General features: G+C 72.7%; 99 protein-coding genes, 6 tRNA genes, 1 pseudogene and 1 riboswitch (2 of these 107 running past the window's edge). Of the genes and pseudogenes, 44 read left to right on the plus strand and 62 right to left on the minus strand.

Annotation, left to right across the window (positions count from 1 at the left end; translation table 11 throughout):
• Together LCN96_RS38705 and LCN96_RS38710 are read right to left on the minus strand one after the other, a co-directional pair.
• Positions 1–340, minus strand: partial view of an ABC transporter substrate-binding protein gene (locus LCN96_RS38705; protein WP_225267392.1) — the beginning only. Its footprint begins 740 nt before the window's first position; 340 of the gene's 1,080 nt are visible here — the first part of the coding sequence; its start codon is at positions 338–340; its stop codon lies beyond the left edge, outside the window.
• Positions 337–867 carry a SigE family RNA polymerase sigma factor gene (locus tag LCN96_RS38710; RefSeq protein ID WP_225267393.1) on the minus strand — a complete coding sequence of 177 codons (531 nt, stop codon included), beginning with the start codon at positions 865–867 and terminating at the stop codon, positions 337–339. The genes LCN96_RS38705 and LCN96_RS38710 overlap by 4 nt, the downstream gene beginning before the upstream one ends.
• 113 nt (positions 868–980) lie before the next feature.
• Between LCN96_RS38710 and LCN96_RS38715 the strand changes: the two genes are divergently transcribed.
• Both LCN96_RS38715 and LCN96_RS38720 read left to right on the plus strand, forming a co-directional pair.
• On the plus strand, positions 981–1,964 hold the full coding sequence (locus LCN96_RS38715; protein ID WP_225267394.1) for a DUF2804 domain-containing protein: 984 nt from the start codon (positions 981–983) through the stop codon (positions 1,962–1,964).
• Between the two features lie 58 nt (positions 1,965–2,022).
• Positions 2,023–2,913 carry a GNAT family N-acetyltransferase gene (locus LCN96_RS38720; protein ID WP_225267395.1) on the plus strand — a complete coding sequence of 297 codons (891 nt, stop codon included), beginning with the start codon at positions 2,023–2,025 and terminating at the stop codon, positions 2,911–2,913.
• An 88-nt stretch (positions 2,914–3,001) separates the two neighbouring features.
• Here the strand turns inward: LCN96_RS38720 and LCN96_RS38725 are convergent, their stop codons facing one another.
• From LCN96_RS38725 to LCN96_RS38750, 5 genes are all read right to left on the minus strand, one after another.
• Entirely contained in the window at positions 3,002–3,613 is a 612-nt protein-coding gene (locus tag LCN96_RS38725) for a VOC family protein (protein WP_225267396.1), read from the minus strand.
• Between the two features lie 78 nt (positions 3,614–3,691).
• Positions 3,692–4,045, minus strand: coding sequence for a nuclear transport factor 2 family protein (locus tag LCN96_RS38730; RefSeq protein WP_225267397.1), 354 nt, complete (start codon positions 4,043–4,045; stop codon positions 3,692–3,694).
• 14 nt (positions 4,046–4,059) lie between these two features.
• A complete protein-coding gene (locus LCN96_RS38735) occupies positions 4,060–4,773 on the minus strand; it encodes an SDR family NAD(P)-dependent oxidoreductase (RefSeq protein ID WP_225267398.1) in 714 nt (237 codons plus the stop codon).
• A gap of 115 nt (positions 4,774–4,888) precedes the next feature.
• Positions 4,889–5,800 (minus strand): LysR family transcriptional regulator, encoded by a 912-nt coding sequence (locus LCN96_RS57195; protein WP_311132030.1) that lies wholly within the window; start codon positions 5,798–5,800, stop codon positions 4,889–4,891.
• A 96-nt stretch (positions 5,801–5,896) separates the two neighbouring features.
• A complete protein-coding gene (locus LCN96_RS38750; RefSeq protein WP_225267399.1) occupies positions 5,897–6,517 on the minus strand; it encodes a TetR/AcrR family transcriptional regulator in 621 nt (206 codons plus the stop codon).
• A gap of 160 nt (positions 6,518–6,677) precedes the next feature.
• On the opposite strand from LCN96_RS38750, the gene LCN96_RS38755 reads away from it, so the two are divergent.
• On the plus strand, positions 6,678–7,502 hold the full coding sequence (locus LCN96_RS38755; RefSeq protein ID WP_225267400.1) for an MBL fold metallo-hydrolase: 825 nt from the start codon (positions 6,678–6,680) through the stop codon (positions 7,500–7,502).
• Between the two features lie 80 nt (positions 7,503–7,582).
• On the opposite strand, the gene LCN96_RS38760 is transcribed toward LCN96_RS38755, so the two are convergent.
• From LCN96_RS38760 to LCN96_RS38775, 4 genes are all read right to left on the minus strand, one after another.
• Positions 7,583–8,161, minus strand: a complete 579-nt coding sequence (locus LCN96_RS38760) for a TOPRIM nucleotidyl transferase/hydrolase domain-containing protein (RefSeq protein WP_225267401.1) — start codon at positions 8,159–8,161, stop codon at positions 7,583–7,585.
• 56 nt (positions 8,162–8,217) lie between these two features.
• Positions 8,218–8,553: a hypothetical protein gene (locus tag LCN96_RS38765; RefSeq protein ID WP_225267402.1), complete on the minus strand. Its 336-nt coding sequence runs from the start codon at positions 8,551–8,553 to the stop codon at positions 8,218–8,220.
• Positions 8,554–8,663: 110 nt separating this feature from the next.
• A complete protein-coding gene (locus LCN96_RS38770) occupies positions 8,664–9,935 on the minus strand; it encodes a M1 family metallopeptidase (protein ID WP_225276146.1) in 1,272 nt (423 codons plus the stop codon).
• Positions 9,932–13,774 carry a Pls/PosA family non-ribosomal peptide synthetase gene (locus LCN96_RS38775; protein ID WP_225267403.1) on the minus strand — a complete coding sequence of 1,281 codons (3,843 nt, stop codon included), beginning with the start codon at positions 13,772–13,774 and terminating at the stop codon, positions 9,932–9,934. The genes LCN96_RS38770 and LCN96_RS38775 overlap by 4 nt, the downstream gene beginning before the upstream one ends.
• A 268-nt stretch (positions 13,775–14,042) precedes the next feature.
• On the opposite strand from LCN96_RS38775, the gene LCN96_RS38780 reads away from it, so the two are divergent.
• Positions 14,043–14,789: an AfsR/SARP family transcriptional regulator gene (locus LCN96_RS38780; RefSeq protein ID WP_225267404.1), complete on the plus strand. Its 747-nt coding sequence runs from the start codon at positions 14,043–14,045 to the stop codon at positions 14,787–14,789.
• Positions 14,790–15,048: 259 nt separating this feature from the next.
• Here the strand turns inward: LCN96_RS38780 and LCN96_RS38785 are convergent, their stop codons facing one another.
• The 6 genes from LCN96_RS38785 to LCN96_RS38810 all read right to left on the minus strand — a co-directional run bounded on the left by LCN96_RS38785 (position 15,049) and on the right by LCN96_RS38810 (position 19,399).
• The gene (locus LCN96_RS38785; RefSeq protein WP_225267405.1) at positions 15,049–15,207 is read right to left on the minus strand and encodes a hypothetical protein; all 159 of its coding nucleotides are present in this window, start codon (positions 15,205–15,207) and stop codon (positions 15,049–15,051) included.
• 30 nt (positions 15,208–15,237) lie between these two features.
• Positions 15,238–17,076, minus strand: coding sequence for an ABC transporter ATP-binding protein (locus tag LCN96_RS38790; RefSeq protein WP_225267406.1), 1,839 nt, complete (start codon positions 17,074–17,076; stop codon positions 15,238–15,240).
• A complete protein-coding gene (locus LCN96_RS38795) occupies positions 17,066–17,497 on the minus strand; it encodes a S26 family signal peptidase (protein ID WP_225276147.1) in 432 nt (143 codons plus the stop codon). Before LCN96_RS38795 ends, LCN96_RS38790 begins: the two co-directional genes overlap by 11 nt.
• 5 nt (positions 17,498–17,502) lie before the next feature.
• Complete coding sequence (locus tag LCN96_RS38800; protein ID WP_225267407.1) at positions 17,503–18,006, minus strand: TlpA family protein disulfide reductase; 504 nt, start codon at positions 18,004–18,006, stop codon at positions 17,503–17,505.
• The gene (locus tag LCN96_RS38805; protein ID WP_225267408.1) at positions 18,006–18,521 is read right to left on the minus strand and encodes a MauE/DoxX family redox-associated membrane protein; all 516 of its coding nucleotides are present in this window, start codon (positions 18,519–18,521) and stop codon (positions 18,006–18,008) included. The genes LCN96_RS38800 and LCN96_RS38805 overlap by 1 nt, the downstream gene beginning before the upstream one ends.
• A gap of 179 nt (positions 18,522–18,700) precedes the next feature.
• Entirely contained in the window at positions 18,701–19,399 is a 699-nt protein-coding gene (locus LCN96_RS38810) for a GntR family transcriptional regulator (RefSeq protein WP_225267409.1), read from the minus strand.
• Between the two features lie 84 nt (positions 19,400–19,483).
• On the opposite strand from LCN96_RS38810, the gene LCN96_RS38815 reads away from it, so the two are divergent.
• From LCN96_RS38815 to LCN96_RS38845, 8 genes are read left to right on the plus strand one after another with little or no spacing between them, the layout of a single operon-like run.
• Positions 19,484–20,281: an FAD binding domain-containing protein gene (locus LCN96_RS38815; protein ID WP_225267410.1), complete on the plus strand. Its 798-nt coding sequence runs from the start codon at positions 19,484–19,486 to the stop codon at positions 20,279–20,281.
• An 11-nt stretch (positions 20,282–20,292) separates the two neighbouring features.
• Positions 20,293–20,784, plus strand: a complete 492-nt coding sequence (locus LCN96_RS38820) for a (2Fe-2S)-binding protein (protein ID WP_225267411.1) — start codon at positions 20,293–20,295, stop codon at positions 20,782–20,784.
• Complete coding sequence (locus tag LCN96_RS57200) at positions 20,784–22,166, plus strand: xanthine dehydrogenase family protein molybdopterin-binding subunit (RefSeq protein ID WP_311132031.1); 1,383 nt, start codon at positions 20,784–20,786, stop codon at positions 22,164–22,166. Before LCN96_RS38820 ends, LCN96_RS57200 begins: the two co-directional genes overlap by 1 nt.
• A gap of 3 nt (positions 22,167–22,169) precedes the next feature.
• Positions 22,170–23,186 (plus strand): xanthine dehydrogenase family protein molybdopterin-binding subunit, encoded by a 1,017-nt coding sequence (locus LCN96_RS57205; RefSeq protein ID WP_311132032.1) that lies wholly within the window; start codon positions 22,170–22,172, stop codon positions 23,184–23,186.
• Complete coding sequence (locus tag LCN96_RS38830) at positions 23,176–24,033, plus strand: AAA family ATPase (RefSeq protein WP_225267412.1); 858 nt, start codon at positions 23,176–23,178, stop codon at positions 24,031–24,033. The genes LCN96_RS57205 and LCN96_RS38830 overlap by 11 nt, the downstream gene beginning before the upstream one ends.
• Positions 24,026–25,141, plus strand: a complete 1,116-nt coding sequence (locus LCN96_RS38835; protein ID WP_225267413.1) for a vWA domain-containing protein — start codon at positions 24,026–24,028, stop codon at positions 25,139–25,141. Before LCN96_RS38830 ends, LCN96_RS38835 begins: the two co-directional genes overlap by 8 nt.
• 5 nt (positions 25,142–25,146) lie before the next feature.
• Positions 25,147–26,049, plus strand: a complete 903-nt coding sequence (locus LCN96_RS38840; RefSeq protein WP_225267414.1) for an amidohydrolase family protein — start codon at positions 25,147–25,149, stop codon at positions 26,047–26,049.
• Position 26,050: 1 nt separating this feature from the next.
• The gene (locus LCN96_RS38845) at positions 26,051–26,326 is read left to right on the plus strand and encodes a YciI family protein (RefSeq protein WP_225267415.1); all 276 of its coding nucleotides are present in this window, start codon (positions 26,051–26,053) and stop codon (positions 26,324–26,326) included.
• 50 nt (positions 26,327–26,376) lie between these two features.
• On the opposite strand, the gene LCN96_RS38850 is transcribed toward LCN96_RS38845, so the two are convergent.
• Positions 26,377–26,805, minus strand: coding sequence for a nitroreductase family deazaflavin-dependent oxidoreductase (locus tag LCN96_RS38850; RefSeq protein WP_225267416.1), 429 nt, complete (start codon positions 26,803–26,805; stop codon positions 26,377–26,379).
• A 137-nt stretch (positions 26,806–26,942) separates the two neighbouring features.
• On the opposite strand from LCN96_RS38850, the gene LCN96_RS38855 reads away from it, so the two are divergent.
• Entirely contained in the window at positions 26,943–28,217 is a 1,275-nt protein-coding gene (locus LCN96_RS38855) for an ABC transporter substrate-binding protein (RefSeq protein WP_225267417.1), read from the plus strand.
• Between the two features lie 26 nt (positions 28,218–28,243).
• Here LCN96_RS38855 and LCN96_RS38860 read toward each other — a convergent pair whose 3' ends face one another.
• The 6 genes from LCN96_RS38860 to LCN96_RS38885 all read right to left on the minus strand — a co-directional run bounded on the left by LCN96_RS38860 (position 28,244) and on the right by LCN96_RS38885 (position 35,568).
• Positions 28,244–28,729, minus strand: coding sequence for a hypothetical protein (locus LCN96_RS38860; protein ID WP_225267418.1), 486 nt, complete (start codon positions 28,727–28,729; stop codon positions 28,244–28,246).
• A gap of 68 nt (positions 28,730–28,797) precedes the next feature.
• The gene (locus LCN96_RS38865) at positions 28,798–29,409 is read right to left on the minus strand and encodes a hypothetical protein (protein ID WP_225267419.1); all 612 of its coding nucleotides are present in this window, start codon (positions 29,407–29,409) and stop codon (positions 28,798–28,800) included.
• Between the two features lie 81 nt (positions 29,410–29,490).
• Positions 29,491–30,378 carry a CU044_5270 family protein gene (locus LCN96_RS38870; RefSeq protein ID WP_225267420.1) on the minus strand — a complete coding sequence of 296 codons (888 nt, stop codon included), beginning with the start codon at positions 30,376–30,378 and terminating at the stop codon, positions 29,491–29,493.
• Positions 30,379–30,380: 2 nt separating this feature from the next.
• The gene (locus LCN96_RS38875) at positions 30,381–30,980 is read right to left on the minus strand and encodes an RNA polymerase sigma factor (protein ID WP_225267421.1); all 600 of its coding nucleotides are present in this window, start codon (positions 30,978–30,980) and stop codon (positions 30,381–30,383) included.
• 268 nt (positions 30,981–31,248) lie between these two features.
• Positions 31,249–32,529 (minus strand): M23 family metallopeptidase, encoded by a 1,281-nt coding sequence (locus LCN96_RS38880; RefSeq protein ID WP_225267422.1) that lies wholly within the window; start codon positions 32,527–32,529, stop codon positions 31,249–31,251.
• A gap of 192 nt (positions 32,530–32,721) precedes the next feature.
• Positions 32,722–35,568, minus strand: a complete 2,847-nt coding sequence (locus LCN96_RS38885; protein WP_225267423.1) for a helix-turn-helix transcriptional regulator — start codon at positions 35,566–35,568, stop codon at positions 32,722–32,724.
• Positions 35,569–35,717: 149 nt separating this feature from the next.
• On the opposite strand from LCN96_RS38885, the gene LCN96_RS38890 reads away from it, so the two are divergent.
• The 6 genes from LCN96_RS38890 to LCN96_RS38915 all read left to right on the plus strand — a co-directional run bounded on the left by LCN96_RS38890 (position 35,718) and on the right by LCN96_RS38915 (position 41,169).
• Complete coding sequence (locus LCN96_RS38890; protein ID WP_225267424.1) at positions 35,718–36,812, plus strand: alkene reductase; 1,095 nt, start codon at positions 35,718–35,720, stop codon at positions 36,810–36,812.
• A complete protein-coding gene (locus LCN96_RS38895) occupies positions 36,809–38,008 on the plus strand; it encodes an MFS transporter (protein ID WP_225267425.1) in 1,200 nt (399 codons plus the stop codon). The genes LCN96_RS38890 and LCN96_RS38895 overlap by 4 nt, the downstream gene beginning before the upstream one ends.
• Before the next feature lie 126 nt (positions 38,009–38,134).
• Positions 38,135–38,689, plus strand: coding sequence for an RNA polymerase sigma factor (locus tag LCN96_RS38900; RefSeq protein WP_225267426.1), 555 nt, complete (start codon positions 38,135–38,137; stop codon positions 38,687–38,689).
• Positions 38,686–39,834 (plus strand): CU044_5270 family protein, encoded by a 1,149-nt coding sequence (locus tag LCN96_RS38905; RefSeq protein WP_225267427.1) that lies wholly within the window; start codon positions 38,686–38,688, stop codon positions 39,832–39,834. The genes LCN96_RS38900 and LCN96_RS38905 overlap by 4 nt, the downstream gene beginning before the upstream one ends.
• Positions 39,835–39,929: 95 nt before the next feature.
• Complete coding sequence (locus tag LCN96_RS38910) at positions 39,930–40,805, plus strand: alpha/beta fold hydrolase (protein WP_225267428.1); 876 nt, start codon at positions 39,930–39,932, stop codon at positions 40,803–40,805.
• 148 nt (positions 40,806–40,953) lie between these two features.
• A complete protein-coding gene (locus tag LCN96_RS38915; protein ID WP_225267429.1) occupies positions 40,954–41,169 on the plus strand; it encodes a hypothetical protein in 216 nt (71 codons plus the stop codon).
• Positions 41,170–41,346: 177 nt separating this feature from the next.
• Here LCN96_RS38915 and LCN96_RS38920 read toward each other — a convergent pair whose 3' ends face one another.
• The 4 genes from LCN96_RS38920 to LCN96_RS38935 form a co-directional block, all read right to left on the minus strand.
• Positions 41,347–41,910, minus strand: a complete 564-nt coding sequence (locus tag LCN96_RS38920) for a site-2 protease family protein (protein ID WP_225267430.1) — start codon at positions 41,908–41,910, stop codon at positions 41,347–41,349.
• A gap of 48 nt (positions 41,911–41,958) precedes the next feature.
• On the minus strand, positions 41,959–44,469 hold the full coding sequence (locus LCN96_RS38925) for a SpoIIE family protein phosphatase (protein WP_225267431.1): 2,511 nt from the start codon (positions 44,467–44,469) through the stop codon (positions 41,959–41,961).
• 59 nt (positions 44,470–44,528) lie between these two features.
• Positions 44,529–48,785: a HAMP domain-containing protein gene (locus tag LCN96_RS38930; protein ID WP_225267432.1), complete on the minus strand. Its 4,257-nt coding sequence runs from the start codon at positions 48,783–48,785 to the stop codon at positions 44,529–44,531.
• A gap of 228 nt (positions 48,786–49,013) precedes the next feature.
• Positions 49,014–50,189: an ROK family protein gene (locus LCN96_RS38935; RefSeq protein WP_225267433.1), complete on the minus strand. Its 1,176-nt coding sequence runs from the start codon at positions 50,187–50,189 to the stop codon at positions 49,014–49,016.
• A 498-nt stretch (positions 50,190–50,687) separates the two neighbouring features.
• Between LCN96_RS38935 and LCN96_RS38940 the strand changes: the two genes are divergently transcribed.
• Complete coding sequence (locus tag LCN96_RS38940) at positions 50,688–51,044, plus strand: hypothetical protein (protein WP_225267434.1); 357 nt, start codon at positions 50,688–50,690, stop codon at positions 51,042–51,044.
• 140 nt (positions 51,045–51,184) lie between these two features.
• On the opposite strand, the gene LCN96_RS38945 is transcribed toward LCN96_RS38940, so the two are convergent.
• Both LCN96_RS38945 and LCN96_RS38950 read right to left on the minus strand, forming a co-directional pair.
• Entirely contained in the window at positions 51,185–51,946 is a 762-nt protein-coding gene (locus LCN96_RS38945; protein ID WP_225267435.1) for a GNAT family N-acetyltransferase, read from the minus strand.
• Positions 51,947–52,193: 247 nt separating this feature from the next.
• Positions 52,194–52,517: a hypothetical protein gene (locus LCN96_RS38950; protein WP_225267436.1), complete on the minus strand. Its 324-nt coding sequence runs from the start codon at positions 52,515–52,517 to the stop codon at positions 52,194–52,196.
• A gap of 439 nt (positions 52,518–52,956) precedes the next feature.
• Between LCN96_RS38950 and LCN96_RS38955 the strand changes: the two genes are divergently transcribed.
• Together LCN96_RS38955 and LCN96_RS38960 are read left to right on the plus strand one after the other, a co-directional pair.
• Positions 52,957–53,628, plus strand: coding sequence for an alpha/beta hydrolase (locus tag LCN96_RS38955; protein ID WP_225267437.1), 672 nt, complete (start codon positions 52,957–52,959; stop codon positions 53,626–53,628).
• A gap of 206 nt (positions 53,629–53,834) precedes the next feature.
• Positions 53,835–56,600, plus strand: a complete 2,766-nt coding sequence (locus LCN96_RS38960; RefSeq protein WP_225267438.1) for an ATP-binding protein — start codon at positions 53,835–53,837, stop codon at positions 56,598–56,600.
• Here LCN96_RS38960 and LCN96_RS38965 read toward each other — a convergent pair.
• Positions 56,597–56,806 carry a hypothetical protein gene (locus tag LCN96_RS38965; RefSeq protein ID WP_225267439.1) on the minus strand — a complete coding sequence of 70 codons (210 nt, stop codon included), beginning with the start codon at positions 56,804–56,806 and terminating at the stop codon, positions 56,597–56,599. The genes LCN96_RS38960 and LCN96_RS38965 overlap by 4 nt on opposite strands.
• A gap of 71 nt (positions 56,807–56,877) precedes the next feature.
• Positions 56,878–58,335 (minus strand): FAD-dependent oxidoreductase, encoded by a 1,458-nt coding sequence (locus LCN96_RS38970; RefSeq protein WP_225267440.1) that lies wholly within the window; start codon positions 58,333–58,335, stop codon positions 56,878–56,880.
• Between the two features lie 264 nt (positions 58,336–58,599).
• On the opposite strand from LCN96_RS38970, the gene LCN96_RS56885 reads away from it, so the two are divergent.
• The 5 genes and pseudogenes from LCN96_RS56885 to LCN96_RS57520 form a co-directional block, all read left to right on the plus strand.
• Positions 58,600–61,263 carry an ATP-binding protein gene (locus LCN96_RS56885; RefSeq protein ID WP_263657372.1) on the plus strand — a complete coding sequence of 888 codons (2,664 nt, stop codon included), beginning with the start codon at positions 58,600–58,602 and terminating at the stop codon, positions 61,261–61,263.
• A gap of 174 nt (positions 61,264–61,437) precedes the next feature.
• Positions 61,438–62,094, plus strand: coding sequence for a Bax inhibitor-1/YccA family protein (locus LCN96_RS38985; RefSeq protein ID WP_225267441.1), 657 nt, complete (start codon positions 61,438–61,440; stop codon positions 62,092–62,094).
• 69 nt (positions 62,095–62,163) lie between these two features.
• On the plus strand, positions 62,164–62,475 hold the full coding sequence (locus tag LCN96_RS38990) for a hypothetical protein (protein WP_225267442.1): 312 nt from the start codon (positions 62,164–62,166) through the stop codon (positions 62,473–62,475).
• Positions 62,476–62,744: 269 nt separating this feature from the next.
• Positions 62,745–63,203, plus strand: a complete 459-nt coding sequence (locus tag LCN96_RS38995) for an STAS domain-containing protein (protein WP_225267443.1) — start codon at positions 62,745–62,747, stop codon at positions 63,201–63,203.
• Positions 63,204–63,402: 199 nt separating this feature from the next.
• Positions 63,403–63,576 (plus strand): annotated as a pseudogene (locus LCN96_RS57520) (hypothetical protein); the annotation flags it as partial.
• Between the two features lie 159 nt (positions 63,577–63,735).
• Here LCN96_RS57520 and LCN96_RS39005 read toward each other — a convergent pair.
• The 12 genes from LCN96_RS39005 to LCN96_RS39060 all read right to left on the minus strand — a co-directional run bounded on the left by LCN96_RS39005 (position 63,736) and on the right by LCN96_RS39060 (position 75,393).
• A complete protein-coding gene (locus LCN96_RS39005; RefSeq protein ID WP_225267445.1) occupies positions 63,736–64,158 on the minus strand; it encodes an STAS domain-containing protein in 423 nt (140 codons plus the stop codon).
• Positions 64,159–64,452: 294 nt separating this feature from the next.
• Positions 64,453–64,526: transfer RNA gene (locus LCN96_RS39010), tRNA-Leu, on the minus strand.
• A gap of 118 nt (positions 64,527–64,644) precedes the next feature.
• Positions 64,645–64,720, minus strand: a tRNA-Pro gene (locus LCN96_RS39015).
• Between the two features lie 214 nt (positions 64,721–64,934).
• Positions 64,935–65,996, minus strand: a complete 1,062-nt coding sequence (locus tag LCN96_RS39020; RefSeq protein WP_225267446.1) for a mechanosensitive ion channel family protein — start codon at positions 65,994–65,996, stop codon at positions 64,935–64,937.
• Positions 65,997–66,016: 20 nt separating this feature from the next.
• Positions 66,017–67,012: a ribonucleotide-diphosphate reductase subunit beta gene (locus LCN96_RS39025; protein ID WP_225267447.1), complete on the minus strand. Its 996-nt coding sequence runs from the start codon at positions 67,010–67,012 to the stop codon at positions 66,017–66,019.
• A gap of 15 nt (positions 67,013–67,027) precedes the next feature.
• Positions 67,028–69,187, minus strand: coding sequence for a ribonucleoside-diphosphate reductase subunit alpha (locus LCN96_RS39030; protein ID WP_225267448.1), 2,160 nt, complete (start codon positions 69,185–69,187; stop codon positions 67,028–67,030).
• Between the two features lie 103 nt (positions 69,188–69,290).
• A riboswitch (cobalamin riboswitch) is annotated at positions 69,291–69,486 on the minus strand.
• A 4-nt stretch (positions 69,487–69,490) separates the two neighbouring features.
• Positions 69,491–70,525 carry a Bug family tripartite tricarboxylate transporter substrate binding protein gene (locus LCN96_RS39035; RefSeq protein WP_225267449.1) on the minus strand — a complete coding sequence of 345 codons (1,035 nt, stop codon included), beginning with the start codon at positions 70,523–70,525 and terminating at the stop codon, positions 69,491–69,493.
• Between the two features lie 89 nt (positions 70,526–70,614).
• Positions 70,615–71,391, minus strand: coding sequence for an SAM-dependent methyltransferase (locus LCN96_RS39040; protein WP_225267450.1), 777 nt, complete (start codon positions 71,389–71,391; stop codon positions 70,615–70,617).
• 69 nt (positions 71,392–71,460) lie between these two features.
• Positions 71,461–73,281 carry a glutamine--fructose-6-phosphate transaminase (isomerizing) gene (glmS, locus tag LCN96_RS39045; protein WP_225267451.1) on the minus strand — a complete coding sequence of 607 codons (1,821 nt, stop codon included), beginning with the start codon at positions 73,279–73,281 and terminating at the stop codon, positions 71,461–71,463.
• Positions 73,282–73,292: 11 nt separating this feature from the next.
• Complete coding sequence (locus LCN96_RS39050; RefSeq protein WP_225267452.1) at positions 73,293–73,568, minus strand: hypothetical protein; 276 nt, start codon at positions 73,566–73,568, stop codon at positions 73,293–73,295.
• A 156-nt stretch (positions 73,569–73,724) separates the two neighbouring features.
• Complete coding sequence (locus LCN96_RS39055) at positions 73,725–74,483, minus strand: ABC transporter permease (RefSeq protein WP_225267453.1); 759 nt, start codon at positions 74,481–74,483, stop codon at positions 73,725–73,727.
• Between the two features lie 97 nt (positions 74,484–74,580).
• Positions 74,581–75,393, minus strand: a complete 813-nt coding sequence (locus LCN96_RS39060; RefSeq protein ID WP_225267454.1) for an ABC transporter ATP-binding protein — start codon at positions 75,391–75,393, stop codon at positions 74,581–74,583.
• A 57-nt stretch (positions 75,394–75,450) separates the two neighbouring features.
• On the opposite strand from LCN96_RS39060, the gene LCN96_RS39065 reads away from it, so the two are divergent.
• From LCN96_RS39065 to LCN96_RS39090, 6 genes are all read left to right on the plus strand, one after another.
• Positions 75,451–76,062, plus strand: a complete 612-nt coding sequence (locus tag LCN96_RS39065) for a TetR/AcrR family transcriptional regulator (protein WP_225267455.1) — start codon at positions 75,451–75,453, stop codon at positions 76,060–76,062.
• A gap of 65 nt (positions 76,063–76,127) precedes the next feature.
• Positions 76,128–78,248, plus strand: a complete 2,121-nt coding sequence (locus LCN96_RS39070) for an N-acetylmuramoyl-L-alanine amidase (protein ID WP_225267456.1) — start codon at positions 76,128–76,130, stop codon at positions 78,246–78,248.
• Positions 78,249–78,339: 91 nt separating this feature from the next.
• Positions 78,340–78,411 (plus strand) — tRNA-Gly (locus LCN96_RS39075).
• Positions 78,412–78,426: 15 nt separating this feature from the next.
• Positions 78,427–78,497: transfer RNA gene (locus LCN96_RS39080), tRNA-Cys, on the plus strand.
• Between the two features lie 48 nt (positions 78,498–78,545).
• Positions 78,546–78,617 (plus strand) — tRNA-Gly (locus tag LCN96_RS39085).
• 20 nt (positions 78,618–78,637) lie between these two features.
• Positions 78,638–78,709: transfer RNA gene (locus LCN96_RS39090), tRNA-Val, on the plus strand.
• 17 nt (positions 78,710–78,726) lie between these two features.
• Here the strand turns inward: LCN96_RS39090 and LCN96_RS39095 are convergent.
• Positions 78,727–79,389 carry a GNAT family N-acetyltransferase gene (locus tag LCN96_RS39095; protein ID WP_225267457.1) on the minus strand — a complete coding sequence of 221 codons (663 nt, stop codon included), beginning with the start codon at positions 79,387–79,389 and terminating at the stop codon, positions 78,727–78,729.
• A 219-nt stretch (positions 79,390–79,608) separates the two neighbouring features.
• Between LCN96_RS39095 and LCN96_RS56890 the strand changes: the two genes are divergently transcribed.
• Together LCN96_RS56890 and LCN96_RS39110 are read left to right on the plus strand one after the other, a co-directional pair.
• On the plus strand, positions 79,609–80,829 hold the full coding sequence (locus LCN96_RS56890) for a riboflavin synthase (RefSeq protein WP_263657373.1): 1,221 nt from the start codon (positions 79,609–79,611) through the stop codon (positions 80,827–80,829).
• A gap of 356 nt (positions 80,830–81,185) precedes the next feature.
• Entirely contained in the window at positions 81,186–83,393 is a 2,208-nt protein-coding gene (locus tag LCN96_RS39110) for an ATP-binding protein (RefSeq protein WP_263657374.1), read from the plus strand.
• On the opposite strand, the gene LCN96_RS57525 is transcribed toward LCN96_RS39110, so the two are convergent.
• The 3 genes from LCN96_RS57525 to LCN96_RS39120 are packed head-to-tail and all read right to left on the minus strand — an operon-like array spanning position 83,321 to position 86,775.
• Positions 83,321–83,482 carry a hypothetical protein gene (locus tag LCN96_RS57525; protein WP_397351784.1) on the minus strand — a complete coding sequence of 54 codons (162 nt, stop codon included), beginning with the start codon at positions 83,480–83,482 and terminating at the stop codon, positions 83,321–83,323. The two genes, LCN96_RS39110 and LCN96_RS57525, sit on opposite strands and share 73 nt — an antisense overlap.
• Positions 83,458–86,532 (minus strand): type 2 lanthipeptide synthetase LanM family protein, encoded by a 3,075-nt coding sequence (locus LCN96_RS39115; RefSeq protein ID WP_225267458.1) that lies wholly within the window; start codon positions 86,530–86,532, stop codon positions 83,458–83,460. The genes LCN96_RS57525 and LCN96_RS39115 overlap by 25 nt, the downstream gene beginning before the upstream one ends.
• Before the next feature lie 6 nt (positions 86,533–86,538).
• On the minus strand, positions 86,539–86,775 hold the full coding sequence (locus LCN96_RS39120; protein ID WP_225267459.1) for a DUF6229 family protein: 237 nt from the start codon (positions 86,773–86,775) through the stop codon (positions 86,539–86,541).
• 188 nt (positions 86,776–86,963) lie between these two features.
• On the opposite strand from LCN96_RS39120, the gene LCN96_RS39125 reads away from it, so the two are divergent.
• Entirely contained in the window at positions 86,964–87,749 is a 786-nt protein-coding gene (locus tag LCN96_RS39125; RefSeq protein WP_225267460.1) for a mechanosensitive ion channel family protein, read from the plus strand.
• A gap of 205 nt (positions 87,750–87,954) precedes the next feature.
• Here LCN96_RS39125 and LCN96_RS39130 read toward each other — a convergent pair whose 3' ends face one another.
• Both LCN96_RS39130 and pobA read right to left on the minus strand, forming a co-directional pair.
• Positions 87,955–88,266 (minus strand): DUF6401 family natural product biosynthesis protein, encoded by a 312-nt coding sequence (locus LCN96_RS39130; RefSeq protein WP_225267461.1) that lies wholly within the window; start codon positions 88,264–88,266, stop codon positions 87,955–87,957.
• A 27-nt stretch (positions 88,267–88,293) separates the two neighbouring features.
• Complete coding sequence (pobA, locus tag LCN96_RS39135) at positions 88,294–89,457, minus strand: 4-hydroxybenzoate 3-monooxygenase (RefSeq protein WP_225267462.1); 1,164 nt, start codon at positions 89,455–89,457, stop codon at positions 88,294–88,296.
• 79 nt (positions 89,458–89,536) lie between these two features.
• On the opposite strand from pobA, the gene LCN96_RS39140 reads away from it, so the two are divergent.
• On the plus strand, positions 89,537–90,286 hold the full coding sequence (locus LCN96_RS39140; protein WP_225267463.1) for an IclR family transcriptional regulator: 750 nt from the start codon (positions 89,537–89,539) through the stop codon (positions 90,284–90,286).
• Here LCN96_RS39140 and LCN96_RS39145 read toward each other — a convergent pair.
• Positions 90,283–92,052, minus strand: coding sequence for a thiamine pyrophosphate-dependent enzyme (locus tag LCN96_RS39145; protein ID WP_225267464.1), 1,770 nt, complete (start codon positions 92,050–92,052; stop codon positions 90,283–90,285). The two genes, LCN96_RS39140 and LCN96_RS39145, sit on opposite strands and share 4 nt — an antisense overlap.
• A gap of 88 nt (positions 92,053–92,140) precedes the next feature.
• Between LCN96_RS39145 and LCN96_RS39150 the strand changes: the two genes are divergently transcribed.
• Complete coding sequence (locus LCN96_RS39150; RefSeq protein WP_225267465.1) at positions 92,141–93,034, plus strand: SDR family oxidoreductase; 894 nt, start codon at positions 92,141–92,143, stop codon at positions 93,032–93,034.
• 71 nt (positions 93,035–93,105) lie between these two features.
• On the plus strand, positions 93,106–94,521 hold the full coding sequence (locus tag LCN96_RS39155; RefSeq protein ID WP_225276150.1) for an NAD(P)/FAD-dependent oxidoreductase: 1,416 nt from the start codon (positions 93,106–93,108) through the stop codon (positions 94,519–94,521).
• Between the two features lie 84 nt (positions 94,522–94,605).
• On the opposite strand, the gene LCN96_RS56895 is transcribed toward LCN96_RS39155, so the two are convergent.
• From LCN96_RS56895 to LCN96_RS39165, 3 genes are read right to left on the minus strand one after another with little or no spacing between them, the layout of a single operon-like run.
• Positions 94,606–94,740 (minus strand): hypothetical protein, encoded by a 135-nt coding sequence (locus tag LCN96_RS56895; protein WP_263657375.1) that lies wholly within the window; start codon positions 94,738–94,740, stop codon positions 94,606–94,608.
• A 24-nt stretch (positions 94,741–94,764) separates the two neighbouring features.
• Entirely contained in the window at positions 94,765–95,961 is a 1,197-nt protein-coding gene (gene ligD / locus LCN96_RS39160; RefSeq protein WP_225267466.1) for a non-homologous end-joining DNA ligase, read from the minus strand.
• Between the two features lie 46 nt (positions 95,962–96,007).
• Positions 96,008–96,757, minus strand: a complete 750-nt coding sequence (locus LCN96_RS39165) for a crotonase/enoyl-CoA hydratase family protein (protein ID WP_225267467.1) — start codon at positions 96,755–96,757, stop codon at positions 96,008–96,010.
• Between the two features lie 153 nt (positions 96,758–96,910).
• Between LCN96_RS39165 and LCN96_RS39170 the strand changes: the two genes are divergently transcribed.
• Positions 96,911–99,214, plus strand: coding sequence for a DUF4132 domain-containing protein (locus tag LCN96_RS39170; RefSeq protein WP_225267468.1), 2,304 nt, complete (start codon positions 96,911–96,913; stop codon positions 99,212–99,214).
• On the opposite strand, the gene LCN96_RS39175 is transcribed toward LCN96_RS39170, so the two are convergent.
• Complete coding sequence (locus tag LCN96_RS39175) at positions 99,195–100,859, minus strand: acyl-CoA dehydrogenase family protein (RefSeq protein WP_225267469.1); 1,665 nt, start codon at positions 100,857–100,859, stop codon at positions 99,195–99,197. The two genes, LCN96_RS39170 and LCN96_RS39175, sit on opposite strands and share 20 nt — an antisense overlap.
• A gap of 31 nt (positions 100,860–100,890) precedes the next feature.
• Here LCN96_RS39175 and LCN96_RS39180 point away from each other — a divergent pair, with 31 nt between their 5' ends.
• Positions 100,891–101,607: a PaaX family transcriptional regulator C-terminal domain-containing protein gene (locus tag LCN96_RS39180; protein WP_225267470.1), complete on the plus strand. Its 717-nt coding sequence runs from the start codon at positions 100,891–100,893 to the stop codon at positions 101,605–101,607.
• Here LCN96_RS39180 and LCN96_RS39185 read toward each other — a convergent pair.
• From LCN96_RS39185 to LCN96_RS39195, 3 genes are all read right to left on the minus strand, one after another.
• Entirely contained in the window at positions 101,597–102,610 is a 1,014-nt protein-coding gene (locus LCN96_RS39185; RefSeq protein WP_225267471.1) for a hypothetical protein, read from the minus strand. The two genes, LCN96_RS39180 and LCN96_RS39185, sit on opposite strands and share 11 nt — an antisense overlap.
• A gap of 78 nt (positions 102,611–102,688) precedes the next feature.
• Positions 102,689–104,086, minus strand: a complete 1,398-nt coding sequence (locus LCN96_RS39190; protein ID WP_225267472.1) for a glutamate--cysteine ligase — start codon at positions 104,084–104,086, stop codon at positions 102,689–102,691.
• Positions 104,087–104,122: 36 nt separating this feature from the next.
• Positions 104,123–104,833 (minus strand): SDR family oxidoreductase, encoded by a 711-nt coding sequence (locus tag LCN96_RS39195; RefSeq protein ID WP_225267473.1) that lies wholly within the window; start codon positions 104,831–104,833, stop codon positions 104,123–104,125.
• Between the two features lie 102 nt (positions 104,834–104,935).
• On the opposite strand from LCN96_RS39195, the gene LCN96_RS39200 reads away from it, so the two are divergent.
• Both LCN96_RS39200 and LCN96_RS39205 read left to right on the plus strand, forming a co-directional pair.
• Positions 104,936–105,766 carry a helix-turn-helix transcriptional regulator gene (locus tag LCN96_RS39200; RefSeq protein ID WP_225267474.1) on the plus strand — a complete coding sequence of 277 codons (831 nt, stop codon included), beginning with the start codon at positions 104,936–104,938 and terminating at the stop codon, positions 105,764–105,766.
• Position 105,767: 1 nt separating this feature from the next.
• Positions 105,768–106,796 carry a zinc-dependent alcohol dehydrogenase family protein gene (locus tag LCN96_RS39205; RefSeq protein ID WP_225267475.1) on the plus strand — a complete coding sequence of 343 codons (1,029 nt, stop codon included), beginning with the start codon at positions 105,768–105,770 and terminating at the stop codon, positions 106,794–106,796.
• A gap of 44 nt (positions 106,797–106,840) precedes the next feature.
• Here LCN96_RS39205 and LCN96_RS39210 read toward each other — a convergent pair whose 3' ends face one another.
• Positions 106,841–107,329, minus strand: coding sequence for a carboxymuconolactone decarboxylase family protein (locus tag LCN96_RS39210; RefSeq protein WP_225267476.1), 489 nt, complete (start codon positions 107,327–107,329; stop codon positions 106,841–106,843).
• A 171-nt stretch (positions 107,330–107,500) separates the two neighbouring features.
• On the opposite strand from LCN96_RS39210, the gene LCN96_RS39215 reads away from it, so the two are divergent.
• Positions 107,501–108,109, plus strand: coding sequence for a response regulator transcription factor (locus LCN96_RS39215; protein WP_404823887.1), 609 nt, complete (start codon positions 107,501–107,503; stop codon positions 108,107–108,109).
• Here LCN96_RS39215 and LCN96_RS39220 read toward each other — a convergent pair.
• The 3 genes in view from LCN96_RS39220 to LCN96_RS39230 are tightly spaced (each overlapping or abutting the next) and all read right to left on the minus strand, a layout consistent with a single transcriptional unit that may run on beyond the window.
• The gene (locus LCN96_RS39220) at positions 108,095–110,077 is read right to left on the minus strand and encodes a prolyl oligopeptidase family serine peptidase (RefSeq protein WP_225267477.1); all 1,983 of its coding nucleotides are present in this window, start codon (positions 110,075–110,077) and stop codon (positions 108,095–108,097) included. The genes LCN96_RS39215 and LCN96_RS39220 overlap by 15 nt on opposite strands.
• Positions 110,074–111,735 (minus strand): ATP-binding cassette domain-containing protein, encoded by a 1,662-nt coding sequence (locus LCN96_RS39225; protein ID WP_225267478.1) that lies wholly within the window; start codon positions 111,733–111,735, stop codon positions 110,074–110,076. The genes LCN96_RS39220 and LCN96_RS39225 overlap by 4 nt, the downstream gene beginning before the upstream one ends.
• Positions 111,732–112,479 carry the final stretch of an ABC transporter ATP-binding protein gene (locus tag LCN96_RS39230; protein ID WP_225267479.1) on the minus strand. Its footprint extends 1,010 nt past the window's final position, so 748 of the gene's 1,758 nt are visible here — the last part of the coding sequence; its start codon lies off the right edge, out of view; the stop codon is at positions 111,732–111,734. The genes LCN96_RS39225 and LCN96_RS39230 overlap by 4 nt, the downstream gene beginning before the upstream one ends.

The following is a 112,479-nucleotide window of genomic DNA, read 5'->3' on the forward strand; positions in this document are numbered from 1 at the left end:
CGCCGACGATGATGTGCGGCGTCACGGACAGCCCCTCCTGCTCGAAGTAGCCCTTGGCGACGGCCACGAACAGGGGCGCCGACGCCGCGCTCGGGACGGCCCCGACCTCGATCGTGGTCTGCTCGGGCCTGCTGACCGGCGCGGCCGGCTCCCGTGGCGTCTCCGGCAGCACGCGGATGCCGAGCCAGGCGGCGAGCACCGTCACCACGACCACCGCCGCGGCGGCGAACGCCGTGCGGTTGCGCCGCCTGCGCTGGTGGATCACCATCGCCCGGGCAGCCAGGTCCCGCTCCGGCATGTCGTCCGCGATGCGCTCGAACGCGTCCTTCAGCCAGGTCATCGGTGCGTCTCCTTCGCCTCGGCCGGATCCATGACGGGAAGGTTCGGCGCCAGCTCGGGCGCCAGCGCGCGCAACCGCGCCAGGGCGTGGTGCGTCTGGCTCTTCACGGTGCCGACCGAGCACTCCATCAGGTCGGCGACGTCGCGCTCGGTCCGGTCCTCGAAGAAGCGCAGGACGAGCACCGCGCGCTGCTTGGGCGTGAGCCGCATCAGCGCCTGCCGGAGGGTGATCCGCAGCACGGCCGCGTCCTCCGGCCAGTGGGCCCGCTCGGGGGGCTCCGCGCTCGACACCTCGCCGGAGGCGCGCCGCCGGCGCCACGAGATGTACTGGTTCACCATGGCCCTGCGCGCGTACAGGTCGAGCTTGTCGATGTGGCGTAACTTCGGCCAGCGCGCGATCATCCGGACCAGCACGCTCTGCACGAGGTCCTCGGCGAGATGCTCCTCGCCGGTGAGCAGGTAGGCCAGCCGCAGCAACGAGCGCTGGTGAGCATCGACGAACGCCCGGAAGCCGGCATTGCGATCCAACGTCTCTCCTCAGTTTCGGTCAATCTCCAGACGCTGCCGGAAGGCCGAAAGGTTGGAGCCTGGTCGCAGCCGGGCGCGGACGCCACCGGGCGGCGGGCCGCTACTCTGCCCCCATGGTGACGCACGAGCGGGAGATCACGGAGCCCGTCGACCTGTGCCTGCCCGGCGGGCGGCTCAACCCGGAGGCGGTCGGCTGGACGCGGCGCCCGCTGCACCGGGCCAACCTGCGGGGCTGGGGCCGCACCAAGCGCTGGGAGTACTGGGGCGTGGTCACCCCCGATCACGTGATCGGCCTGGTGGCCTCGTCGCTCGACTACGCCGGCGTGCACGGGCTGTACGTGCTGGACCGGGCCACCGGCGAGGAGACGTCCAAGGACGTGGTGGTGCCGCTGGCGCGCGGCACGGTGCTGCCGGAGCGCAGCGGCGCGGGCACCGCGTCGGCACGCGCGAACGGGCTGGCCATCGACATCGGCCAGCACCCGGGGGGCAGCACGGTGCGGGCGGTGGCGCCCGGCGTGGAGGTCGAGCTGGAGATCCCGGTGCCCGACGGGCACGAGTCGCTCGGCGTCGTGGTGCCCTGGGGTCCCGGCCGCTTCCAGTACACGGTCAAGGACGTCGGGCGTCCGGTACGCGGCCGGTTGCGGCTCGGGCAGGCCGAGCACGAGATCAGCGAGCGGGACTCCTTCGCCGTGCTGGACCACGGGCGCGGGCGCTGGCCGTACTCGGTCGTGTGGAACTGGGCGGCGGGCAGCGCGCCGGGGCGGGCCGTCCAGCTCGGCGGCAAGTGGACCGACGGCACCGGGATGACGGAGAACGCCCTGTTCGTCGGCGGGCGGCTGCACAAGATCGGCGAGGAGCTGGCGTGGCAGTACGATCGCGGCGACTGGCTGAAGCCGTGGCGGATCACGGGCACGCGGGTGGAGGCCGTGTTCACGCCGTTCCACGAGAAGATCTCCCGTACGGAGCTGGGGGTGGTCGGCTCCGAGACGCACCAGTGCTTCGGCCACTTCAGCGGACGGGCGCAGGCCGACGACGGCACCTGGATCGACCTCGACGGCCTGACCGGCTGGGCGGAGGAGGCCCGGCAGCGCTGGTGACCTCTGGTGCCGCCGGACGGGCGGGCCAGGGGCGGGGCGACGCACTATCGTGCGAACCGTGAGCGACGTGATCGAAGCCCACCGCGAGCGCGTGCGAGCCGCCGACCCCCTGGTCACCGTCGCGGACCTCGGCGGCGCCGACCTCATCGAGACCGCAGACGCCCTCGGCGCACCCTCGGTGACCGTGGCCGCGCCCGACGCCCCGACCGTGCGCTGGGGCCCGCTGACCACCCACACCCTGCACGCCAGGGTCGCGGGCGGCGACCCGGCGAGGGCACTCGGCCACCTCCTCGACCGCTGGATCTCCACCCTCCACACCGAACCGGACGCCGGGCTCGTCGTGAGCTGGCCGAGCCGGGACACCGCGCCGGTCGCGGCCCTGGTCAGGCGGGGCTTCGCGCCGCGCACCGTGCTCGCCGTCCGCCTCGCCCCCGCCTCGGCCGCCCCCGCCCGGCCGTCCCCCGGCGTGCGGCGGGCCGAGTGGGACGATCTGGACGTGATGTGCCGCCTGTACCTGGAGCTGATCGACTACGAGGCGCAGTTCGGCTGGGTGCCGCCGGCGCTGCCCTCGACGGCCGCCGCCGCCCGGGCCGAGCTGGCGGGCAAGCTCGCCCGCGGCGACGGCTGGTGCTGGCTGGCCGAGCGGGACGGCGAGGTCACCGGCATGCTCTCCGTCCACCACCCCGATCACGCCGGACAGATCGCCCCCGCCGTGCGGGCCTCCCCCGTGGCCTACGTCGGCTCCCTCTACGCGCGGCCCGGCAGCAGGGGCCGCGGCACCGGCGCCGTGCTGGCCGGCCACGCGCACGCCGTGGTGGCGGCGGCGGGCGTCGAGACCGTGCTGGTGCACTACGTGGCCGCGAACCCGCTGTCCGTGCCCTTCTGGTCCCGCCAGGGTTACCGGCCGCTGGTCACGACGTGGGGGCGGTGGCTGCGGCAGCCGGTGTAGGCGCGGCGGATGCAGGTGGGGCCGATGCAGGCACGGCCGATGCAGGTGGGGCCGATGCAGGTGGGGCCGGTGCCGTCACTGCCGGTGGTCACTCCGGCAGTTCGCTGCCCGCCTGTTCGCGTACCAGGTAGTCGGCGTACCAGTCCGGCCAGTCCGGGTCCTCGGCGCCCAGGCGCGCCTCGTGCTCGCCGTGCGCGGCGGCGGCGCGGCGCAGCGCCGCCGCCAGGTCGGCGGTGGAGGCGAACGTGGTGGCGGACGCGTCCAGCCGCCCCGGCAGCCGGGTGGTGACCTCCTGGAGGACCCAGCCGTTGCCGTCCGGGTCGCTGAAGGACAGGAACGAGCCGTAGCTGCCGCGCGCCGGGTCCGGCCCGGCCACCCGGGCGTCGGGGCCCGCGTGGTGGAAGACGCCCCCTGCGTCGTGGAAGACCTCGCTCGGGTTCGCGCCGAGCCGCCGGAGCTCACCGTGCGCGGCCACGATGTCATCGACGACCAGGTGCAGCCCCTGCGCGGAGCCCGGCGCCTGGGAGGTGACCGAGGTGCCGAAGATGACCGAGGCCGGCGAGCCGGGCGGGGTCACCTGCACCACCCGGAAGTCCTCGGAGGTGGCGAGGTCGGCGTCCAGCCGCCACCCCAGCCCCGTGTAGAAGTCCTTGGCCCCGTCGACGTCCGTGACGGGCACCACGACGACTTCGAGTTTCATGTCCATGATTCGCGCCCCCTGCGCTGATGAGAGTGGCCGGCGTGACATCCGGCCTTTCCCGGTACGGGTCGTTGGTGGTCATTCGAGGCGGGAGACCTGGTAGTGGGCGATGCGCCAGCCCTCGGCCGTCCGGCGTACCAGCACGCTGAGCCACGCGTGCAGGGTGGGCCGGTCGGTGAAGGAGAAGTCCACGGCCAGGTAGCCGAGGACGAGGCCGGCGGCGAGCGCCCGGGTCTCCAGGATGCGGTAGCCGGCGCTCAGGCCGGGTGGCTGGGAGTCGTAGTAGGCGGCGATGCCGGGCCTGCCGACGCTGTACGGGCGCAGCCCCTGGAAGATCGCGTCCTCGGTGAACAGGGCGGCGACCTGCTGCGGCCGGTGCGTGCCGACGCCCGCCCGCCACTGGTCCATGACGTCCCTGAGCACTGTCTCCATATCCGTGTTCATGCTCAGTGACCGGCGCTCATACCGCCGTCGACGTGCAGGATCTCGCCGGTGACGAAGGGCGCGTGCTCCAGGAAGAGCACGGCGTCCACGACGTCGCCCAGCTCGCCCATCCGGCGCACCGGATGCAGCGCCGCCAGGGATTCGTGCGTCTCCTCGGGGTGCATGGGCGTCTTGATGGAGCCCGGCGAGACGGCGTTGACGCGGATGCCACGCGTGGCGTACTCGATGGCCAGGGACTTGGTGGCGGCCTGCAGGCCGCCCTTGGTCAGCGAGGCCAGCACGGACGGGACCCGCGCGTCGGCGTTGTCGACCAGGCTCGTGGTGATGGTGACGACGTGGCCGCCGCCCTGATCGAGCATGCGGGCGACGGCGAGCTGGGTGGGGTGGAAGAAGCCGTCGAGGTTCACACCGCGCACGGCGGTGTAGTCGTCGCCGGTGTAGTCGGTGAACGGCTTGGCGACGAAGATGCCCGCGTTGTTGACCAGGGTGTCCAGGCGGCCGAACCGTTCCACGGCCGCGGCGACCGCGCGCTCGGCGGTGGCCCGGTCGGCCACGTCGCCCTGGACGGTGACGAGGTCCGGGTCGGTGGACGGGGCTATGGTGCGGGAGACGGCGACGACGGCGTGGCCGAGCTTGCGGTAGGCCTCGACGACGCCGGCGCCGATGCCCTGGGAGGCGCCGGTGACGAGGATGACCTTCTGCTGCTGAGTGCTCATGATGACCCTTCCTCCTTTGATAGACGATCGGTCGTCTATTCACGTGCCTGAAGATAGGCCACCAGGTCACCGTGATGCCAGGACTGGAAAGCTCTCAGCTAGGAGGTTGATCCTCTCAGTGCCGGTGCGGGTCGTCCTCGGGCAGCCAGGCGTCCCGGTCGTGGATGCCGAGGTCGCCGTCGGCGCGCAGGGCCTCCACGACGTCCAGGACCGAGGTGCGGTCCTCGTCGCGCCGCCACACCAGCGACCAGGTCCAGTAGACCCGCGGCGCGACGACCTGCCGCCGCACCAGGTCCGGGGGCAGCGGTGCGGTCTGGCCCTTGGGCGAGTTGACGACGGGGCGGCGGCAGCGCCGCACGTGGTCGAAGAAGGCCGGGCCGGTGATGCCGCCGTCGGCGATGCGCACCGCGCGGGCGCCGGTGCCGGCGGCCATCTCCTCGGCGAAGGCGTTCCACGACGACCAGGAGGTGACGTCGTCGTCGAGCAGGATGCTGGTGCGCGCGGCCGGGACGTCACCGGTGTCCTGCCCGGTGGCCACCGCGTAGAGCCGGTCGGCGCCGATGAGCTGGGCGTTCAGGCCGCGTTCCGCCAGGTCGCGGGCGCGTACCCAGCAGACCGCCAGATCGAGGCCGCCGTCGGCGACGCGGGCGGCCTGGGTGTGCGAGGGCGCTACCCAGGCGTCGAGGTGCACCTGGGCCACCGCCGCCGTACGGGCGCCCAGGTCAGGCGGCAGCCAGTTGACGTAGCCGAGCCTGACCGGCTCCGAGCCGGACAGCCTGCGGGCGCGGCTGCGCAGGTCGTCGGCGCGCTCCAGCAGGGCCCGGGCGTCCGCCAGCAGCGCCGCGCCGGCCGGGGTGAGCGACACCGAGCGGCGGTCGCGGTCGAACAGGCGCACGCCGAGGTCCCGTTCGAGCGCCTTGATCTGCTGGGACAGCGAAGGGCCTGCGATCAGCAGCCGGGCGGCGGCGCGGCCGAAGTTCAGCTCCTCGGCGACGGCGACGAAGTATCTAAGCTGGCGCAGCTCCACGCCGCCATGCTACTGGGAGCCTTCGCCTACCAGCGCTGATCCGCCACGCTGCGAGGCCTCGCGCCGGCCGTCCCGCATGGGGAGCGCACCGGCGCGTCAGAGACCGGCGGCCACCTCGCTGGGGGCGCCGGCGCCCAGCAACGCCAGGCAGCTCGCCCACAGGGCGCCCATCCGCTGCGGGTCGTTGTGCAGCTTGGCGAACAGCACCTGCCCCTCCAGCTGCGCCACCACCGACCGCGCAGCCTGCCGCGTGTCGGCCACGCCCGCCTCCCCCCGCTCGACGGCCTCGGCGACGACCGTCGCAATCAGCTCGACCTGCGCGTCGAAGATCTCCTGCAGCCGCACGCGGATGGCCTCGGTCTGGGTGCTCAGCTCCAGCGTCAGATTGCCGAACAGGCATCCCGCGACGCTCCCGCAGGTGCGCTGCCCGGAGCGCAGGGTGGCCTCCGTCGCCTCGAAGAGCTGCCGCAGCCGCTGCAACGGCGCCTCCTGGCCGTCCAGGATCCGCTTCCAGTCGCGCTCCTGGGCGGCCCAGTGCTCGTCGATGACCGCCAGCGCCAGCGCCTGCTTGGACTCGAAGAAGTAGTAGAAGCTGCCCTTCGGCACGCCTGCCGCCTTACAGATCTCGGCCACGCCCAGCGCCGAGTAGCCACGCAGCTCGATGAGCGATCGCGCGGCGTCGAGGAGCTTGGCCCTGGCATCGCTGGTCCGTCCCATCTCTGAAATGTACTTGACCGGTCGGTTACCCCGCTGGCGCGAGGAGGCCCGCGGCGGTGTGTCGTCCCGTGCGCCGCCACGCGATGAGGGATCCTGAGGACTGTGGGCCCGGAGGTCACACCGGGCCGAGACGTCACCACGTCGAGGAGGCCATGAACTCGTGCCCGCGAGCGCGCCGACACACCACCACAGGCTGCCCCGGCAGGACTGCGCGGCGACCGTGCTGGGCGGCCCGACGACCGTCATCGACGTCGGCGGCCTGCGCATCGTCGTGGATCCGACGTTCGACGACCCGGGGCCGCACGGCTACCTCACCAAGACGCGGGGCCCGGCGGTGCGCGAGGACGCGCTGGGGCCTGTCGAGGTGGTGCTGGTCAGCCACGACGCGCACCCGGACAACCTCGACGACCGGGGCCGCGCCTTCGCCATGGCCGCGCCGCGGGTGCTCACCGTGCCGGGCGCGGCCGGGCGGCTGGGGCCGCGGGCGGTCGGCCTGCCGGCCTGGACCGCGTTCGCCGTGCCACGCCCGGACGGCGGCGGGGAGCTGACCGTCCTGGCGGTTCCCGCCGTGCACGGGCCGGAGGACGGCGAGCGCGACGCGGACGGCAACGTCAATTGCGAGGTCACCGGCTTCGTGCTGTCCGGCCAGGGCGTGCCCACCGTGTACGTGAGCGGCGACAACGCCTCGATCCGGGCCGTGGCGGAGATCGCCCGTCGCGTGCCGGGGATCGACGCGGCGGTGCTCAACGCCGGGGCGGCTCGCGTCCCGGGCAAGTTCAGGGGGCGGCCGGTGTCGATGAACGGCCACCGGGTAGCGGCCGCCGCCGCGATCCTGGGCGCCCGCGTGGTGGTCCCGGCCCACTACGACGGGTGGACGCACTTCTCGCAGGGGCGGGCGGAGGTGGAGACGGCGTTCGACGAGGCGGGCCTCGCCGCGCTACTACGCCTGACCGAGCACGGCTCCTGGTCGTCACTGCGCGGCTGAGGCCCTCTGGACGATCAGCCGCTGAAGCCGCCCTCACCCCTGGACGATCAGCCGCTGAAGCCGCCCCCGCCCCTGGACGATCAGCGGCTGCGGCTGCCCAGCAGGTGGGTCATCAGCAGGTCCAGCGGACGCGGGACCCGATCGAGATCGAGCGCCGCGACGAGCAGCCCCGAATAGCGGATCTTGCGCCCGCTGCCCGCCCCCATGAACCGGCGCAACTGAGCATGCGTGTTGCTCCCCCGCCACGCGGGCTGCCTCTGCATCGTACGGAACGACCCCAGCTCACCTCCCGCCTCGACGACCTGCTCGACGGCATCGGTACCGAGGGCACGGATCAGCTCGTCCTCCAGGTCGGCGACGCACACGAAGAACCCGAGCGCCTCCAGCCCGCTCCGGCCGAGCCCGGCCCCGAGGCCGGCCCGCTCGATGGCCCGGCTGAAGTCCCCCTCCTCCCCCATGTCGCACAGCCCCGCCAGCCGGAGATCATGACCGGCGGGCCCGTATTCGCGCAGGTACGTCCCGATGTTGGTGGCACCGCCCATCGCCACGAGGGAGATGCCTTCGGCCGCCAGGTCGAGGCCGCGGCGCTCGGCCAGCACCTCGACGGCCGCCTGGTCGCTGGCTCCTTCGACCAGGACCACGGTGTGCGTGTCGCTCATGACCCAAGCCTGGCACCCCGGCCCGCGGCCGTCGCGGGCCACCCCCGGATCTGGGATCAGACCGAGTACGTGCAGCGCAGCGACTGGCTGGCCCCCTGGGCGTGGCCGAGGTAGGTGGCGCCGGGGTAGAGGTGGGCGCACGCGGCGGCGGCGCTGCCGGGGCCGAGGTACGTGGTGCCCGTGCCGCTGCTGCTCCAGCGGTGGCAACCCAGGCTGCCGTTGTAGAAGCCGATGGTGGAGGACGAGTTCACCTGGGCGGAGCAGTAGTCGCCGAGCGAGATGGGGCTGTGGACCACCTCCACGACCGCCGCCTGCGCGGCGGGGGCGGCGAGCGCGAACGTGCCGAGGCAGGCGAGCGCGGCGGCGGACAGGGTGAGGACACGACGGGTCACGGGAACCTCCGGGCATCAGGGGGCAACAGTGGCATGACAGGGGGACGCGCACCGCGGGCACGCCGCGTTGATCGCAGTATTAAATAGGAAAGCTTCCTATGCAATAGGGGTCAGACCAGTGCGGGCAGCGGTTTGTCGTGCAGCCACGCGGACAGCAGCGGCCCGACCGGCCGCGAGGTGTGCCGCTGGACGTGCCCGGCGAACTCCCGCGTGGTGACGGTCCCGTGCCGGTGCTCGGCGGCCCACGAGCGCAGGGCGGCGAAGAACGCCTCCTCGCCCATGGCCCGGCGCAGTGCGTGCAGGGTCAGCGCGCCGCGCTTGTACACGCGGTCGTCGAACAGCGCCGCCTCGCCGGGGTCGGCCAGGACGAAGTTCTGCGGGAGCAGGGAGAGGCGGTGCCACCACCGGTGGGCGTGGTCGCCGGCGGGCGGGCCGCCCGACGCCTCGGACCAGAGCCACTCGGCATAGGCCGCGAAGCCCTCCTGCAGCCAGATGTCGCTCCAGCAGGCCACGGTGAGGCTGTTGCCGAACCACTGGTGCGCCAGCTCGTGCGCGACCAGCCGCTCGCAGCCGCGCACGCCGTCGACGTGGTTGCGGCCGAAGATCGACATGCCCTGGGCCTCCACCGGGATCTCCAGGTCGTCGTCGGCCACCACGACGGTGTAGCCGGCGAACGGGTAGGGCCCGAACAGGTCGCCGAACAGCGCCATCATCTCGCCCTGCCGGCCGAAGTCGTGGCGCACCCGGGTGGCCAGCCGGGGCGGGTGGGCCAGCCGGGCGCCGCCGTACTCGGAAATCTGGTAACGCCCGATCTGCACGCTGGCCAGGTAGCTGGCCATGGGTTCGGCCTGGTCGTAGATCCACGTCGTGGTGCCGGGCCCGCGCCGCCTGGCCACCAGCGCCCCGTTCGCGATCACCTGGTACGCCGACGCGGTCGTCACCGAGATCCGGTAGGACGCCTTGTCGCCGGGCCGGTCGTTGCAGGGGAACCAGGACGGCGCGCCGATCGGCTGACCGGCCACCAGCGCGCCGTCGCTCAGCTCCTCCCAGCCCAGCCCGCCCCAGGGGCTCGGCACCGGCATCGGCTTGCCCGAGTAACGCACCTCCACCACGGCCTGCTCCCCGGCGGGCAGCGGCCGAGGCGGTGTCACGCGCAGCTTGCCCCGGTCGTGCTGGTAGCGCGCGGCCACGCCGTCCACCGTGACGCCCGAGACCCGGAGCCTGCCGAAGTCCAGGGACAGCTCGCCGAGGGGCTCGGCGGCCGACACCGTGAGCCGGGCGGTGCCGTCGAGCCGGTTGGCCGCGACCCGGTAGACCAGCCTCAGGTCGTAGTGCGCGACGCCGTAGCGGTGGTCGCCGTGCCCGGGGAAGTACGGTGTCATCGCCACGCCGAGATCGGGTTGCCGAACCAGCGGGTGCGGCCCGGCACGTTCTCGCCCCGCATCACCAGGGAGGCCGGGCCGATCGTGGTGTCGGTGCCGACGAGCGAGGCCGGCAGCACCACGCCGTGCGGGCCCAGCGTCGCGCCCGCCTCGAGCGTGACCGTGTCCATGCTCATGACCCGGTCGTGGAAGAGATGTGTCTGCAGGACGCAGCCCCGGTTGACGCACGCGCCGTCGCCCAGGGTCACCAGGTCCGCCTCGGGCAGCCAGTACGTGTCACACGTGACCCCATGTCCGATGCGTGCCCCGAGCGAGCGCAGCCACACGTTGAGCGGCGCGGTTCCCAGCCACGGCTGCGCGAACCAGGGCGCCGCCAGCACCTCGACGAAGTTGTCCGCCAGCTCGTTGCGCCACACGAACGAGCTCCACAACGGCCGGTTCCCCGCCCTGATGCGGCCGACCAGCACCCACTTGGCGGCCGTCGCGACCGCCGCCGCGACCACGCCCGCGCCCGCCAGGACCGCGCCGCCCAGCGCGATCGCCGCGGCGAAGCCGTACAGGGAGGCGAGGGCCTCGAACGCGGCGGCGGCCAGGACGGCGAGCGCGACCGTGCCCATGGCGGGCAGCACGCGGAACGCCTCGACGAGGGCCCGGGCCGCCCTGTACCGCGCGGGCGGGTCGTAGGTGCGGTTCCTGTCGCCCTCCTCCGCGGTGCGGTGCAGCTTCATGGGCGGCATGCCGACGTACGAGGAGCCGGACTTGGCCTTCTTCGGCGTCGCCGACAGCACCCCGACCAGCCCGTCCTTGGGCACCTTGCGGCCGGGGGCGGTCATCCCCGAGTTGCCGAGGAAGGCCCGCTTGCCGATCCGCGCGGTCGCGATGCGCATCCAGCCGCCGTCCAGCTCGTACGGGGCCACCATCGTGTCGTCGGCCAGGAAGGCGCCGTCGCCCACCGACGTCATCGTGGGCAGCGCGAGCACCGTGGACAGCTCGACGCCCCGGCCCACCTTCATGCCGAGCGCCCGCAGCCACGCGGGGGTCAGGACGCTGGCGTACAGGGGGAACAGCCACACGCGGGCCGCGGCCATCAGCCGGCCGGTCGCCCAGGCCTGCCACGCCTGGCGGCTGTGCACCGGGTGCTGCCCGGCGTGCAGGCCCAGGCCGAGCAGCCGCACGCTGGCCAGCGTGAGCAGGGCGAAGGCGGCCATGCCGGCGATCGTCGCAAGCGGCACGCCGGCCAGGGCGGCGATGAGCGCCTCGCCGAGGGTGCGGGCCTGCCGGGCGAACCAGGCCAGGACCGCGAGGGCCGCCCCGGCCGCGGCGACCGGGAGCAGGCTGAGCACGAAGGCGGTCACGCCGTACACCGCCGTCCACAGGGCGGAGCGGGCGGCCCGCTCCCCCGGCTTGCGCGACTTGCCCTGCCGGAACGCCGGCACCCCGGCCCACAGCTCGCCCGACGGCACGCCGCCGGTGACCGCCGACCCGGGCGCCACCTGGGCGTTCTTGCCGATCTTCGTGCCGGGCAGCAGCGTCGAGCGGGAGCCGACGGTGGCGCCGGCACCGATCCTGATCTCGCCCACGTGCAGCACGTCGCCGTCGTACCAGTGGCCGCTGAGGTCCACCTCCTGCTCGACCGACGCGCCCCTGCCCACCTTGAGCAGCCCCGTGACGGGCGGCGGCGAGTGCAGGTCGGCGTCGGCGCCCACCTGGGCGCCGAGCAGCCGGGCGTACCAGGTCATCCAGGGCGCGCTGGCCAGGTCGGGCACGCCGAGCCTGGCCGCGAACTGCTCCGCGAACCACAGCTTGAGATGGACGGCGCCGCCGCGCGGATGGCTGCCCGGCCGCACGCCGCGCAGCAGCAGCCGGGCGAGCGCCGCCGACAGGCCGATCCTGCCCATCGGGGTGACGAACGCCAGCGCCCCGAGCGTCACCCACCACCACGACAGCGCGGGCGCCCACGGCGGCGCGAGCACGTTGCCGAGCGCGGCCAGCGGCACGATCCAGCGCAGCGCGCCGACGGTGAGCAGCGGCACCATGAGCAGCGCCTGGATCAGCGCGGCCCGCCGGGGCATGGGCGTCACCGGTGGCCGGGCCGGCTCGGGGTCGCTGCCGATGGCCAGGTGGGCGGCCAGCCCGGCCAGCGTCGGATGCGCGTACACGTCGCCCACCGCCACGTCCGGGTGGTCGGCGCGCAGCACGGACACCAGCCTGGCCGCGGCGAGACTGGTGCCTCCGGCGGCGAAGAAGTCGTCGCCGGGCCCGTCCGGAGCCACCCCCAGGATGGCGGTCCACTGCTCGGCCAGCCGCGCCTCGGCGGGGCTCAGCTCCGCGGGGGCCTCGGCGGACGCGCTCTCCCCGGCCAGCGGCCAGGGCAGCGCGTCGCGGTCGATCTTGCCGGACGTTCTGGTCGGCAGGGACTCGACCGGGGCCAGCCGGGGCACCAGCGCGGCGGGCAGCGAGTCGGCGAGCAGCTCACGGGCCTCGCCGGCGTCGAAGCCGGGGCCGGTGACGACGTACCCGACGAGGAGCTGATGACCGCCGCCCGCCGTACGCACGGCGGCGGCGGCACCCGTGACGCCGGGCAGCGCCTGTAACGCGGCGTCCACCTCACCCAGCTCGATCCGGCGCCCGCCCAGCTTCACCTGGTCGTCGGCCCTGCCCACGAACACCAGGCCCTCGGGCTCGGCCCTGACCAGGTCGCCGCTGCGGTAGGCGCGGGCCCAGCCCAGCGACGGCAGCGGCGCGTACTTCTCGGCGTCCTTCGCGGGGTCGAGGTAGCGGGCCAGGCCGACGCCGCCGATGACCAGCTCGCCGGTCTCCCCCATGGCGACCGGCTCGCCGTCGCCGCCGACCACGGCCAGGTCCCACCCGTCGAGGGGCAGGCCGATGCGTACGGGCTGCCCGCCGGTGAGCGGCGCCGCCGACGCCACGACCGTCGCCTCGGTGGGGCCGTAGGTGTTCCACACCTCGCGCCCGGGCACGGCCAGCCGCTCGGCCAGCTCGGGCGGGCACGCCTCCCCGCCGAAGATCAGCAGCCGGATCCCGGTGAGGTGCTCGACCGGCCAGAGCGCGGCCAGCGTCGGCACGGTCGAGACGACCGTGATGTCCTTGTCCGCCAGCCAGGGCCCGAGGTCCATCCCCGTACGCACCAGCGACCTGGGCGCGGGCACCAGGCAGGCGCCGTTGCGCCAGGCCAGCCACATCTCCTCGCACGAGGCGTCGAAGGCCACCGACAGCCCGGCCAGCACCCGGTCGCCGGGGCCCAGCGGCCGCTCCCGCAGGAACAGCCCGGCCTCGGCGTCCACGAACGCCGCCGCCGACCGGTGCGTCACCGCGACGCCCTTCGGCTTCCCGGTGGAGCCGGAGGTGAAGATGATCCACGCGTCGTCGTCCGGCGCGGGCGGCCCCTCGCCGGCCCGGCCGCCCTCGCGCACGGTGACCTCGCCGGTGATGACCGCGTCCACGCCGGCCTCGGTGAAGACCAGCTCGGCGCGCTCGTCCGGGTCGTCGGCGTCGACCGGCACGTACGCGGCGCCCGCGGCGAGCACGGCGAGGACGGACAGGTACAACTCGGCCGTCCCGGACGCGACCCGCACGCCCACCCGGGCACCCCGGCCGATCCCGGCCTCCGCCAGCTCCGCGGCCATCCTGTCCACCTCGGCGCGCAGGTCGCGGTAGGACAGGCGGACGGTGCCGTCGTCCAGCGCGGGCGCGTCGGGGTGCCTGCGCGTGGTCTCGTCCAGGACGTCGACCAGGGTGCGCGGGGGCGGGGCCAGCACGCCGGCGGGGTAGACCGCGGTCGCGGCCCTGGGACGTACGCCGACCGAGTCGCTACGCAAACGCTGCTCCTTGGAGTCAGGCGGCCGATGCCCTGCACAACATCCGCATCATCCGCGCCGTCGTGGCGTTCGCGCCACCCAAGGCCCAACGGCTGCGGCGGTCGCGCCTATTCCACTCACTCAGAGGCCATCGAACTCCCGCACGTCAGGCCGAGGGGCGCGACACCCGTGCCCCAGAGGCTCAGTATGCGCCCCATCCGGCCGTTATCAGGAGGGCCATACCGCCGGCATACTCGCGCCGATCACAATGCCGATCGGAGGTGAACCGATGTTCCAACTGTTGGGACGCGTGGCGGTGCTCGACGGCGAAGGCCGCCCGATCGACGTCCGGGCCGCCAAGCAGCAGGCGATCCTCGCCGTCCTCGTGCTGCGCCCCGGCGCGGTGATCGGCATGGACCGGCTGATGACGGAGCTCTGGCCGGACGAGCCGCCGGCCACGGCCAGAGCGAGCCTGCAGACCTACGTCTACCGCCTGCGGCGCACCCTGGCCCCGCTCGCCGCGCACGGCGTCGACCTGCTCACCCTCGGCAACGGCTACACCCTGGTCGTCCCGGATCGGGCGGTGGACGTCAGGGCGTTCGAGCAGCGTTGCGCCCAGGGGTCGGAGGCGCTGGCCGCGGGCAGCGCGGCGGTGGCGGCCGGGCTGTTGCGGGAGGCGCTAGACCTGTGGCGCGGGCCGCTGGCGCCGGAGATCGACGTGGAGACCGTCCGCCGTGAGCGCAGGCGCCTGGACCAGGTGCAGCTGACCGCGTCCGAGTTGTGGGTGGAGGCGAAGCTGCAGCTCGGGTTGCACGACCGGGCGATCCCGGAGCTGGAGTGCCTGGTCGAGGCGCACCCGTTCCGCGAGTCGCTGTGGGAGCTGTTGCTGCGCGCGCTGGCGGCGCGTGGCCGGCGCGCGGAGGCGCTGGCCGCCTACGGGCGCATGCGGGACATCCTCAGTACGGAGCTCGGCATCGAACCGGCCGACCACCTGCGCCGGCGGCACCAGGACATCCTGCGCGGCGCGTCGTTCTAGCTGACGGGAAACCCCCTGGCCGGCGCCGACCAGGGGGAGCTCCCCTTACTTACGCGCACTGCTTCCTGATGTAGACCGAGCAGTCACTGCGCCAGCACTTGTAGACAGCGCAACAGATGCCACCGCTGCACGTCGTGGTCTGCAGGATGCACCGTTCGGTGCACGCCGCCTGCGCCTCACCTGCCGGTACGACGAAGGCCACGACGCGGTCCGCCAAGGCACTGATCAACTTCACTGTCCCACCCTTCTGCGACCGGCTTCACTCGCACACGGTGACCGTGTTGACGGTGCAGTCGCCGTTGACGCACCGCATCCTGTAGCACCCGTTGACCGGGCCGCTGACCACCGTGCACCTCGGGGTGCACGCCGCGTCGGCCTTGACCGTGGGGATCAGCCGGTCGATGAGCTTGTCCAGCATTCCTTCCTCACCTCCCTCCTCTGTCGGGGTTCATCTGGGCGCGGTCTCACGGGAGTCCGTCCCGTGATAGCCGCGGGCTTGGAGGCGGAAGAGGCGGGCGTAGGTGCCGTCCACCGCCATGAGGTCGTCGTGGCCGCCCCGCTCGGCGACGACGCCGTCGCGCATGACGACGATCAGGTCGGCGTCGCGCACGGTGTTCAGCCGGTGGGAGATGAGCAGGCTGGTCCGGCCGGCGCGGTGCTCGCGCATGCGGGCGTGCACCTCGGCCTCGGCCTCCGGGTCGAGGCCGGAGCTGGGCTCGTCGAGGATCATCAGGTCCCGCCCGTCGCGCAGGAAGGCCCTGGCCAGGGCGGTCCGCTGCCACTGGCCGCCGGAGAGCACCACGCCGGTCGCGGCGTCCTCCCGGTCCTGCTCGCTGATGAACAGCCGCGTCAGCAGCGTGTCGTAGCCGCGGGGCAGGGCCGCCAGCAGTTCGTCCACCCCTGCCCGCTGGGCGGCGGCGCGGATCCTGCCCAGGTCGTCGCGGGCGGCGAGGTCTCCCACGCCGATGTTGTCGCGGGCGCTCAGGTCGTAGGTCATGTGGTCCTGGAAGACGCCGCTGATCCGCTCCCGCAGCGCCTCCGGCCGGACATCGCGCAGGTCCACCCCGTCCCAGAGGATCGTGCCCCGGCTCGGGTCGTAGAAGCGGCAGAGCAGTTTGACGAGCGTGCTCTTGCCGGCGCCGTTCAGGCCGACGAGGGCCACGGCGGCGCCGTACGGGAGGAGCAGGTCGACGCCGCGCAGGATCCAGGGATGCTCGTCGCTGTAGCGGAACCACACGTCGCGCAGCTCGATCCCCCGGCGCAGCGGCGGCAGCGGCACGGGCTCGGCCGGCACCGCGAGGTCGGGCTCTGCCCGGACCACCGCCACGTAGTGGCCGAAGAGCCGCAGGTTGAGATGGCTCAGCGCGATGCCGTTGACCAGGGTGTCGAGCCCGCCCTGCACCGCGACCACGGCGACGGCGAACATCGACACGTCCCCGGCGGTGAGCGTGCCGGCCCGGGCGGCGGCGATGGCCCAGACGAGCCCGCCCCCGGCCACCACGGCCGACAGCAGGGCGAGCGCCCCCTCCGCCGACAGCTCCGCGCGGTCCATGCGCCGCTTGCTCGCGTGCGCCGTCGCCAGCTCGGCCATGAGCCGGCCGCGCAGGAACCCGCCCAGATCGAACAGCCTGATCTCCTTGGCCGCCTCGATCGTGCTGAGCAGGCTGCCGTAGAAGAGCTGCCGCCGCTCCGCGGGGCCGATCTCCCACATCATGGCCGTACGCCGGCGCGACAGCCGGAGCTGCGCGACGAGGGCCGGAACGGCGGCGCACACCACGACCGCCGCCATGACCGGGCTGATCACCAGCACGGCCCCGAGGAAGCCGAGCACGCCGACCGCGGAGCGCAGCAGGCCGAACGCCTCGGTGACGATGCCGTCGGCCCTGGACGTCCCGTCCTGGGCCAGGCGCAGCCGGTCGAGGAAGGGCGGATCCTCGAACGGCCGGAGCCCGGGGAAGCGGGCGGTGGCCGCGAAGAGCCGGTCCGTCGTGGTGGCCGCCATGGCGCGGCCGAGCTGGTTGCCCAGGTAGCGGGAGCAGTGCGGCAGGATCGCGGCGGCGACGCCGGTGCCCGCCAGGCCCGCGGCCAGGCCGAGCAGCTCGGCCAGGGACGCCGTCCCGGTGAGGCCGTCGATGACGAGCTTGGTCAGCCAGGCCGTCGCGACCGGCGCCGCGGCGCTGGCCAGCAGCGTGATCGCGTACCCGGTCATCGGCCAGGCGGCGCCGCTCCAGGCGGTCGCCGCCGCCTCGCGCGCGCAGGTGGTCAGGCGCACCCCGTCAGCGGTCATGCCGCGCCTCCAGCTTCCTCACGGTGACGGCGTGCAGGTCGGCGGCGCGAAAGTAGCCGTGCTGGCGCGAGTCGAAGCTGACCTCGCTGTTGTCACCGATCAGGACGAACCTGCCCGCCGGGACGACGTCGTCGGCCACGACCCCGCGCACCCCGTCCGGGACCGGATCGCCCGGCAGGGCGGCGACCCGCTTGATCAGGAACCTGCTGCCGGTCGAGCGGGGGCTCAGGACGACGGCGACCTGCCCCCTGCGCAGCGCGGCCAGGCCCGCGCGCCGGGACAGGATCCGGTCCCCGTGGGTCAGCGCCGGGGCCATGCTGTTGCCCCGGACGCGGATCACCACGTACGTCGCCCGCAGCCGGACGACCAGCCCGGCCAGCCCGGCCAGCGCCGCCAGCCCGCACGCCGCCACGAGTGGCATCCGCCTCACGGCGCCTCGACCTCGGCGGGCAGGGTGTGACCTGCGGTGACGACGGTGTGGCCGGCGTCGATCGTGATGACCGTCGGGTACGCGCTCACCTTGAACGCCCGCTGCAGCGACCCCTGGGTCGGCTCGGTGACCACCAGCGCCACCTCCGCGAGCCGTTCGACATGAGCGGTGACGTCCTCCCCCGGACCGGCGGCCACCACGGCGAGCACGCCGTCCGAGGTGCGCCGGGCCCGCTCCACGAAGTGCGGGAGCAGGTCCTCGCAGGGCTTGCAGCCGTGGGAGAAGAAGCCGACCAGCGCGGGCGCGCCCAGCAGCTCGTCGGAGACCGGCTCGCCACTCGTGGTCATGGCGGCGAACCCCGGCATCCGCTCGCCGGGCGCGAGCCCGTCCGGCATCGCCGGGCCCTGCTCGCGCAGGCGGCGGATCAGGCCGATGGTCAGCAGCAGGTTCGCCATGCACAGCAGGGCGAGCAGCACGACGGCGGCGACCAGGTACTGCATCACACTCTCCCCGTTCTGTCCAGGAACAACCCGGCCAGGTCGTCGAAGGCGGCGAACACGACGGCCCCCGCCAGCCCGGCCGGGATCGCCACCGCCACCGCCCCGGCGGCCGGTGGCCCATGCGAGAAGGCCAGCGCCGTCCCGCCCAGCGCCACCACCAGCAGCAGCAGGGCGTTGCGCACCAGGTGCACCGGGCCGAGCGGCACCGCGGACGGGCCGAAGCAGCGGCAGGTCATGCGCACGCCCCGCCGGACCGTGCGGGCGATCACCAGGGTGAACGCGGCCAGCATGAGCCCGCCGAGCGCCAGGCCCACCCGCGGGATCACCATGAGCGCGGCCGTCGCCGCCTCCCCCGCCGCGACCACGGCGGCCACCGGGAGGCGCAGCCGCTCCGGCACCGGCACCAGGCCGGCCGCGAACGAGCGCAGGTCCGCGCGGCTGCGCAGCTTGCCGAACGCGGCGATGGCGAACACGGCACCGAGCAGGACCTGGCACGTGAGGAGCAGGACATCCACGGTCCAGATATTTCCGGACCTCGCTAGCCGGGCCCTGGCGTGCCGCTAGCCCGGCCCTCGCTCGCCGCTCGCCGAACCGCCGCTCGCCGAACCGCCACCCGCCGAACCGCCACCCGCCGAACCACAGCCCGGCGTGGCCGCCCGGCCGATCTTCCAGACGCTCGCGAAGAACCTCGCCGTCAGGCGTCCCCACCCTGACGTTTCGGCATCCCGTACGGGTCGTGCGGGGTGTCGGCGTAGGCCCACTGATGGTCGCGGGCGTGCCGGCAGGCCGCCTCCACCTCCCCGGCGCGCATGACCTCCAGCAACTCCCGGTGCTCCTCGGCCACCCGAGCCAGCTCCGGCCTGGTCACCATCAGCGCGATGGCCGTGCGCGCCTCGATCTGCAGCGCCTCCCAGGCCCTGGTCAGCAGCCCGTTGCCCCCGGCCAGCACGACGTGCCGGTGGAACCGGGCGCTGGCCAGGCCGATGCCCGGAACGTCGTCGCCACGGGCGCAGCGCCGCATCTCTTTGACCGCCTCCTCCAGGCGGTCGAAGGGCAGCGTCCCGGACAGCATCGCCAGCCGCGTCGCGGTCTCCTCCAGCGCCGCCCGCAGGATGTACGCCTCGCGGATCGTCTGCTCGGCGAAGGGCAGCACCCGGCTGCCGTGACGGGGCTGGCCCTCGATGAGGCCGAGGCCCTCCAGCTGCCGCAGCGCCTCCCGGACCGGGGCCTGGCTCGTGCCGAACTCCAGCGCGATCTTCGTCTCGATCAGGCGGTCGCCCTCGCCCAGCTCGCCGGCGACGATCCGCTGCAGCAGGCCGTCGCGGATGCGCTGGCTCAGCGTCGGCCGCGCGGAACGCGGGGCGGTGGGCGGTTTCCCCGCAGGCTCGGACAACAGGCCTCCTGTTCGCTGAGGGCCCTTGACTCTTGGATCATGCCATCTACTCTCCAATTATCGATATCGATAACGGGAGCGTAAATGCTGATATCGGTTGAGATCCCGGACAGCGCCGAGGCGGCCCAGGCCGGCCTTCAGCGCGGAGCCGTCCCTCTCGGCGGCGGCACCCACCTGCTGACCAGGACGAACGACGAAGCCGGCCCCGGCCTGCGGCTCGTCAGTCTGCGCAAGGCCGGGCTGCGTGGCATCGACGTGGCCGGCGCCACTGTGACCATGGGGGCGGCCACCACGCTGGCCGACGTCGAGGACGACCCCCGGCTGGGCCGGCTCCACCCCTGCGTGCGCTCGATCGCCTCCCCGCCGGTCCGCAACCTCGCCACGGTGGCCGGCAACCTGTTCGTGCCGCAGCCGTACGGCGACCTGGCCGCCGCCCTGCTCGCCCTGGACGCGGAGCTGGACGTGCTCGGCCCCGGCGGCGCGCGGCGCGAGCCGCTGGAACGGGTCGTCAAGGACGGCCTGCCCACCGGCGAGCTGGTGACCGGGATCCGGTTCACCGCTCCGGCGGACGGCACGTTCCGGTTCTACAAGGCGAGCAGGCGGCGGCTCAACTCCGGCGCCATCGTCACGGTGGCGGCCCGGATCACGGTCGAGGACGGCCTGGTCGCCGACGTCCGGCTGGTGCTCGGCGGCCTCGCGCGCCGCCTGGTGCGGGCCGCCGGCGCCGAGCGCGTGCTGCTCGGGGCGCCGCTCACCGCCGGGACCGTCGCCCGGGCGGCGGTGGCGGACGCCATCGAGCCGTTCGACGACGCCTACGCCTCCGCCTGGTACCGCGCCCGCGTCTACCCCGTCCACCTGCGTCGTGCCCTGCTCGGGGCCTGAAAGGGGAGCGTATGCCCTCGACCATCGTCACGCTCACGCTGAACGGCACCGAGCGGGAGCTGATCGCCCGCCCCTCGACGACCCTGCTGGACGCCCTGCGCGAGACGTTCGGGCTGATGGGGGCCAAGCGCGGGTGCGGGCAGGGCGGCTGCGGCAGCTGCACGGTGCTGCTGGACGGCCGGCCCGTGGTCTCGTGCCTGATCCCCGTCGTGACGGTGGACGGCTCCGCCGTGGAGACGATCGAGGGCCTGGCCGACGGTGACCGGCTCACCGACGTGCAGCAGGCGTTCGTCGACCACTTCGCCACGCAGTGCGGCTTCTGCACCCCCGGGATGATCATGTCGGCCACGGCGCTGCTCGACCGGGAACCGGACCCGACCCGTCAGGACGTCGCCGAGGCGATCTGCGGGAACGTCTGCCGCTGCACCGGCTACGAGCCGATCATCACCGCCGTCCTGTCCGCCGCGGCACGCCGCCGCGCCGCCGCGAGGGCCGACGTGTGATGGGCGGCCGGATCACGCCGATCGACACCGCCTACTTCAAGGGCGAGCGGTCGGGCGGCTTCTCCGTCATCGGCACCGCGGTGCAGCGCTCGGACGCCCGCGGCCACGTCACCGGCCGCACGGTCTTCTTCGAGGACCTGACGCCGCCGGGCCTGACCCACGTCAAGATCCACCGCTCCACCCGGCACCACGCCCGCATCGACCGGGTGGACGTCTCCGGCGCGCTCCAGGTGCCGGGCGTGCTGCGCGTCATCACCCACCGGGACGTGCCGAACAACTGGTACGTCGTGCTGCGCCTGATCGGGGTCGGCCCCGACGACGAGCCGGTGCTGGCCGAGGACCGGGTCCTGTACCGGGGCGAGCCGATCGTCGCCGTGGTCGCCGAGACCGAGGAGGCGGCCCGCGAGGGCGCCGCCCGGGTCGTGGTCGACTACACCGACCTGCCCGCCGTGCTCGACGTCGAGGAGGCACTGGCCGAGGGCGCGCCGATCATCAAGCAGGCGGGCACCAACCACTTCGTGTACGAGGGCCACCCCTGCCGCCGGATCCGCTTCGGCGACGTCGAGCGGGGCTTCGCCCAGGCGGACCGCATCATCGAGGGCCGCTACAGCTCCTCCCCGATCGAGCACGCGCCGACCGAGCCCACCGGCTGCCTCGTCGTCCCCCAGGGCGACGGCCGGCTGCGCATCCACAGCAACACCCAGGCCGCCTTCTTCACCCTCGACAACACCGCGCTCATCCTCGGCGTCCCGCCGACCAGCCTGCGCGTGGTCGGCGGCACCGTCGGCGGCGGCTTCGGCGGCAAGGTGGACGTCATCGTCGAGCCCCTCGCCTGCCTCGCCGCCCTGCTCACCGGCCGGCCCGCCAAGTACGTCTACAGCCGCGCCGAGGAGATGCAGGTGTCCTCCACCCGGGCGGCCGAGCGCATCCACATCAAGGACGGCGTCATGCGCGACGGCCGGATCGTCGCCCGCCAGGTCACCCTGTACGTGGACGCCGGCGCCTACTCCCGGCACAGCCCGTACGGCACCACCAAGGCGGCGGCGCACATGCCGGGCCCGTACACGATCCCGAACGTGCACGTGGACTGCTACTGCGTCTACACCAACCGGACGCCGTCCAGCGCCATGCGCGGGTTCGGCGTCACGATCGGCGACTTCGCGCTGGAGTCGCAGATGGACCACGTCGCCAGGGAGCTGGGCCTGGACCCGCTGCGGCTGCGGCTCACGAACGCCTACCGGGACGGCGACATGAAGGCACACCGCAAGATCGCGTCAGGCACGGCGCTGGTCGAGGTGATCCAGAGCGCCGCCGCCCTGGTGGGGCACGAGCTGCCGCCGGAGTACCTGGCGATGTCGTCGGCCGAGCGAGCGGAGGGCTGAGCCATGACGTTACGGCGGGGCCGCGGATACGCGGCGGTCAACTACCCGACCGGGATGAACCTCGGCGGCGACCCCTCGCAGGCGCTCGTGCACGCCACGACCATGGGCGGGTTCGTCGTCACGCTCTCCTCGGTGGACCTCGGCCAGGGGCTGCGGACGGTCGTCGCCCAGTGCGCGGCGGAGACGCTCGGCGTCCCGATCGAGAACGTCATCGTCGACACCGCCGACACCGACACCGGCCCGCACTGCATGGGCACGTTCGCCAGCCGCGGCACTCACCGGGTCGGCAACGCCGTGGTCATGGCGGCGCGCGAGGCCAGGGAGGTGCTGCTCCAGGTCGCCGCCGACGAGCTGGAGGTGGACGCGGAGGACCTGGAGACCGACGGCACCGGCTTCGTCCGGCTCAAGGGGGCGGCGGAGAAGAAGATCCACGTCAGCGAGGTCGCGCTCGCCGCGCACTTCCGTCAGGGCAGGACCATCTCCGGCCGGGGCATCTTCCTCAAGGAGCCGAGCACCCCGGTGCCGGAGACGGGCGAGATGGACCCGGACTCCTGCCAGGCGCACGCGTGCACGGTGGCCGAGGTCGAGGTGGACGACGAGACCGGCGTCATCGAGGTGCTGCGGCTCTACAACACCTACGAGGTCGGCCGGGCGCTCAATCCGGCCATCGCGACCCAGCAGGTCGAGGGCGGGGCCTGGATGGGGTTGTCGCACGCGTTGTTCGAGTCGACCGAGCCGTACTATCCGCACTCGCGCGAGCACGGCCCCGTGGACTTCGTCCAGTACCTGATGCCGGGGCCGGCGGACCTGCCGGAGCAGACCAGCATGCTGCTCGAACGGCCGGCCGACAACGGGCCTTTCGGGGCGAAGGGGATCGGGGAGATGACGGCGAACGCGCCGATCCCGGCGATCGCCAACGCGGTCTACGACGCGGTCGGCGTCCGGCTGACCAGCATGCCGTTCACCCCCGAGAAGGTGCTGCGCGGGCTCGACGAGCTGCGGGCCGGCCGTGCCGGCTGACCAGGAGACGCTGGGCCGGCGGCTGGGCGAGGAGGGCTACCTGGCCGACGAGGGCCTGCTCACCGCCGTCCACCTGGCCGGGGTGCTCGGGCTTCCGCTGCTCCTGGAGGGGGAGCCGGGGGTCGGCAAGACGGAGGTGGCCAACGTCCTGGCCCGGGTCCTCGGCCGCGAGCTGATCCGGCTGCAGTGTTACGAGGGGCTGGACGCCTCCCAGGCCCTGTACGAGTGGGACTACCCGAAGCAACTGCTGTCGCTGCGGGCCGCCGAGGTCGAGGGGCGCGGCGTCGGCGACCTGTACCGCGAGGAGTTCCTCCTGCAGCGCCCGCTGCTGCGCGCGCTGCGGGCGGCCTCCGGCGCGGTGCTGCTGATCGACGAGATCGACCGCGCGGACAGCGAGTTCGAGGCGTTCCTGCTGGAGTTCCTCGGTGACTTCCAGATCACCGTCCCTGAGCTGGGCACCATCAGGGCGCAGAGCGTCCCGTTCGTCGTCCTCACCTCGAACCGGACCCGCGAGCTGCACGACGCGCTCAAGCGCCGCTGCCTGTACCACTGGATCCCCTTCCCCGACGCCGAGCGGGAGCAGGCGATCCTCCAGGCGCAGGCGCCCGGCCTGGACGCCAGGAGCGCGGCCCGGCTCGTGGCCGCCGTGCACCGCATCCGCGGGCTGGCGCTGCTGAAGCGGCCCGGCATCGCGGAGTCGGCCTCCTGGGCCCGCGGCGTGCAGGCGCTGGCGGGCGAGGGCGCGGGCTGGCCGGAGGCGATGCGCCGGGCGGCGGGGCTGCTCGTCAAGCACGAGGAGGACCTGGCCCTGGTCAGGCAGCATGCCGCGGAGGTGTTCGGTGACTGAGCAGGCCCTCGCCGGGCGCGTCCGCGATCATGTGCGGGGGTTCCTGCGCGACCTGCACGAGCAGGGCCTGCGCGTGCCGGTGGCCAGGCAGCGGGTCTTCCTCCGGGCGATCGAGGCCGTCGGGCCGCGCGACGCCACGCATCTCTACTGGATCGGCGCGAGCACGCTCACCACCTCCCGCGAGGACCTGGAGGTGTACTCCCCCACGTTCGAGCGCTGGTTCGGGGAGTTGCCGGTACGGACCGTCCCCGACCAGGAGCTTCCCGGCGAGGAGAGCCCCGCGCCGGGCGGCAAGGGGGACGAGGCCCCCTCGGCGGCGGTGTTCGGCGGGGCGGCGGGCCTCGCGGCCGGGTCCGGGGAGCGCGAGAGCCGCCCGGTGTTCGGCCCGGCGAGCGAGGACGAGCGCGCGGTGCTCGCGCTGCTGCGGCGGGAGCTGCCCGGCGCGATACCGGCGGTCCGGTCACGCCGCCGCCGGCCCGGCCGCCGGGGGCATTGGATCGACGTCGCCAGGGTGTGCCGCGAGTCCTGGCGCACCCACGGCGAGATCGTGACGTTGCGGCGGCGCCACCGTCCCCGGCGGCGGCGCCGGGTGCTGCTGCTCATCGACGTGTCCGGGTCGATGAAGCAGCACAGCGCCGGTTACCTGCGCTTCGCCCACGCCGCGGTCGCCTGCCTGGACCGGGTGGAGGTGTTCACCTTCGGCACCCGGCTGACCCGCGTCACCGGGCCGCTGCGGGCGCGGGAGGTGGACGTGGCCGTCGGCTCGCTGAGCGAGGTCGTCCTGGACGCGGAGGGCGGGACCCGGATCGGCGGCGCGCTCCAGGAGTTCCTCGGCAACGCCCGGTACGTCACCATGGCGCGCGGCGCCCTGGTGATCGTGCTCTCGGACGGCCTGGAACGCGGCGACTGCGAGCCCATGCGGGCGGCCGTGCGGCGGCTGTCGCTGCTGGGGCACCGGTTGCTGTGGTGGACGCCGCTCGCCTGCGACCCGGCCTACCGGCCGGTCACGCGCGGCATGGCGGCCGTGCTCGGGGACGTGGACGCGATCGCGGGCGTCCGTGACCTGCGGACGGCGTACGGGCAGGTGCAGACCTTGGCCAGGGAGTGATCGTCATGTCGGAGCCGTACCGGGGCGACATCGTGGACGCCCACCACCACATCTGGCGGGCCCGGGACCTGCCCTGGTTGTCCGGCCCGATGGTGCCGCGCATCTTCGGGCCCTACGAGGCGATCAGGCGTGACTACCTGATCGAGGAGTACCTCGCCGAGGCCACCGCCTCGGGCATCCGGCAGTCGGTCTACGTGCAGACGAACTGGCCGCTCGACCGGGTCGTGGACGAGGTGCGCTGGCTGCGCGAGGTGCACGAGGAGACGGGCTGGCCGACGGCCGTCGTCGCGGCGGCCGACCTGTTCGACGACGCCGCCCCGGAGGTCATGCGGCAGCAGGCCGCGCTGACCCCGCTGATCAGGGGGATCCGGCAGCAGCTGCACTGGCACGAGCGCCCGGAGTTCCGGTACGCCAGCGCGCCCGACCGCATGCGGGACCCGGTCCTCCGCAAGAACCTGGGCGTGCTCGCCGACCTCGGCTGGCTGTTCGAGCTGCAGGTCTTCCCCGAGCAGTTCCCGGACGCGCTCGCGCTGGTGACGGACTTCCCCGACCTCACCTTCGTCCTGGTGCACGCGGGCATGCTCATCGGCCCCGAGTACGCCGAGTCGTGGCGGGCCGGGATGGCCGCGCTGGCCGAGCGGCCGAACGTCGTCGTCAAGCTCACCGGGCAGGGCACCTTCGTGCACCGGGTGGATCCGGGCCTCATCTCCTCCGTCGCCGGCGAGGTGATCGGCTGGTTCGGCGCCGGCCGGGCCATGTTCGGCACGAACTTCCCGGTCGAGAAGCTCTGGACCACGATGCCGCACCTGGTCGGCACATGGAAGCAGGCGCTGGCCCACCTGACGCCGGCCGACCAGCGCGCCGTCTTCGCCGGCAACGCACAACGCATCTACCGATTGGGAGGCTGACATGGCCCTGTTCGTCCTGACCTACGGTTACCACGACACCCCGCTGCGGGCGGAGCGCCGCGAGGACCATCTCGCGCATCTGAACAAGCTCTGGGAGCAGGGCAGCCTCGTCGCGGCCGGCCCCTTCACGGACCTGACCGCCGGCCTGATCGTCCTGCGGGCTGAGGACGAGGCCGCGGCGCGGGCGCTCGTCGACCAGGACCCGTACACGCAGCTGGAGGTCACCAAGGACCGTTCGCTGCGGGAATGGCGGGTGACGGTCGGCTCGCTGGACTGAGACCACGGAGGAAGGAGCGGCCGGCGGCGCGAACGCCGCCGGCCCGCTCATCACCGGGGATCGAGCACGAACACCGGGATCTGCCTGTCGGTCTTCTCCTGGTACTCGGCGTAGGACGGGTAGGCCGCGACCGCCCGCTCCCACCACTCCGCCCGCTCGGCGCCCTCGACCTCGCGCGCGACGTACACCTTCGTAACGGTCCCGTCCTGCAACGGGAACTCCGGATGGGCCTTGATGTTGTAGTACCAGGTGGGGTGCTCGGGAGCGCCACCCTTGGACGCCACGACCGCGTACCTGCCCTCGTGCTCCACGCGCATCACCGGGGTGTAGCGCAGCTTGCCGGTCTTCGCGCCACGCAGGGTCAGCAGCACGATCGGCGATCCGAGGATGTCGATGCCCTCGGTGGTGCCGGTCTCAAGGATCTTCGTCGTCTGGTCCCGCACCCAGTCGCTGGGGCTGAACTCTACGGTCTCCGCCATGACCGCAGTCAACAACGCGCACGGCACCCGCATTCCTGCCGGAACGGTGTGCGGGGCAGCGGGGGTCGGGGGTAGCCTGGCGATCTTGTTCGGCCTCCTTGCGAGTGCCGTCCCGAAGCCTGCTGGGAGGTAGGACCGTGAGCTCCGGCAAGACGAGGTCGCCGGCGGCGTCGCTGGCCGTCGCCGTGCTGATCGCCACTTCGGCCTGCGCGGGCGGGAGCGCGGGCGGCGAGGTCACCTTACGCTTCGCGTACTGGGGCAGCGACGTGCGGCAGCAGCGTACCGAAGAGGCGATCAAGCGGTTCGAGGCCAGGCACCCGCACATCGACGTCGTGGGCGAGTTCTCCGACTTCGGCAGCTACTACGACAAGCTCGCCACGAACGTCGCGAGCGGCAGCACGCCCGACGTCATCACGATCGAGATCCGCGGCCTGCGGGAGTACGCCGAGCGCGGCACCCTCGCCGACCTGTCCGGCGAGGTCGACACCGCCGGCATCGACAGCAAGGTGCTGGCGACCGGCGCCATCGAGGGCAAGCAGTTCGCGATCCCCACGGGCGTCAACGCCTGGTGCCTGGTCGCCGACCCGACGGCGATCAGGGGCGCGGGCCAGCGGCTGCCCGACGACACCAGGTGGACCTGGGAGGAGTACATCCGCCTGGCGGCCAGGATCACCGCGCGGACCGGCGGCAAGGTGTACGGCACGCAGCAGGCCTTCAACCCGGCCTTCCTGCAGATCTTCGCCGCTCAGCGCGGCGAGCCCTTCTACGCGGGCAGCAAGCTGGGCATCTCGGCCGAGACGATCAAGGCGTGGTGGACCGTCCACCGCAGGCTGATCGAGACCGGGGGCTCCCCCGACGCCGCCAGGAGCGTCGCCCTCGGCGCCCGGAACGTCGACCGCTCCCTGTTCGCCACCGGCAACGGCGCCATGGGCATGTGGTGGAGCAACGAGTTCGGCGCGATCAACAAGGCGTCGGGCGGCAAGCAGATGGAGCTGCTGCGCATGCCCAAGGCCCGGCAGGCCGCCGCAGGCGGCATGTTCCTGCAGCCCGCGATGTTCTACACCGCCTCGGCGAAGTCGGCCCACCAGGCGGAGGCCGCCGAGTTCATCGACTTCATGGTCAACGACCCGGAGGCGGGCGCGATCATCCTCAGCGACCGCGGCCTGCCCGCCAACGCCAACGTGCTGGCGGCGGTCCGCGACAACCTGCCCGACGCCGACAAGAAGACGCTGGCCTTCCTGGACGAGATCAAGGACGAGCTCACCGACCCGCCCGCCGCCCCGCCGAAGGGCGCCAGCGCCATGGAGGACATCCTCAAGCGCTACACGGACGAGGTGCTGTTCGGCCGCATGGCCCCGGACGCCGCGGCCCGCAAGTTCATCACGGAGGCCAACGCCCTCATCGCCGGTTGACCCATGGCCGGCTCCTGGTGACGCGGTCAGCCGGCCGCCGGGTCGCTCCACACCTGCGTGACCGGGCCGTCAGGCAGCGTGATCTCCACCTGCCGGCACCACGTGCCCGCCGGCGTCCACCCCTCGGGCGGCCGGAAGCTGACCCGCAGCCGGCGGGCCGCCCCGGGGACCACCCCGCCCAGGTCGCGTGCCCCGTGCGCGGCCTCCTCGCCGTCGGTGTCGAAGGCTCCGCCGTTGCCGTCGCCGTACGGGGTGCCGAGATCGTCCTCGGCGGACAACATCCAGTACCAGAAGAACGGCCCCTTGGTCTCCGTCTCGTGCGGCCGCACGCCGGGGACGAACTCGTAGTGCAGCACCCCGCCGCCGGCCGACAGCTCCAGGCCGCGGGCGACCACGTGGTGGCCGTCCACCAGCTCCCCGAGGTCGAGGTCGAAGGCGAGGTCGAGCCGCCTCGACCCGCCCGTCCCGGCGAAGTACGCGTCGGTGGCCGTACGCGGCGGGATGTCGATCATGCCTCCCAGCATCGGGCACGGCCGGAAGCGCCCGCCAGCCAATATCCGGCCTGCCTGGGACTGATCGGCTACCCCGGTGTCCCGCCCGGGCGCGGCCGGTGCCGGGCCTGCTCCCGTATCGCGATCTCCACCCTGTTCGCGTGATCGCCCGCGGCCGCGAAGACCGCGGAGCTGTCCCGCGCCGCCTTCCCGCGCCAACCGCAAGCGCACACCGCCACGTACTGCCCGTCCTGGCCGCATTCCTCCACCCAGGCGCGGTGCCTTCGACCGCGCGCCTGCCATGTCATGCCGTGCAGCCCCATCACCAGCAAGGCCACCGCACCCCAGACGATGATCATCGCCGCGGTGCCCGCCCCTTCGGCCCTGCCCGGGTCGCCCAGGGGGATCGTCTCCCTCCGGTGGGGCACTTTCATCGCGAAGGCGACCATGACCGCTGCCGAAACGACCAGGGCCAGCAGGCCGGAGGCCATCCGGCGTACCGGTCCGGCCAGGAGCAGGGCCGTGGGACCGGCCACGATGCCCGCTCCGATCGCGGCGCCCACGAGGACGCGCGGCCAGATCTCCGGCTGGCCGAGGGCCTGCTCCAGCAGGATCAGCGGGATCACCCCCAGCATCAGGGCGCCTGCCGGGAACACGATCCAGAAATGCCGATCCAGGACGTCGTCCAAGAGATCGTCCATTCTGCCCATGCCAGGGAAACGGGTCGTGGACACCGGCGGTTCCCCCGGGTGCCCGCTCCCGCGGGGGGGCGGAAGCACACCTCACCCGGGCGGGAGCCGGTCCGTCCACTCGGTGTCGATGCGCACCATGCCGTCCTGGGTCTGCGCGATGCCGCCCGTGAGGGGAGCCCATACGGACGTCTCACGGATCCGCCCGGTGTCCGGGTCGACGACCATGACGCCGTCGCCGGACGTCACCGGAACCTGGAGCCGCCGCCCGCCCTCGCTCTCGCCCAGATCGACGACGCCCGGCCGGGCGGCGAGCGCCCGGTAGGCGGCGGCGCGGACCTGGGGCGGGACCGGCGCCTCGCCGATCAGCGCGACCAGCGCCTCCAGGGCGGCACCGTCCTGCTCGGCGGCCGTGAGCGGCCCGCCGCTGGTGCGGACCCCGCTGCCGGCGACGGCCGACCTGAGCCGGGCGAACAGGGCGTCCTCCTCGGCGGGCAACGACCGCAGCTCCTCGAAGCTCATGCGCAGCGGCCCCACCGCGAACGGCTGAGGCTTCCCCGGCCATTCGAGGAGCCTGCCTTCCCCCTTGAGCCCCTTGCCCTTGAGCCAGAACCGGCCGTCCCGCCGGTACCAGTACTCCTGGGTCGGCGCCCCCTCCTTGGTGATGGTGATGTGCCAGTACGTCCCGTCGCCCTCCGGCGTGCGTTCCGCCGTGTCCGCGGCGACGAGCAGCACGTCCCGCGAGCTCATGACGGGCGGCCGGGGATCGGCGGAACGATCCGGCACGATCAGGAACGCGGCGGCGACGGCCGCCGCGACCGCTGGGATCATGAGCCATCGCGCCCGCTGCCAGGCAGGGCGCCGGCGCCTCGCCGGGCTCGCGGCGCGCTCCAGCAGAGCCGCCCGGGCGGCGGTCCGAGCGGCCGGCGAGGGGGCGTCGGGGTGCGGGCGCGCGGCGTGCAGCAGCTCGATCTCGTCCATGGTCAGCCGTCCTTTCCGGCGGTCGCCGGCTCGGCGCCGTTCAGGCAGGCGCGCAGGGTCTTGCGGGCCCGGTGCAACCGGGTCCGGACGGCGGCGCCGGTGATGCCGAGCGCCTGGGCCGCCTCCTCGGAGCTCAGCCCGCCCCAGGCGACGAGCAGGAGCACCTCCCGGTGGGTGCGGGGGATCTGCGCCAGCGCCGCCATCAGGGGCGCCCGTTGCAGCTGGGCGTCGATGCGGCTCGCCACCTGGTCGGCGTGGCCCTCGTCGGCCCGGGCGAGAGGTGACCGGGCCAGCGCCCGGTAGCGCCGGGCCTCCGCCCGGTGGTGCCGGGCGATCAGGTTGGTGACGATCCCGTACAGCCAGGGCCGGGCGTCCTCGCGCGACAGGTCGTAGCGGTCGCGCCGGTCGAACGCGGTCAGGAACGTCTCCGCGGCCACGTCGTCGGCCAGGCTCTGGCCCAGCCGTTGTGCGGCGTACCCGTGGATCTGGAAGTAGTGGCGGTCGAAGAGCGCGGCGAACCGTTCCGGATCGTTCCGGGACTCCTCGATGATCGCCGCGTCACTGACCTCCTGGTCGGGAAGCGCCCGGGTCACCGCGACCATATCCGGATTTTTCGTGTCATTTCTCGGGTCATTTCTCGGGTCATCGTCTGCCTTCCGTTGCTTGACGGGCTGCCCTCCTTCGCCGATGGACGCTGAGGTGTTTCACCGGCGGCCCGCGCCGCTGCCGGACGTAACAGCACGATGATCTCCCAGGAGGTCGTACGGCCACGCACGAGCTCACCGGAGCCGGGCGTGCTCTCCTGGACGCGGCCTTACCATGACGTTTCGGGCCCCGGCCGTGGCCGGGGCCCGAAGGTGAGCGTCCGCGTCAGCTCACGGTGGCGGGCTGGGCGGAGAGCAGGACCTGCGTCCAGCCACTGGCGTCCACGGTGCCCTGGCCGGACAGGTCGTCGCCCTGGCCGTCGTAGGGGTCGGCGTCGAAGTAGCGGTGCACGGACCCGTTGGGGTGGTGACCGTAGTAGACGCCCCCGCCCGGGGAGAGCAGGTGGTCGAAGCCCTGCCAGGTGCTGTCACGCAACTGGTGCCGCTGCCAGCTGCCCGCGCCCGCGATGCGGTAGGAGATCAGCCAGCCGTCGGCGGTGGTGCCCAGCAACCAGTCCGGCCCCGTCGCGGTGAGCGTCTTCAGCGTGAAGCCGCTGCCGATCAGCGTGTTGCCGGTGATGTCGGCCAGCACCGGCTTGGCCGCGTTGACGTTGTAGCGGCGCAGCACACCGTCGGCGATGCCGTACAGATTGCCGCCGCCGTCGTAGGCGAGCAGATCATGCGTGTAGCCGTTACCGAGGAACACCGGCGGCTCGAAGATCAGCTCGTCGCGGTTGGTACGGATGTCGACCCGATACAGCCTGCCGCTCGGCTCATCACTGGTCACCAGCAGAGTGTTGAAGTTCAGCGTGGCCATCGCCTTCGGCGTGAACCCCAGCGGAGCGGCCGAGACCACCGCACCATGCGTCCGGTCACCCGTCGCCCCGTCGATCGCCGTGTACGTCAGCCGCCCGTCCGGCAGCACCCCGTACACCGAGGCGAGCCCCTTGGGAGAGACCACGGAGCAGTTGCGGCTGGTGACGCTGCGCCAGGTGCGGCCGTCCGACTGGCCGTAGGTGACGCCGTCGAAGGTCGGCCTGACCCGCTCGGAGCCCGCGAACCCCCAGGAGGCGGAGCCGTCGCCGTCGGCGTCGTAGCCGAGCTCGAAGTGCAGGTGCGGGTGGCCGTTGGCGGTCGCGCCGTCCTTGCCGACCCTGCCGATCATCGTGCCGCGCTGCACCCTTTCGCCGACCGACACCTCACGGGACTGCAAGTGGATGTAGGTGGTGAAGTAGCCGCCGCCGTGATCGATCTGGATCATGTTGCCGGCGTTTCCGTGCTTGTAGGACTGGTTCACCCGGCCCGCGGCGGGGGCGATCAGGGTGGCGCCCTCGGTGCCGTGCTGGTCGGGCTCCTTCACCATGTCCAGCGCGGGGGCGTGCTGCCAGGTGTCCAGGCGCCACTGCTGGCCGCAGGGGAAGGGGAGCTGGAGGTCGGGAGCGGCCGTGGCCGCGTGGCCGGTCGTCGTTCCGGCGAGCCCGAAGGCGGTGACGAGCACCGTGGCCATGACGGATCGTAATAACAACGCGATTCCTCCTGATTTTTCCGCCATTCGGTTCCGCGCCGAGGCCGAACGCAGAAGCCATTCATCGGCGCATTCCGTGGCGTCATCGGAATTCGTTCGTCCGCGGTCTTTCCGCGCAACCGAACGTAAGGAGTGGAGGTATGCCGTCGGTATGCCGAAGGGCAGGGCCGTGGTTCAGGCGAGATCGAGGCGGGCCAGCTCCCTGCGTGACCGGATGCCGAGCTTGCGGTAGGCCCGGTACAGGTGGTGCTCCACCGTACGCGGGCTGAGGAACAGGTGCGCGGCGATCTCCCGGCTGGTGCTCCCGTCCTTGGCCAGGCGTACGACCTGGAGCTCCTGGGGCGTGAGCCGTTCCAGCGGGTCGGCTGCCGCCGGCCGGGCGGGCAGGACGGACTCCCCGGTCGCCTTCAGCTCCGCCTCCGCCCGCGACCGCCACGGCGCGGCCCGCAACCGCTCGAAGGTGCCCAGCGCCGCCCGCAGCGGCGCGCGGGCGTCGGCGCGGCGCCCGGAGCGGCGCAGCCACTCGCCGTACACCAGCTCGGTGCGGGCCTGCTCGAAGGGCCGGTCGGCGTGCTGGTGCGCAGCCAGCGCGCGCAGGTAGTCGTCCTCGTCGTCACTGAGCAGGCCGCGGCAGCGGGCGCTGACCGCCTCGGCCCACGGCTGTCCTCCTGCGCGCGCCCAGGCTTCCAGGCGGCGCAGGGGTGCCTCGGCCCGTTCCGGCTCGCCCAGCCGTACGGCCGCCTCGACCTGGTCCGCGCCGGCCGTGACCAGCACCGTCAGATGGCGCAGCGGGCCGCGCGCCGCGGCTTCGAGCCGCTCCAGCACCCGGTCGTAGCGTCCGAGCCCCAGGTCGAGCAGGCAGAGCGCGGCCAGGCCCGTCATGCCGCCGGCGTCCGGCTGGTCGCTGGCGAGCCGGACGCAGCGTCGCTCGTCGCCCTCGATCGCCGCCACCCTGGCCAGCACGGAGTGCAGCCGGGGCACCCGCTGGTGCATCCCGGTGTCGCGGGCGAGCTGGACGGCCTCCTCGATGGACGCCTCGGCGTCGCGATGCCTGCCGGCCTGCACCTGGACCCCGGCCAGATCCTGCAGCAACTGCGGCAGCGCCCCGACCAGGCTCTGCCTGCGGAACCTGGCCACCTCGGCACCCGCCAGGGCGGCGGCCGCGCCGTCGTCGGACAGGATCATCGCGCAGAAGGCGGCCCACTGCAGGGCGGCACCTTCCGGCAGGGCGTGCGGCATCTGACCAGCGGCGTCCGGCAACATGTGCGTACCCTGACCAGCGGCGTCCGGCAACATGTGCGTACCCTGACCAGCGGCGTCCGGCAGCATGTGCGGCGCCTGACCGGCGGCGAGCGGAGCCTGACCGCTGACGTGCGGCAGGCTGTGCGGCGCCTGGCCGGTCGCGAGCGGCAGGGCCTGCGCGACGAACTGGCCCAGAAGCGGCAGGGCTTGCGCGACGAACCGGCCCAGAAGCGGCAGGCCGCGCGCATAGTCGTCGTCGACCAGGTGCGCCAGCCCCTGGATCATCGGATCCCGCACCCCCAGCCCGGCCAGCCGGGCAGCCGCGCTCCGGATCACCTCCGCCTCACCGCACACCCAGGCATACCCGGCCGCGGTCCGCAGCATCGGCACCACCCGCCCCGGCTCGGCGGCGGCACTCCGTTCCACCAGCAGCCGGGCGGCCACCCGCCCCGCCCCCCGCTCGAACTCCACCACCGCCCGCGTCTCGGTCAGCGTGGCGAGGCAGGCCGGATCGTCCAGCAGCGCCTCGGCCTGGCCGAGGAGGCGGTCGGCGTGGTCGGCCTGCCCGGACGAGAGCGCCAGCGCCGCAGCCCGGCCCAGCCGGGCGGCCCGGTCGCGCGGGTGCGGGGTGAAGAGCGCGGCCTGTTCCCACAGCCCGGCGGCGGCGGCGAAGGCGGTCCGGTCGTGGGCTCGTTCGGCGGCGCGCGTCAGCTCCACCGCCAGGTCCTCGTCGGGTGAGGTCGCCGCCGCGGCCCGGTGCCGGACGCGGCAGTCGTCGTCGGTGGCCGCGTCCGCCAGCGCCCGGTGCGCGGTGATCCGCCGCGCCAGCGGCGCGCTCTGGTAGGCGGCGGTACGGATCAGGGGATGGCGGAAGGCGATGGCCGCGGCGCTCACCTCGACCAGCCCGGCCTGCTCGGCCTGCGCCAGGTCCTCCGGCCCGACGCCGAGCGCGTCCGCGGCGCTCAGCAGCAGCGGCAGGTCGCCGCGGCCCTCGGCGGCGGCCATCAGCATCATCAGGCGGGTCCTGTCGGGCAGCAGGGCGATGCGTGAGCGGAAGGACGCGAGCACCCGGTCGGCGATCGGGACGGGGCCGGCCGCCGCGTGGTAACGCCTCCGCTCGCGGGAGAACTCGATCAGCGCCAGCGGGTTCCCCTCCGACTCGGCGATCACCTGCTCCCGCGCCGCTGGGGTGAGACCCCGGTGGGCCAGCACCCGTTCGGCGTCCTGCTGCGACAGCCTCGACGGGCGCAGCTCCGGCAGGCCGGGCGCGGCGAACCCCTCCTCCCGCGCGGCGAACACCATCGCCACCTTCTCCTGCGTCAGGCGCCGGGCCGCGAACAGCAGCGCGTCGGCGGTGGCGTGGTCGAGCCAGTGCGCGTCGTCGGCCAGGCACAGCACCGGCCCGTCGTCGGCCAGCCGGGCCAGCAGCATCATCACGGCCAGCCCGGACAGGAACCGGTCCTGCCCGGCCGCGCCGCCCGAGCCGAGCACCGCGCGCAGGGCGTCCGCCTGGGCCGCGGGCAGGGCTTCGAGGTGGTCCTTGACCGGCCAGAGCAGCTGGACGAGCCCGGCGAAGGCCAGGTCCGCCTCCGTCTCGATGCCGGCGACCCGCAGGACGCGCACGCCGCCGCCGGCGCAGTGCTCGGCGGCCCAGTCGAGCAACGCCGACTTGCCGATGCCGGGCTCCCCGCGCAGGACGAGAGCGCCGCTGCGGCCACCCCGCGCGGCCTCCACGAGCTCCTCGATCGCGGCCTGCTCGCTCGCCCTGCCGTACAGCAACCGATCAGGCCTTTCGTCGGGGAGTAGGTACGGCGACCAGCCGGGACACGTACGCGATCCCAGTAGTGCAGTACCGAAACCTTACCGATTCGGCCCGTGAAGGCCCATTCGTAGCCTCGTGCCGCGAAGACGATCCCGTAACGAGGAGGATGATCGTGAACGAGCTTCTCACGCCTGTCACCGTCGGCGACCTGGAGCTGCCGAACCGCCTGGTCATGGCGCCCATGACGCGCAACCGGGCGCGTGGCGGGCTCGTCGGCGAGCTGACCGCCGAGTACTACGCCCAGCGCGCCGCCGCCGGCCTGATCATCACCGAGGGCACCCAGCCCTGCGTGATCGGCCAGGGCTACCTCGACACCCCCGGCCTGCACACGCCGGCGCAGGTGTCGGCCTGGCGGCTGGTCACCGACGCGGTGCACCGGCGAGGCGGCCGCATCGCGGTGCAGATCATGCACTCCGGGCGGATCGGCCATCCCTGCCTGTATCCGGCGGGCGAGCTGCCTCTCGCACCGTCGGCGATCCGCTCAGGGGAGCGGCTCCACACCCCCGCAGGGCTGCTGGAGCACCCGACGCCGCGGGAGATGACGCTCGCCGACATCGACCAGGCCATCGAGGACTTCGCCTCCGCGGCCCGGCTGGCGATGGCGGCCGGGTTCGACGCGGTCGAGCTGCACGGCGCCAGCGGCTACCTGATCCACCAGTTCCTGTCGGACAACACCAACCGGCGCACCGACGCCTACGGCGGCTCGCCGGCCGGGCGCCTCAGGTTCGCCGTGGAGGTGGTGCACGCCGTGGCCGACGCGATCGGGCCGCACCGCACCGGCCTGCGCATCTCCCCCGGCATCACCTACAACGGCATGAACGAGAGCGACACGGAGCTGCTCTACACGCAACTGGCCCGCGCGCTGGCCCCGCACGACCTGGCGTACGTGCACGTCTCGGAGAACGACACCCGCGAGATCACCAAACTCATCCGCGAGCACTGGAGCGGCCCGCTCATCCTCAACCCGCACCCATGGCGCGGCGACGATCCCGCCGGCCCCGCCGACGGGATCGAGGCACTGCGCTCCGGCCTGGCCGACGCGATCTCCTTCGGCCGGCTGTGGCTGGCCAACCCCGACCTGCCCACCAGGATCGCGGCGGGCGGACCGTACACCGAGGCCGACCCGAGCACCTTCTACGGCGGCGACCACCGTGGCTACACCGACTACCCGGTGCTCTCCCCCAGCGGGGCCGACCGATGAGCAACGCCTCCCCCGCCCGCGCCGGCGCTCCGGCCCGCGAGGTGCCGCCTGCCTGGCTGGCGCTGCTGGCGGGCCCGCTCTCCTTCGGGATCGCCGGGCCCAGCCTCATCCTGCCGGACGCCGCCCGCGACCTCGCGTCGACGCTGGGCGCCGTGACCTGGATCGTCACCGCCTTCGGCTGGGCCATCGCGATCGGCACCCCCTTGCTGGCGGGCCTGCACAGCCATCAGGGCCTGCGCCGGGCGGTCCTCACCTGCGCCGCGCTGGTCGCCGTCGGCGCGGTGCTCGTGGTGAGCGTGCCCGCGCTGCCCGCGCTCGTGCTCGGCAGCGCCGCTCAGGGGCTCGGCACCGCCGGGTTCACCACGATCGCCATGAGCCTGACCCGCTCGGCGCGTTCCATGGGGCTCGTCACGGCCTCGCTGGCGACGGTCGGCTCCGCCGCACCGCTGATCGCCGACCTGGCCGCGCAGGTGCTGTCCTGGCAGGCGGCCCTGGCGCTGCCCGCGCTGAGCCTGCTCGCCGTCCCCGGCGTGCTGCGTCACCGGCAGGACGACCCCGCGCCGCGGGCGCCCTTCGACCCGGTGGGGGCGGTGCTGCTGACGGCGGTGGTCACCGCGCTGGTGTTCGTGCCCCACGCGTGGGGGGTGGCGGGGGCCGCCGCCGTGGCCGGGCTCGGGCTGCTGGTGCTGCACCTGCGCTCCAGGCCCGACGGGTTCGTGCCCGTGTCGATCGTGCGTGCTCCGGTGTTCCTGCTGGCGTCCGGGCTGGCGTTCCTGCTGGCCGCGGTCAACTTCGGCATGATCTACCTGCTGCCCGCCCTGCTCACCGGGCAGGCGGGCTGGACCAGCGGGCAGGTGGGGGCCGCGATCCTGTGGCCGTTGCTGTTCGGGGGGCTGGCGTCGTACGGGGTGATCGCCGTCACCGCGAAGGCGCCGGTGAAGGCCGTCGCGCTGCTCTTCCCCGGGCTGGCGGCGGCGGGAGTCGGGCTGGCCTGCCTCAGCGCCTCGCCGGCCGTCCTGCTCGTCGCCCAGGCGCTCACCTCGCTGGCCGCCGCCTCCGGGCAGGGGGCGTTCGCGGCGCGCGCCGCCGGCGCGGTGCCGGACGGCGCCAGGTCGACGGCGATGGGCCAGTTCAACCTCTGCTACCTGCTCGGCGCCGCGTTCGGGCCCGCCATCGCCGCCGCGCTCGCCGGCTGACCCGGGCTCGGGGACTCGTCGGGCCGGCTGAGTGATCCGGCGGCCCGGCCTGAAATTCTGCCGACGGCCGCGGACACGTACGAGATGAAAGCCCGCAGCGTCGGGAAGGCCTGACGAGGATGACGCGTGAGTGAACAAGACGACCGGTCCCGCTTCGAGGCGGTGTACCGGCGGACCTACGAGCAGATCCTCGGCTACGCCGTGCGGCGGTGCTCCTCCCCCGAGGACGCCGCCGACGTCGTGTCCGAGACCTATGCGACCGCCTGGCGGCGGATGACGGAGCTGCCCGAGGGTGAGGCGGCCAAGCTCTGGCTGTACGGCGTGGCGCGCCGGGTCCTGGCCAACCACCGCCGCAGCGAGCGGCGCAGGCTGACCCGGCACGCCGAGCTCACCGAGGAGATCGAGCAGCTCTACCCCGCCCCCTCCGCCCCCAGGGCGCACGACGGCGTGGCCGAGGCGATGGACCTGCTCGCCGACAGCGATCGGGAGCTGCTGGCCCTGGCCCTGTGGGAGGAGCTGGACCCCGGCGAGATCGCCGCGGTGCTGGACTGCTCCCGCAACGCGGCCCGCATCCGCCTGCACCGGGCCCGCAAGCGCTTCGCCAAGGCCCTGGAGAAGACCCACCCGTCGGCCGCCGGCTTCGCCACAGCCCGGCCGCTCATCGAGAAGGAGTCGAGGTGAACAGCGACCAGCTCTTCAAGGACCGGGCGCGCGTGCGGGACGAGGACCTGACCGGCCGGGCGTCCACCGCGGGGGCGGACGCGCTGCTGGCGGAGATCGTCTCGATGGAGCGCGTCCCCGCCCGGCGGCGGCTCCGGCTCTCTCCCGGCCGCGCGCTGCTCGGCCTGGCCGCGGCCGCCGCCGCGGTGGCGGTCATCGTGCCCATGACCTCGTCCGACAGGACGATCTCCGTCGAGCCCCGGCCCGGCACGTCGGTGTCCGCGACGGCCGAGCCGACCGCCCGGCAGATCCTGCTGGCCGCCGCCGTCGCCGTGGAGAAGGCGCCTTCGAGCGGCGACTACTGGCGTACCGCGACCGTCAACCGGTGGATGCTCACCGACCCCACGCGCAGCTACGTACTCGAGGCCGGCCGGTCCATCGAGACGTGGCTCGCCAGGAAACCGGGCGCCCCTGGCTGGCACGTCCGGCAGGAGCTCGGCGTCAAGCCCGCGACCCCGCAGGACGAGGCGGCCTGGCGGGCGGCCGGGTCGCCCACCGTCTGGCGCTACCCCGAGGACATGAAGACGGAGAACCTGTTCGCCGTCCCGTCCAGGCCGCTGGAGGCGCAGGCGGGCGAGCGGACCGTCGAGCGGCTCGACTGGGACACGGTCGGCGACCTGGCGGGCGAATCGCTGACCTGGCAGCAGACACGCGCGATCCCGGACGAGCCCGAGGCGCTGCGCCACTACCTGGAAGAGCGCATCGGCCGGCTCGACCTGACCGGCTCCGGGCTGGACGAGGAGGAGGCCAGGGCGCACATCCTGCTCCGCGGCTGTGTGGACATCATCAGCACCGTGCCCGTCTCGTCCGGGACCCGCGCGGCCGCGTACCGGCTCCTGGCGTCCCTGCCCGGCATCCGGGCCGAGGGGGAGACGACGGACCCCCTGGGGCGGCGCGGGCAGTCGCTCCGCTACCAGGAGGAGATCGAGCCGGGCCTGTTCTCCGAGGTCACGCTCGTGGTGGAGCCCGCCGGCGGCCGGCTGCTCGCCGAGGTGCGGACGAACACCACCAGGCTCGCGGACGGGCGTCAGGCGGAGCTCCGGGTGTCCCGCTCGTTCGAGGAGGTCGGCTGGACCGGCGAACGGCCGGAGCCGCCCCGGAACTGAGCCCGTCCCGGGGGCCGGTCGTGCGTGTTCTACGACTGCGGGGGCCATCGGAAAATGAGCGGCGTCCCGCGGCGGGCAGCCGTTATCGTGCCTCCGTGTTGCACACGCACGAGCGATTCGTGACCTCCGGCCCGCTCCGGATCTGGACGGAGCGGGCCGGGGCTCCCGGGCAGCCCGCCGTCCTGATGGTCATGGGGTCGGCCGCCCAGGGTGTCAGCTGCCCCGACGCGCTGGTGAGCCGGTTGGTCGAGCGTGGGGTGCAGGTGATCCGGTTCGACCATCGGGACACCGGCCGGTCCAGCCTCGTCGACTTCGACGAACATCCGTACACGATCGCGGACCTGGCGCGCGACTGCCTGGCCGTGCTGGACGGCCATGAGCTGGATGCCGCCCATGTGGCCGGGACCTCCATGGGGGGCATGATCGCGCAGTGGCTGGGGGTGCACGCGCCGGACCGGGTGCGGTCCCTGACGGTGATGTCCAGCTCGCCGATGGGTCACGATCCACGTCCTGTGTGGGCACGGGCGCGGGCCGGTGAGCCGGCCGACCCGGACGACCTGCCGCCGCCGTCGCCGGCGTTCCTCGCGCAGGTGGCGGCCGGGCTGCCGCCGGGCGTGGAGTCGGACGTGGCCCTGTTCCGGGTCTTCAACGGGCCGGTCCGGCCGTTCGACGAGCCGGCCGCCAGGGCGATGCTGGAGCTGGCGCTGTCACGGGCCACCGACCCGGCGGCCGCGGCCAACCACCACCGGGCCGTGTGGATGGACGCCCCCGGCCTGCTCGCCCCGCTGTCGTCGATCACCGCGCCGACCTCGATCGTGCACGGCGACCAGGATCCGGTCTATCCGCTCGCGCACGGCGAGGCCCTGGCTGCCGCGATCCCGGGCGCGGAGCTGCACGTCGTGCCCGGGATGGGCCATGTGATGACCTCACCGGGTCTGCCCGAGGAGGTCGCCGACCTGATCCGGCTGTGAGCGGCGTGGGCGTGCTGTTGACCGTGCGCGTGGATCGAGTCCGGCGGGTTCTTCTGACGGTCGCCGTGGTTCTGCCTGCCGGCCAGGGCTGACAGGCGGAAGTGGCCCGTTCCGGAACCAACGAGGCGAACGGGCCGTTCATCCGGACATGAGCGCTGAGTCGAAGATTGACAGATTCCGGCGCCTGCCCGAGCGGCCGGACCCGGCCGCGTGGCAGGCCGGGCGGGACGAAGGGCCGTTGCCGCAGGCGATCGCCGAGCCGGTGGACGTGGGCGACACGGGCATGCGGTGGGTGGCGCCGGAAGTGGAGGCGTCCCGGCGGATCAGCGACGCGATCGTCCGCCACCGCACCTCTCAGGACTAGGAACGTCCGGCAGTGACGGGCGAGGAGACGTGGCGGGCCGTCGGACGGCTCGCGGAACGCTTCGTGCAGCCGACCGATGATCGATGACGGCGACGACACCCAGCACGACGACCAACCGCCGCCATGGCGGCCCGCCCGTTTTCGCCACACGGTACCCGTGTGAGCCTCAGGAACCCGTCAGTTCGTCAGCGTGAGCGGGTTGACCAGGTCGGCGTAGACCAGCAGCCCCGCCATGACCACCATCACCAGCGCCGCCGCGTACGTCAGCGGCAGCACCTTGGCGATGTCCACGTACGCGGGCGCCGGCCGCCGCATCACCTTGGCGTAGCCCCGCTTGAGCCCCTCCCAGAGCCCGCCCGCGACGTGCCCGCCGTCGAGCGGCAGCAGCGGGATCAGGTTGAACATGCCGATCGCCAGGTTGAAGCCGGCCAGCAGGCTGACGGAGGTGGCGAGCTTGTCCTCGTCGGACAGGTCGGAGGCGAGGATCTCGCCGCCCAGGCGGCCCGCGCCGACCATGCCGACCGGGCCTTCGGGGTCGCGTTCCTCGCCGGAGAAGGCCGCGTGCCAGACGCCGGTCATCTTCTCCGGCAGGTTCACGATCGAGCCCGCCACCCTGGCCGTCTGCGCGCCCAGGTAGCCGAACACCTCGCCGACGCCCTGCGGCTGCCTCACCTGGGTGGGGCGCACGCCGAGGAAGCCGACGTTCCTGTCGACCTTCCCGGGGTCCTCCAGGCTCGCCATGCCACCGGCCTGCTTCCGGTTGCGTGGGTACGCGGGCCCGGCCCGTGATCAGTGGAGCTGGATGCCCACGAGGCAGGTGTCGTCGTCGGTGTCGGATCTGCTGTGGGTCAGCAGGTGGTCCAGCCGGTGGCCGAGGCCCGTGCTCGGGTGCGTGGCCGTGCGCAGGAGCTGCTGCTGGGCCTGGTGCAGGGGCAGGTCGCGGCGCTCGATCAGGCCGTCGGTGTACATGAGCAGCACGTCGTCGGCGGCGAGCTGGATCTGGCTCTCCTCGTACGTCATGTCCGACAGCGCGCCGAGCAGGACACCGCTGATCATGTCCAGCTCGGCGGCCCGGCCGTCCCTGATCAGGACGGGCGGCAGGTGCCCGGCCCTGGCCCAGCTCAGCACCTGCGTCTCGGGGTCGTACAGCCCGCAGATCGCCGTGGCGGTCACGTTCTCGGTCAGGTGGTGGGCGACCATGTTGAGCCAGGCCAGCAGCTGGCCGGGGCCCGCGCCGGTGGCGGCCAGGCCGCGCAGGGCGTTGCGCAGCACGACCATGCCGGTGGCCGCCTCGATGCCGTGCCCGGCCACGTCGCCCACGGCCAGCAGGATCTTCTTGGACGGCAGGATGACCGCGTCGTACCAGTCGCCGCCGACCAGGTGCTCCTTCTCGGCCGGCCGGTAGCGTACGGCGACGTCCAGGCCGAACGCCTCCACCGGCTGCTGGCTGGCCGGCATGATGGCCCGCTGGAGCTGCAGCGCCAGCCGGTTGCGCTCGGCCGCCTGCTGCTCGGTGTGGGCGAGCTGGTCGCGGGTGGCCGCGAGCGCCATCTCCGTCCAGTGCTGGGAGGAGATGTCCTGGTACGCGCCCCGGATGGCCAGCAGCAGCCCGTCGTCGCTCAGCGCCGGCTCGGCCACCACCCTGATGTGGCGGGCGATGCCGTCGCGCCGCTGCAGCCGGAACGCGGCCGAGGCGGGCTGGCGGTGGTGCAGCACCGTGCGCAGGAAGCGGCCGATGACCACCGCGTCGTCGGGGTGGGCGTGCTGGGCCAGCAGCTCCAGCGGGATGGGCGGCTCGCCGGGAGCCATCCCGTACAGGGAGTAGAGCTGGCTGTTCCAGGTGATCTCGCCGGTGAGCGCGTTCTCCTCGAAGCCGCCGATGCGGCCCAGGCGCTGGGCGTGCTGGAGCAGGCTGGCCAGGCGGGTGGCCTCGTCCTGCAGCCGCCAGATCATCAGCACGTCCTCGCCGTGGCGGGTGATGCTCACGTGCGCGACGCTGGCCAGCGGCACCTGGTCGACCAGCGCGATCAGCGTCACCCGGTCGGACTGGAACGGCTCGCCGGTCGCGTGCACCCGCTCGATCTTGGAGAACAGGCCGTCGTCCTGCGCGGCCAGCGGGTACGCCTCCAGCAGCCGCGAGCCGGTCACCATCGCGGCCGGCCGCCCGGCCGGGTCGGCGAAGCGCCGGTTGGTGTGGCGGATCCGGAAGTCGGTGAGCCGGCCGTCGGCGCTCAGGCAGGGCCGCAGCACCATGGCGGCGTCGGGCAGCACGTCGGCCAGGTCGGTCAGCTCCGACGGCGGTGCCACGTCGGGCGCGCCGACAGGACGCTCCAGCGTGTGCGCGCACAGCTCGGCCAGCGCCTCGATCTGCTTGACGATCTGGGGCGACGGCTTCTCCAGCGGCTCCGGCCAGCTGATCTCCAGCACGCCCAGCACGCGGCCGCCGGTGCCGGCGGGCACCGACGCGCGGCCCCCGCCGGGGGTGGCGTGCCAGCCGATCGAGGGCAGGCCGACGTCCGACAGCGCGCGCAGCCAGATCGCCTTGCGTTCGGTGAGCGCCTGCCGGGCGGGGGTGGCCACGCCGGGCGGCACGTAGCGCCAGCGGGCGGCCTCGGCCTCGTTGAAGCCGGCATAGCCGGCCAGGGCTAGTGAGGCGTCGTGGCCGGCCGCCCAGATGGCGACTGCGGTGGCACCGAGCGGGGTGAGCGCGTGCTGCAGCAGCGACTCGGCGACGGCCTGCGCGTCGCCCGCCTGCAGCATGCCGTTCTCGGCGCTGCGCATGCGCACCGCCACGCCCGCACCGCCTCCCCCACCGGCACCCGCACCGCCTCCCCCACCGGCACCTGCGCCGCCTCCCGCGCCGCCTCCCGAGGCGGGCCCTGAGGCGGCGCGATCACGCTCGGCCGGGGACAGCGCCTCGCGTGAACGGGCCGCGTTCAGAAACTCCCTGGCCGTCTCGCTGATGCGATCCCTGGCGGCGTGGTTGATGATGTCGGCCGACATCTCGATGGGCGAGACCCCCGCCTGCTCGGCCAGCGTCGCGATCTGCCGCGCGGCCTCGGTGAGGCCGCAGCCGAGCCGCTCGATCAGGATGCCCTTGGCCACCTCGATCAGCGCCCGGCCCTCGGCCGCGTGCTGGGCCTCCCGCACCGCCTCGCGCAGCCGTTCGATGGTCGCCGCCAGGCGGCCGACGTTGGTCGCCGCCAGTCGGCCGACGTTGGTGGCCGCGCCCGCGTCCGGAAGCTCCGGGTAACCGGCGGTGCCGGGGTCCGGCGCAGCCGGGTGCTGGAGGTCGTGCACGTGCTCTCCTTGCCTGGTGACGAGGCCTGGTGACGGGGCGGTGGGGGACGGTACGCGGGCTACGCCGCCAGCCAGTGCCGGATGCGCTCGATCAGGTGATCGGCGTCCACCGGCTTGGTGACGTAGTCGCTGGCCCCCGCGGCCAGGCTCTTCTCCTGGTCGCCCGGCATCGCCTTGGCGGTCACGGCGATGATGGGCAGGTCGGCGTACTCGGGCATGGCCCGGATCGCGGCCGTCGCGGCGTAGCCGTCCATCTCCGGCATCATGACGTCCATCAGCACGAGATCGATCTCGGGGTGCCCGACGAGGGCGTCGATGCTCTCTCTGCCGTTCTCGGCGTGCAGGACGCGGATGCCGTGCACCTCCAGCATGCTGGTCAGCGCGAACAGGTTGCGCGTGTCGTCGTCCACGACCAGGATCGTGCGGCCGCTGAGCGCGCCGTCCACCTCACTCTCGGCGGGGGCGGGGACGGACGCCTCCGAGCGCATCAGCGGCAGCACGTCACCGACCTGCTCGGCCGTCAGGTGCAGGGCGATGCGCTCGCGCAGCTCGTCCAGGCTGGACAGCAGCTCCAGCGGCTGGTTGGCCAGGTGCGCCGCGCGCTGCGGGCCGGCCTGCCAGTTGGTGTAGGCCAGCACGGGCACGCCGGCCAGCGCCGGGTCGCCGTCCATCGCCTCCAGGAGCTGGTACGCGGCCTGCTGCGGCATCTCCAGGTCGAGCACGATGCAGTGGCAGGGCTCGGCGGCCAGCGTGGCCGCCGCCTCCTGGGCGCCGGCGGCGGCGACGAGCTCGATCTCGCCGACGCGGGTGCGTGGCAGCTCGTGCACCACGCTCTCGGCGACCAGCGAGAGCAGCCCGCGGGCACGCTGTTCGATCACCAGCAGGCGGCGTTGCTGGGGCGGAGCCTCAGCCCCGGCGGAGCGGGGCTCACCGGGCGTCGCCTCGTCCTGCTCGGCGGCCTCTTCCGCCTGCTCGGCCACGGTGTCCTTGGCGGCCGGGTCCTGGAAGTCGGGGCGCGCGATCGGCAGGTAGAGCGTGAACGTGCTGCCCTCTCCCGGCGTGCTGTGCGCGGCGATGGCGCCGCCCAGCAGGTAGGCGATCTCGCGGCTGATCGACAGGCCCAGGCCGGTGCCGCCGTACTTGCGGCTGGTGGTGCCGTCCGCCTGCTGGAACGCCCCGAAGATCACTTCGAGCTGCTGCTCGGCGATGCCGATGCCGGTGTCGATCACGCGCAGCGCGAGCGCGCCGCCGTGGGGCCGCACCGAAGGGGGCAGCTCCGACTGCGCGGCCGGCTCGATGCGCAGCTCCACGCTGCCCGTCTCGGTGAACTTGACCGCGTTCGAGAGCAGGTTGCGCAGCACCTGGCGCAGCCGGGAGTCGTCGGTGAGCAGCTCGGACGGGACGCCGGGAAGGGTCGTGACGCGGAAGTCGAGGCTCTTCTGGCTGGTCATGGGCCGGAACGTGGCCTCGACGTAGTCGAGCAGCTGACGGACCTGAACCCATTCGGGGTTGATGTCCATCTTGCCCGCCTCAACCTTGGACAGGTCGAGGATGTCGTTGATGAGCTGCAGCAGGTCCGAGCCGGCCGAGTGGATGATCCCGGCGTACTCGACCTGCTTCGGGGTGAGATTGCGGGTGTGGTTCTGGGCCAGGAGCTGGGCCAGGATGAGCAGCGAGTTGAGCGGGGTGCGCAGCTCGTGGCTCATGTTGGCGAGGAACTCGCTCTTGTACTTGCTGGCCAGCGAGAGCTGGTGGGCGCGGTCCTCCAGCTCCTGCCTGGCCTGCTCGATCTCCAGGTTCTTGGTCTCGATGTCCTGGTTCTGGCGGGCCAGCAGCGTCGCCTTCTCCTCCAGCTCGGCGTTCGAGCGCTGCAGCTCCTCCTGCTGCTGCTGCAGCTCCTCCGAGCGGGCCTGCAGCTCGACCGCCAGCCGCTGCGACTCCTTGAGCAGCTCGTCGGTACGCGCGTTGGCCACGATCGTGTTCAGGTTGACCCCGATGGTCTCCATGAGCTGGTCGAGGAAGGTCCGGTGGACGGGTGTGAACGCCTGCACCGAGGCCAGCTCGATCACGCCCAGCACCTGCTCCTCGACCACGATCGGCAGCACGATGAGCGAGGCCGGCAGGCTGTCCCCCAGCCCCGAGGAGACCTTGACGTACCCGGCGGGCACCTCGTCCACGGCGATGGTCCTGCGGGTGCTCGCGGCCTGCCCGACCAGGGCCTGGCCGAGGCGGAACCGGTCAGGCCGGTCGGTCTCCACGGGGTAGCCGTAGGCGCTGATGAGCTGCAGCTCGCTCTCCTCGGCCAGGAAGAACGCGCCGTACTGGGCGGAGACCAGCGGCGCCAGCTCGTTCATCACCAGCTCGGCCACCGTGGCCAGGTCGCGGTGCCCCTGCATCAGGCTGGACATGCTGGCCAGGTTGGACTTCAGCCAGTCCTGCTGCTCGTTGGCCGTCGTGGTCTCACGCAGGGACTTCACCATCGAGTTGATGTTGTCCTTCAGGTCGGCCAGCTCGCCCTCGGCGTCCACGGTGATCGACCTGGTCAGGTCGCCGGAGGTGACGGCGCTGGTCACCTCGGCGATGGCGCGGACCTGGCGGGTGAGGTTGCCTGCCAGCTCGTTGACGTTCTCCGTCAGCCGCTTCCACGTACCCGACACGCCCTCGACCTCGGCCTGACCGCCCAGCCGCCCCTCGCTGCCCACCTCGCGGGCCACGCGCGTGACCTCGGCGGCGAACGCGGAAAGCTGGTCCACCATCGTGTTGATCGTGGTCTTCAGCTCCAGGATCTCGCCCCGGGCGTCCACGTCGATCTTGCGCGTCAGGTCGCCCCTGGCCACGGCCGTGGTGACCTGGGCGATGCTGCGTACCTGGTTGGTCAGGTTGTCGGCCATGGAGTTGACGTTGTCGGTGAGGTTCTTCCAGGTGCCTGCCACGTTCGGCACCCGCGCCTGGCCGCCGAGCTGGCCCTCCGTGCCGACCTCGCGCGCCACGCGGGTGACCTCGTCGGCGAACGCGCTGAGCGTGTCGACCATCGTGTTGATCGTCTGGGCCAGGACCGCGACCTCGCCCTTGGCCTCCACCGTGATCTTCTGCGACAGGTCGCCGCGGGCCACGGCGGTGGCCACCTGCGCGATGCTGCGCACCTGGCTCGTCAGGTTGGAGGCCATGACGTTGACGTTGTCCGTCAGGTCCTTCCAGGTGCCCGACACCCCTCGGACCGTCGCCTGCCCGCCCAGGTTGCCCTCGGTGCCGACCTCGCGGGCCACCCTGGTCACCTCGTCGGCGAACGCCGAGAGCTGGTCCACCATCGTGTTGATGGTCTCCTTGAGCTCCAGGATCTCGCCCCGGGCGTCCACCCGGATCTTCTGCGACAGGTCGCCGCGCGCGACCGCCGTGGTGACCTCGGCGATGCTGCGCACCTGCGCTGTCAGGTTGTCCGCCATGACGTTGACGGACTCCGTCAGCGCCTTCCAGGTGCCGGAGACGCCCTTCACGTCGGCCTGGCCGCCCAGGCGGCCGTCGGTGCCGACCTCGCGCGCCACCCGCGTCACCTCGTCGGCGAACGAGGAGAGCTGGTCGACCATCGTGTTCAGGGTGTTCTTCAGCTCCAGGATCTCGCCCCGGGCCGAGACCGTGATCTTCTGCGACAGGTCGCCGCGCGCGACGGCGGTGGCCACCTGGGAGATGTTGCGCACCTGGTCGGTCAGGTTGCCGGCCATGAAGTTCACCGAGTCGGTCAGGTCACGCCAGGTGCCGGCCACCCCCTTCACGTTGGCCTGGCCGCCGAGCTGCCCCTCCGTGCCGACCTCGCGCGCCACGCGCGTCACCTCGTCGGCGAACGAGGAGAGCTGGTCGACCATGGTGTTGACGGTGTTCTTCAGCTCCAGGATCTCGCCCCGGGCGTCCACCGTGATCTTCTGCGACAGGTCGCCGCGCGCGACCGCCGTGGTGACCTGGGCGATGCTGCGCACCTGGTCGGTGAGGTTGCCGGCCATGGCGTTGACCGAGTCGGTGAGGTCCTTCCACGTCCCCGACACCCCGGGCACGTCGGCCTGGCCGCCCAGCCGGCCGTCGGTGCCCACCTCGCGGGCCACCCGCGTCACCTCGGAGGTGAACAGCGCGAGCTGGTCCACCATGCCGTTGAACACGGACGCGATCTCACCGAGCAGCCCGTCGGCGTCCCCGGGCAGCCGATGGCGGAAGTCACCGTCCCTGACGGCCGTCAGCCCCGCCAGGAGCTGCCGCAGCTCCTGCTCGCCCACTTCCGCGTTCCCAGGGGTGGTGGAACGCGAGCCCTGCACCGATGTGTCACTCATGTCCCGCCTCTTCGCTCTGCCCGTCAACTTGAGCTGCCGCTCTTGTGCGTCCGTCGCTCCGTGGTGCCGAGGGCACGACTACCGACCTGTCTGTGCCTTCGTCACCGTTTTGTGAGGGTACTAGATCGCTGCACTGCTTCCCCCGCCTTCGGCCTGCCACAACGAGCCGCGGAGCCCGTGCTGGACGTGCGTGGCGCGGATCCCGTGACGATGCCGCCCGGCACCGTGTCACCGTACGGCGGCCAGGGTGTTGAGGGGGTCGTCCAGGAGTCTGGCGAAGGCGAGCTCGGCGGCCCCGGCGAGCGTGGTGTCGTCACCGAGGGCCGTCACGGCCAGGAGCACCCGCTCGCGCGACACCGGCAGGACATGCGCGTCGATCCGGGCACGGACGCGCGCCGCGGCACCCGGATAGACGTCGCGGAGCATCCCGCCGAAGACCACGAGCGCCGGGTTGAACAGGTTGATGAGGTTGACGACGCCGACGCCGAGCCAGTCGCCGACGCGGTCCAGGGCCTCCCGCGCCCGGGGCTCACCGGCCTCGGCGAGGGCGACCACGGCCTGGATGCCGTCGCGTCCGATGAGGTCGCCGGCCCGTCCCGCGTAGTCGAGCAGCGCCTGCTCCCCCACCTCGGCCTCCAGGCACCCGCGCGACCCGCACAGGCAGGGGCGCCCGTCGAACGGGTTCACCAGCATGTGCCCGAGCTCGCAGCCGTAGCCCGCGTCGCCGTCCAGAAGTCTGCCGCCGACGATGATCCCGCCGCCGACGCCGACGTCCCCGTGCAGGTAGATGAGGTTGTCGACGTCGCGTCCCGCGCCGCGTACGTGCTCGGCGACCGCGCCCAGATGCGCCTCGTTGCCCACCTCGACGGGCAGCCCGAGGCCCAGCCCGGCGGCGAGCTTCGCGCCGAACGCCTGATCCACCCAGCCGAGGTGCGGCCCGTACCGGACCGTGCCGTCGGCGCGCCTGATCAACCCGCAGTAGGACGCGCCGACCCCCACGCACAGCGCCCCCGGATCGGCCCCGGCCACCAGCTCGCGGCCGAAGGCGGCGAGCACCTCGACGACGTTCTCCAGATCGACCCCGGCGCGGGCGCGCACCGCCTCACGGCGCTCGAAGACCTGGCCGCCGAGCCCGACCCGGGCCGCGAGCAGCCGGTCCACGGCCACGTCGAACGCGAGCCCGTACACCGTCCCCCGCTCGGGCATCACGACGATCGACGGCCGCCCCGCGCGGCCCTGCCCGGTGGGGACACCCTCGCGGACGAGCCCGGCGGCGGCCAGCTCGGCGGTCAGGTCCATGATGGTGCTGCGGTTGAGGTCCATCCGGCGGCTGAGTGCGGCCCGCGACACGGCCCCGTCCTTGTGGACGCGCCGCAGCACCTCGCTCAGGTTTCGCTGCCGCATCCGCTCCTGAGTCCGCGGGCCCGCCGCCGATCCCGTCACCTCCGCCAGCCTAGAACGTGTCCGCTCGGGAGGACAGCCGGGACGGGCGGGAGGCCGCATCCGAGCAGACGCCTACCCAGATATCGCCGTAGCCACGAGCCGGAGAGCCCGTTCATGATCATGGCTGCGTTCCGGGTCAGAGTGCCGGAATCGGCATCGAGCCGCAGGCCGGGGAACCGGTCGAGGAGCGTCCCGATGGCGATGCGGGCCCCGACGCGGGCGAGCGGCGCGCCCACGCGGTAGGGCACACCGTGGCCGAAGGCCGGGTGGGCGGAACCCAGCCGGGTGAGGTCGAGCTGATCGGACTCGGGGGAAATGGACGGGATCGCGGTTGGCGGCCTGCAGGGCGACGACGACGCTCTCCCCCGCCTCGATCGTCACCTCGCCCACCACCCTGTACGGAGGCTTCGTCTTCTTCCCGGGAGAGAGCGCCACCGCCGTGCTCGACGCCTACCGGGAATGGGTGGGACCGTCCCGGAGAGCATGTCGTCCTCCGCCGCGCTGGTGCGGCTGCCGGACGTGCCGGTGCTGCCGGAGCCGCTGCCCGCCGTCACCACACCGATCATGGACAAGGTGCGGGAGATGCCGTACGCCGACTGCGCCTCCATCCACTCCGACCCGGTGGACCCGGCCGCCGTCATCGAGCGCGCCGGGCTCCTGCGCGAGCTCACCCCCGAGACCGTCGGCGCGCTGGTCGCGGTCGCCGGAGCAACGGCTGAAGCAGCGCGTCGATCCGGTCGATCCGGTCCGGCTCAACCACAACATCCGTCCCGCAGCCTGAGGCTTGTGGGAGGCGGGCCGGTCAGCCGGGCATGACCGGCCCGCCGCGCCGGCGCGATCACGCCGAGCCGCACCAGCCCGCCGATCGCCATGGCAGGCACCACCGCGAGCAACGCCGCCGGCACCACTCCGGCACCCGACTCCTCCGCGAGCGCGAAGACGAGCGCGATGCGGCATCACGGAGCGAAAATCGTCCAGTGCTCCGCGAGGTCGAAGCCCATGGCCTGATAAAGAGGGACGCCCAGAGGACTGGCATGCAGAAAGGCGGTTCTCGCCCCGGCCGCATGAGCGTCGCTCAACACCGCCGCCGTAGCCGCCCAGCCGTAACCGCGCCGCCGATGTGCGGGAGGAACGGCGATGTTGAAAACGCCGACCAGATCGTCCACGAGAACGCCGAAGGAGGTAGCCACGGGGACACCTTCGACCTCGCAGAGATAAGCACGCATCGAAGGGTGCCCGATCAGGGAGGGCGCGCTGAAAACCGAGAAGAGCTCCGCCGGCCCCTCGTATCCGGCGGCCATCGTCGTCCGGTACAGATCTCCCTCACCGGCCGGGATCCGGCGCACCACGAGGCCGTCGGAGCCGGATCCGCGCAGGTCGTCGCCGGTCAGCTCCTTGAGCATGAAGGGGAGCGTCATCCGCTGCAGGAGCCCGTGGCCCTCGGCGGTTCGCACGATCCGGTCATCGACCTCCTCGCCGCGCACCTGCACACTCCAGGCCACGGACGCCAGCCGCGGCGAGGAGGCGAACGCCGCCACCTCTTCGGCGTCGGCCTTTCGCACTGTGCTGAAGACGCCGTTGAGCAAGGGCATCGGAGCTGTGGTGACAAGCTCCGTGGTGCCGCCGGGGCCGGACCTGTGAAAGCCGCCGGGCTGGGAGGCCGCGAACCTGTCGAGCGCGGTCATCCATGCCTGCGCAGCCGTGTCCACTGCGTTCACTTGATCTCTCGTCCTTTGTGTAGGGAGCCTGTCGATCAGCGGTCCCCCACTCTCGTTCACGAAGGGGGTTGCACACATCAGTCACATGACGCTGCCGGGGCCCCTGGTCACGGCGGGCCGGGGCCGGTGGGCGACGAGAACAGGCCCGCATCGTCGCGTCATCCGACTGTCTCCGCCGGAGGCGCGCCGATGGCCGCACCGGCCCGCATGGCGGGGTGCGGCGCCATACGCGACGGGTACGCGCGGGTCACTTGGCCTGGAAGCCGCCGTCGATGGTCAGGATCGCGCCGGCCACGAACGACGCCCTGCCGCCGTCCTGGGTCAGCTCCACGACGGCCTGCTTGCCGACGTCCTCGCGCCGTCCGCTCCCACCTTGCAGGACATGCTGTCCGCGCTGATCGCCGGCACCCTGGCCCGCACCGCATGATCCGGTACTGCTTCTCGATCGCAGGTACCCGACATCCCAGTGGATGGCGATGCGAGACCCGCTGCTGCTCCTGGGAGGAGCGGCCGCTTGATGCTGACCATGATGCGGCGGCCTTCCTTTCCGCAGGTTCGAGAGGCGCCGCACTCACTCTCGAACGCACGGGCATCCGTCGCATCGGTCATCCGACGGCCGGCTGCGACAGGCCCGGAGATCCCATCGGCGAGCCGTTGAGCCATTCGCTTCAGGAGGCGTGCCGGACCTCGCCGCTCCGGCCACCACCGGCGCCCGCGCTCCACGGCCGGTCGGGGCGGGCGGCACCGTCACTTCTCGCCGTCAGGTGACCGGTGCGCCTGACGCCGGCGACGGTGCGGGCGCATGGAACACCGTCGTGCCGGATCGGCTCGCTGGACGACCACGCAACCATGTCGGACCCTGAACCATTCCAGGTCCGAAGACCCCCTCTTACCGTTGTAGCAGGACGGTGAAGGCGCTGCGGGGGCGTGGGGACCGAGGCCCGCAGGCCCCATCGGCGGCCGGCGTCACCATCTCCGATCTATCGCACGAGAACCTTGGAGCACCCTTCATGACCACTGTGATGCTTGTGCACGGCGCCTGGCACCAGCCGAGCAGTTGGGCCCGCCTTGAGGGCGAGTTGCACGCTCTCGGCTATGACACGCGAACGCCGGGCCTCCCGAGCGCCGGCGAGCAGCCCACCGCAGGCATGCACGACGATGCCGCCGTACTGGCCGCGGAGCTGGCGTCGATCGCGGGACCTGTCGTGCTGCTCGGCCACTCCTACGGGGGCATGCCGATCACCGAGGCCGCCGCAGGGGCGGGCAACGTCGAGCGGTTGATCTACCTCGCCGCCTACATGCCGGACAAGGGGCAGTCGATGTACACCATCCACGGCCTGCCCGATCCCGAAGACCTCAGCGGCCTGTTCCCGCGCGGCGAAGAACCGCGTGTCTCGCTCTACGGCGACCTGCCCGACGAGGAGGCCGAGCAGGCGGTGAGCATGCTGGTCGACCAGACCATCCGCTCGTTCGCGGAGAAGGTCGACGTGGCCGCCTGGCGGAGCATCCCGTCCGCCTACATCATCACGGAGCAGGACAAGGCCATCCCTCCCGCCCTGCAGGAGCAGATGGCGGCCCAGGCGAACGAGATCCACCGGCTCCCCGGCGGTCATTCGCCGTTCCTGTCCCGGCCACGCCGGCTGGCCGCCCTCATCGACGAGATCGTACGGCCGGCAAACTGACGCGCCGGGCGAGGCGACGATTTCCCGCGAGCATGCCGGCTGGTCATTTCCGCACGGCGGACACCGTCATCCGGAGTGCGAGCTTCGCCTGACAATTCCGACGTGATTAGGCCGCCGTCGAGCCCCGGTTCCCTGCCATCAGTGAGAAATTGCCCAGGCCATTGTGCTCGTGGCATTATCCGCGCTGGTGAAAGGATGTGTTGGTGATGCCGGGTCTTGAACAGGCGCCCACCGAGTTGGTCAACCGGGTCAGTGAGCGGGAAGCGCTCATCGGGTTTCTCAAGGCTGTCCGCGAGGGCACGGGACGCGCCCTCGTCCTGAGCGGGGACGCGGGCCTCGGCAAGACCGCACTGCTCGACGACATGACCGCCAGGGCGCACGGGTTCAGGGTGCTGCGGGTGTCGGGCATGCAGTCGGAGATGGAGCTGGCCTTCGCCGGGCTGCACCAGCTGTGCAGCCCCATGCTGGAGCGGGTGGAGGTGCTGCCCAAGCCGCAGCAGCTGGCCTTGCGGACCGCGTTCGGGCTGGCGGAGGGTCCGCCTCCGGCGCGGTTCATGGTGGGGATGGCCGTCCTCAGCCTGCTGTCGGAGACGTCCAGGGAACGGCCGCTGCTCTGCGTGGCGGACGACCTGCACTGGCTGGACCGGGCGTCGGCGCAGGCGCTCGGCTTCGTCGCGCGCAGGCTCGGGGCCGACCCGGTCGGCATGGTGTTCGGGGCGCGAACCCCGACCGACGAGGTGGCAGGCGTTCCCGAGCTGCGCCTGCGCGGGCTGGCCGATCAGCACGCGCACGAGCTGCTGGCCACCGCGCTGACCGGGCCGCTCGACATGCGGGTGCGGGACCAGATCGTGGCCGAGACCCGGGGCAATCCGCTGGCGCTGCTGGAGCTGCCGCGGACGATGTCGCGGGAGGAGCTGGCCGTCGGGTTCGGATTTCCCGGTACGGCTCCGCTGTCGGGGCAGATCGAGCAGAGTTTCGCCCGGCAGCTGGACGCGCTGCCCGACGACACCAGGCTGCTGATCTGCCTGGCCTCGGCCGAGCCCTCGGGCGACGCGAAGCTGATCTGGCGGGCCGCGGGCCGCCTGGGGCTCTCGCACGTGGTGGCCCGGCCCGCGTCGGACTCGGGGCTCGCCGACTTCGGGCATCGGATCAGCTTCCGGCATCCGCTGCTCCGCAGGGCCGCCTACCGGTCGGCGACGGCCGGACAGCGCCGTGCCGTGCACCGAGCGCTGGCCGAGTCGACCGACCCGATCGCCGACCCGGATCGCCGGGCCTGGCATCGGGCGCAGTCGACGGACGGGCCGGACGAAGCCGCCGCGGCCGAGCTTGAGCGCTCCGCGAGCAGGGCTCAGGCTCGTGGCGGTCCCAACGCGGCGGCGGCGTTCCTGGAGCAGGCCGCCGCCCTGACCGTCGACCCGGCGCGCCGCGGCGACCGTCTGCTCGCCGCCGCTCACGCCAACCTGCAGGCCGGCTCCTACGATCGCGTACACGAACTGCTCGCGATCGTGCGGGCGGAACCGCTGACGGAGCTGCAGAGTGCCCGCGCGGACCTGCTGCACGGAAACGTCGCCTTCACCTCCGGGCTGGGCAAGGACGCTCCGCCGCTGCTGCTGAAGGCGGCCGGGCGACTCGAACCGCTCGACCTCGACCTGGCGCGCGAGACCTACCTGAAGGCGTGGATGGCCGCGATGTTCGCCGGTGACCTCGCGGTCGGCGGCAGCCTGGCGGACGTGTCCCGGGCCGCCCGCCGCCTGCCGGTGTCGGCACACCCGGATGCGGCCGAACTCGTCCTCGACGCGCTGGCACAGGTGATCGTCGAGAGCCCGGCCGTGGCGGCGCCGGTGCTGCGCAGAGCGGTCAGCGCGATCGTCGACGCCTCCCTCACCCCGGACGAGGTGCTGCGCTGGGGCTGGTTCGCGCACGCCGCCGCCATCGGCGGCTGGGATTTCACCAACTGGCGCCTCCTGCTCGATCGCGAGCTCGAGGTGCTGCGGACGATGGGCGCGTTCGACCTGTTGCCGATCGTGCTGGTCACGCTGGGCACCGTGACCGCCTGGTCAGGCGAGTTCGCGGCGTCCACGGCCATGTTCGCCGAGGCGGAGACGATCTGCGAGGCGACCGGGGCGCCCGCGGCCGCCTTCGGCCCGACGATGCTCGCCTGCCTGCGCGGCGACGAGGAGAAGGCCGTCCCTCTCCTGCGCGCGATGATCGCCGAGACGCAGGTGACCGGCCAGGGCGTGAGCGTGACGTACGCGAACTGGGTGGCGGCGGTCCTCTACAACGGGCTCGGCCGCTATCACAAGGCCCTGGCCGCCGCCGTCGAGTCGAGCGAGAGCTCCGCCGACCTGTTCACCGCTCTGTGGGCGCTGCCCGAGCTGATCGAAGCCGCCACCCGTACCGGGGACGTCGAGGCCGCCGAGGCGGCCCTCGCCCGGCTGGCCGAGTCGACCACGGCCGGCGGCACAGATGTGGGCCTGGGCCTGGAAGCCCGTTCGCGTGCGCTGCTCAGCGACGGGGGCGTCGCCGAGCGGCACTATCTGGAGGCCATCGAGCGGCTCGGCCGGACCCCGCTGCGGCCCGAGCTGGGCCGGGCACATCTGCTCTACGGCGAGTGGCTCCGCCGGGACAACCGCCGGGTGGACGCCCGGGGTCACTTGAAGACCGCTCACGAGCTGTTCACCGAGCTGGGGATGCGGGCGTTCGCCGAGCGTGCCCGCCGCGAGCTGCTCGCGACGGGCGAACGGGTGCGGCACAGCGCGGTGGACAGCGAGAGCACCCTCACGGCCCAGGAGACGTTGATCGTGCGCCTGGCGTCCAACGGCCTCACGAATCCGGAGATCGGCGCCCAGCTGTTCCTCAGCGCCCGCACCGTCGAGTGGCATCTGCGGAAGGTCTACGGGAAGCTCGGCATCACCTCCCGCCGCCAGCTCGCCACCGCCCTGAACCAGAACGGCGAGCTGCCGGACCGCTAGATCCGCGACTCTCCCCTGCCCGTTCGCATCCGGGCCGGCCCGGGGAGATGAGTGAAGCGGCGGAAGCCGTTGAAGGCGGCCATGTGGTGGGCGTACCAGGCGGGCCAGTCGGAACCGACGTCCGGGCCGGAGTCGGCGGCGTGGGCTTCGGCGGCGTGGCGGAGCGCGTCGGCCAGGTCGTGGACGGAATCGAAGATCACCTTCATGGGGGCTCCAACTAGGCGTGGATGGAGAGGGCCGGGGTGCGGCCCTGGTGGTCGAGTGGCCGGTCGGGTTCTCAGGGCCCGCCGCGCACGGGTACGGCGGTGTCCCGGTGGGTTTCGAGGAGGCGGAGCCAGACCTCACTGAGCGCCGGGCAGGCCGGGACGGCGTGCCGGAGGCGGTTCAGCGGGATCTCACCGATGATGGCGAACGTCGCCGACTGGAGAAGCCCGGCGACGCCACGCCCGGCGAAGGTCGCGCCCAGGAGGGTGCCGCAGGCAGGGTCGAGGAGGATGCGGGCATGGCACCGACGACCGGGGCCGTGCCGCTGGGCGCCGGCGACGAGGTCGTGGTCGTGGGCGTGGGCGTGGTCGTGGGCGTGGTCGTGGGCGTGGTCGTGGTCGACGATGTCGACCTCCCGGCCCAGCCGCGCGGCCTCGGCGGCGGTGAGGCCGACGGAGGCGACCACGGGGTCGGCGAAGAGCACCTGGGGGACGGCGACGTGATCGGCCGTCCCGGTGTGGCGGCTCCACGGGCTGCGGTCGAGGGGATGGTCACGGGCGCGGTCGGCGATGACCGTACCGGCGATCCTCGCCTGGTAGGTGCCCTGGTGGGTGAGGAGGGCGCGCTGGTTGACGTCGCCGACGGCATACAGCCAATCCCCGGTCACGCCGGGCACGGTGTAGGTGTCGTCGCTCGGCAGCCAGCCACCGGGGCGCAAGCCGACGGTCTCCAGGCCGAGGTCGTCGGTGCGGGGAGCGCGGCCGGTCGCCAGCAGGAGTTCGTCGGCATGGAGCACCTCTCCGCCGGACAGGACGAGCCGGACATCCGTGGCGCGGGTCGCGGCGGCGAGGGTGGTGCCGAACCGCAGCTCGACGCCCGAGGCGCGGAGCGCGTCGGTGACCAGGTCGGCGGCGAAACGTTCCATCCGGGGAAGCAGCCCGGGCTCCTTGACGACGAGGGTGACCTGCGAGCCGAGGGCCTGCCAGGCGGTGGCCAGCTCGACGGCGACGCCGCCCCCGCCGACGATGGCCAGCCGGGGCGGGACCCGGGTGGCGCCGGCGGCTTCGCGGCTGGTCCAGGGCCGCAGGCCGGCGAGGCCCGGCAGCGCGGGGAGGGCGGCGCGGGTTCCGGTGCACACGGCCACGGCGTGCCGGGCCGCCAGCCGCAGTCTCGCGCCGTCCGCACTGGTCACCTCAACGATCCGTGGCCCGGACAGCCGGCCGTGCCCGCGGATCAGGGTGACGCCCGCCCGCTCCAGCCCTTGCCGGCGACCCGACCTTCTGCCGCGATGCCGCAGGAGGGCTGCGACGTCCGGCGGGCCCGGGTCGATGCCGGGCCTGCCGCGTGCCTCGGCGTGCGGCAGGACCGGCCGCGGCAGCGCTTCGCCGGATTCGCACGGCCGGGAGGAGCCTTCTCCGCCGGCCGGTTCGGCTGCCACGATGACGGTGCTCAGCCCGGCGGCGGCCGTCCGGGCGGCGACGTTCTCGCCGGCCGGTCCGGCGCCGATGACGACGACGTCGCAGATACGCACAGGATCTCCAGAGTGTGGTGCTCCGCCCTCCCCCCGGGGGACAGCGGATGGGTGGCGGCCCGCCTGCATCGGCTGAGTGAGAGGTCGGACGCTCCCACTTTCGGCTGTGACCCGATCGCGCACATCCGTCATCTGACGGTGAGCCGGAGGACGACCGCCCGTGCCTCCCGGCGAGCAGACCAGGGACACTCCCTGGGGCTCCGCGGCCCCCTGCCGGGCCAGGCTGATCCCTGGGCAGGTCAAGAGGAAAACGGGGAGTCAGCGATGGTGATCATCGGCAGGGATCGGGAGCGGGCGGAGATCTCCGACATGGTGACGTCCACCACCGGCCGGGTGCTCGTCGTGCGGGGCGAGGCGGGAGTGGGCAAGAGCGCTCTGCTGGAGGAGGCGGCGGAGCTGGCCGTCCGGGACGGCCAGCTCGTGAGCCGGATCACGGGGGTCGAGGTCGAATCCGAGCTGCCCTATTCCGGGCTGCACCAGTTCCTCTACCAACTGCTCCCGCTCCACGACGACAGCCGCACCGTGCTCGACGCCGTCACCAGGCCGCGAGCCGACGCTCCCCCCACGGTGATGACGCTCGGCATCGCGATGCTCGACCTGCTGTCGGACATCGCCGCCCGGCGTCCTGTGCTGGTGATCCTCGATGACGGCCAGTGGCTCGACGACTCCAGCGCCGACGTCTTCGGCTTCGTCGGCCGCCGGATCGGGGGCGTCCCTGTGAAGCTGCTGGTCGCCGTCCGGGACGAGGTCGGCTCCCGGTTCGACACTGCGGTGCTGCCCGAGATCTCGATCGGCCCGCTCGCCGACGAGGACGCGGTCCGCCTGCTCGACCAGCACCACCCCGCCCTGGCCGAGCGGGTCCGCGAATGGGTGCTGGACCAGGCTCTCGGCAACCCCCTCGCGCTGCTGGAACTACCGTCCCAGGCCGGCCCCGCGGGACTGCCGCGCAAGCTGCACCACCTGTACGGCTCCCGCATCGCCGCGCTCAGTGCCCCGGCCCGCATGGAGCTGCTGATGGGCGCGCTCGACGGCGTCGGCACCCGGCCGGGCGACGGCGGGCCGACGCGGCGCCACCGGATGCGCAACGTCGACGAGGCCGTGGCGTCCGGCCTGCTGGACACCGAACCGATCACCGGGGACATCACCTTCCGCCATCCGCTGGTCCGGTCGAGTGTCGTGCAGCTGGCGAGTCCCGAGCAGCGCCGGGCGGCGCATCGCGCGCTCGCGGAAGTCCACCGCGACGACCTCGAACGGCGTGCGAGGCATCTGGCCGCGGCCTGTGTCGAACCCGACGAGGAGGCCGCCCAGGTGCTGGAGGCCGCGGCCGACTCGGCGATCCGCCGCGGCGGCGCCACCACCGCCGTCGGCTGGCTGACCCGCGCGGCCGAGCTGAGCGAGGACGCCGCCGAACAGGCCCGGCGGCGCAGCTACGCGACGTTCCTGTCCGGATACGCGGCCCGGCCCGGCAGCGAGCTGCCCCCGGCCCATCTCACCTCCGCTCCGGACGCCACCGTCAACGCCATCCACCAGGCGTTCTTCGAGGACGGTGACGTGCGCGCCGCCCACCGGCAGGCGATGGCGGCGATCGAGCGCCTGCGAGGCGGGTCCGCCGAGACCCTCGCCCGCCTGCAGGTTCTCCTGCTCGCCGTCAACCAGTACGCCGCCGACCCCGCCATGTGGAACGAGACCCATGGGATGCTCGCGTCCCTCGGCGCTCTCGTCACCGAGCAGACCCAGATCTACAGCAACACCTGGAGCGACGTGATCCTGCACGGGCGGGGCTGGGCGGGGCCCTTGGAGCAGGCCGCGGCGAACCTGCCGGACCTGGAGCCCTGGGACGTCACCCGCCTGGCCACCGCGGCCTACCACCTCGACGTCCTCAGCCAGTACCGGCCTCATCTGGAACGCGTGGTGGATCGCGAGCTGGCGACCGGCACCGTGTTCAGCGGCATGCTCATGCTGACGATGATCTTGCTGGACCAGCTGGGGTCCGGCGACTGGGACGCCGCTGAGCGGACCGGCGAACGGGCTCTGGCTCTGGAGATCGAGCACGGCCGTCAGCTGCTCGCCTACCAGACACGTGCCCATCTGGCGCAGCTCGCGGCGCTGCGTGGCCAGATCGACCGGGCCCTCGAACTGCGGGCCGAGGTCGACGCCTGGGCCAGGCCGCGCGGCGTCGGCTTCGTCACCGGCCTCACCGACTCCATCGCCATGACGGCCGCGTTGAGCTCGGGCGACTACGAGGCCGCCTACCGCCACGCGGTCGGCATCACGACCCCGGGTACGTTCCGGCCCTACTGCGGCCCGGCCTCACGGACCCTCCTCGACCTCGTCGAGGCGGCCCTGCACACCGGCCGCACCGCGCAGGCCCGCCGCCACGCCCTCGCCGCCCGCGACGCGGGCTTCGCCGGCCTCTCCCCGCGCCTGGCCCTGACGTGCTACGGGGCGCTCGCGATGACCGCGGACTCCGACCGGGAGGCCGCCGAGATGTTCGAACGGGCCATCTCGCATCCGGCGGCCGCGCGGTTCCCGTTCGAATCGGCCCGGATCGAGCTGGCCCATGGCATCCGCCTGCGCCACACGCGCGAACGCCCCGCCGCCCAGTCGCTCCTCGCCCACGCCGCCGGGACCTTCGAACGGCTCGGTGCCGCCGCATGGGCAGAGCGGGCCGGCGCCGAACTGCGGATCATCGGAGCAGCACCGCCGGCCGCCGACCCGTACACGTCGCTGACCTGGCAGGAACAGCGCATCGCCGACCTCGCCGCCAGCGGCCTGACCAACAAGGAGATCGGCGCGCGGCTCCGCCTGTCACCGCGTACCGTCAGCTCCCATCTGTACCGGGTCTTCCCGAAGCTGGGGGTCACCACGCGCGCGGCCCTCCGGGACGCGATGAACCGCCACGACCGGGTCACGGCGTCGAAGGACTGACGCGCCGGGGCCGGGCACCACCAGCCTTCGCCACGGATCAGTACCTCGAAGAAGTCAATTGACGCAAGAGCGACGTGGCGTCCCGGACGTACCGTCGTCAGCACCCGAGCCCCGGCCCGATCCGGCCGGTGCGACGGCGGCACAGTCGGAGTCTTCAAGAAAGAGGTATGGCTCGTGAGCGGATCACTGAGCTTCGGAGCGGCGGGAACCGCCAGGAGCGACCGGACGCACACGCTGTTCGCGCAGACGACGGGATACCTGGCGGCCACGGCCGGGCTGTTCGCGCTCGGCGCCTACGCGGGCCGCGGCCTGCCGGGCGGCCTCGGCGTCATCGCCCTCGTCGCCGCGATCGGTAGCCTGATCGGCATGCAGGTCACCGTACGGAGATCGACGCCGTGGACGGTGACGCTGCTGGCCGCGTTCGGCGTGCTGGTCGGGCTGGCGACAGCGCCCGCGCTGGCCGCGTACGCCGGCGCGGACCCGCGGGCGCTGTGGCAGGCCGGCGGGGCGACCGCGCTGTTCGTCGCCGGGTTCGGCGCCGTCGGCTACGCCACCCGGCGCGATCTGGCGATCGTCGCGAGGATCGGTTTCTGGGCGTTGCTGGCCCTCATCGTCTTCGGCCTCGTGCTCGTCTTCGTCGACATCCCGGACGGTGACCTGATCTACTCCGTCCTCGGACTGGTGATCTTCGCGGGCCTCACGATGGTCGACTTCCAGCGGCTGCGCCGATCGACGGACCTCGACTCCGCGCCGCTGCTGGCGGCGTCGATCTTCCTCGACGTGCTGAACGTGTTCCTGTTCTTCACCCAGATCTTCTCCCGCAATGACTAGCGGGCAGAGCACGGGCGTGCCCACCGCGACCGCGGGCCTGCCGCGCACGGGCGGTCTGGCGGCGCGCTCATGAACTGGATCCTGCTCCAAGCCATGTTCATGGCGAACGTCACCCCGCCGGTGGAGCTGACCGGCTGGGTCCTCGACGACACGAGGCCGGCCCACGCCGACCACTGGCTCATCGAGATCGCCTACGAGGTGATCGCCGCGGAGACGACCTGCGGGGCCTGCGGCGCGCCACTCGGCGCGGCGGTCGTGCGGTCGGGCCACTGGCCGGTCAAGGTCCTCGCCCACTGCACCGGCCCGGGACGGCACCGTCACCGCGCCCGCGTCCGGCGGTCGGGGAAGGGACTCCTGCTGCGGCCCCTGACTGCGAGGTGAGCAGGTGATCGTTGTGTGCCGCTCCGGGGACGCAGCGCACACTACGACGTCCTCACTACGTCGGCGACCGGCAGCATCACGGGCCCTTTCACAACATTGCCGAACGCCCTCACCACCACCCGTGACGATGCGGTCAGCAACCCGTCCACGTCTGGGTTCCTCGTCAGCGCAGTCGATGATCAGACCGGACAAGTGCGCGCCTGTCGTCGTGAGAAGGCTCGCCAGCACGAGAATCGCGATTGAGTGGCGCACAGGGGATGATGGTGGACATGGGCGAACCGCGTGACTCCGCCGAACGCTTCACCGTCACGATCGGCCTGCACGAAGACTTCATCGTCGCCCGCGTGGTGGGTGAGCTCGACTACGCCTCTGCCGGATTCCTGCATCAGCAGGTCGGGGACGCTTGGGCGACCACGCAACCGGCCGGGCTGGTGGTGGACCTGAGCGGGTTGACGTTCTGCGACTCGATGGGCGTCGGCGTCCTGGTCCTCCTGCTGCGCCAAAGCCGCGAGCAGCACAGCAACCTCGTGCTGTCGAATCTCCCGCCTCTGCTGGAACGCATCCTGACCATCACCGGCCTGCGCACCGCCTTCCAGGTCGAAGCCTCGGTCGAAAAGGCCATCCAGGTCATCCAACCCCCGCCGGGGTCGCCGGCCGGGCAGCCGCCCGGGGCGCCCGGGCCCGCCGGCCCCTCGACCCCCGCACGATCGCCCCGCAGTCGAGCGTGAGGCAGCCGATGGTGGGAAGATTGGCAGGATTCATGCAGGCGAGAGGGGCAGATATGGGCGAGCATGCCGTGCTGCGTTGCCTGATAACTGCGGATCTGGCGCTGCTGAGAGATCAGGTGCGCGCCTTCGCGGCAGCGGCCGGGTTCTCCGGGGTCCGGCTGGATGACGTGGTCCTCGTGGTGGGGAAGCGACGGCGAACGTGCTCGAGCACGGCGGCGGCGCCGGCACTCTCCTGGCGCGCCACGACGCCGGCGGCCTGCGGATCGAGGTGGTCGATCCGACCGGCACGCTGAGTGCCGAGCAGTTCCAGCACCACATCACGAGCCCACCGCCGATCAGCGGGCGAGGAGGGTGGGGCCTGTGGGCGATCGCCCGGTTATGCGACGAGGTCAGCCTCGACCACCCCGGCGGAGGAAGCCGTCTGCGGCTGCGCCTGGGCCGACGTGACCGGCTCGTCCCCTCATCCGGGCTTGAGCGGCGGGCCGGCCCGTCCCCTCTGCCAGATGAACGCACCGCAGACCATCGGGCGTCCTCAGCCGTGAGCCGGCCAGGTGCCGGCCTGCGCGAGGCTGGCATACGGCGGGAACAGATCGACGAGCTGCGTGAGGGTCAGCAGCCGGGCGAGGGTTCCGTGCACGCCGATCAGCCGGATGGCGCCGCCCAGCTCTTCGGCCCGGCGTTGCCCGCTGATCAGGACCCAGAGGCCGTGCGAATCGCAGAATCTCAGCTCGCGGGCGTCGATCACGATTCGCGGGGTGGGTTCGTCCAGGAGCCGGTCGAAGACGCGCAGCAGACAGGGCTGGGTCTGATGGTCCAGCACCCCGTCAAGGGCGACGAGGGAGAAGCCGGACCGCTGCTCGATACTGATCGTTAAGAGGTTCATGACGGAAAGCTTCGGGGTCAGGCCGGACACCACACCACCACGCTGAGACGTGGCGGTGCGTACGCCCGGCACGGCAGATCACCTTCCCGTCTCCCCTACCCGGATCTGTCACGCTCACCGCTGGACGGACGCGCCGCCCAACCACCGCGCGAATCACGGCCGTGACCGCGAACACGAGGAGCTGGCCGCCGCGAGCCGTGGTCGCATGCGGCCGGCGATGTGGGGCCTGCCGCAGCACTGGCCGAGCGTGCCGCCGGAGCGATCCTCACGACGAGAGACGTTGGTGGTGGAGAACCACTGCTCAGAAGAGGTCTCGGCGCGTCCCCTTCTTCCGGTCCCTCGCGGACGACACCCACGAAGATCCAGTGCCGCTCCAGGGATTCGAACCCTGAACCTCCGCCTCCTGAAGACGGCGCCTCTGCCAGTTGGGCCAGAGCGGCTCGGGCCCCGGGCTTGGCTGGCGTGGGCCGGCCCGGGGCGGTGGGCGGGGTCCGGCCGGGGGGCGCCATTCCCGCCGGCCAGGCCGTGGCCCGCGGCCCTTTTCTTTCAGGGCCGTCGTCCGAGTGGCAGGATTCGAACCTGCGGTGCTCCTGCTCCCAAGGCAGGCGGGCTGACCAAGCTGCCCCACACTCGGTTTTCACAGACAAAAGAGGAAACCGCCTCGGACAAGGCCCGAGACGGCTTTCCGGTAACCCGTGCGTGGGTCAGCCGGAAAGCCTTCGCCGCAGCTCAGGCAGGGTGACGGCGGAGGGTCGTGGCAGAGCTGGGATGAGCACTTCGCCGCCTTTCGAAGGTGTTCGCCGGACGATGTCCACGGTAAACCGGTGATCGGGTCGCGGGCCACTGGATTATTCGGCGGCGCCGATTCGGCTTTCCGGGGTCTCGACGCGGAAGCGGGGCAGCGAGTCCGGGTAGTTGTCGCGTACGTAATTGACCAGGAATTCGCGGACGTCGCACTTGAGGTCCCAGGACGACGGCGAGTCGGCGGCGCTCATCAGGGCGCGCAGCTCGACCAGGCCGTTCGGCAGCACGTCGGTGACCTGGAGGGTCCAGTCCTTCTGGTCCCACAGCGGGTTGCCCTGGAGGAACTCGTAGAGCGCGTCGCGCAGTTTCGGGACGGGGACGGACCAGTCCACGCGCAGCAGGCACACGGCCAGGACGCGGCTGCCGTGGCGGGTCCAGTTCTCGAACGGGTTCTGGGTGAAGTAGGAGACCGGGAGCACGAGCCGGCGCTCGTCCCACAGGCGCAGCACCACGTACGTGAGCGTGAGCTCCTCGATGCGCCCCCACTCGTCCTCCACGACGACCACGTCGTCCAGGCGCAGCGCGTCGCTGAAGGCGAGCTGCAGGCCGGCGAGCATGTTGCCGATCGTGGGCTGGGCGGCGATGCCGACGATGGCGCCGGCGATGCCGGCCGAGGCGAGCAGACCGGCGCCGAGCGCGCGGACCTGCGGGAAGGAGAAGAGCATGGCGCCGACCGCGATCACGATGATGATCGCCGCGGCGACGCGGCGGACCAGCGCGATCTGCGTCATGATCCGCCGCGCCCGCCGGTTGCGCTCCCCCTCGACCAGCACCAGCCGGTCGAGGATGACGTCCGTCAGCGCGTACGCCGCCTGCACGATCAGCCAGGTGACCGCGGCGATGCTGGCCAGGCCGAGCACCCGTTCGACGGTGCCGGCCGTGGCCTTCTCACTCGCGGAGTCGCCGAACATGCCCGGCCCGAACACGAGGTTGAACGCCAGTACGGCGGCCACCGAGAAGGCCGGCCACGTGCAGTGCTCCACCAGATGCCGGGCCAGGGCCCATTTCCGGCCCACCTTGGTGAGGATTCGCCTGCTCACCTCCACCAGGAGGATGGCTCCCACCACCGCGATGACGAGGATCGGCCAGTCAGCCGGAGACTGCACGCTCTTGCCCCCCAAGTGTCTTAGAACGTCTCGTCAAAGGTCACATTTCCCTCAACTGCCACTTGATACGCGGAGACACGCCGTTCGAAGAAATTGGCCAGCTCCTGCACGTCCTGCAACTCCATGAACGCGAACGGGTTCGCGGAGCCGTAACGCCGCGGCATCCCCAGCCTGACCAGGCGTTGGTCGGCGACGTACTCGAGGTACTGGCGCATCTGGGCGACACTCATGCCCCTCATCCCGTCGCCGCAAAGATCTTCGGCGAAGGCCAGCTCGGCGGCCACCGCCTCCTCCAGCATCAGCGTCACCTGCTTGGCCAGCTCGTCGTCGAACAGCGACGGCTCCTCGGCCCGTACGGTGTCCACCACGCTGAAAGCGAACTCCATGTGCATGGACTCGTCGCGGAACACCCAGTTCGTCCCCGTGGCCAGCCCGCCGAGCAGGCCCCGGGAGCGGAACCAGTAGACGTAGGCGAAGGCGCCGTAGAAGAACAGGCCCTCGATGCAGGCGGCGAAGCAGATCAGGTTCAGCAGGAACCGGCGGCGCTCGGCGGCGCTCTCCAGCCGCTTCAGGCTCTCGATGGAGTCGATCCACTTGAAGCAGAACTCGGCCTTGTCGCGGATCGACGGGATGTGCTCGATCGCGGCGAACGCCTTGACCCGCTCGTCCGGGTCGGGCAGGTACGTGTCGAGCAGCGTCAGGTAGAACTGCACGTGCACGGCCTCCTCGAAGAGCTGCCTGCTCAGGTACAGGCGCGCTTCGGGGGCGTTGACGTGCTGGTAGAGGTTGAGCACGAGGTTGTTGGCGACGATGGAGTCACCGGTGGCGAAGAAGGCGACCAGCCGGTTGATCAGGTGCCGCTCCTGCGGCGTCATCTTCGCCAGGTCGGCGAGGTCGTTGTGCAGGTCCACCTCCTCGACGGTCCACGTGTTGCGGATGGCGGCGCGGTAGCGCTCGTAGAAGTCCGGGTAGCGCATGGGCCGGAGGGTGAGGTCCATTCCGGGGTCGAGCAGCATGAGAAGAGGGGCTCCTTACTGGCAGGCTTCGCAGGTTTCCGGGTTCTCGAGTGAGCAGGCCACCGCTTCCACCGCTTCCACCGTGGCGACCGTGGTCTGGGCGATGCGGGTGGCCGGGCGGGAGCGCAGGTAGTACGTGGTCTTCAGGCCCTGCTTCCAGGCGTAGGCGTACATCGAGGAGAGCTTGCCGATGGTGGGGCTGGCCATGAAGAGGTTGAGCGACTGCGACTGGTCGATGTACGGCTGGCGCGCGGCGGCCAGGTCGATGAGCGCCTTCTGCGGCAGCTCCCAGGCCGTGCGGTAGAGCAGCTTGAGGTCGTCGGGGATGCCGGGCACCGTCTGCACCGAGCCGTCGGCGCGCTTGAGGTCGTCGCGCAGCTGCTGGGTCCACAGGCCGCGAGCCTGGAGGTCGGCCACCAGATAGCGGTTGACCTGGAGGAACTCCCCTGACAGGGTCTCGCGCTTGAACACGTTGGACACCTGCGGCTCGATGCACTCGTAGCAGCCGGCGATGGAGGCGATCGTGGCGGTGGGGGCGATGGCGATCATGAGGGAGTTGCGCAGGCCGGTGCGGGCGATCTTCTCGCGCAGCACGTCCCACCGGGGTGAGCCGGCCGCGTAGTGGTCGGGGTGCAGGATTCCGGCGGCGGCGCGCGTGTCGGCGTACGACGGGTGCCGGCCGCGCTCGGCGGCGAGGTCGGCCGAGGTGTCGTAGGCCGCCAGCGCGATCTCCTCGGAGATCCTGGTCGACAGCTCCAGCGCGCGCGGCGAGTCGAACGGCAGCCGCAGCGTGAAGAACACGTCGGCCAGCCCCATCAGGCCGAGCCCGATCGGCCGCCAGCGCTGGTTGGCCGCCTCGGCCTCGGGCGTCGGATAGAAGCCGAGGTCGATGGTGCGATCGAGGAAGCGGACGGCGGTGCGCACGGTCCGGCGCAGCCGCTCCCAGTCCACCTCCCCCGCCTCCAGGTGGGCGGCCAGGTTGATCGAGCCGAGGTTGCAGACCGCGGTCTCGGCGTCGCTGGTGACCTCCAGGATCTCGGTGCACAGGTTCGACAGGTGGATGACGTTCCCGGGGCGGGCGGTCTGGTTGGAGGTGCGGTTCGCGGCGTCCTTGAACGTCATCCAGCCGTTGCCGGTCTGGGCGAGGGTGCGCATCATGCGGCCGTACAGGGTGCGTGCCGGGATCTGCCGGACATATCGTCCTTCGGCCTCGTAGGCGCGGTATCTCGCCTCGAACGCCTCGCCGTACAGGTCCGTGAGGTCGGGCGTCTCCTTCGGGTCGAACAGCGACCACATCTCGTCGGCCTCCACCCGGCGCATGAACTCGTCGGGCACCCAGTTGGCCAGGTTCAGGTTGTGCGTGCGGCGGGCGTCCTCGCCGGTGTTGTCCCGCAGCTCCAGGAACTCCTCGATGTCGGCGTGCCAGGTCTCCAGGTAGACGCAGGCCGCGCCCTTGCGCCGCCCGCCCTGGTTGACCGCGGCCACGGAGGAGTCCAGCGTGCGCAGCCAGGGCACGATGCCGTTGGAGTGACCGTTCGTGCCTCGGATCAGGGAGCCGCGCGAGCGCACCCTGGTCCAGGAGACGCCGATGCCGCCGGCGTACTTGGACAGGCGCGCGACCTGCCCGTACCGGTCGTAGATGGCTTCGAGCTCGTCGCGCGGCGAGTCGAGCAGGAAGCAGGACGAGAGCTGCGGGCGGCGCGCCCCCGAGTTGAACAGGGTGGGCGAGCTGGGCAGGTACGACAGCGTGGACATCAGCCCGTACAGCTCGGCCGCCTCGGCGACGCTCCGCGACAGGCCGCACGCCACGCGCAGGAAGAAGTGCTGCGGGCGCTCCAGCACCTTGCGCGTCTCGGGGTGGCGCAGCAGGTAGCGGTCGTGGACCGTGCGCAGCCCGAAGTACTCGAACCGGTCGTCGGCCTCGTCCGCGACCAGCGCGTCCAGCTCGGCGGCGTGCGCGGCGACGAACTCCGCCAGCGCGTCCTGAATCAGCCCGGCCGCGTGGGTGGCCGCGATCGACTCGGAGAACGACCGCACGCCGTGCCCGGCGGCCTCCTCGGCGATCTCCTCGGCCAGCAGCCGCGCGGCGACCCGGGAGTTGGCCGGGTCGGCGATCACCCGCGCCGCGGCCTCCTCGATGGCCAGGCGGCGGTCAACCTCGACGATCTGAGTCACGTTCGCTCTCCTCATCCCCGTGAGGGCATGCGAGAGCACGGCAGCACAAGGCCACGACGCGCTCCGGCCCACCCTCGAGACCCTGAACACCACATGCCGGGCAGCACCCGGCATACCGCTGGCAGGTCTTCGGGCTCGCGGGCACGCTCGATGGCACCTACTGGCCGTCGCTTCCCGGATCTCTCCAGTGCGTCTGACGGCGGTCGTTCCCGCTCACCGCTGCGGGGCAGCCCCGGAATCGCACCGGGTTCCCTTTTGCTCCGCCTCCTGGGAGGCGAACCAGCGACGACCAGGATCCTACATCTAGTGGCCGTTCCCGCAACTGCCCCAGCATGTTGTGGCTTTGGTCGAGTCGAGCAAACCAAGATCACGCAGTACGGCGCGGGTGCGGGCGATCTCGGTGCCCAGCCAGCGGGTGAAGTCGTCACCGGACAGCGGGATCGGCAGCCAGCCCGCGGCCAGGCAGGCGGCCTCCCACTCGCTGGACGCGATCACCGCCTCGCACATGCGCACGGCGTGCTCGCGGCTCTCCTCCGGCATGTCCTCCGGCCCGAACGCGGCCGTCCAGTCGGCGAAGTCCACCCGCACGCCGCACTCCAGCAGCGTGGGCACGTCGAGGTCGGGCACGCGCCGGGCCGAGGAGACCGCCAGCGCCCTGACCCGGCCCCGCCCGATGGCGGTGCGCCAGTCGGCCAGCGAGCCCGCGGCGGCGACCGCCCTGCCCGACAGCAGCGCCGAGGCGGCCTCGCCCAGCCTGGGGTAGCCGGTGTAGTCGACCCGCCGGCCGTCCGCGCCGATCGCCCTGGCGATCAGGCCGAACAGCAGGTGGTCGGGCTCGCCCTGCGGCCCGCCCGCCAGCAGGGTCTGCCCGGGACGGGCCAGCAGGCGGGCGCCGAAGTCGTCGAAGTCGCGCAGCGGCGAGCGGTCGGGCACCACCACGACCTCGATCTGGCCGCTCAGCCTGGCCAGCGGGGTGCCGGTGTCGAGCAGGCTCTGGCCGTTGTTCAGCTCGGCGGCGGCCAGCGCGGGCAGGCCGCTCACGGTGATCACCGACCCGCCGACCGCCAGGCCGCCGGGCCCTGTCGGCCCGCCGCCGGGCGCCGCCGGGCTGCCGGTGATCGCCTGGCCGACGGCCGCCGCGAAACCCGCGGCGCGGGCCGCGTCGGCGAACGCCCGCCCGACCCGGGTCCAGCGGTGCCCGGCCACGTTGATCGAGAATCCGGTACGCAGCACGTTCCCCGCCCGCGGGGTGCCACAACCGGCGGCACAGGCGATGGCGCCGATTCCGCAGGCGACGAACCGCCGCCGGCGCATCTGCTTCTCCCCCGAATCCCCCATTACTCTAGGTTATTAACCCATTACAAGATGGGTTACACCGGGGTCATGGTCAACACTCAATATCGCTATTCTTTGCGATTTTTCGTGACTTATCGGACTTTCTTCCCCACGCCCGCCATCAGCGACGACGGCAGCGACCAGTCCCCCACCAGCTTGGGCCGGTCCGGGCGCCAGTCCGTGGCCTGCACGAGCCCCGGCGGCTCCAGCGGCCAGTCCCCGAAGAACGCGCGGATCTGCCCGGGCGACCGGTCGGTCCCGCCCCTGCCGGACGAGCCCCGGCGGACACCTCTGCCCCGCTCCTCGTCCTCCAGGTCCGCCATGGTCGTGGCGTGCGTGATCACCAGGTGGCTGCCCGGCGCGGCCCGCTCGCGCAGCACGGCCACCGCCCGCTGCGGATCCGCCGAGTCGGGCAGGAAGTGCAGGATCGAGACCAGCAGCACGGCGATCGGCCGGTCGAGATCGAGGAACTCGCCCGCTCCCGCCAGCACGGCGCCGGGATCGAGCAGGTCGGCCTGGACGAAACGGGCCCTGCCCGGCGAGTGCCGGAGCAGGGCCGTGGCGTGTGCGGCGACGACGGGGTCGTGATCGACGTAGACCACCCTGGCCTCGGGCGCCACCTCGTGCGCGCTGCCCTGGGTGGGCAGCCCGGCGCCGAGGTCGAGGAACTGGTCGACCCCGGCGCGGCTGACGTAACGGACGGCACGCTGGAGGAAGGCCCGGTTCGCGCGGGCCAGCGGGACCGCCTCCGGGATCAGCTCGGCGAGCTGGTCGATGGCCTGGCGGTCGACCGCGAAGTTGTCCTTCCCGCCGAGCATGTAGTCGTACATGCGTGCGGGATGAGGTCTCTGGTGGTCGAACTGCCGCACAGTATCGAATTTATGTCGTATCCAGCCGGATAACACTACCTTGGGAAGATTGTGGCTGAATTAAGTCGGCTATTCGACCGTGACGCTCTTGGCGAGGTTGCGCGGCTTGTCCACGTCGCGGCCCAGCGTCACCGCCGCGTGGTACGCCAGGAGCTGCAGCGGGATCGTCAGCAGGATCGGGTCCAGCTCGATCTCGTTCTTGGGGATCACGATCACGTCGTCGGCCAGCTTGGCGTCCGGCTCGCGGTGCCCCACCATCAGCACCTGGCCGCCGCGGGCGCGGATCTCGCCGAGCGTGGTGAGGTTCTTGTCGAGCAGCTCGTCGTCCGGCACGATCGCGACCGTCGGCATGTCGGGGCCGATCAGCGCGAGCGGGCCGTGCTTGAGCTCGCTGGCCGGGTACGCCTCGGCGTGCACGTAGGAGATCTCCTTGAGCTTCTGCGCGCCCTCGCGGGCCACCGGGTAACCGCGCACCCGGCCGACGAACATCATGCTCGGGTGCGGCGCGTACTTCTTGGCCAGCTCGGCGATCTTGTCGCCCTGCTGCAGGATCTGCTCGATCTGGCCGGGCAGCCGGCGCAGGCCCTCCACGATGCGCCGCCCGTCGGCGGGCGACAGGTCGCGCACGCGCCCGAGGTGCAGCGCGAGCAGCGCGAACGCCAGCGACGTCGAGGTGAACGCCTTGGTCGAGGCGACCGAGACCTCGGGGCCCGCGTGCAGGTAGATGCCGCCGTCCACCTCGCGGGCGATGGCGCTGCCCACGGCGTTGACGATGCCGATGACCCGGCCGCCCTTGCGCTTGAGCTCCTGCACGGCGGCGAGGGTGTCGTAGGTCTCGCCCGACTGGCTGATCGCGACGTAGAGGGTGTCGGGGTCGACGACGGGGTTGCGGTAGCGGAACTCGCTGGCCGGCTCGGCGTCGGACGGGATGCGCGCCAGCTCCTCGATGAGCTGCGCGCCGATCTGGCCCGAGTAGTACGCGGAGCCGCAGCCGATGATCTTGACCCGGCGGAAGCTCCGGGTCTCGCGGGCGTCCATGTTCAGGCCGCCGAGGTGGGCCACGTGGAAGCGCTCGTCGAGGCGGCCGCTCATGGTGCGGGTGATCGTCTCGGGCTGCTCGGAGATCTCCTTGAGCAGGTAGTGCTCGTAGCCGCCGGTGTCGTAGTGGCCGGCGTCCCAGTCGACGGTCAGCGGCTCCTTGGCCGTCTCGCGGGCGTCGCTGGCGAAGGTGTGGAAGCCGTCGGCCTTGAGCACGGCCAGCTCGCCGTCCTCCAGGTGCACGACCTGGCGCGTGTAGCGGACCAGCGCGGCCACGTCGGAGGCGGCGAACATCTCCTTCTCGCCGATGCCCAGCACGATCGGGCTGCCGTTGCGCGCCACGACCACCTCGCCGGGCCGCTCGGAGTCGATCACGGCGATGCCGTACGTGCCGACGATGCTCTTGAGCGTCTTCCTGACGGCCTCCTCGAGCGAGTCGTTCTCGTCCACCGCGGCGGCGATCAGGTGCGCGAGCACCTCGGTGTCGGTCTCGGAGGCGAACACCACCCCGTCGGCCTCCAGCTTGGCGCGCAGCTCGGCGGCGTTCTCGATGATGCCGTTGTGCACGACCGCGATGCGCTCGTCGGCGGACAGGTGGGGGTGCGCGTTGACGTCGCTCGGCACGCCGTGGGTGGCCCACCGGGTGTGCCCGATGCCGAGGCTGCCCTTGAACCTGACCGGCACCACCTTGGCCAGATCGGCCACCCGGCCCTTGACCTTGCGTACCTTCAGGCCCTTGTTGGACACCACGACCCCGGCCGAGTCATAGCCCCGGTACTCCAGCCGCTGCAGGCCCTCCAGCAGGATGGGCGCGGCGTCCTTGGGGCCGACATAGGCCACGATTCCGCACATCGAGGTCTCCTCTATCCGTAGACGATCCTGCGTAGCTGCCGCAGGGACAGCTCTGGAGCCGCTACCCGCCGGCCCCGTAACTCGGCCGCGATCCGGGGAAAGATCTCGTCATTGGTGAAGCCCTTGGACTTCAGCTCGCCGTGACGGCGCCGGACGTACTCCTCGGTGGAGTCCGAGAAGTACGACAGCACGTCGGCGACCACGCGGGCGGCCTCGCCTGGGCCGAGCGGGCTCGTCCTCGTGAGGTGCGCGATGAGATCTTCGTACGGATGCCGTGCCGTGGACACAGACGAGGACACTACGGCTCTGGAACGAGACACGCCAACATCCTGCCCGATATCGGGCAGGAAATGCTTCTAGGCGACGGGCGGCGCGGCTCCAAGCCCTTAGGCGACGGCGGCGCGGCTCCGAGCTCTTGGGTGATGGCGCGCGGCTCCAAGCCCTTAGGCGACGGCGGCGCGGCTCCAGCCTTTGCCCAGCCGGCGGCAGGCGAAGGCGCCGGCGGCCAGGCCGAGGCCGGCGAGCACCGCCGCCGGGCCCGCCGTGCCGGCGGCGTCACCCCTGACCGCCGCCTGCAACATGGTCGTCGCCCAGTACCCGGGCGAGAGCGGCGCGACGGCCTGCGCCCAGCCCGGCATCATCGCGTACGGGACCAGCGCTCCGCCCAGCGCGCTGACCGACAGGGCGGCGAGGTTGCACAACGTGCTCAGCTCGCCCTGGCTGCGCACCACCCCGGCGACGGCCGTGCCCGCGCAGAGCAGGGTGAAGCTCCACACCGTCACGGCCAGCGCCAGCGGCCAGACCGGGCCCGCCGGGCGCAGGCCGACCGCGAGCACGCCGTAGACCAGCAGCACGCTCTGCTGGACGACCAGGACGGCGAAGACGGGCAGGGCCTTGCCGATCACCATCTCGGTGACTGTGGCCCTGGTGGCGCGCAGCCGGTCCCAGGTGTGCCAGGTGCGTTCGGTGAGGGTGGCGGTGGCGACGTCGGCCATCGACAGCACCGAGAACATCACCAGCAGGCCCGTGACGGCCTGCGCGGGCTCGCCGAGCATGCTCTTGAAGATCAGCATGAGGACCATGGGCATGACCAGGTAGCTGACGAAGTGGGCGGGGTCGCGGCGGCGCAGCAGCACGTTGTGGCCCGCCAGCACGGCGATCCTGCGCAGCGCCGGCGCGCGACCGGCGGTCAGTCGGCCCACGGTCAGGCGGCTCCCAGTCGGGCGGCCCACGGTCAGGCGGTTCCCTGTCGGGCGGTTCCCGGTCGGGCGGTTCTCACGCGGGCGGCCTTCGCGCGGCTCAGGTGACGTGGTCATGGGACAGCTCCCGGTACAGGTCGTCGAGCGAGGGCTGGCGGATGTCGATGGCGCGTACCGGGCGGTCGAGGTCGCGCAGCAGGGCGGCCAGGGTCGCGGTCGGGTCGGTGGTGGCGACGGCGAGGTCCGGGCCGCCCGCCACGCTCACCCGCACCTCCCCCGGCAGGTCCCTCAGCAGGTCGGCGCCGGCGCCCCGGGCGATCACCCGGCCGTCGCGGGCGACGGCGATCGTCGCTGCCAGCTCCGTCAGCTCCGGCAGGTAGTGGGTGCAGTAGACGACGGCCGCGCCCTCGTCCGCCCGCCGCCGCACCGCCGCGAGCAGCGCCGCGCGCGTCTCGGGGTCGGCGCCCGCCGTGGGTTCGTCGAGGAGCAGCACGCCGGGGTCGGCCAGGAGGGCGGTGGCGGCCTGGGCCCTGCGCTGCTGGCCGCCGGAGAGCACGCTCACCCGGCGGTCGAGCACACCCGTGAGGGCCAGTTCCTCGGCCGTGCCCTCCACGGCCCGCGCCAGGGCCCGGCCGCGCAGCCCCGCCAGGCCGCCGAAGAGCCGCAGCGTCTCCCGTACGGTGATCGTGGGGTAGAGCGCGAGCTGCTGCGGCGCCACCCCCAGCTCCCCCTCGACCCGCACGGACCCGGCGTCCGGCACGACCAGCCCCGCCGCGATCTCGAAGAACGTCGTCTTACCCGCCCCGTTGTGCCCCACCAGCCCAGTGATCTCCCCCGGCGCCACGCCCAGGTCGAACCCGTCGAGCGCGGTCACCTCGCCGAATCGCTTGACCAGCCCCTCAGCTCTCAGCACGGCCGTCACACCCTCTCAGTCTACGCTGTAGACTGCTCTACACTGTAGACTGGCACCGTGCGGAAGCTCAAGACCTCCCGGCAGCCGGAGATCCTCGACGCGGCGCTCGCGATCGCCGACGAGCGCGGGCTCGACGCCCTGTCCATGCGGGCCGTGGCGGAGCGGGTCGGGGTGACGCCCATGGCCCTGTACGGCTACTTCCGCAACAAGGACGAGCTGCTCGACGGCCTGGTCGGGCGCCTGCTGACCGAGCTGGCCCCGGCCGAGCCCGGCGGCACGTGGCAGGAGCGGCTCGCCTCGGTGGCGTGGGCGACGCGGCGGGTGGCCAGGGAGCATCCCTCGGTCTTCCCGCTGCTGCTCTTCCGCTCCTCGGTGACGCCTGACGGGGTGCGCGTGGTGGACGCGATCTATCAGGCGCTGCTGGAGGCGGGGGTGCCCGAGGCCGAGGTGCCGCGAATCGAGCGGCTGGTCAGCACGTTCGTGCTCGGGTTCGCGGTCTCCGAGGTGAACGGGCGCTTCTCCAGCGCCTCGAACGAGTCGCGGGCACGGCGCGGCGGCCAGGACGCCTCGGCGCATCGGCGGCTCGCCGGGCATCTGACGGTCGATGACTGGGATGCCGAGTTCGCTGCGGATCTGGATGATCTCATGCGTATCATCCGACCCGTCTGACACATCCCTTTCCTGGGAATGGTTACGGTGAGTAGTCGTATCGTGACGTTCCTGGGGAGATGTTCATGCAGCTCTGGCTCGCCGTCGTCCTGGCCGCCGGCGTTCTCACCGCACCCGCCGACGTCCCGCCGCCGGCCGCGCCCGGCGCGGGCAGGCAGGCCGACTTCGCTGCGGCGGCGCGTGAGTACGGGGTGCCGGAAAGCGTGCTGCTCGCGGTGGCGTACCTGGAGTCCCGGTGGGACGCGAACGGGGGGCGGCCCAGCACGGCGGGCGGTTACGGGCCGATGCACCTGGTGGACGCGTTCCCGTCCGACGTGCGCGCCCATGGGCACGCGGTCATCGGGGACGCCCTCGGTGACCCGCGGGGGGACGACGCCCGCCCCATGTCGGCCGCGCTCACCGAGGCCATCTCCCGCTCGGCGCTGCGCACGTCGGCGCAGCCGCCCCGCACGACCCTGCCCGAGGCGGGGCGGCTGATCGGCGTGGATGCCGCGCGGTTGCGGACGGATCCGGCCGCGAACATCCGCGCCGGGGCCGCGTTGCTGGCCTCCTACCAGGAACGGCCCAGCGCCGAGCCCGCCGATTGGCACGGGGCGGTGGCGCGGTATGCGGGGACCGACGATCCGGTGGCGGCTCGGGCGTTCGCCGACGAGGTGTTCTCGGTGATGCGGGAGGGGGCTGAACACCGTACCGACGACGGGCATCTGGTGCGGCTCGATCCGGTGCCGGGGCTGCCCGCGCCGGGCGAGCACCCGGCACCGGCGGCCCCAGCTACGGCGGCCCCGGCTACGGCGGCTCCGGCTACGGCGACGCAGCCCGGCATCGCCGCCTCGCCCGCCACTTCGCCCGCAGCCTCGCCTGGTGGTTCGGCCGATGACGACGCGCTCGACGCCCTGTCCGGTGACGACGGGTGGACGGACGGGGAGTCGGGCTTGCTGGCCGGCGCGGACGCGGACGCCCTGTGGAGCGCCAGCCCGAAGGGGCAGTCGGCGACCAGCCAGGCGGAGTGCCCGCCCTCGCTCGCCTGCGAGTGGATGCCCGCCGCCTACAAACGCTTCGGCAAGAAGAAGAACCGCGACTACGGCAACCACGACCACCTGGCCCGCAAGCGTTCGGTCGACTACATCGTCATCCACGACACGGAGGGCACCTACCAGGGCATCCCCAGCCTGATCCGCAACCCGCAGTACGTGAGCTGGCACTACACGATCCGCTCCAGGGACGGACATGTCGCCCAGCACGTGCCGACGAACGACATCGCCTGGCACGCGGGCAACTGGGACGTCAACACCCGCTCGATCGGCATCGAGCACGAGGGCTACCTGGCGAAGGGGGGCGCCTGGTACACGGAGGCGATGTACCGGTCGTCGGCCAGGCTGGTCAAGTACCTGGCCGCCAAGCACGACATCCCGCTGAACCGGGCGCACATCCTCGGCCACGACAACGTACCGGGCACGACCCCGCAGACCGTCGCCGGCATGCACGAGGACCCGGGCCCGTACTGGGACTGGGAGCACTACTTCGAGCTGATGGGCAAGCCGTTCAAGGCGGCCAAGGACGGCGACTCCGTCATCATCCGCCCCTCGTACGCGTCCAACCGGCCGCGCTTCACCGGCTGCGTGGCCGCCAAGGCCGCCCAGGCCTGCCCCGCGCACGGCGCGTCCACCGTCTGGCTGCACAAGGCGCCCAGCCACACCGCTCCCCTGGTGACCGACCTGGGCAAGCATCCGGGCAAGCCGAGCACGTACAGCGTGTACGACCACAGCGCCCGCGCCTCCACCGGCCAGCGCTACGCCGTCGCGGCGCGGCAGGGGGACTGGACGGCGATCTGGTACCTGGGGCAGAAGGCGTGGTTCCACAACCCGTCCGCGAACCCGACCGCCATCCCCGCCAAGGGCCCGATGGTGACGCCGCTGTCGGGTGAGGTGAAGGTGTACGGGCGGGCGTACCCGGAGAAGTCCGCCTACAAGAGCGCGGCGTACCAGCCGCTGACGCCGCTGAAGTACAAGATCGGGGCGGGGCAGACGTACACGGTGGGTGACACCGTCACGGGCTCCTACTACGCCGCGAACGCCTTCTCGCCCGCCAAGCACGTCACCACCACCGGCAAGACCCGCTACCACCAGATCCAGCTCGGGCACCGGGTGATGTTCGTGATGGCCAAGGACGTACGTCTGATCGGCTGAATTTCCTCCCACGGGCCGCGCAGTGCGCACGGGCACTCTCCGGAGACGATATGGTTTTCCCGTGGCCCGGCGCAGGCAGCCGGAGACGCACGCGGAAGTGGCTCAGTGGTAGAGCATCACCTTGCCAAGGTGAGGGTCGCGGGTTCGAATCCCGTCTTCCGCTCGGAGTAAGACTCCTGGTGGAGTGGCCGAGAGGCGAGGCAGCGGCCTGCAAAGCCGTCTACACGGGTTCAAATCCCGTCTCCACCTCGGTGATCGGCGGGCCTCCAGGATCCGCTAAAATAAGTGCGGCGCCATGCGGAAGTGGCTCAGTGGTAGAGCATCACCTTGCCAAGGTGAGGGTCGCGGGTTCGAATCCCGTCTTCCGCTCTGAGTGACAACTCAACAAAGGACGATTAGCTCAGCGGGAGAGCGCTTCCCTGACACGGAAGAGGTCACTGGTTCAATCCCAGTATCGTCCACCCTCTCGTCATGAGAGTTACGCCCCAGCCCGGCCGTCCGCCGGAGTCTGGGGCGTTTTCATTCCGTCGAGCAGCCGGATCAACCGCTCCCGGCGCTGCGGCCACTCCTCGGCGATGATCGAGAACATCGCGGAGTCGCGCAGCAGTCCCTCCTCCCCCGGCGCCCACGACTGCGACCACTTACGCAGCACGCCCTCGAAGTGCGCGCCCACCTTCTCCAGGGCGGCCCGCGAGCGCCCGTTGCGGGCGTCGGTCTTGAGGTCCACCCTGGCCACGCCCCAGTGCTCGAAGGCGTGGCCGAACATCAGCAGCTTCGCCTCCGTGTTCGTCCCCGTGCCCTGCGTGGAGCCGCCCAGCCAGGTGAAGCCGATCTCGATCGCGCGTAGCCGGTCCCCCTCCGGCCACAGGCGCGGGTCCCAGAAGGAGGTGACGCCGACCGCGCGGCCCGACGCCCGCGCCACCTGTGCGTACGGCGCGAGCCGCCCCTCGGCCTGCCGTGCGAGCAGGTCGTCGATGTACCCGCCGACCTGGTGCGCTCTGGGCACCCAGGTGAACAGGTACGCGCCGCGGTCCTCCTCGGCGGCCACGGCGAGGTCGGCGGCGTGGTGGTGGCCCAGCGGCTCCAGGCGGACGAGCCGGCCTTCGAGCACGGGACCTGCGAGCTTGAAAGTCTCCCCCATGGTGATCATCCTTTCCCCGCTTCAGTCCGGGCGTCAACGGAGTTACGCTGGTGGCGGTGTAATTCCAGGTGCGGCGGTGACAGCCCGCCGGTTCCGTCCCGCGGGCGGAACGACCCGGTGCGATTCCGGGGCCGCGCGGTCATACCCCGCCATCTCTCGGGCCCGGCCAGGGCCCCTGACGTCACGTGGCCGAGTGCTCGTTACGGAAAGGGATGGCCGATGTTCAGCGGGTGCGTTCAGGAGATCGGGCGGATCGAGTCAGCCGAGGGCGAGCGGATCGTGCTCCGCGCGCGCAAGAGCGTGGCCGAGGTCCGCGCCGGCGGGTCGCTGGCCGTGGCCGGGGTGCGCGTCACCGTCGAGGAGATCGACGACGGGGCCGTGGTCGCGACGGTGACCGGCGAGACCCGGCGGCGTACGACGTTCGACGAGCTGACCGCCGGACAGGAGGTCAACGTCGAGGTGCCGCTCGCCGTCGGGGACCGGCTCGACGGGCACCTCGTGCAGGGGTACGTCGACGCGGTCGGCAAGGTCGTGGCGGTGGAGGAGCAGGGCGCGGGGCTGCGCGTGTGGATCAGGCCGCCTGCCCGGTTCGTCCCACGGGTGATCGCCAAGGGGTCGATCGCCGTCGACGGGGTGAGCCTGACAGTCGCCGAAGTCGTCCGCGACCGGTTCTCCGTGGTGCTGATCCCGGCCACGACGGCGAGCACGACGCTCGGGTCCGTGGCGGTCGGGCAGCGGGTCAACCTGGAGTCCGACCTGGTCGGCCGGCTGGTGTCGGCGCGGCCCGCGGCGGCTGCGGCAGACGTGGCGCGGGCGGTGTCGGCGCTCGGCTGGGCGGGGCACATCGCGGGACGCGCCGGCGTGGACAAGGCGATCGCGCAGATCGCGGCGGGCGGGGCGGTGCTGGTGTGGGACCCTGATCGGGAGACGGAAGGCGACGTGATCTTCGCCGGGGCGGCGCTGCGGCCCGCCGCGTTCACGTTCATGCTGACGCAGTGCTGCGGGCATCCCACCGTGCCGTGCGCGGGCGAGGTGCTGGAACGCCTGGAGATCGCGCCGATGCCGGGCGAGGGCGACCGGCACGGCACCCGGCCGCACGTGCCCGTGGACCTCGCTGAGGGCACCGGCACCGGCGTGTCGGCCGCCGAACGGGCCGCCACCGTGCGCCGGCTGGCCCATCCGGAGGCGCGGCCGGGGGACTTTCTGCGGCCTGGGCATGTGTTTCCGCTGATGGCTCGGCCGGGGCTGCTGGGTGAGCGGGGTGGGCATACGGAGGCGACCGTGGCGTTGTGCGTGGCGGCGGGGTTGCCGGCGGTGGGGGTGTGTTGCGAGATCATGAAGCCTGATGGGGTGATGGCGGGGGTGGCGGATTTGGAGGCGTCGGCGTTGCGGTGGGGGTTGCCGCTGATCGATGTTCGGGATCTGCGTACGTGGTTGTGACCTCACTGCACGGGCTGCGGGCCTCCGGAACGGCGGCGTCCTGCTGCTGAACGGCGGCTTCCTGCTCCGGGGCGGCGGCTGCGCTCCGATCTCGGCGCTGGGCGCGATGCGTATGAGGCCGTCCTTCGCGGCGCCCAGCGCGGTGCGCATGCGCCCGACCTGCGCGGCGCCCAGCGCGGTGCGCATGCGCCCGACCTGCGCGGCGCTCAATGTGGTGCGCGTGCAGGCACGCATGTCGGCGCTGAGCACGGTGCGCGTTCTGGTGATGGCGCCTCCCCGGGCCTGGGGGGCGTGGCACGGCGGTGGCACAGCCGTGTCACGCCCCACAGGCAGGGGGCCTTCACGCCGGGAGTGAGATGACCGAGGCGCATGGGGTGATGATCAGGCTGGCCGGATCCTTCACGGTCGAGCGGAACGGGGTGCCCTACCCCCGCGGAGCCGTCGGCGGCAAGGCGCGGGCGCTGCTCAAACTGCTCGCGGCCGAGCGGGGCGCGGTGCTCGCCGCCGACCGCATCGCCGAGGAGCTGTGGCCGTGCGGCGGGCCCAAACAGCCGGTGCAGAACGTGGCGACGCTGGTCAGCAGGCTACGCGGGATGCTCGGGACCGGGATCGTGACCGGCGGGCGGACCGGCTACCGGCTGGGCGGTGCGCCCGGCGTCCTGGTCGACCTGGACCTGGCAGCCGAGCTTGTCGCCGAGGCGGAAGGCTGCCTGGCGGCCGGGGAGCCCGCGCTGGCCGGCGCCGCCGCGGGGCGGGCGGTGGAGCTGCTGCACGACGGCCTGGTGCTGGGCGGCGAGCCGGACGCGCGGTGGGTGGCGGCGGCCAGGGACGAGGCGGCCGGGCTGGTCCGGCGGGCCCGGCACGCCGCCGCCCGTTCGGGGCTGCGGACCGCCGACCCCGCCAGAGCACGGCGTGCGGCCGAGGCGGCGGTGCGGGCGGATCCGTTCGACGAAGTGGCGTACCGGTTGCTGATGCGGGCGCATGCGGCGGCGGGCGAGCCGGCCAAGGCGCTGCTGGCCTACGAGCGGCTGCGGAGCCGGCTGGTGGCCGAGCTCGGGACGGATCCGGCGGCCGAGACACGGGCCGTGCACCTCGCCGTCCTGCGCGAGCAGCCCACCACCGGGACGCGGCCGGTTCCGCAGGAGGAGCCCATCGTCAGCACACGGGCGGTTCCGCAGGAGGAGCCCACCGCCGGAACGCGGGTCGCGTCTCAGGCTGTCCTGCGCGAGCAGCCCAGCGCTGGAACGCGCGCAGTTCAGCGGGGAGAGCCCACCACCGGGACGCGCGCGGCACTGCGGCGGAAGCCCGCCGCCGGCACTCGGGCAGCCCTGCGGGAGGGGCGGCCGGCCGGTGCGCGGGCCGTGTCCTGGGGGGACGGGCTGGTGGGGCGGGCCGGGGAGCTGGCGTCGATCTCCGGGGCCTGGGGGCGGGCCGTGTCGGGGTGCACCGGGGTGTTGCTGATCGCCGGAGAGGCGGGGATCGGCAAGTCGCGGCTGGCCGCCGAGGCCGAGCGGATGGCGGGCGCGACGGGCGGGGCCGTGCTGCGGGCTCGCTGTCATGAGATCGAGCGGGCGCTGTTCCTGCAGCCGTTCGTGGACGCGCTGCGGCCTCGCGTCACGCACCTGGCAGGGGACGTGTTGCGCGGGCTGACCGGTGACTGGGCGTCGGCGCTGGAGTCGCTGGTGCGGGGGCGGACCATGGAGCGCCGGTACGCGTACGAGGCCGTGACCGCGTTCCTGCGTGCGCTGGCCGCTCGCGAGCCGGTGCTGCTGGTCCTGGAGGATCTGCACGCGGCCGGGGCTGCCACGGTCGAGCTGGTGCACTACCTGGCCAGGAGGGTGTCCGGGGTGCGGCTGCTGGTCGTCGCTACGGCGCTCGCTGGGGAGGCTGGGGTGGTCGAGGGGTTGTGCGGGGTGGTGGAGGTGGTGCGTCCGGGGCCGTTGTCGGCGGGGGCGGTGCTGGAGCTGGCGGGGGACGGGGAGCTGGCGGAGGAGGTGTACCGCCGTACGGGAGGGCAGCCGCAGCTGGTCGCCGCGCTGCTGGCCGACTCCGGGATGGGCGGAGGGGAGCGGCAGGTGACTGCCGACGGGTTGGTGGTGGCAAGCGAATCAGTGGCGGGCGGGCCGATGGCGGGCGGGCCGATGGCGGGCGGGGCGATCGCGGGCGGGCCGATCGCGGGCGGGGCGGTTTCCGAGGAGGTGCGGGCGATCGTGCTGGGGCGCTTGCGGGGGTTGGGGGAGCCGGTGATGCGGGTGTTGCGGGCGGCGAGCGTGGTGCGCGGGCCGTTCGATCCCGGGCTGCTCGGCGAGGTGCTCGGGCTGCCGCCGCAGGAGGTGGCAGGTCGGTGCGAGCGGGCCCTGGGCAGGGGGCTGCTGGTGGTGCGCGGTTGTGCGTACGAGTTCGCGGACGCACTGACCCGGCACGTCCTGTACGCCACGACCCCCGCCCCCACCCGCGCTGTCTACGAGCGCCGCGTCACGGGTGAGGAGGCTCAGGGCCAGATCTTGGCTTCGGCCTCGAACACCGCGGCATCGCTCTCCACGGGCAGCACGCACATCAGGTGACCGCCCGGGGCGCGCAGGACACGGCACTCCAGCCACCGCGACACTTCGACGGCCCCGAGGCCGATCAGCCGGCGGGTCTCCGCCTCCACATCGTCGGTCTCGATGTCGGGTGGGCGGGGCCGGGGTCCGGGAGGAGCACGGATGGCAGGGTGCTGTCCGGGTGCATGCGGAGGAGTTGATAGGCCACGCCGCCGAGGCCGGGGAGGAGGCTGGGCGGGAAGGCGTCTCTGGCGAAGCCGCTGACCGGGCCGTGCTCCTCCAGGCTGGAGAGCACGTGGGCGTCGAGGCGGTGGCGGTCGAGGCCCGGGGCGGCAAGGCCGCGGGTGATCGCGTGGTCGAGCAGTTCCCAGGCGCCGAGGTCGCCGTGGCAGAGCGTGTGGTTCCAGCCCAGGCCGTCGGTGTGGCATGCCGTGGCCGCCCGGCGCAGCACGTCGGACCAGCGTGGGTCGCCGTTCATGAGGTCGGCTGCGGCGATGCCGATGCCGGCGGCGCCGTGGCACCAGGCCGCTGCGGTGTCGTTCTCCTGGCGGATGTCGAGCCAGCCCTCCTTGTCCAGGGCGTACAGGGTCTCCTCGTGGGCGAACGCGGCCTCGGCCGTCGCGGCGAACGTCGCGTCACCGGTGGTCTCGGCGAGCCGGGAGAGCGCCCAGCCGATGCCGGTGACGCCGTGGGCCAGGCCGCCGAGGCCGTCGGGGAAGCCGGGGTTCTCCCACCAGGCGGTGCCGTCTCCGGTTCGGGCCCGCGCGACCAGGTGCCGGCCGATGGCGATGGCCAGTTCCTCGGCCTCTTCATCGGCGTGGTGGTCGCGGTGCTCGGCCAGCCGCAGCAGCGGCACCACCGCACCCGCCATCCCGGCGACCAGGTCAAGCCGCACGTCGTCGGTCACGGCGATATCGGCCGGGTCGGTGCCGGTGGACGAGACGCCGGTGGGCGAAGAGCCCCTGGCCGCCGTACCCCTGAGCGCCGCAGCGATCTCCGGCACAAGGCCGGCCGCGCGAGCACACGCCTCATGCCGTCCGACCGCCCCCAGTCTGTGCAGCAGCAACCACCCCCAGATCCGCGACCCCAGCCCCAGATACCCACCCACCGGATCAGGACGCAGCCGCCCACCGGGCTCCACCGGATGCTCCGCCGCCCGGTCCTCGGCCGTGCGCATGGTCCGCAGCACGTCCGTCAGCAGCGGGCGCAGCCCGGGGACCGGGTCCGCCCTGCCGCGTTCCGTTTCGTGCTGGTAGGCCGCCAGCAGCACCGCCACGCCGCCGATCCCGCCGTACAGGTCGAGGCCGAGCGGCAGGACCGCCCAGCCGGTGCGGTTCAGCACGGGGGCGATCCAGGTGGCGGTGCCGTCCTCGGCGCGGATGGCGGAGGCGGCCAGCTTGCGCATCATGCCGGCGGCCAGCCGCCTGCGGCGGCCGTCCAGGTCGTGGTGGGCCGGCTTGGACGGGAGCAGGCGGCGCTCGTCCGGCAGCCAGCCCTCGTTCAGATACGCGCTGACCAGCGCGCACTGGATGACCTGCCGGTCCAGGGACAGGTCGGCGGCCCGCCACCGGCCCAGCGCCGCCTCGACCAGATCCTCCTGGCAGCCCCATGTGGTGCCGCGCGGCCCGGTGAGCCGTCCCTTGCGCGGCGTGGTGGCGAAGAACGGCACGTCGCCGTCCAGCAGCTCCTCGATCTCCGCCGCGATCACGGCCGGGTCGTCGGGCCGGCCGGGCAGGCTGGCCGCCTGCCTGGCGAGCAGGGAGGCGGCACGGCGGCGGGCGGCGGGCTCGTCGTGCAGCGCGCGCGGGTGCCAGAGCATGCGGCCCAGCTCCGCGTAGGTCTCGGTCGAGCGCGGCACGACGCGGATCGGCAGGTCCCCGAACTCCGCCACCAGTGGCTCCAGCTCCCCCGCGCGGTCCATCCGCCGCAGCCGCTCCGACAGCCCGGTGAAGCCGGCGACGACCTCGTCCCAGTACGCGCCCAGCACCGGCTCGGGGCTGGGATGGTTGACCGCGGCCGGGACCGGCACCTCGGCATGCTCGATCCTGGCCGCATCGGTGCCGGCGTCCACGATGACGGGCACCTTGGGGACGGGCTGCTGGCCGGGCAGCGAGCCGATGGCGGAGGTGTCCACGCCGCGCCAGCCGAGTGCCAGGCCGCGGCCCGGCAGCAGGCCGGTGCCCAGCACGGAGCCGCCGACCAGGAGCGCGGCCCGGTCGGGAGCCAGGCCGTACCCGGTGGGGCGGAACGTGGGGCGCGGGGTGAAGAGGGTCTCGCAGTCGACCACGGTGGGCACGGGGCCGGCGGCGACGAGGTTCTCGGCGTGCAGGTCGCTGCCGCCGAGCAGCCGCATGACGGCCAGCCAGTGGCCGAGGTTGCGGTAGAACAGGCGCAGCTCCCGCTCGCCGTCGCAGTAACGGTGCTCGACGTGCCTGGCCCAGCCGTAGCCGTCGCGGGGGACGACGTCGGGGACCGCGATCCTGGCGTGCGCGGGCTCGTCCTGGAGGACGGCCGCCAGCAGGCGGGCGAGGGCGACGTCCACGGCCACGGAGCGCGGTTTGTAGACGGCGACGCCGGAGGCGCAGGCCAGCATGGCGACGGTCTGACCGCCGCGGTGGCTGTCACCGGCGCCGAACGACAGCGCGATGAGCTCCCCCGTATCGCCGATACCGGTGAGCACTCCCGTGCCACCGCCGGTGAGCTCCCCCGTGCCACCGCCGGTGAGCTCTCGCGTACCGCCGCCGTCCGTGAGCGGGGCGAGGGCGTGGCGGTCGGCGGCGAAGCGGGCGGCCAGGCTGAGCGCCGCCGCGCACCTGCCCGCGATCAGCCGCTCCAGGCGGGGCAGCAGGGTCGGGTAGTGCTCGCCGAGCGAGTCCCAGTACGCCCGGGTGGACGCCCGCGCCTCCCACTCCTGCCAGCGCGCCCGCGGATCGGGCCCGGTCAGCCTGCCGGTGATCCTGGCGGCGTTCAGCTCCAGGAGCAGGACCCGGTTGGTCTTGAGCCGCACCGTCTCCAGCGCGGACGCCCCGGCGGCGGCCCGGACGATCTCGCGTTCCGCCTCCGACAGGCCGCCGATCCGGCCGAGCTGGGCCGCGAGCCCGGCCAGAGCCGGTTCGAGCAGGCAGCCCAGCACGGTGGCGCTCATCGCGTCCTTGTGCATGTCGGCTCAGCAGCAGACCCGCGGGCGGGAGTCGGTGCACACCGTGCCGCAGACCGTGATCGCGGCGGGCTGCGCGCCGGCCTCCGCGGAGCCGAGGATCGCCTCCATCGTGATGTCGGACTCGGCGTAGTCGCCGCCGGCGAAGAGCGGTCCGGCGGGGCTGTCCCAGCCCTCGACGGGCCCGGCGGTGCCGCGCCATCCGGCCACGATCCGCTCGGCCAGTTCGGCGGTCAGGTTGGCCATGTCTTCTTCCCTTCTGCGATCCGGCCCGTATCCGGTCGGGCCGGTCGATTCCGGATGTTGCCAGCCGGCGTTGCGCATCCATTGCACTGGGAGTTATGTCGCCTTGTGCGAAGTTTTGGAATTGATGCGCACATAGAGCGTTTTGGGGCGGGTAGCGCCGATGCATTGGCTCCTCGGAGGAGGAAACCGTGGATATCAACATCGGCCAGGGCCTTTCAGACGCCTGGCGGCAAATAGCGACGTTCGTCCCGAAGCTGATCGCGTTCCTGGTGATCCTGCTCATCGGGTGGATCGTGGCCAAGGCACTGGAGAAGATCGTCGACAAGGTGCTCGAACGCGTCGGCTTCGACCGCGCGGTGGAGCGCAGCGGCGTGCGCCGTTGGCTGGAGCGGAGCAAGTACGACGCCAGCAGCCTGCTCGCGAAGATCGTCTTCTATGCGATCCTGCTGGTCACCCTGCAGATAGCCTTCAACGTCTTCGGCCCCAACCCGGTCTCGGCACTGCTGGCCGGCGTGGTGGGCTGGCTGCCCAAGGCACTCGTCGCCATCGTGATCATCGTGGTGGCCGGGGCCGTGGCCAAGGGCGTCAAGGACATCGTGAGCGGGATGCTCGGCGGGCTGTCGTACGGCCACTGGGTGGCGACCGCGGCGGCCGTGTTCATCTGGGCGCTGGGCATCATCGCGGCGTTGAACCAGATCGGCGTGGCCACCACCGTGACGACGCCGGTGCTGATCACGGTGCTCGCCACGATCGGGGCGATCGCGGCGATCGGCATCGGGGGCGGGCTCGTGCGGCCCATGCAGCAGCGGTGGGAGCGCTGGCTGGGGCGGATCGAGCAGGAGGCTCCGCAGGCCAGGGCGCACGCCGAGGCGTACCAGCGGGGGCGTGCGGACGCCCGGGCCATGACGGAGGAGACGGCGCCGATCAGGACGTCGCCCGGCGGGGCGCACCGCTCCGACATGCCTCCCGGCTGAGCACCGGACCCGGGCGCGTCACCGCGCCCGGGTCTTCAAGTGCGTGCAGCTGGACGGGCTGGTGCTCCCGAAGGGCCGCCGGTCAGGCCGGGGCTCCCACAGATGCGGCCGGTCAGGCCGGGGCTCCCGAAGGTGCCGCCGCTCAGGCCGGGGCTCCCGCAGATGCGGCCGGTCGGGCCGAGGGCTTGCGTGGGTGCGGGGCCGGTCAGGCGGGGTGGCCGTCGGCCAGGAGGTCGAGCTCGCGGGTCAGCCAGCACACCGCCGTCAGCCGCAGCGACGGCGCGTCAGGCTCGCCGGTGAAGGCCCAGCCGCGGTGCCGCAGCTCGTCGAGGAAGCCCAGCAGGTAGTCGCCGAGCGTCTCCCGGTCGAGCGGGATGGCGTCACGCAGCACCGCCGCGTGCTGGTCGACCGCGGCCACCAGCCCCGGGTCGCCGTCCATCCGGGCGAGCTGGGAGTCACCCAGGGCGTGCATGAGCCAGCGCAGGGGCGAAGCCGCCCATCCCTCCTCGAAGACCACGCGCCAAGGTTAAGGCATCCTCCGAGGTCATCGGTCGAACGGCAGGCCGACGTAGTTCTCGGCCAGCGTCGTGGCCGCCGCCTCGGAGGAGGTCACGTAGTCGAGGTAGGAGAGCTGCAGCCGCCGCGCGTACGGGTCGTCCTCCTCGAACGTGTGCAGCAGCGTCGTCATCCACCACGAGAAGTGCTGCGCCCGCCACACCCGCTTCAGGCACGCCTGTGAGTACCCGTCGAGCAGCTCGGTGGAGCCGCTGCCGAAGTAGGCGGCCAGCGCCTCGGTCAGCACGCGCACGTCGGCCACGGCCAGGTTGAGCCCCTTGGCCCCGGTGGGCGGGACGATGTGGGCGGCGTCCCCCGCCAGGTAGAGCCGCCCGTACTGCATCGGCTCGGCCACGAACCCGCGCATCGGCGTGATGCCCCGCTCCATGATCTCGCCGGTGGCCAGCGCGAAGCCGGGCACGGTCTCCAGCCGGGTCTTCAGCTCGGCCCAGATCCGCTCGTCCGGCCAGTCCTCGATCCTGGCGTCGGCGGGAACCTGCAGGTAGAAGCGGCTGACGGTGGGCGAGCGCATGCTGTGCAGGGCGAAGCCGCGCTCGGTCCTGGCGTAGATCAGCTCCTCCGACGAGGGCGCCACGCGGGCCAGGATGCCGAGCCAGGCGAAGGGATAGTCGCGCTCGAAGATGCTCAGCACGCCCTCGGGGATGGCCGGCCTGGACACCCCGTGGAAGCCGTCGCAGCCCGCGATCACGTCGCAGTCGAGCCGCTCGCCGCCGAACGTCACGTACGGCTGCGACTCCAGCGAGTGCAACGCCACGTCCTCGACCTCGAACCGCACGTCCCCGCCCGCCGCCAGCCGGGCCGCGATCAGGTCCTTGACCACTTCCTGCTGCCCGTACACGGTGATGGCGCGGCCCGGCACCAGCTTCTCGAAGGCGATGCGGTGCCCCGCGCCGCCGTACCGCAGCTCGATGCCGTGGTGCGGCAGCCCCTCGCGCGACATCCGCTCGCCGACGCCGGCCTCCACCAGCGTGTCCACCGTGCCCTGCTCCAGCACGCCCGCGCGCACGCGCCGCTCGACGTAGTCGCGGCTGCGCTTCTCCAGCACCACCGAGGAGATGCCGCGCAGGTGGAGCAGGTGTGACAGGAGCAGGCCCGCGGGGCCCGCTCCGATGATCCCGACCTGAGTTCGCATGAAGGAAGCATCCAGCCTCGGCCTGGGTTTCGCCGAGAGCCCTCTTCCGCTCAGTGGAAAATCTGTGCAGGATTGCCGTATGTCAGGTGGAGCTCGCGAGCCGGGGCGGTCGGTCACGTCCAAGGTGCTGGCCATCCTGGGGGCGTTCGACGCGGCGCGCCCGCAGCTCACGCTGACCGAGCTGGCCGCGCGCAGCGGCGTGCCGCTGAGCACGGCGCACCGGCTGGTGGGCGAGCTGGAGGAGTGGCAGGCGCTCAGCCGCTCCCCCGACGGGCGGCTGCGGGTGGGGCCGCGACTGTGGGAGCTGGGCCAGCTCGCGCCGAACCGGCTGCAGGAGCTGGCGCATCCGTGGTTGCAGGAGCTGTTCGGCTCCACGGGCGAGAACGTGCATCTCGCGGTCAGGGACGGGCTGGAGGTGCTGTACGTGGACAAGGTGTACGGCAGGCGGGCCGTGCCCATCGTCTCCAGGATCGGCGGGCGGCTGCCCATGCATCCCACCGGGGTGGGCAAGGCGCTGCTGGCGTACGAGCCGGACTGGTTCGTCAAGTCCTACCTGGCGCGCAAGCTCGAACGGCCCACCGCGCAGACGATCACCGAGCCGGGGCGGCTGGCCAGGGAGCTGGCGGCGGTGCGGGCCCAGGGGCACGCGCTCACCTACGAGGAGATGACGCTCGGCTCCTGCTCGGCGGCGGCCCCGGTGCTGGTGGACGGGCGGGCGGTGGCGGCGCTGGGCATCGTGCTGTCGTCGCGGCGCGCCCGCGAGCTGCCCCGCCTCGTCGAGCCGCTGCGCGCCGCCGCCGCCGGCATCGCCACCGCCTACGGCGGCTAGTCCCCCAGCTTCTGGATGCGGTCCTTGAAGAGCGTGGTGGCGATGGCCGCCTTGTGCGGCTGCCCCTTGAGGAACGCCTGCGCGAAGCTCTTGGCCTGGTCGTAGGAGACCTTGCCGGGCATGGGCGGCTCGTTCGGGTTGACGTCCACGTCCACCAGCGCGGGCCCGTCGTGGGCGAGCGCCTGCCCGATCGCGTGCGCCACGTCCTCCGACTTGGTCACCTTCGCCCCGAACCCGCCGCACGAGCGCGCCCAAGCCGAGAAGTCGGCCTCGGGCTGGGCATACCGGACGCCGTGCTCCGGGTAGCCGAGCACCATCTGCTCCCACAGGATCTGCCCGAGCGAGTTGTTGTTGTTGATGACCACCTTGACCGGCAGCCGGTGCTGCACCGCAGTCAGGAACTCGGCCATCAGCATCGAGAACCCGCCGTCACCCACGTACGCGATGACCTGCCGCCCGGGGAAGGCGTGCTGCATGGCGATCGCGTACGGCAGCCCCGGCGCCATCGTCGCCAGCGTGCCGGACAGGTAGAACTCGCGCCCGCCCCTGATCGTCCAGTGCCTGGCGGCCCAGGTGGCGATGGTGCCGCTGTCGCAGGTCATGATGGCGTCGTCGGTGGCGAGCTCGTCGATGATGGACATGACGTACTGCGGGGCGATGGGGTCGCGCTCTGGGTTCTCCAGCGCCTCCATGTCGGAGCGCCACTTGGCCATCAGCTTCTGATACTTCGCCAGGTGGCTGCGGTCGCCGTCGCGGCGGCCCAGCAGCGGCAGCAGGGCCCGCAGGCCCTCCTTGGCGTCGCACACCACCGGCACGTCCGTCGCGATCCGCGCCCCGGCGCGCGTCGGGTCCGCCTCGAACTGCACCACCCGCGTGTCACGCACCTCCGGCAGGAACTTGGAGTAGGGGAAGTTCGTGCCGACCATGAACAGCACGTCCGCCTCGTCCATCAGCTCCTCGCTCGGGCGGGTGCCGAGCAGCCCGAGCCCGCCCGTCGTGTACGGGGAGTCGTCGGGGATGACGGCCTTGCCGGGCAGTGTCTTGACCACGGGCGCCCCGAGCGCCTCCGCCACGGCCAGCACCTCTTCCCTGGCGTGCAGCGCGCCCTGCCCGACGAGCATGGCGGGCCGCTCGGCCCGGTTGAGCACCTCGGCCGCCCACTCGACGTCCTCCTGCCGCGGCATTCCGGACGGCTGCAGGTAGACGGGCGCGGTCTGCGGCGCCCGTACGGGGGCCACGCTCTTGTACGGGTCCGCCCCCGCCTCGGCCACCTGGATGTCGTTGGGCAGCGTGAGGTGGGAGACCCCGCGCCGCGCGTAGGAGGTGCGGATGGCCAGGTCCACCAGCGAGGGCAGCTGCGCCGGGTTGGTGACCATCATGTTGTACTCGGCCACGTCGGCGAAGAGCTTGTCCAGGTGCACCTCCTGCTGGTAGCCGGTGCCCAGCACGGACGTCTCCTGCATGCCGGTGATGGCCAGCACGGGCACGTGGTCGAGCTTGGCGTCGTAGAGGCCGTTCAGCAGGTGGATGCCGCCGGGGCCGGAGGTGGCCAGGCAGACGCCGATGCGGCCGGTGGCCTTGGCGTACCCGGTGGCCATGAACGCGGCCGCCTCCTCGTGGTGCACGAGGACGAAGCGCACCCGGTCGCGGTGGCGCCGCAGCCCCTCCATGATGCCGTTGATGCCGTCGCCCGGCAGGCCGAAGACGGTGTCGACGCCCCACGCCGCGAGCCGTTCGATCAGGGATTCGGATGCGATTCGAGCCATGTGTGCGGCCCTACCCCGCTCCGCCGGACGCAGACGCCGAACCGGAATTCATTGACATTTCTCGAATTTGGCGGGTAGGGGACCCCGCATGCGCATTCTGGTCACGGGAGCCACCGGCACGCTGGGCGGAGCACTGGTGCCCGCGTTGCTGAAGGCCGGTCACGAGGTGCGGGCGCTGAGCCGTACCAAGAGGGACGGCCGCGGCAACGTCGAGTGGGTCTGGGGCGACCTCATCTCCGGCAGCGGCGTCAGGGAGGCCGTGGCCGGCGTGGACGCGATCGCGCACCTGGCGACCAGCGGCCGCAGGGGGCGCGGCGCGGTGGACATCCCGGGCACCAGGACGCTGATGATCCTCGCGCGCGCGGCCGGGGTGCCGCACGTGCTGTTCACCTCGATGGTCGGCGCCGACCGCGCCGCCTACGGCCACCTGCGCCACAAGCGGCAGGCCGAGCGGCTGGTCGAGGAGAGCGGGCTGGGCTGGACGATCCTGCGGACCACGCCGTTCCACCAGTGGCTGCACCAGCGACTGCGGGACTTCGCGTCGCTGCCCGCGCTACCGGTGGACCGGTCGCTGCCCTGGCAGCCGGTGCACACGGGCGAGGTCGCCACGCGCGCGGCCGCCCTGCTCAGCGCGGGGCCGGCGAACAGGGAGATCGAGTACGGCGGGCCCCAGGTCCTGGACACCGAGGACCTGGTCAGAACCTGGCTGCGGGCCCAGGGCCTGCGCCGCCCCTGCCTGCCCGTACGGTATCCGGGCCGCCTGTTCGCGGCCCAGCGCACGGGCCTGCTCACCACCGACGCGGCGCCGCTGGGCGAGATCACCTGGCACGACTACCTCGTGCCGCCGGCCCCGATCCTGTCGGACGACTTCGCCTCCGAGCACACCGCCTCGCCCACGAGCCCGGCCACGCAGCCGGAGCAGGACCCTGACCTGCGCGTATACGGCGGCGACGAGGGCTACGAACGCCCGACACGAAGCTAGCCGGACGTCCAGTTTTATTACACTTCGCCGACTTGTTGCTCTCTGTCTGTTATTAGAAGATGTGTCCGGTGATGAGAGGCATCCCGCTGACCAAGGACTTCGCCAACGGCGGAGTCTCCTTCTGGTACCGGCAGATCGGCCTGCCCGCCCGGCGGCCGGCGCTGCCGGGGCCCCGCGACTACGACGTCGCCATCGTCGGCGGCGGCTACACCGGCCTGTGGACCGCGTACTACCTGAAGCAGGCCGACCCCGGCCTGCGGATCGCGATCCTGGAGAAGGAGTTCGCCGGGTTCGGCGCGTCGGGGCGCAACGGCGGGTGGCTCTCCGCCGAGTTCGCCGGCTCGCGCAAGCGGCACGCCAAGGCACGCGGGCGGCAGGCGATGATCGAGCTGCAGCGGGCGATGTTCCGGTCGGTGGACGAGGTCATCGAGGTGGCCAGGGCCGAGGGCATCGACGCCGACGTGCACAAGGGCGGCCTCATCCACGTCGCCACCAACCCGGCCCAGCGCCGCCGCCTGCGGGCCGGCGTCGCCGACCTGCGGGCCTGGGGGTACGGCGAGGACGACGTGCGGCTGCTCGGCCGCGACGAGCAGCGCGAGCGCGTGCAGGTCGGGGGCGCGCTGGAGGCGTCGTACTCGCCGCACTGCGCCCGCATCCAGCCCGCCAAGCTGGCCGTCGGGCTGGCCGCCGCGGTGGAACGGCTGGGCGTGGACCTCTTCGAGGACACGACGGTCACCGAGATCCGGCCCCGTCAGCACGGCCTGGCCTCGGCGGTCACCACGCGCGGCGTCGTCTGCGCCGAGTACGTCATCCGCGCCACCGAGGGCTTCACCGCCAGCCTGGCCGGCCAGCACCGCCAGTGGCTGCCGATGAACAGCTCCATGATCGTCACCGAGCCGCTGCCCGCCGACGTGTGGAAGCACATCGGCTGGCAGGGCAACGAACTGCTGGAGGACGAGGCCCACGCCTACGTCTACGCCCAGCGCACCGCCGACGACCGCATCGCGATCGGCGGGCGCGGCGTGCCCTACCGCTTCGGCTCCCGCGTCGACCGGCGCGGCGCCACCCAGGCGCAGACGGTCGCCCTGCTGTGGCGCATGCTCGTCAAGCTCTTCCCGGCCGCCGCCGACGTCGGCGTCCAGCACGCGTGGTGCGGGGTGCTGGGGGTGCCGCGCGACTGGTGCTCGACGGTGCACCTGGACCACGCCAGCGGCCTCGGCTGGGCCGGCGGCTACGTCGGCAGCGGCGTCACCACCACCAACCTGGCCGGCCGCACGCTGCGTGACCTGGTGCTGCGGCGCGACACCCCCTTGACGGAGCTGCCGTGGGTGGGGCGGCAGGTGCGGCAGTGGGAGCCGGAGCCGCTGCGGTGGGCGGGGGTGCAGCTCATCTACGCGTTGTTCCGCGCCGCCGACCGGCACGAGAACGAGCGCATCGCCACGACCTCGGCGTACGCGCGGCTGGCGAACCTGATCTCAGGCCGCTGACCCGCCCCACTCGCACTCGGGCAGGACGCTGAAGTGGGCTTGTTCGCCAGGACGCCGCCCGTCACGCGCTCCTGTCCGGCGACCTCACACGCTCGCCGCCAGGCGATCGGCGGCGTCGGCGGCGTCGGCGGGGGCGACGTGCATCACCGCGCGCTGGGTCTCCCAGCCGGGGGTCGCGTCGCCGATCCTCGATCGCGGGATCGGTGCCCTCCATCTCATGCCGTCTCCTCGTCGTTCACCGGATCACGGGCGTTCGCCGCGCCCCCACGGGTCGTAGTCGACCTCCAGCGGCTCCTGCGGCGGCCGCTCCCCCTCGGGAACGTGCTGCAGGTTGACCCGGATGCGATACCACACGCTGCTACGCCCCCGCATCCCGTCCACCAGCACGTCGGCGGGCTCCAGCCGCGCCGCCACCTCGGGATGGCGGGCCTTCCACCGCTCGAGCCCCGCCATCGCCTCGTCCTTGTGCTCGGCCTTGGCGATCTCGATCACCGGCATCGTCTGCTGCCTGCGCCCGCTGCCCTTCGGCGGCTTGGGCGCGGGCCCGAGCTCCTCGGCCAGCTCCAGCAGCCCGTCGAGGGAGCCCGGGTGCAGGTCCATGTCCTCCCACGGGTCGCCGCGCTCGGCCAGCCGCCGCGGCACGGTGTCGACGGTGAACTCCTCCGGGCGGCAGCCCGGCACCTCGTCCCAGGTCAGCGGGGTGGACACGCGGGCGTCGGCCACCGCGCGGACGGAGTAGGCGGAGGCCACCGTGCGGTCGTAGGCGTTCTGGTTGAAGTCGACGAACACGCCGTGCCGCTCCTCCTTCCACCAGCGGCTGGTGGCCAGGTCGGGGGCGCGCCGCTCCACCTCGCGCGCCACCGTCTCGGCCGCCTTGCGGACCTTGGCGAACGGCCAGCGGCGCTCGATGCGGGCGTAGACGTGGAAGCCGCGCGAGCCGGACGTCTTGGGCCAGGCCACCAGGCCGTGATCGGCCAGCACCTCCCTGGCCACCTGCGCCGTGCGCAGCACGTCGGCCCACTCGACGCCCGGCACCGGGTCGAGGTCGATGCGCAGCTCGTCGGGCCTGGACAGGTCGTCGGAGCGCACCGGATGCGGGTTGAGATCGACGCAGCCGAGGTTGACCACCCACAGGAGCTGCGCCAGATCGGTGCAGACGACCTCCTCGGCGCTGAGCCCCGAGCGGTACTTCAGCTCGGCCACCTCGATCCAGTCGGGCCGCTTGGCCGGGGCCCGCTTCTGGAAGAACGCCTCCTGCTCGATGCCGTGCACGAACCGCTTGAGCACCATCGGCCGCCCGTGCACGCCGCGCAGCGCCGCCTCGCCGACGGCCTGGTAGAAGCGGATCAGGTCGAGCTTGGTGTGACCGGTCTGCGGGAAGACCACCTTGTCGGGGCTGGTGATGCGGACCTCGCGCCCGGCGACCTCGATGTCAGGCATGAAGGTCACGATACGCGGGCCGACCGACAACGCCGGGGAGGGTCGTTCAGCCGTCGCCGAAGGAGCCGTGGCGGCCCGCGCCCGCCGCGAAGCGGGCCGCGCCCTCCGAGGCGTCGGGCAGCGAGACGAGGCCGTGGCGCAGCTCGTTCAGCATCGCCTCGCCCTCCTCCAGCCCGTCCTGCTCCAGCACCGACATCCGGTCGCCGCGCAGGCACTCCTGCGGGAACCCGGCCAGCTCCCTGGCCAGCGACTCCGCGTGCGGCCTGGCGGTGCCGGCGGGGACGAGCCGGTTGGCCAGCCCCCACTCGTACGCCTCGGGCGCCTCCACGGGCCGCCCGGTGAGGATCATGTCCATCGCCCTGGACGTGCCGATGAGCCGCGGCAGCCGTACGGTGCCGCCGTCGATGAGCGGCACCCCCCACCTCCGGCAGAACACCCCGAACACCGCGTCCCGCTCGGCCACCCGCAGGTCGCACCAGAGCGCCAGCTCCAGCCCGCCGGCCACGGCGTGCCCGGACACGGCGGCGATGACCGGCTTGGCCAGGCGCAGCCGGGTCGGCCCCATCGGCCCGTCGCCCTCCTCGCCGACGTGGTTGTCGAGCGTCTTGAGGTCGGCGCCGGCGCAGAACGTGCCGCCCTCCCCCCACAGCACCGCCACGGCGGCGTCGGAGCACTCGAAGTCGCGAAACGCCTCGGTCAGCGCGTCGGCGGTCTTGCGATCGACGGCGTTGCGCGCCTCGGGCCTGCTGATCACCACGGTGGTGACCGGGCCCTGGCGCTCCACGCGTACGGTCATGCGGCCCTCCTCGGGAGAACGTGCGGTAGCGCTCCTCGGGGAACGTGCAGAGCGTACGTCGCCGCCGGGGCAGGGGCCAGCGCCCGCGTTCTGTCGCCCCCGGTTGCTATAGATGGGCGCATCGTCAGGCACGACAACGGGACAGGACAGCCGATGGACGCGTGGGGTGGCCTCAGCGAGGCGGACGAGCAGGAGTTCGCGCGGCTCGACGCGGCCTTCGAGGCCGGTGAGGAGCTGATCGACGAGTGGGGGGCGGAGTTCGCGACGTGGGCGCACGTCAGGCTCTGCGAGGCTCCGGCCGACGAGCGGCGCCTGGCGCTGGTGGAGCAGGCGGCCCGGGGCGAGCAGGCGTGGGACAGGGACTCGGTCACCGGTCTGTGGCAGCTGGCGATCGGCTCGGCGCCCCAGTGGGGCGCAGCCGGGGCCGACCGGTTTCGCGTGCCGCTGGCCGCCACCGCCTCGCTGCCCTATCCGGAGCGGTGGCAGGTGCTGCATCGCGATCTGTCCTGGTTACGCCGCTACCGGGTGTCGACGTGGGAGCTCATCGGCGACCAGGTGGCGGCGCTGCTGACCGAGCCGGAGACCGGCGACCCGGCAGAGGCGGCCCGTAACGTGCTGTGGGAGGAGGACCCGTTCGCGGCCCGGCTGCTCGAAGCGTTCGCGCCGCGGCTGGGCTGCCCGCAGGTGCTGCCGCTGCTGCGGCATTGGGCCACCGCCCGCGACTCCAGGCCGGGCCCGCGCTGGCAGTGGGACGCCAGGGAGCTGCTGACCGGGCAGGCCGTCGAGGTGATCCCCGAGGTGTTGCGGGCGCTCGCCGCCCATCGCGAGACCACGATCCAGCGCCGGCACCAGGCGGAGCGGGTCTTCGTGCGCGAGCACACCGCCACGACGTTGCGCGGCCTGATCTGGACCTGCGAGCTGATCAAGGAGCCGTGGGTGACGCCGCTGCTCGGCGACGTGGCCGTGACGACGGGCACCGGCATCGGCGGCTCCGGCGCGAACGCGCGCAGCGAGCTGCTGGCCAACGCCGCGATCGGGGTGCTGGCCAGGCGCGGCGGCGTGGAGGTGGTCCCGCAGCTGGCCCGCGTGCAGGCGAAGGTGCGCAAGAAGACGATCCTGGCCGCGGTGGACCGCACGCTGCACGAGGTGGCTGGGCGGGCGGGGCTCTCCCCCGAGCAACTGCTGGACCGCACCGTGCCCACGTTCGGGCTCGGCCGCGACGGCACCCGTACCGAGCGGGGGCTGAGCCTGTCGCTGGACGGGCGGATCAGCTACGAGGGCCGCAAGACCATCCCCAAGACGGTGGACCGGGAGCTGCTGGCCGAGTTCAGGGCCACGGCCAAGGAGCTGCAGAAGGCGGTGCCGGCGGAGCGGTTCCGGATCGAGCGGGCGCTGGCCACCGAGCGGATCTGGCGGTGGCGGGACGTGTGCGAGCACTTCCTCGACCACCCGGTCACCGGCGCGCTGGCCCGCGACCTCATCTGGGAGATCCTCCAGGGCCCCGCCGGGCTGCCTGTCCAGGTGGACGGGGCCTGGGAGCTGACCGATCCGGCGGGCCGCCGCATCCAGCCGTTCCCCGACACGCCCGTCCTGCTGTGGCACCCCATCGCGCACGACGCGCAGGAGGTGCGCGGCTGGCGTGACCACCTCATCGCCGACGAGCGGCGCCAGCCGTTCAAGCAGGCCTTCCGCGAGGTCTACCTGCTCACCCCGGCCGAGGAGGTGACCCGCGACCACTCCCGCCGCTTCGCCCGCCACCTGCTGCGCTACGGCCAGGCCAAGGCGCTGCTGAGCGGGCGCGGCTGGACCGGCATGTCGCTGGGCCACTGGGACTGGGAGTGCGGCTCGCACCAGAGCCAGGCCACCAAGAACCTGCCCGGCGGCCTGACCGCGCACTGGGAGTTCCACCTCGACGAGCACTCCATCGAGCGTGACGGCGCCGGCACGGTCTCGATCTGCGTCAGCGGCGAGCTGTACTTCAGCACCGACGGCCGCCGGGTGCGGCTGGCCGAGGTGCCGCCGCTGACGCTGTCGGAGGTGCTGCGCGACGCCGATCTGACCGTCGGTGTCGCCTCCACCGGGCTGGACCCGGAGGGGCACGGCGCGTACTGGGAGTCCTGCAGCTTCGGCGACCTCAGCGAGTCGGCCGAGATGCGCCGCGACGCGCTGGCCCGGCTGCTGCCCCGGCTGGCCATCGCCGACCGGTGCACGCTGGACGGCCGGTTCCTGCACGTCAAGGGTGACCTGCGGACGTACAAGATCCACCTGGGCTCCGGCAACATTCTCATGGAGCCCAACGACGCCTACCTGTGCATCGTCCGGAGCGGTGGCGGCGACCAGGTGTTCCTGCCGTTCGAGGAGGACGGCGGCGTGTTGTCGCTCATCCTGTCGAAGGCGTTCCTGCTGGCCGCCGACACCGCGATCACCGATCCGTCGATCATCCGGCAGATTCGCTGAAGGCGCCCGCGAGCAGCTCGTCGAAGGGGTCGTCGGCGGGGCGGTCGATGCCGCGCAGCGGGCCCTGGTCCGCCAGGTGCGCCTCGGCGTACAGGCGGGCCACGAGGGCCTTGCGCTCGTCGTCGAGCCCCCAGGTGGCCTGGTCCTCCAGAAGCGCGGCGGCGTAGACGTCGGCCATGAACTGCGCCAGCGGGTACAACCGCGCCTCGGCCGCCGCGGGCTCCAGCGCGGACCACGCCTCGACGGCCTTGGTGAGGTCGTCGACGCGGGCCTGGACCAGGTCGGAGGTGGCCAGGGCGCGGACGTGGTCGAGGAAGGGCAGGTGGGCGCGTTCCTTGAGCATGGCGCGGCGCACGTCCAGGCAGAGGATGTTGTCTCCGCCCTCCCAGATCGGGTTGACCTGCGCGTCGCGCAGCAGGCGGGCCACCGGCCACTGCTCGATGTAGCCGTTGCCGCCGTGCACCTCGACGGCGTCGGAGGCGGCGGTCACGCCGAGGCGGGCGGCGCGCAGCTTGATCAGCGCGGGCGCCAGGCGCAGCCGGGGCCCGACGTGCCCGTCGAACACCATCGCCTGCGCGGCCTCGACCTCGACGATCAGCTCGCTCAGCTTGCGCCGCATGAGCGGCTGCTCGACGAGCGGCCGGCCGAACGCCTCGCGGGCGCGGGCGTAGCAGAGCGCCTCAACCAGTGCCCGCCTGGCCACGCCGACGCCCATCATGGCCACGCCCAGGCGGGAGGCGTTGGTGAGCTTCATCATCGTGCCGAGCCCCGAGCCGGAGCCCTGCCCGGCCAGCAGGAACGCCTCCGCGCCCGCCAGCTCGACCTCGGCGGAGGCGACGGACCTGGTGCCGAGCTTGTCCTTGAGCCTGCGGATGCGCACCCCGTTGCGGCTGCCGTCGCGCCGCTCCCACAACACCAGGAACGGCGCCACGGCGCCTTCGGGCAGCCTGGCCAGCACGACGAAGGCGGAGCCGTTGGCGTTGGAGGCGAACCACTTGTAGCCGGTCAGCAGCCACGCGTCGCCGGCGGGCACCGCCTCGGTCTCCAGCGCCGCCAGGTCGGAGCCGCCGGTCCGTTCGGTGAAAAGCTGTGCGGCCTCGCCGGAGTAGTAGCCGTTGGCGAAGATCTCCCGCACCCGGTCGCGTACGTCCGCGGGCGCGTGCTTCTCGGCAAGCGAGACCACCATGTCCCCGCCTGTGCCGAGCGCGCAGCCCATCCCGATGTCGGCCTGGTCGAGCAGGTACGTCCAGGCGGCGCCCAGCGCGGCGGGATCGGCCCCGTTCGCCCTGGCCTGCCCGGCGAAGGACGGGGAGGTGAAGTTGTCGGCCATCAGCGCCTGGCGGGCGGTGTGGAAGGACGGCGGCATGACGACCTGGCTGACGTCTCTGCCCCACTTGTCGTACTTCTCCAGCCGCGGCGGGTTGCGGTCGGTCTCCTCGGCGCATGCGGCGACGAGACCGCCCGTCAGCTCGCCGAGCCGGTCGAGGTGCGGCTGCGCCCAGGCGAAGCCGTCACCCAGGTGCCGCCGCATGAGCAGGCGGAGCGTGGGGTCGCAGCGCCACCAGTTGCGCCCCGCGGCGCCCTGGTAGCGCTCGGTGGCGTAACGGTCGCTGCGGTCGAACGGTTCGATGAGATACCGGCCCATACTCGCGAGTGTTACATATACTCGACACGCGATGGAAGAGCGTAATGGCCTGAGTGCGCGTTCGGCGGTGCTGAGCGCGCTGCTGGGCAGCCACCCGCCCCGGCTGCCCGCCCGCCACCTGGTGCGCATCGGCGCGCTGTTCGGCATCGCGGAGGGCACGGTCAGGGTGGCGCTGTCGCGCATGGTGGCGGCCGGTGACCTGCTGCAGAGCGACGGGCAGTACACGCTGTCGCAGCGGCTGGTGGAGCGCCAGGCCAGGCAGGACGAGAGCCGCGACCCGCACACCAAGGCGTGGGACGGCACGTGGGAGGTGGCCGTGGTGACGGCCGAGCGGCGCGCGCCCGCCGACCGGGCCGCGCTGCGGCACACGATGACCGCGCTGCGCCTGGCCGAGCTGCGCGAGGGCACCTGGCTGCGCCCGGCGAACCTGGTGCGGGCCTGGCCGGAGATCGTCACCGCGCAGTGCACGCTCATCGACGGCCGCCCGCACGGCGACCCCACTCCCCTGCTGTGGGACCTGGACGGCTGGGCGGCCGAGGCGCGGCGCCTGGAGCGGGCGCTCGACGGCGCGCGGGGGCTGGCCGAGGGCTTCCTCGTCTCGGCCGCCGTGCTGCGCCACCTGCTGGCCGACCCGCTGCTGCCCACCGAGCTGCTGCCGGACGGCTGGCCGGGCGCGCGGCTACGGGCCCGCTACGACGCCTTCGACCGCCGCTACCGCGAGGTGCTGCAGGAGCACCTCAGAGGCTGACGCCGAAGATCGTCCGCTTGTTCCTGAACTCGCTGACGCTCCACAGCTTGCCGTCCTGCACGGTCAGGTCCTCGGGGCCGATCGGGAACGGCCTGGTCTGCAGCTCTGCCCCCTTGTACACGAGCAGCTTGCCGTTGGCGGTGGAGCCGGCCGACTGGCTCAGGTACCACGTGCCGCGGTACGACATCGCGCCCTGGATCTTCGGGTGCCCCATGACGAACGCGTCGACGGGCTCCCCGCCCGCCAGGTCCAGGTCCCAGCGCCCCACCCAGCCGTCGGGGGTCCTCTCCTGGTACTGGCCCGTGATGAGCCGCGGCGTGTCGCCGCTGCGGTCGATCGAGACGAACGAGAACAGCGGCCCCGGCCGCGCCACCCGCCACAGGTCGGTCTGCGGGATGACGTAGCGGTAGCCGAAGGCGTGCAGCCTGCCGCCGTGGCGGCCGACGCGCTTGCCGTCGCCCAGGTCGTTCTGCGCGGTGCGCAGGTCGAGCAGGTTGTTGAGGTCGAAGACGCGCAGCCCCCGGGTGGTGTCGGCGACGTAGAGCAGGTCGCCGTGGCAGGCGATGCCGCCGGCGTGGATGTCGATCGGCCCGTACGAGCCGTCCGGCTTGGCCTGCACCAGCAGCGCGTGCTGGTACTTCAGCGACTTGGGGCTGAAGAACGACACCCTGATGCCCCGCTCGCCCGCCTGCGGCTTGAAGTACCAGCTCACCATGAACGCGGGGATCCCGATGGCGCCCGAGTCCTCGCTGCCGGTCAGGCCCTGGGGATACCAGTCGGCGGTGTCCTGGTCCTTGTCGTCGAAGGCGTACCACTCGGCGGGCCTGGGCCGCATCGAGCCCATCGCCGCGGCGGCGCCCTTCCTCGTGCCGGTCCTGTTGGCCTGCGCCAGCACCGCCTCGACGGACGTGCCGCCGATCTCGCTCGCCAGCTTGGCCGCCCCCTCGGCCAGGTCGCCCGTCTCCCGATTCAGGGCAAAGGCCGCCTTATCGGTGGGAACCATCCCCGTACCCGCCATATCCGCCTCACCTTTTCCGTCTCTTGACCAGTTTGACGGAACGGGGATGGTCAAGGTTGGCGATCACTTCCACAAATGCACGGGCGTCCCCGAGAGTGCCAGCTCGCGGTAGCGGCGCACGAGCTCGCGCCGGTCGCCGCCGAGGCGCGCCAGCGTCTCCCGCTGCCACACCGAGCCGGTGCGGCGCAGCCGGGTCCGCTGCGCGATCACGTCCAGGGCCCGGTCGGCGTCGTTCGGCGCCACCCCGGCTCCCAGCAGCCCCTTCCTGGCCTCGGGCAGCAGGTACAGGACCAGCTCCGCGGCGTCGTGCTCGCCCTCCATGCCCGGCCAGGAGAGCTTGGCGTCCAGGCCGTGCATGGCGGCGTGGTAGAAGTTCTGGTACGCCGTCGCGAACCGGTACCCGGTCAGGTCCCGCTCGGCCTGCGAGAGCGTCAGCCCGAGCAGGAAGGCCGTGTTCGCCGCCATGTCCGCGCAGGAGGGCCCGGCGGGCAGCGCCCGCATCTCGATGCGCAGGTGACCGCCGTCGGCGGGGTCGTAGACGGGGCGGTTCCACTGCCAGATCGTGCCCTGGTGCAGCCGCAGCTCCGGCACCTCGTGCCGGTCCGCGCCCTCGGTGAGGTCGGGCACGATCGGGTCGTAGTCCTGCACGTACCGCTCGAACAGCTCGTGCGCGCCCTCGCGCACCCAGTCCGAGCCGAACGTCACCCGCCCGTCCCTGCGCTCGCGCCGCTGCACGTCCCGGTCGTCGGCGGCCTCCTCCATGAGCGCGATGCGGGTCTCCTCCCACAGCTCGCGCCCCAGGAAGAACGGCGAGTTCCCGCACGCCGCCAGCACCGGCCCGATGGCGAGCTGGGCGGCGTTGAACAGGCGGGCGAACCGCTCGGGCGGCGTACGGATGTGCACCTGCCAGGAGGTGTTGGCGCTCTCCAGGATCACGTCCTCGACCGACAGCTCCAGGTCGTCGATCTTGACCAGGAACGGCTCCAGCCGCAGCCGCCGCAGGCCCCTGCTCATGGCCCGGTAACGGTTCTGATCGCTCATCGCGCCCAGCGTGAAGTCCTCGGTGTCGAGCGTGGGCAGGATGCCGATGGGCAGCGCGCCGCCGCCCCGCACGGCGCCGTCCACCTTGGTGATGGTCTCCTGCACCTCGGCGCTCAGCCGCTCGAAGGGCCTGCCCGCCAGGGGCAGCGGGGTCAGGTTCACCTCGAGGTTGTAGCGGCCCAGCTCCAGCACCACGCGGTCGTCGCCCAGGGCGTCACGCACCTGGTCGTTGCGTGACAGCGGCCGCCCGTCCTCGTCGATCAGGAACAGCTCCAGCTCGGCCCCGATCGTGACCGGTCCCTGGCCGAAGCCGGGGGTGTCGAGCAGCTCGCGCAGCACGCCGAGCTGCTCCCGGATGCGTTCCCCGAAGCGGGCATACTCCGCCTCGGTAAATCGCTCCTTATCCAGATCTCTTCCCATCACCCCAATCTGTCCCAAAAGTCAGCCTTGACACCTTCACCAGCGAACGGTGCCCGCATCCTCCAGATAGGCGCCGCTGGGACCGTTCTCATCCAGCGTGGCGAGCCGGACGGCGATGGCCGCGCCCTGCTCGGGCGTGCGGAACCCCTGGTGCTGGTTGAGGTCGGTGGCGCAGTAGCCGGGGTTGGCGGCGTTCACCTTGATCGGGGTGTCCTTCAGCTCCTTGGCGTAGCAGACCGTGACCATGTTGAGCGCGGACTTGGAGGAGTTGTAGGTCAGGGCGTTGAACTCGCCGAACGGGCTGTCCGGGTCCACCGCCATGGCCAGCGAGCCCAGCTCGCTCGACATGTTCACGATCCGCCCCGCCGGCGACCTGCGCAGCAGCGGCAACATCGCGTTGGTCACGGTGACGACGCCGAACACGTTCGTCTCGTAGACCTCCCTGATCTGCGCGGCCGTGGCGGCGCTGGGCACGAAGGCGGCCGGGTCACCGGTGATGCCGGCGTTGTTGACCAGGATGTCGAGGCGGCCGTACTCGCTGTCGATCCACTTCGCGGCGGCGGCCACGCTCTCCTCGTCGGTGACGTCGAGCCGGACGTACGGCTGCCCGAGCCGCTCGGCGGCGGCCTTGCCGCGCCCCTCGTCACGCGACCCCACGACCGTGGTGACGCCCTGCTCGGCCAGCAGGCGCGCGATCTCGTAGCCGATGCCCTTGTTGGCACCCGTGATGAGTGCGATTCTCGTCATGCCTCCACGTTCGCCCTGGTCACGGGCCGGCGGGAGAGACCTGGGGAGGCTGGTATCAGCGGTACCACCCACGCGGGCGGTTCCGTCACCGACGATGGAAGCATGAACCGCGACGAACTCGCCGAATTCCTCCGCGTCAGCCGCGCCCGGATCACGCCCGCGGACGTGGGCCTGCCGGCCGGGGGCACCCGCCGAACGCCGGGCCTGCGCCGGCAGGAGGTCGCGCAGCTCGCGGGCATGTCGATCGACTACTACATCAGGCTGGAGCAGGGCCGGGGCCCGCACCCGTCCAGGCAGGTGGTCAACGCGCTGGCCAGGGCCCTCATGCTGGGCCAGGACGAGCGCACCCACCTGTTCCACCTGGCGGGCCAGCCGCTGGACCCGCCGCGGATCAGGGAGGATGTGCCGCAGAGCATGCTGCACCTGATCGCGTTCCTGGACGAGGTGCCCGCCTACGTGCTCGACGCCCGCTACGACCTGCGGGCCTGGAACCCCATGGCGTCCCTCCTCATGGGCGGCCTCGACTGCCTGGCGCCCGACGAGCGCAACGTCCTGCGCTGGGTCTTCATGTCGCCCGACATCGGCGCGCACTTCGACGACGAGGAGAAGGGCGCCTTCGCCCGCGCCTCGGTCGCCGACCTGCGCGCCGCCGCGGGCCGCTATCCGGACGACCGGCGGATCCAGGCGCTGGTGGCCGAGCTGCTCGCGCTCAGCCCCGAGTTCGCCGAGCTGTGGGCGCGGCACGAGGTCCGGGTGCGCAGGGAGCAGCGCAAGCACATCCACCACCCGGCCATCGGCGCGATCGAGACGATCTGCCAGGTCATGCCGGTGCCCGACCGCGACGACCTGCGCCTGGTGCTCTACACCACCGAGCCAGGCTCGCCGTCGCACCGGGCCTTGCGCGAGCTGCGGCAACTCACTCTAAGCTCATGAGATGCGAGCGGTTGCCTTTGACATCTTCGGTGGGGAGCTCGACGTGCGCGAGCTGCCCGATCCTTCCCCAGCCCCGCACGGAGCGGTGATCAGAGTCGAGGCGACGGGGCTGTGCCGCTCCGACTGGCACGGCTGGCAGGGCCACGACCCCGACATCAAGGTCCTGCCCCACGTGCCGGGGCACGAGCTGGCCGGCGTGGTCGAGGCGGTCGGCTCCGACGTGCGCGGCTGGCTGCCGGGAGCGCGCGTGACCGTGCCGTTCATCTGCGCCTGCGGCTCCTGCGCCGCGTGCGCCACCGGCGAGCAGCAGGTCTGCGAGCGGCAGACGCAGCCGGGCTTCACGCACTGGGGCTCCTTCGCCGAGTACGTCGCCATCGACCACGCCGACGTCAACCTGATCGCCGTGCCCGAGGACATGGCCTACGCCACGGCGGCCGGCCTCGGCTGCCGCTTCGCCACCGCCTTCCGCGCCGTGGCCCAGGTCGGCGAGGTACGCCCCGGCGAGTGGGTGGCCGTGCACGGCTGCGGCGGCGTGGGCCTGTCGGCCGTGATGATCGCGACGGCGGCGGGCGCCAGGGTCGTGGCGGTGGACATCAGCAGCGACGCCCTGCACCTGGCGGAGCTGGCGGGGGCCACGCACTTCGTCAATGGCTCGGCCGGTGACGCGGCGGCCCAGGTCAGAGAGCTGACCAGAGGTGGCGCGCACGTCTCGATCGACGCGCTGGGCAGCCCCGCGACGTGCGCCGCCTCCGTCGAGAGCCTGCGCCGCAGGGGCCGGCATGTGCAGGTCGGGCTGCTGCCCGGCGGGCCCACCCCGGTGCCGATGGACCGGGTGATCGGCCACGAGCTGCGGCTGCTGGGCAGCCACGGCATGGCCGCGCACGCCTACCCGCCCATGCTGGAGATGATCAGGGCCGGGATCCTGCACCCCGACCAGCTCGTCACCCGCACGATCGGCCTGGCCGACACCGGCAAGGCGCTGGCCTCGATCGGCTCGGTGCCGGGCGTCACGATGATCACTCCCCGGTGATCACTCCGCGGCGATCGCGCCCTCGGTGATCACGCCCTCGGTGATCATCCTTCCGGTCGCACCCGCAGCGTCCTGAGCACCAGGGCGAGCATGCCGTGGTGGGCCACGAGCATGACCAGCTCGATCCGGCCCGCCTCGTCGTAGCGGTCGCACAGCGCCGCCCACGTCGCGTCCGTCAGGTCGCCCGCGTAGTACAGGTCGTCGGCGACCTGGAGCACGAGCTGGTCCTCGACCGACCACAGCGCGTCCGGCCTGCGGACCAGCTCGATCTCCTGGCTCGTCAGACCCGCCTCGCGGGCGAGGCGGGCGTGCCTGCCCCACTCGTAGGCGCTGTCGCAGTGGTGGGCGGTGCGCAGGATGGCCAGCTCGCGATCCCTGGCGGGCAGCGTGCCGTCCTGGAGCGCGCCGTGGAAGCCCCGCCAGCCCCGGTAGAGCCCGGGGTGGCGGGCCAGGGTGGCGAACACGTTGTCGGGATGGGCCTTGGTGAAGTCGTCCCAATGTTCGGGCGGAAGGGGCCGCACACGGGGTTTCATGTTCGCCAGCATCTCCCAATCGGACGGACGCTTGGTAGCTCTCCCTCAGGGTACGGGCGGGGTTCAGATAACGGCTTTGACGGCCAATTAGAAGCACTTTTCATGATTGGGTCAATACGGCAGGATTAAAGGGCCCGCAGACGTTGCAAGCCTGGTCGACCGCAAGGACGCATGGTGATTCGAACGTTGCTCGCTGAGGACATGAAGCTGGTACGAGGCGCGCTTGTGGCGCTGCTGGCCTATGAAGAGGACATCGAGGTCGTGGCCGAGGTGGATCGGGGCGACCGCATCCTGGCCGCCGCCCGGGCCAGCCGCCCCGACGTCGCGGTGCTCGACATCGCCTTACCCGGCATGGACGGGCTCGCCGCCGCGGGCGTGCTGCACGAGAAGTTACCCGAGTGCGGGGTCCTCATCCTGACCGGCGTCGGCACGCCCGGCCTGCTCAAGCGGGCCCTCGACGTGCACGTACGCGGGTTCATGGCCAAGGACGCGCCTCCCGGGCGGCTGGCCGACGGCATCCGCAGGGTGGCCGAGGGGGAGCGCGTCATCGACTCCGAGCTGGCGATCGCGGCCATGCGGCCGGCCGAGGCGCCGCTGACCCAGCGCGAGCTGGACGTCATCGGGGCCGCGGCGGACGGGGCGTCGGTCGGGGAGATCGCGGCCTCGCTGTACCTGGCCGAGGGAACGGTCCGCAACTACCTGTCCAGGACCACGGCCAAGCTCGGGGCGCGCAGCCGGATCGACGCCATCCGCATCGCCAGGGAGTCAGGCTGGATCTGAGCCGGTGTGGGCCGACAGGAAGGCCAGCACGTCGGCGGCCAGCGCGATCGAGCGGCTGACCGCCCTGGCCCCGTGGCCCACATCCGGCTCGTGGCGCAGCAGGACCGGCCGGTCCCCGCCGCTCGCCCACTGCAGGGCCGCGCACATCTTGCGGGCGTGCATCGGGTCCACCCGGGTGTCGGCCGCCGCCACGGTGAACAGCGTGGCCGGATAGTCGGTGCCCTTGCGTACGTGGTGGTAGGGCGAGTAGCCGAGCAGCCAGCCGAGCTGCTCGGGGTCGTCGGGGTCGCCGTACTCGCCGGTCCAGGAGGGGCCGAGGCCGCTGAGGTGGTAGCGGGCCATGTCGAGCAGCCCGGCCGAGCACACCACGGCGGCGAACAGGTCGGGCCGCTGGGTGAGCGCGGCGCCGACGAGCAGGCCGCCGTTCGACTCGCCCCAGATGCCGAGCTGCTCCGGCGTCGTCCAGCCGTCGGCGATCAGCTTCTCCGCGGCGGCCACGAAGTCGTCGAACACGTTCTGCTTGCGCTCCAGCATGCCGTCGCGGTGCCACGCCTCGCCCTCCTCGCCGCCGCCGCGCAGGTTGGCGATGGCCAGCACGCCGCCCGCCTCGACCCAGGCCAGGGAGTCGGCGGCGTAGCCGGGCATGAGGGGGATGCCGAAGCCGCCGTACCCGCTGAGTATCGCCGGGCGCGGGCCGCCCCGGGAGGGGCGGGCGACGACGACCATGCGGACGGGCGTGCCGTCGGCGGAGGTGTACTCGATGTGGTGGCTGCGCACCTCGGGCTGCGCGACCCGGCCGGGCGCCGCCGACCAGCGGGTGGTGGTGTCGGTGCGGGCGTCGTAGCGCCAGACCTCGGCGGGGGTGACGGCGTCGGTGTAGGCGAACCACGCCTCGGGGCCGCCTCCCGGGCGCGAGGTGAGCGAGGCGATCGAGCCGTTGCCGGGCAGCGGGACCATGCCCAGCCGCGCGCCCGTGCGGGCGTCGTGCACGGCGATCTCGCCGACCGCGTGCCGGGTCCTGGACACCAGCAGCCGGTCCCCGTCCAGCAGCGTGAACGCTCCCAGCACGGCCTCCCCGTCCTCCGGGATCAGCTCCCGCCAGGCGGTGGGCGCCGCCGGATCGGCCACGCAGAGCCTGCGGCGCGGGGCGTCGCGGTCGGTGAGCAGGTACAGGCGGCCGTCGCGGGCGACCGCGCCGGCCGTGCGGGCGTGCGAGCCCTCCTGTACGGGCCGGGGCGCCGGATCCGCGCCCGCCAGGTCGGCCAGCCAGAGCGAGTTGCCCGACGCGGTTCCCGCCGAGATCGTCAGCCAGCGGCCGTCGGGGCTGATCTGCACGCCGTAGGAGATCGCACCCCTGGTGAAGACGGGCACGTCGGCCTCGGCGGAGCCGATCGTGTGCAGGAACACGCCCTGCTGGAAGCGGACGTAGTAGAACGCCGCGCCGCCGGGCAGCCAGGCGACCGCCGAGTAGCGGCACCCGCCGATGGGCCCGTCGACGATCTCGCCGGTGGCCAGGTCGCGCACGTACAGGCACGCCTTCTCGTCGCCGCTGCGCGAGGTCTGGTACGCCAGGCGGCGGCCCTCCAGGTCGGGTTGCCAGTCGTCCAGCGTCGTCAGGCCGGTGGGGTCCAGCTCCATGGGGTCGAGCACCACGCGGTCGTCGCAGCAGAGCACCGGGTGCTCCTGCGACGGGGACTGGCGCAGGTGGAAGCGCTTGTCGCCGCGCCAGACGGGCACGGTGACCAGGCCCGTCTCGCGCAGCTCGGTCAGCCGGGCCAGGAACCGCTCGCGCCGGGGCAGGGCGGCGGCGCTGTCGCGCCAGAGCCGGTCCTGGGCCGCCAGCCAGTCCTGGGTGCGGGGGTCGAGGGGGTCCTCCAGCCAGCGGTACGGGTCGTCGATCTCGTGGCCGTGGTGGCGGTCGGTGAGGGGGAGGCGCTCGGCGGGCGGATAGTTGTCTGGAAATTTCATGACACGGGCTCCGGGTGCCAGTGGCCGGCCAGGTCGGCGTACAGGGGGGAGGTCCGGATCAGCTCCTCGTGGGTGCCGATCGAGACGCGGGTGCCGTCCATGAGGAGGATGCGGCGCGCGCGCAGGGCGGAGGTGAGGCGGTGGGCGATCACGACGAGCGTGCCGCCCCTGCGGGCGAACGCGGCCTCGGCCCTGGCCTCGGTGGCGGGGTCCAGATGGCAGGTGGCCTCGTCCAGGATGATCAGGGAGGCGGGGGCCAGGTAGGCGCGCGCCAGGGCGATGAGCTGGCGCTGGCCCGCCGAGAGCGCGCCCGGCTCGACCTGGGCGTCGTAGCCGCCCAGCTCGTCCACCAGGCCGGCCGCCCCGACGGCCGCGACGGCCTCCTCGAGGCCGGTGTCCGGCTCCGCGTGGTAGAGCAGGTTCTCGCGCAGCGTGCCGCGGAAGACATAGGCCTCCTGCGGGATCAGCACGCGGGCACCGAAGTCCACCTGGTCGGCGGGCACTCCCCCGATCAGCACCTCGCCCTCACCGGGGCGCAGCATGCCGCTGATCAGGGACGCGAGCGTGGACTTGCCCGCGCCGCTGGGGCCCACGACCGCCAGGTGGTCGCCCTCGGGGATCGTGAGGTCCAAGGAGTCCAGCACGGGGGCGGAGTGCGGGCCGTAGGCGAAGGTGACGGCGCCGAGCCGGACCTCGCCGGTGAGCGGGCGGATCCGGGGCCCGGCCGGGACGCCGGGCGGGGCCAGCTGGAGGATGCGGCCGAGTGAGACGGCGAGCCGGACGCCGCTGACGCCGAGCCCCTGCACGAGCCCGCCGAGCGCGGGCGCCAGCGACTGGGTGACGTAGGCGAGGGTGCCGACGACCACCCCGGCCCCCACCCCGCGCTCCAGCAGCCACGGGGTCCCGGCCAGGACGAGCACGACGGGCAGCCAGCCGCCGGCGGCCAGGGCCGCGGTGCGGACGGCGCTCACCCGGGCCAGCGTGCGCGCGGCGGCGGCCTGCGCACCGACCCGGTGCCCGAACCGTCCCGTCACGCTCTCCCGCAGCCCGCAGGCCTCGATGTCGCGCAGCGCGCCCGCCACCCCGGTCATGGCCTCGGCCAGCCGCTCGTCGGCCACGAGGTAGGCGCGCTGCCGCCGGGCCAGTGCGGGCAGCGAGGCCAGGAACAGCGCGAGCCCGGCCAGGAAGGGCGGCATGACCAGCATGAGCGTCTCGGGAGCCAGCGTCAGCAGCCCCAGCACGACGCTGGCCACCGTGAACACGAATCCCCGCACGGTGGTGACCACGGCTGCGAAGGCGTCCCTGGCCAGCTCGACCTGGAGCCCCGCCCTGGCCACGGCGGCGCTGTCGCGCCCGGTGCCCGTCCTGATCGCGCCCTCGACCACCCGGGTCAGCAGGTCGTCCCTGAACGGCTCCGCCAGCGCCGCGACGACCAGCACGACCTGCCGCGCCGCCACCGCCCCCGCCAGCCAGGCCAGCCCGAGCGCGGCCAGCCAGCCGAGGCCGAGCCACGGCTGCGCGACGGCGAACCCGTCCTCGATGGCCCGCGCGACGGCGTGCCCGATGAGGAACGCGGGCGCCGCCTCCACCAGCGACCAGAGGCCGAGCCTGACGAGCTGCCGGGGCTCCCGCCGCAGGGCGTGGACGGCCGGGTTCACGACGCGGCTCCCTGGAAGAGCGTCCGGTAGGCCGGGTCCTGCCAGAGCACGTGGTGCGGGCCGCAGGCGCGGACCGTGCCGTCGTCGAGCCAGACGACCTGGTCGGCGCGGGCGGCGGTGGCCAGGCGGTGGGCCGCGATGAGGCGGGTGCGGCCGAGCCGGTCGGTGGTGAGTGCCTGGGCGACCTGGCGCTCGGTCACGGTGTCGAGGCTGGAGGTGGCGTCGTCGAGCACCAGCAACCGCTCGCCCTGGGCGAACGCCCTGGCCAGGCCGATGCGCTGGCGCTCGCCGCCGGACATGGGGGCGTCGGCGAGCGGGGTGGCGTAGCCGAGCGGGAGCCTGCGGATGAACGGGTCCGCGCACGCGGCTCCGGCGGCTGTGGTGACGAGCCCGCGGTCCGCAGCCGTCGTACTGAGCCCGCAGTCGGCGGCCGTCGTGATGAGCCCCCGGCCGGCGTCCGCCCCCTCCCGAACGGGCGCCGGCTCGGGCTTGATGGCCTCGCCGATCGTCTCGCCGACCAGCACCGGGCGTTCGAAGGCGTAGCCGATGGCCCGCCGCAGCTCCGGCTCCGCCAGTTCGGGCAGCGGCACGCCGTCGAGCAGCACGGTGCCGCGCTCGGGATCGGCCAGCCGGCCCGCCAGCGCCGCCAGCAGCGACTTGCCCGACCCCGACCGCCCGACCACGGCGGTCACGCGTCCGCCGGGGAGCGTGAGGTCGCCGACGGCCAGGCCGTTCGCGGTCACG

The organism is Nonomuraea gerenzanensis (genome assembly GCF_020215645.1).
In the GTDB taxonomy this organism is placed as follows: domain Bacteria; phylum Actinomycetota; class Actinomycetes; order Streptosporangiales; family Streptosporangiaceae; genus Nonomuraea; species Nonomuraea gerenzanensis.

Excerpts from the sequence above, each read along its gene's own strand:
- LCN96_RS39150 (WP_225267465.1), top strand. The coding sequence starts at position 92,141 with ATGCGCATTCTGGTCACGGGAGCCACCGGCACGCTGGGCGGAGCACTG.
- LCN96_RS39025 (WP_225267447.1), bottom strand. The coding sequence starts at position 67,012 with ATGCTGCTCGACCCCGGAATGGACCTCACCCTCCGGCCCATGCGCTAC.
- LCN96_RS39185 (WP_225267471.1), bottom strand. The coding sequence starts at position 102,610 with ATGGTTCCCACCGATAAGGCGGCCTTTGCCCTGAATCGGGAGACGGGC.
- LCN96_RS39200 (WP_225267474.1), top strand. The coding sequence starts at position 104,936 with ATGAACCGCGACGAACTCGCCGAATTCCTCCGCGTCAGCCGCGCCCGG.
- LCN96_RS38850 (WP_225267416.1), bottom strand. The coding sequence starts at position 26,805 with ATGGCGGAGACCGTAGAGTTCAGCCCCAGCGACTGGGTGCGGGACCAG.
- LCN96_RS38715 (WP_225267394.1), top strand. The coding sequence starts at position 981 with ATGGTGACGCACGAGCGGGAGATCACGGAGCCCGTCGACCTGTGCCTG.
- LCN96_RS38725 (WP_225267396.1), bottom strand. The coding sequence starts at position 3,613 with ATGAAACTCGAAGTCGTCGTGGTGCCCGTCACGGACGTCGACGGGGCC.
- LCN96_RS38845 (WP_225267415.1), top strand. The coding sequence starts at position 26,051 with ATGGCCCTGTTCGTCCTGACCTACGGTTACCACGACACCCCGCTGCGG.
- LCN96_RS38990 (WP_225267442.1), top strand. The coding sequence starts at position 62,164 with ATGAACTGGATCCTGCTCCAAGCCATGTTCATGGCGAACGTCACCCCG.
- LCN96_RS39215 (WP_404823887.1), top strand. The coding sequence starts at position 107,501 with ATGGTGATTCGAACGTTGCTCGCTGAGGACATGAAGCTGGTACGAGGC.
- LCN96_RS39205 (WP_225267475.1), top strand. The coding sequence starts at position 105,768 with ATGCGAGCGGTTGCCTTTGACATCTTCGGTGGGGAGCTCGACGTGCGC.
- LCN96_RS39140 (WP_225267463.1), top strand. The coding sequence starts at position 89,537 with ATGTCAGGTGGAGCTCGCGAGCCGGGGCGGTCGGTCACGTCCAAGGTG.
- LCN96_RS38730 (WP_225267397.1), bottom strand. The coding sequence starts at position 4,045 with ATGGAGACAGTGCTCAGGGACGTCATGGACCAGTGGCGGGCGGGCGTC.
- LCN96_RS38750 (WP_225267399.1), bottom strand. The coding sequence starts at position 6,517 with ATGGGACGGACCAGCGATGCCAGGGCCAAGCTCCTCGACGCCGCGCGA.
- LCN96_RS39165 (WP_225267467.1), bottom strand. The coding sequence starts at position 96,757 with ATGACCGTACGCGTGGAGCGCCAGGGCCCGGTCACCACCGTGGTGATC.
- LCN96_RS38935 (WP_225267433.1), bottom strand. The coding sequence starts at position 50,189 with ATGCGGCAGCGAAACCTGAGCGAGGTGCTGCGGCGCGTCCACAAGGAC.
- LCN96_RS57200 (WP_311132031.1), top strand. The coding sequence starts at position 20,784 with ATGGGCGGCCGGATCACGCCGATCGACACCGCCTACTTCAAGGGCGAG.
- LCN96_RS56890 (WP_263657373.1), top strand. The coding sequence starts at position 79,609 with ATGTTCAGCGGGTGCGTTCAGGAGATCGGGCGGATCGAGTCAGCCGAG.
- pobA (WP_225267462.1), bottom strand. The coding sequence starts at position 89,457 with ATGCGAACTCAGGTCGGGATCATCGGAGCGGGCCCCGCGGGCCTGCTC.
- LCN96_RS39210 (WP_225267476.1), bottom strand. The coding sequence starts at position 107,329 with ATGAAACCCCGTGTGCGGCCCCTTCCGCCCGAACATTGGGACGACTTC.
- LCN96_RS39145 (WP_225267464.1), bottom strand. The coding sequence starts at position 92,052 with ATGGCTCGAATCGCATCCGAATCCCTGATCGAACGGCTCGCGGCGTGG.
- LCN96_RS38870 (WP_225267420.1), bottom strand. The coding sequence starts at position 30,378 with ATGGACGAGATCGAGCTGCTGCACGCCGCGCGCCCGCACCCCGACGCC.
- LCN96_RS38800 (WP_225267407.1), bottom strand. The coding sequence starts at position 18,006 with ATGCAGTACCTGGTCGCCGCCGTCGTGCTGCTCGCCCTGCTGTGCATG.
- LCN96_RS39115 (WP_225267458.1), bottom strand. The coding sequence starts at position 86,532 with ATGCACAAGGACGCGATGAGCGCCACCGTGCTGGGCTGCCTGCTCGAA.
- LCN96_RS56895 (WP_263657375.1), bottom strand. The coding sequence starts at position 94,740 with ATGAGATGGAGGGCACCGATCCCGCGATCGAGGATCGGCGACGCGACC.
- LCN96_RS38955 (WP_225267437.1), top strand. The coding sequence starts at position 52,957 with ATGACCACTGTGATGCTTGTGCACGGCGCCTGGCACCAGCCGAGCAGT.
- LCN96_RS39110 (WP_263657374.1), top strand. The coding sequence starts at position 81,186 with ATGACCGAGGCGCATGGGGTGATGATCAGGCTGGCCGGATCCTTCACG.
- LCN96_RS38960 (WP_225267438.1), top strand. The coding sequence starts at position 53,835 with ATGCCGGGTCTTGAACAGGCGCCCACCGAGTTGGTCAACCGGGTCAGT.
- LCN96_RS39175 (WP_225267469.1), bottom strand. The coding sequence starts at position 100,859 with ATGGGCCGGTATCTCATCGAACCGTTCGACCGCAGCGACCGTTACGCC.
- LCN96_RS39035 (WP_225267449.1), bottom strand. The coding sequence starts at position 70,525 with ATGGGGGATTCGGGGGAGAAGCAGATGCGCCGGCGGCGGTTCGTCGCC.
- LCN96_RS39170 (WP_225267468.1), top strand. The coding sequence starts at position 96,911 with ATGGACGCGTGGGGTGGCCTCAGCGAGGCGGACGAGCAGGAGTTCGCG.
- LCN96_RS38940 (WP_225267434.1), top strand. The coding sequence starts at position 50,688 with ATGGGTGGGACCGTCCCGGAGAGCATGTCGTCCTCCGCCGCGCTGGTG.
- ligD (WP_225267466.1), bottom strand. The coding sequence starts at position 95,961 with ATGCCTGACATCGAGGTCGCCGGGCGCGAGGTCCGCATCACCAGCCCC.
- LCN96_RS38795 (WP_225276147.1), bottom strand. The coding sequence starts at position 17,497 with ATGCCACTCGTGGCGGCGTGCGGGCTGGCGGCGCTGGCCGGGCTGGCC.
- LCN96_RS38860 (WP_225267418.1), bottom strand. The coding sequence starts at position 28,729 with ATGATCGACATCCCGCCGCGTACGGCCACCGACGCGTACTTCGCCGGG.
- LCN96_RS38880 (WP_225267422.1), bottom strand. The coding sequence starts at position 32,529 with ATGGCCACGGTGCTCGTCACCGCCTTCGGGCTCGCCGGAACGACGACC.
- LCN96_RS38875 (WP_225267421.1), bottom strand. The coding sequence starts at position 30,980 with ATGGTCGCGGTGACCCGGGCGCTTCCCGACCAGGAGGTCAGTGACGCG.
- LCN96_RS38790 (WP_225267406.1), bottom strand. The coding sequence starts at position 17,076 with ATGACCGCTGACGGGGTGCGCCTGACCACCTGCGCGCGCGAGGCGGCG.
- LCN96_RS39195 (WP_225267473.1), bottom strand. The coding sequence starts at position 104,833 with ATGACGAGAATCGCACTCATCACGGGTGCCAACAAGGGCATCGGCTAC.
- LCN96_RS39155 (WP_225276150.1), top strand. The coding sequence starts at position 93,106 with ATGAGAGGCATCCCGCTGACCAAGGACTTCGCCAACGGCGGAGTCTCC.
- LCN96_RS38995 (WP_225267443.1), top strand. The coding sequence starts at position 62,745 with ATGGGCGAACCGCGTGACTCCGCCGAACGCTTCACCGTCACGATCGGC.
- LCN96_RS38760 (WP_225267401.1), bottom strand. The coding sequence starts at position 8,161 with ATGAGCGACACGCACACCGTGGTCCTGGTCGAAGGAGCCAGCGACCAG.
- LCN96_RS38890 (WP_225267424.1), top strand. The coding sequence starts at position 35,718 with ATGATCGTGAACGAGCTTCTCACGCCTGTCACCGTCGGCGACCTGGAG.
- LCN96_RS39070 (WP_225267456.1), top strand. The coding sequence starts at position 76,128 with ATGCAGCTCTGGCTCGCCGTCGTCCTGGCCGCCGGCGTTCTCACCGCA.
- LCN96_RS38820 (WP_225267411.1), top strand. The coding sequence starts at position 20,293 with ATGCCCTCGACCATCGTCACGCTCACGCTGAACGGCACCGAGCGGGAG.
- LCN96_RS38840 (WP_225267414.1), top strand. The coding sequence starts at position 25,147 with ATGTCGGAGCCGTACCGGGGCGACATCGTGGACGCCCACCACCACATC.
- LCN96_RS38815 (WP_225267410.1), top strand. The coding sequence starts at position 19,484 with ATGCTGATATCGGTTGAGATCCCGGACAGCGCCGAGGCGGCCCAGGCC.
- LCN96_RS57205 (WP_311132032.1), top strand. The coding sequence starts at position 22,170 with ATGACGTTACGGCGGGGCCGCGGATACGCGGCGGTCAACTACCCGACC.
- LCN96_RS38780 (WP_225267404.1), top strand. The coding sequence starts at position 14,043 with ATGTTCCAACTGTTGGGACGCGTGGCGGTGCTCGACGGCGAAGGCCGC.
- LCN96_RS38920 (WP_225267430.1), bottom strand. The coding sequence starts at position 41,910 with ATGGCGAGCCTGGAGGACCCCGGGAAGGTCGACAGGAACGTCGGCTTC.
- LCN96_RS39190 (WP_225267472.1), bottom strand. The coding sequence starts at position 104,086 with ATGGGAAGAGATCTGGATAAGGAGCGATTTACCGAGGCGGAGTATGCC.
- LCN96_RS38930 (WP_225267432.1), bottom strand. The coding sequence starts at position 48,785 with ATGAGTGACACATCGGTGCAGGGCTCGCGTTCCACCACCCCTGGGAAC.
- LCN96_RS39095 (WP_225267457.1), bottom strand. The coding sequence starts at position 79,389 with ATGGGGGAGACTTTCAAGCTCGCAGGTCCCGTGCTCGAAGGCCGGCTC.
- LCN96_RS38865 (WP_225267419.1), bottom strand. The coding sequence starts at position 29,409 with ATGGACGATCTCTTGGACGACGTCCTGGATCGGCATTTCTGGATCGTG.
- glmS (WP_225267451.1), bottom strand. The coding sequence starts at position 73,281 with ATGTGCGGAATCGTGGCCTATGTCGGCCCCAAGGACGCCGCGCCCATC.
- LCN96_RS38770 (WP_225276146.1), bottom strand. The coding sequence starts at position 9,935 with ATGACACCGTACTTCCCCGGGCACGGCGACCACCGCTACGGCGTCGCG.
- LCN96_RS56885 (WP_263657372.1), top strand. The coding sequence starts at position 58,600 with ATGGTGATCATCGGCAGGGATCGGGAGCGGGCGGAGATCTCCGACATG.
- LCN96_RS39180 (WP_225267470.1), top strand. The coding sequence starts at position 100,891 with ATGGAAGAGCGTAATGGCCTGAGTGCGCGTTCGGCGGTGCTGAGCGCG.
- LCN96_RS39220 (WP_225267477.1), bottom strand. The coding sequence starts at position 110,077 with ATGAAATTTCCAGACAACTATCCGCCCGCCGAGCGCCTCCCCCTCACC.
- LCN96_RS38915 (WP_225267429.1), top strand. The coding sequence starts at position 40,954 with ATGAGCGCTGAGTCGAAGATTGACAGATTCCGGCGCCTGCCCGAGCGG.
- LCN96_RS38895 (WP_225267425.1), top strand. The coding sequence starts at position 36,809 with ATGAGCAACGCCTCCCCCGCCCGCGCCGGCGCTCCGGCCCGCGAGGTG.
- LCN96_RS39120 (WP_225267459.1), bottom strand. The coding sequence starts at position 86,775 with ATGGCCAACCTGACCGCCGAACTGGCCGAGCGGATCGTGGCCGGATGG.
- LCN96_RS38965 (WP_225267439.1), bottom strand. The coding sequence starts at position 56,806 with ATGAAGGTGATCTTCGATTCCGTCCACGACCTGGCCGACGCGCTCCGC.
- LCN96_RS38785 (WP_225267405.1), bottom strand. The coding sequence starts at position 15,207 with ATGCTGGACAAGCTCATCGACCGGCTGATCCCCACGGTCAAGGCCGAC.
- LCN96_RS38735 (WP_225267398.1), bottom strand. The coding sequence starts at position 4,773 with ATGAGCACTCAGCAGCAGAAGGTCATCCTCGTCACCGGCGCCTCCCAG.